Below are 114,536 nucleotides of genomic sequence, written 5' to 3' on the forward strand. Positions count from 1 at the left end.
GGGTTAACCTGACTTAAGGTCCGTCGAAGACGACGACGTGGATAGGCGAGATGTGGAAGCACGGTAACGTGTGTAGCAGACTCGTACTAATCGACCGGGAGGCTTAACCACTTGCTTCTCTTTTAAAGCGCATCAAAGGATGCGGACACGAATCATCTGAAGTGCTCCAGGGCGTCGCGGTCTTGTTCTGTGCAGAACACGCAAAACATAAAGCGTTTACCATTCTAAAGACACTGTCTAAACAGTGTGGTTGGTGGCTAGAGCGGAGAGGGTCCACCCGATTCCATCTCGAACTCGGAAGTTAAGCTCTCCAGCGCCGATGGTACTGCGACCGAGAGGTCGTGGGAGAGTAGGTCGCTGCCAACCATTTCATTACAAAAGCCCGCCCCCTTCTACATACGTAGAAGGGGGCGGGCTTTTTTGTGTTTTCGCTTCGTGAAAAATCGGGGGTATTGAGGCGCTGTAGGTGGCGCACTGCGTCATCGATCCTGGCTGGTCGGGGGGCATTGAGCTGAGTATGCTTCGGCCGAGGGTAGGTCCGAAGCGGCGTGTCTTAATCGCAGGAGCGTAAGATGGGTGATGAGGCTAAGGGGGGCGGTGCACTGGTGAGTTTTGCGGAGGTGGAAGCGGCGCGCGCACGTGTACGCAGCTATATTCCCAGTTCGCCGTGCTCGCATAGTGAGGCCTTCAGTGCGCAGTTTGGTTGTAAGCTCTACCTGAAGCTCGAGAATTTGCTGCGAACCGGCAGTTTTAAGGAGCGGGGTGCCTGCAACAAGTTATTGCAGCTGAGCGAGGTGGAGAAGAAGCGGGGGATCATTGCTGCGTCTGCGGGAAATCATGCTCAGGCAGTGGCGCTTTATGCGACGATGTTTGGCATTGATTCGAAGATCGTAATGCCGGAGGGCACCCCGTTGGTGAAGATCTCCCGTACTCGGGGATTCGGGGGGCGAGTCGTTCTTCATGGTACGAACTTCGACGCAGCGTTTGCGCATGCGATGGAGCTGGCCGAGGCGGAGGGGCGTATTTTCATTCATCCTTTCGATGATCCGGCGATCATTGCGGGCCAGGGGACCGTGGGCCTGGAGTTGTTGGAGCAGAATCCCTACATCGATACGGTGGTAGTACCGATCGGTGGGGGAGGGCTCGCCTCAGGGATCGCGATCGCGATTAAGGAGACCAATCCAAAGGTTCGGGTCATTGGCGTTGAGGCCGAGGTGCTCGCGAGTATGAAGACGTCGATGGCGCACGGGGAAGTTGTGGAGCTTCCGCCGGCGACGACGATCTGTGATGGGATTGCGGTGCGACGTGTGGGGGATCTGGCGTTTGCGACGCTCTCGCATTACCTCGACGACGTGGTGACGGTGAGCGAGGAGGAGGTGGCGAGCGCGATTCTCGTGCTGTTGGAGCAGGAGAAGATGGTGGTGGAGGGGGCAGCTGCGGCGACGATCGCTGCGCTGACCGCTGGCAAGATAGCCAACGTGGAGGGGCGTCGCGTGTGTGCGATTATCAGCGGGGGGAACATCGATGTGAACGTGATCGCGCGTATCATTGAGAGGGGGCTTGCTGCATCGGGGAGAATATATCGGCTCGACTTGCAGTTGGCTGATACGCCGGGGGCGCTTGCGCAGGTTCTCGGCAAGATTGCGCAGCTTCGTGCGAATGTGCTGGAGATTCATCATAATCGAACCTTCGCCGACGGGGCACCTTTAGGTATGACCAATGTAGAGCTAAAGTTGGAGACGCGTGGCGTCGAGCATATCGAGGAGCTGCGTGCCGAGATGAAGGCAACCGGGTACCGGATCCTGGACCATTTGTAAGGGCCACGACGTAGGGTTCGAATGCAGGGCGTCCGATAAGGGGCGCAGGGAGACAGGTTTGAAACGAGATGCAAAACGACATGGCGGCAGGAGTGTGGGGCTGGTGATGGTGGCCGGTCTGATAACCTTTGTTGGGTGTAAGGGTGAGCCCGCCGCGGATCCCGGGGTGCCGGGCGTCGAGGCGCAGGCCAGGGGAGTTGAGCCCGGGCAGGAGGAAGCGGTGGGAGCTGCGACCTCTGGCGACGTTGTGGAGCGCAAGCATTATTACTCTCCTCATTACCTGACGCTGACCGGTGGAGACTTTGTATTTCGTACGGTGACGTTTCAGGACGTGGGGATGAAGCAGCCTGAGCCAGGGCCGATGCCTCCAGAGGTTTTTGAGACGATTGCGCACTCACTAGCCGAGAAGTTCACCGAACACGAGAAGTTGAGTTTCAGCTCGCAGGTCGATGTCGATCGTGCGTTGGAAGATCCGAACAATCACCTTTTCTGTGAGTCGGAACACCTCTATGTCGCGTTGTGGCGCGGGTATTCACCCGACCGCTGGGGCTACTCGTTGTGGTCTGGCTGTGGGGAGGAACATCAGTTCGCCTGGGAGGAGGTCCTTGATCCGGTAGGGGTGGACAAGGATGTTATCGGTTCGGTGGAGTACCTCACCGAGAGCATTGCGGAGAGCGTGAGCAAGGCCTCGGAGTCGAAGTGTTTTCTGGCCGATTGTTAACAGGACGTGTGCGGGGGCGAGCCCGATGAATGTGTTTCAAGCGGGGCTCTTTGAAGGGAAGGTCGTGCTGATCACCGGCGGGGGGACCGGCATCGGTCGAGCGTTGGCGCTGGCGTTTGGTGAGTTAGGGGCCATGGTGGTGATAGCGGCCCGGCGTGAGGGCCCGCTGTCCGGGGTGGTGAAGACGATTGAGGACCGGGGAGGGCGTGCGTGCATGTATACCCTCGATGTTCGAGACGAGGCCCGGGTCGAAGAGGTCGTTCGCGGGATCTGGCAGGACGTCGGGGGTGTGGACGTACTTGTGAATAATGCCGGGGGGAACTTTATGAGCCCTGCTGTGGCGATGAGTGCGCACGGATTTAGAACCGTGTTGGACATCAACCTGGTCGGGACATTTTTGATGAGCCAGGCGGTGGGAAGGCGTTGGCTGGATGAAGGGCGGGAGGGAAGCATCGTCAATATCAGTGCTACCAACGCTGAGTACGGCTCACCGCTGATGGCGCACTCCGGGGCGAGCAAGGCGGGGATCAACAATCTGACGCAGACGCTGGCCGTGGAGTGGGGTGGGACGGGTGTTCGTGTCAACGCGGTGTTGCCCGGTCCTGTGCGTACGGAAGGAAGTGACGAGCGTCTGTGGACGGATGCGGCGCTGGTGGAGCGGGTGGAAGAGGGGATTCCGCTGGGGCGTTTCACGACGCCCCGCGACGTGGTGGGCGTGGTGGTGTTTCTGGCCTCGGAAGCCGGGGCTTTTCTGACCGGATCGTTGATTGCGCTTGATGGTGGTGAGCGTCTACGGAGTTTGATCTTTTGAGCGAGGGCGAGAGGGTGTGGACGCGTTTGTATCCTGCGATGGTGTCGGTGTTGGGTGGGGTGGGGCTGGGGCTAGCAGTGACGTATCTGGTGGGAGCGTGGCTCTCAGCGCAGCCTGGGTGGGAGCTGTGGGCGGAGTTTTTCCGCCCCAAAGCGATGGGCCTAATGCTGGTGCCTTATGTGTTTTTGTTGGCCCATCTGTTGTTGCGTGTGCACGTGGGCCATTTTCTGCTGGGTCGTGGGGAGGTGGAAGCCGCGGAGCGCTATGCGAGTCGTCGCGGGAGGCCCTCGATGTTGCGGAGTCGCAGGGAGGCGGCGAATCAGCGGGCGGTGTGGGCGCGAGCGCTGGTGAGGCAGGGGCGCTACTCGCAGGCGCGTGAGGTGCTCCTGGGTGGGATTCGGTTTGCGCCGAGTTACTATGAGGCGGAGCTGCGCCGGTGGTTGATCGAGGTGGCGTTGCGTCAGGGAGATCACGAAGCAGTGCTGGAGCAGTTCGGTCAGCTTGGCGAGGACCTGGGTAAGGGGCACCGTCAGGCTGCGCTTCGGGCGTGTCGTGCGGAATTGGCGCTGCGTCAGGGGGATATGAAGGGATATGAAGAGGAGATGACGCGCTCGTTATGGGCAGATCCGGGGCATCCTCGGGCCGGACTTACACGAACGCTGGCGATGGTGGAGTTTGCGGGGAAGGCAGCGGAGCGCAGTGATGCGCTGGCGATGCTTGTGCTTGTCGAGGGGCGAGTTGGCGACGAGATTCCAGCGCGTAGGAGCGAGTTGGCGGCGCTGCGAGCGTGGCTTCTGGCGGCGGAGGGGCGTGAGGAGGAGGCTCGCCAGGCGCTTGAGGAGTCGTTGTCGGGTCCGCAGGACAGCTGGTCGAAGCAGGTGATTGAGAGCGTGCGCGCGGAGATTGCGACGCTGGAGCCGGCCTGAGACGAGCGCCGCGGACGGGCATCCGTAGCGGTCGAGGTCGGAGATGCGGGTAGGCAGGGATTGTCGTGTGGGGTTGGCCTACAAGGTATGCGATGGACGCGGCGAGCTGATCGAGGAAGTGACACGGTTTCAGCCGCGCTATTACATTCACGGATACGAGCAGATTTTGCCGGCATTGGAGCGTTCGTTGAGCGGGCTTGTCTGTGGGGAGCGCTTCTGCGTGACGTTGAGCCCGGCGCAGGCATTTGGGCCCTATGATGAGCGTCTCTGTCAGCGGGTGGCGCGCTGGCGATTTCCGGCGGACGTGACGCTTGTGGAGGGGGCTCGCCTGGAGTTGGGCATTGATGATCACGGCCTGGGGATCGCTGCGGGCGCGGTGATGTTTTGCATCAAGAAGGTGGAGGCCGAGGAGGTCGTCGTTGATGGAAATCATCCCCTTGCCGGCAAGGATCTCACGTTTGACGGGGAGGTCGTGGAGGTGCGGCGGGCGACGTTCAGCGAGCTAGAGGCGATGGGTCCGCCACCGGGCCAGCGTTTTCATCTCTGAAGCGATACCTGCCAGCGTAGCGAGGTGGGAGGTGTGAGTTCGGAAGAGGTCGGCTGACGCGTCGCACCGGGGGTGAGGAGTAGGCTTGTAGCGTCACTGAGCGTTCCGTCGGGTTGCCAGAGGGCCAACCGATCTTCGAGACGTTGTGAGACGGCGCGTGTGGCCAGGGAGTTTATGGCCAGGGTAGGGCGGTCTTCGCGGAACTCGAAGGTGACGAGTGCGCGGGCGAGGTCTTCATGAAGAGTCCAGTGTCCCTGGCGCTCGGGGACGAGCAGGGTGTTTTCGAAACTATCGACCAGGGGGTTCCGCGAGGCGATCAGGGGGAGGTAGGTCAGGGTGAGACGGCCGGGGCGTAGGCCTCCGGTGGTTCCCTGCTCGGGGAGGAGGTGGTCAAGGATTGTCTCCCGCGTCGGAGCGATGGCCTTGAGCTGCGGGGTTTGTGGCAACCATGAGCCCAGGTGGTACGTCGGGGCGTCGGTGGTCGGGGCGCTGGTGACGAAGGAGCGCTCTGCGAGCGTGGCGCATTCCAGCGGGGCATCGGTGTGTAGGTTGGGACCCGAAGGAGCGAGTTCGGGGGTTTCGGTCGCCAGGATGAGCTCGTAGGGCGTCTGCTCCAGGTCTTCTCGGAGCGCGGTGATGGCTGGAGAGGTCCACCAGGCCATGGGGATCACGAAGCTGGCGCCGATGTTCTGTTGAAGAAGGCCACCGTTGCCGTAGCGAGGATCGTCGGTGTTGGAGTGGCCGAAGATCAGCGCACGGATGCGCCGGGCCAATTCGTGTGCGTCGCGGGAACGACCTTCTTCCCAGGGGTCGCCGCCCCGGTTGGTGGGCTCGGCAAAGATGGGGATGAGCTGGGAGCTTGCGTCCGCGGGGCCAGCAGCTGCCAGGGGCAGAGGGGCATCGCCGTAGTGCAGTATGAGGCGAATGCGGGAGGGGGCACTGAGAAGGCTCTCGCAGTCACGAGGTAGGGCGTTGAGGCGCAGTCGCACGGGTGAAGTGGATGTGTCGAGACTGGCGACCGCGGGGCCGTCGAATGCGAGGCTCAACGGGCCGGTCGGGCTCTGCAGGGTAAGCGCGACGAGGGGCACGTCGTCCATCTCTTCAGCGGCGTTGATGCTGGCGAGAAGGTCTGCCGGGTAGGCTCGGATGGGCAGGTCGGGGAGCTCAATGGACCAGTCGCCACGGCTGAGATCGGCTTGAAGGTCGAGGATGGCGTAAGGGCTGCTTTCGGTGAACCACCAGGTGGCGTGGTCTCCGTTGTCGGCCCGGGCAGCCAGCGCGGTCCAGCCCTCGACATCCAGGTGGTGGACGTCCCAGTGATGCGGGGTCGGGGCCGGGGTGGGGGCGAGGGTCTGGCCGTCGGGGAGGCGCAGTAGGGCGGTGGTGCCGACCTCCCAGTGTAAGGTCGGCGCGTCGTCGGTCAGCGGCCAGCGTGGGGCTGCTGCAAGGGGAGGTGTGGGAGATTCGATCGCCGTGTCGAGAGGAGGATCGACCTTTTGAGGCCAGAGCAGAAGAGCGGCAAGGGCCAAAAGGAGGATGGCGGCCGCGGGAATCGCGATGCGGGGTTCTGGCGAGAAGTTGGCCATGGGCGGGCCTGCGAGGTCCGTCGATGTGAACGAGCGTGGTGGGTTCGTGCAGGTCCTGAGCAGAGGAGCTGCGCGAGGGCCGCCGGGGTTGAGGCGGGATCTCTCTGGTTGTATGCGCAGCGGGGTAAATGCGCCAGAAATTGGGGAGCGGAGTCTACTCTTGGGCGGGAGAGGTGCGGGTTGAAGGTTAGAAGAGCGTCCAGATCTCGCGCAGGGCGTCGCGTTCGTACACCCCCGATCGTGTGTGAAGTCGCAGGAGGGGGGCATCGGGGATGAGGCGTCGGATTTCAGTGGCGAGCACGCGAAGTCGGTCGTGGGTGGGACCGTCGAGCAGGGCAAGGCGCTCAAGCCAGGGTCGGGCGGGGAAGGAGGAGGAAGGGAGGTTTGTCGAGAGCGCCAGAGTGTCGCGATGGGTGATGCGGGCCTCTCGGAGCTCGATGGTGCGCAGCATGTCGGGGTGGGCCGACGGGGTCCAGAACAGGCGGGCGTCGGTGAGTTGGCTGAGGATACGGGCGCGGCGAATCTGCCAGCTCAAGTGTCGCGCGCAGGATTGCAGGCGGCGGTAGATAGCGTCTTCGTCAAGGAGGGCGATGAGCTCGGTGTCGACCCGTGTTGGGTCTGGGAAAGCGTCGTGACGCTCGCCGTCGTCGGGCTCGGGCTCGGGCTCGGGAGGAGGCCAGAGCGCGAGGCCTGCTTGGAGCCAGGCGCTGAGCGGTCCGAAGGCGTGTGTTGTGAGCCTGTGATCGCGTGCGAATCGCGTGCGGGCGAGAGTTGCCGCTTCGGTGGGCCAGGGCTCCTCCAGCGTCCAGATGGCGCGGGCCTCGTGCAGGGCGCGAAGCGAGAAGAGCGGTCCGAAGCGGAACTCGGAGGTGAGGTGATCGCAGGTTTGCGCGGCCTGGTTGAGGTATTGCGCGGGGTGGTCGCGAGGGAGGAGTGCCTGATTGTAGGGCGGAGCGAAGTGTTTGATGGCGTCGACTTCAGCCAGAGCGGCCTCAAGGGCGGTGGCATAAGCGTGTGTTTCGACGCGGGCGACCTGGGAGACGAGCTCTTTGCGAGCTTCACTGAGGCCTCGACGCGTGCGGAAGTAGGAGTTGACCCGGGAGTGAAGATCGGTGGCTTTGCCGATGTAGAGGAGGTGATCGGCGCGATCGTAGAAGTGGTAGACGCCCGGGCTTGAAGGGAGGCTCAGACGGTGCTCACGGTCGATGGCGTAACGCGATGCTGCCGCGTCGGCTGCCGGAGGTGTGGCCGGAGCCTGGAGCCAGCGATCGAGCTCTTCGAGGGTTGTGATGCCGTGCCGGTCGTGGAGCAACGCTGTGAGGTGGTGCCAGACAACGATGGTGGCCTCCAGGTGACTGGCAGCGCTGTGTTTGGCATTCAGGCGGTGGCCGAAGTAGCCGGCGATGGCCGTGAGGCCGGCGCGAGGGATCTGCGGAAGGAGGCGCCGTGCGATGGCGTGTGTACACAGCCAACGGGCGTCACAATCGGGGAGGGCATGTTCGATAAAGCGGCGCTCAAAGCGCGCGTAATGAGCGATGACCAGGGAGCCGGGCTTCAGCACAGAGGCAAACGTCTGCCAGGCGAGCGCTGATGGCAGCGCGTGCTCGCGAGGTTGATCGAGCCTGTGCATCTTTTGGACGTGGCGTGTCAGTGAGGCTTCTTCCGGTAGCTCGAAGGTCAGGCTTGAGGGTTGGCCCTGCACGCCATGTTGAAACGCGAGCTCCAGCGGGTGGGCCATCAGAGGGGAGCCACCGGTGGTCTGCAGGTCCAGGAAGAGGGCGTGGACGTTCTGAAGGGGAGAGCGTGGGGGTTGTTTTGAGGCCATTCGTCCTGTGTTAACCTTTGCAACGTGATGATGTCTGCGGCTGCCTGAGGAAGGCATGGTCGGGCGATGAGAATCTGCAGCGAGGTATCGATGCGATGGCGAGCCGGGTGGTGGGTGACGGTGTGTTTTGTGGGGATGCTGCTCCTGGGTGGATGTATCGAAGATCCGGACCTATTCCAGCCCCGGGGTGATGAGGACGCCGGGGTCTGCCAGCCGCAGGCGATCGATTGCGTGGCCGTTGGTGGTTGTGGACTCTTTGAAGACGGATGTGGTGGGGAGGTCGACTGCGGATTCTGTCCGGGAGAAGAGCGGCTGATGCTTCGGCCGGAGGCTCTGGTGCTGGAGGTCGGGGAGAGGGCGAGGATGGAGGTCTTCTGGCGCGGTGAGGCCGGCGATCGAATGACGGAGGAGTCGCTTCGTTGGATGAGCTCTTCGGATGCGGTTGAGGTGGATGCCCTGGGGAGGGTTGAGGCGGTGAGCCTGGGTGAGGCCGAGATCTCGGCCGAGTTCGAGGATGGGAGTGCTCGTGCAAAGGCTCGCGTGCAGGTGGCAACCCCGCTGGCGGAGTTGAGACTGGCGCTGGTGCCGGCACGGGTGCACGTGGCCGATGCGCGGGTGGTGGAGGTGTCATTTCTCGATGCCAATGGTGACGAGACTGCGCCGCGGTCGGTCGAGTTTTCGTCGAGCGATCCTGCGGTGATGAGCGTCGATGCGTCGGGGCGTGTCTATGGTGTGGCCAGCGGTGAGGCGATGTTGCGCGCGCGGGTCGGCGATGTTGAGGCGGAGCTCGCTGTTGAAGTGTACTTTGAGTGGAAGGATGTGGTTGCGGGCGGGGCGTTTAGTTGCGGGCTTTCGGCGGTGGGGCAGGCGTATTGCTGGGGGGTAAACACGCGCGGGCAACTCGGCGACGGGACGCTGGAGGGGCGCGCGGAGCCCCGGGCGGTGCAGGGGGATCTTCGTTTCGAGCGACTGAGCGCCGGGCAGTCTTTTGCGTGCGGTCTGAGCGCCGTGGGGAAGACGTATTGCTGGGGGGGCAACGGTGCGGGGCAGGCCGGAGTGCCCCGCACGCAGGATACAACGCAGGTGCTCGTGCCCACCCGGCTGGTACGGCGTATGGCAAACGGGGAGGAGGACGTGATGTTGGAGATGTTTGATTCTGCCGCGGCCTACACCTGCGGCGTTGTGGCGAGTTCGCAGGGCGTGATGTGCTGGGGAGTCAACGATAATGGGCAGATCGCGCGCGCGCCCGGCGGTGAAGGCGACGCCTTTTTTGATACGCCTATGCCGATAGGTGACACTTCCTTTAGGGCGGAGCAGGTGGCCACAGCGCATGCGATGGCGTGTGCGCAGCGCGCGAGCGGTGAGATTGCCTGCTGGGGAAATCAGGATGTGATGAAGCTGGAGTTTCGGGAAGACGTTGCCAACATCGTGACCTCGCCAGCCCTTCTGGCCACGGAGGTGCGTTTTGATGTGATGGAGGGAGGGGCGCAGCATTTCTGCGGGTTGAACGCCGCCGGTGAGCTGTTTTGCTGGGGAATGAACCCCAACGGCGAACTCGCCAGCGGGGATGGAAACGATCGGGGCGCGCCGCAGCTGGCCGACACGACGTCGCGCTATGTTGAGCTTGCCGTGGGCACGCGTCACGGTTGCGCGATCACCGCGGATCGTGCGCGACTGGAGTGCTGGGGAGCCAATGACCAGCGTCAGATCAGTGAGGATGGGGGCAAAGCTGAAGCACCGCGTGAGGTCGGGCTGGGGGTGACGGGCTTTAAGGCGGTGAGTGCGGGCAGGACGCATAGCTGCGTGGTAACGCAGGACGGAGAGCTGCTGTGTTTTGGGCGCGGCGATGAGGGGCAGACCGGTCCGGGAGAGGGATGGTTGCGTACCTTGCGACGTTTCTGATCCCGGTGGGGGCGGGCAGGCTGGTTTGACGTAACAAAAAAGCGCGCCCGAGAGGGACGCGCTTTCTTTCTTTTGAGCATTTATGTGGGGGCAGACGCTTAATCGTCGTATTCGTCTCGCAGCTTCTCCAGGCCGGTGGCCTCGACCTGGCGGATGCGTTCGCGGGTGAGGTTAAGCAACTCGCCGACCTCCTCAAGGGTGATGCCACCGCGGTCGGCCACGTCCAGCGCGCAGGTCTCGGAGAGCTCCCAGACTTCCAGTCCGGGGAAGTTCAGCTTGATCGAGCCCGTGTGCGGGTTGACGTCGAGGTAGAGGTGGTATTTGCAGGAGACGTAAGGGCAGGGGCGCTCCGCCATGCGGCATTGGTCGCGGTGGGCGGGGCGCTTGCTCTCAATGGATTGGAAGACCTCGGCGATCTCCTGGCGTTCGGCCTCCGAGAGCTTCTTGAGGGCGATCGTCTTGCTACGACGAAGCCCTTTGCGGGCGCCGCGTTTGTTTGCGGTGCGCCGTCGCTTCTTGTTCTCAGCCATGCGCGTCGACTGCCTCAGGGGGGAGCGGGTGTGGAAAAACTCCCGCCGAAGGTAAGCCGGGGCTCTCGGATGTGTCAACTGCGCTGGTGTCGGGGTATTTCAGCTCCGGGGGGCGAAGGTGCATGGGACGTGTTCTGGACCGGTGTTGCGGGAGCCGGCAGACGTATGCCATGGCGATTGATGAAATCGGCGCGCGGTGACGTCTCAAAGGTCGGCGTGCCGGGGCGGCCGGATTCTCGGGTGGGCTGCGCTCGGAGCGCGGGCGCAATGGTGTTAGAGTGGCGGCGTTCGGTACGGGCCGCTCTGGAGGGCTACCCGGGATTCGCCGCAAGGAGGGGCCGTCGAAGACGGCCTGGCAGTTGAGCGACGATGGCACTTCTCGATGACATTCAATTTCGGGTCTACCGAAGTTACGTGAAGATCCCGCTGGTCTTCTTTTTGCCGGCGCTCATGCTGATGAGCCTGTGGGCGCTCGTGTACTTCGGGGCGAACCAACCGGCAAGTTGGCGGCTGGTGGAGGGGCAGCTCCACCGGGTGCTCGGGGGCTACATTGAGTTTGAGTATGCCCGGTTGAGCCCGGGCCTCACCCGGTTGAGGGGCTATGAGGCGCGGATGCTCACACCTCAACGAGAGCCGGTGATCGAGGTTCCGGAGCTGCGTGCCGACCTCAGCGCGCTGATGCTGCTGGGGGGGCGCCTGGAGTTTGAGGAGGCCTACGTCCGCGAGCCGCGTGTGGGCCTGTATTTCAATGAGGAGGGCGAACTCAATATTCTGCGGGCGCTGGGGGTAGATAAGCGCGAGGACGATGAGGAGAAGGGCGCTCCGCTGTCTGTGGGCTTTTCGCGGGTGCATCTTCAGGATGCGGATTTTGAGTTCGCAGAGACGCGCTTCGACTTCCGGGTGCCGGACATCGTGATCGACGGGGGCAGCGTGTATGTGGAGCCGGAGACGGTGCTCATCAGCGTCGATGCGCTGGACATCGCCCGGGCGGATTTTCGTTTTAAGCCGGAGCTGTTCCGCTTTGCTCAGGAGCGCGGCGACTGGACCTTTGAGGTTCGCGACTTCTCGTTGCGCGGCTGGCAGTGGGCCAATCAGGGCTTTGCGGTCGAGGAGGTTGTCGCCGATATCGAGGGCTTTGGCCTGCGTTTCGGGGGCACGATGTCCTTTCCGGATGAGGCGATCGCCGGCGGGGGAGGGATGTTTTACGACGCCTGGGGGCAGCTCTCCGCGCCCTACCACAGCCCGCTACTTCATTATTTTCTGCAGGATAATCTGCATTTTGACATCGAGCGCCTGGATCTGGAGGTGACCGGGAGTCTGGAGCAGATTCAGGGGCATGGGGAGGTGAAAGCGGCGGTGCTGGAGGGCAACGGGCTCTTCTTTGAGGATGTGGAGGGACGTCTTCAGTTGAACAACCGCTTTGTGACGACCAGCGATCTTCGGGCGTCGTTTTATGAGGGGGATCTTGAGGTATACGAGGCGTTTTTCAACATCCTGGAGCAGCGTTTCGGGGCGTACGCGCGGATGAACGATGTGGACCCGGCGCTGGTAGCGCTGGATCTCAAGCAGGATCAGCCTTTTTTGCACGGGAAGATGAGCGGGGAGGCGATGCTCACCGGGGAGTTGCCGGTGGGCTCGGAGTTTGATCCGGAGCGGCCCTATGCGCTTTTGCACGCCGCGCACAGCCGCTTTTTGCAGGTGGAGGTGGCAAGCCAGGTGCGTCTGGTGCGCGACAATGATCTGCTCTTCCCCAACCGGGAGCTTGTGATGGAGCGGGGCAGTCAGGTCTGGCTGGACGCCTGGCGGGTGGGGGTGCCCTATGCGCGGGTTCGCTCGGGAGGGGACCGTCTGCAGATGCGCGGATACATTCAGGATATCGCATCGATGCGGCTTGCGGAGTATGCGCGGCCGCCGCGTTTCTGGGGCACCCTGGCCGATATGGCGCCCTATGCGGACTATTACGGGATGGGGGGCCTGAGCGGGCCGGCGTCGATCGACATGACGATGGCGGGCTTTGTGGGCAGCCCACAGCTTGAGCTTGAGCTGCGCATGGAGGAGCCGGGCTGGCGCCTGGATGCGACCAACACGTTGAGGGGAGAGAGGCTGGCGCTCGATCTGAAGATCGCGCAAGGCGATGTGATGATTACCCGCGGGGAGTTTGACTCCAACTTTGGCACCCTGCGCGCCAGCGGACGGGTGGGCTGGATGGCCGGGCCGCCGGAGCCGGGAGCGCCGCAGCCCTGGCCGGTCTGGGAGCAGCGCGCGCGTCAGCCGGTCGATCTCGATGTGGAGGTGCGGGGGTTGGAGCTGGGGCTGCTCAGCGGTGAGATTCATCCGGAGTTGATGGCCTCGGGTAAACTCGACGCGGAGGTGGAGCTGGGCGGGGCGTTGCAGGGGTTTGCCGGGAGCTTTGATGCGCGCTGGGAGGGGGGCTCGTTACGCGGGCAGATGGTGGAGCGCGCGCGCGCGCGGGGGGCGTTCAGTCCGAAGGGCGTCGTGCTGGAGCGGAGCTGGGCGAACTTCGGTCCGGCCGGTCGGCTCAGTCTTGAGGGGCGGTATGACTACGATGGTGTGCTCGATATGGAGCTGGAGGGGCAGTCGATGGAGCTGGGGCAGGTGCGTGAGCTTCAGAGTCTGCCGATGGCGCTCAGCGGCCAGGCGCGCTTTCATCTCAAGGGGCGAGGCACCACCGAGGAGCCGATCTTCTCGGGGGGGGCTGAAGTCGAGGATCTGGCGCTGGACGGTCGGGTTTACGGGGATGTCGCCGCCGCGATTCATACCCTCGACGGAGTGGTGCATCTGGCCGGGGGGCTTCTTCCCTGGGTGTCGGTCTCTATGGAGCTTCCGCTCGACGGGGAGTCGCCTTATTACGCGCAGGTGGGCATGGAGGAACTCAACTTGATGGCCTTTATGCCGGAGCTTCGTGACAACGCGATGCTTGATGAGGCGCAGGCCACCGGGGTGAGCGAGGTCTTTATCGAGCGGGACTTCTCGCGCTATCAGGCGCTCTTCTACCTGACGCAGCTCCAGGTCGAGAGCCGCGAGCGCACCATCACCAACCGGGGGCCGGTGGCGGTGGGGTATAATAACGGGGAGCTGATTCAGTTTCAGCAGGCCACGCTGGGGAGCGGGGGGCGTTACTTCAATCTCACCGGCGGGGTGTTGCTCGACCCGCAACTTCTCGATGTTCGGGTGGAGGGAGAGGTTGACCTGGGCCTTCTGGAGAGCGTGCGGGCGGGGTTTCCGGAGTACTTCCCCGACTTTTTTGTGGAGGCCACCGGCAGCGCTCGGATGGACATGCGGGTGAGTGGTCCGCCGGAGAACGTGCTGGCCGAAGGGGTGATCGACTTCGGCCCGAGCGACTGGGATGTGCGTTTTTTGCCCGAGCCCATCGCCTTGCAGGGCGGGCAGATGATCTTCAGCGATCAGGGCATCGAGATCCCGCGGGATCGGCCGCTGGCCGGGGTCGTCATCGGGGGACAGACGCGGGTGGCGGGCACCATCGGGTACCTCTCCAACCAGCCGCGCACGCTCGATCTGCAGATGTGGAGTCATAATATGAGCTACCGCATCCCGGAGATGATGCAGCTGGCCTTTGATACCAATCTGCGTATGCAGGCCACCGACTGGCAGCGCTGGGAGACGTGGTTTGTCACCGGTGATTTAAACATCCTGGACGGGCTCTACACCCAGCGGGTGCGCATTGTGGAGCAACAGCTGGCCGGGCGCGTGCTGGGGGCGTTCAATCGGCGCGCGCAACGCTATGAGCAGAGCCTCTTTGAGATGATCCCGGCGCTCAATGATGTGCGCTTTGATATGAACGTGCGCGCCCGTGACGGCTTCCGGTTGCAGAGTCTTGTGGAGCGGCTGGAGCTGGATCTGGAGTTTCGATTCGACTTGAGGGTGCGCGACACTCTGGTGGCCCCGCGCATCACCGGCACCGTTGATGTCATCGACGGGGAGGTGGCGTTTCAGGGGGAGTCGTTCGAGGTGCGTTCGGGGACGGTGCGTTTTGATGATGATGTGGGCAACCCCTACCTGGACATTGTGGCCGGTGCCGATGTGCGCAATACCTGCCGGGAGTCGGACTTTCTCGATGAGCTCAGCTCGAATATGACGTTGAGCTCCAATCTCGACGCCACCGGTCAGGAGTATTATCACATCATCATGAACATCCGCGGGTATCTCGATAACCTGGATCTGCTTATGGAGAGCAACCCCTATGCGGATCAGCGCGATATTTTGAGTCTGCTGCTGACCGGGTGCACGGTCGATCAGCTCACCGCGTCGAGCGCCAGCCGCCCGACGCTGGAGATCGCGCTGGGGCCCCTGCTCGGGCGACTGGAGCGGGAGATTCAGGATGTGGTCAAGGTCGAGGAGTTCACGATCATGCCCGGTGTGGAGCGCACCCAGGTGCGCATTGGCGATACGTTGACCCGGCGGCTCTCCTGGCGTTTTCAGCTGGATACGGGCTTTGCCGACGCCACCGGCGGGCAGCTCTACCAGCTGGAGTATCGCTTGAGTGACCACTGGTCGACCGAGCTCAGCGAGCGCAGCCGTACGGAGACCAATCAGTTTTTGATCGACTTGAAGTTGCGCTACCGGCTGCCTTTGGACTGAGGGGGGCGGGCAAAAAGTGTCGGTGTGGCGTGTGGTCGGGGCATGAGCCCCGGCGACAGATGTGGGCCGGAGCGGGTGTGAGTGAGGTTGGTGGACAGGTTTGGCGAGGGGGCTGGCAGGGCGTAGTGCTGAGTGTGTTGCTCTGTGCTCTATGGCTGTCGACGATGCCCTGTGCCTATGCCCAGGAGAGCGAGGGGGGAGGTGGGCAGGCGGATCGGCCTGCGGTGCCCGAGCGGTCTCAACCTCTGGACGCAGCGGAGGCGCAGGCGCCTCCTTCGCAGACCTCTGCATCGGGGACCTTGCGCGGTGCCCCGGGCGGGGTGGGCGTGCCGGTGAGTCCGCTCAACCCCCTCACCGAGATCTATGAAGCGCGCGAGGCCCGGCGTGCGATCGATCAGGAGTTTGAGGGGCTTCCGATCGGGCGAGTGGCCTTTCGTTGCGATCTGGAGCTGTGCCAGCGTCCGCTGGGCGTGGATCGCTTCCGCGAGTTAAGCGGGCTCTATGTGGGGCAAACCTACAGCCCTCAGGCCATTGAGCGGGCGGAGCGCCGTTTGCTCAAAACCGGGTTCTTCTCGGCGGTCACCGTGGAGCGACGTCGGGTAGGCGCTTCGGTGTTCGTGGCGTTGGAGGCGCAGGGGGCAGTGCTGATTCGTCGGGTGGGCTTTGAGGGGCTTAACCCCCCGCCCTTTGAGACGGAACTTCGTAAGGTGCTGATGTACCGCCCGGGCCAGGTCTTTCTGGAGAGTGCAGAGCGGGCTCAGGCGCAGCTTGCGAGCCTTGCGGCGATCTTTGAGCGGGAGGGCTACTACGACACCGAGGTGCGCATGGTGGTCAACCCGGTGGAGGGGGAGCGCCACCTGGTGGATCTGGTGTTTGAGGTGGCACGCGGTCAGGAGCGTTCGATCTGCGAGATCGGCCTGCGCGGGGTGCGGGGGATGACCGCCGCCCGGGCTCAAGATCTGCTGTTGAGCGATGTCTCGGTGCTCTCGCGTCGCGTGCCGCTCCTGCTGCCGACGTACACCACCGAGACGGTGCGTCAGGGGCGCGACGCGCTGATCGCCGAATACCGCCGCCTGGGCTACTTCCGTGCCCGTGTGGTCGATCAGCAAGTCGAGGAGTATGGCGATGAGGGCTGCGTGCGTCTGCTCTTCGAGATGGACGAGGGGCCCTTCTGGGCGCTGAGCTTTGAAGGCAGCCGACTTTTTGATGATGCGACACTCACCGCCCAGCTGCCCTTTTTTGCGTCGGGCTATGTTGACGCCGATGAGATTCGGGCCGCAGAGAGCGCGATCCGTCAGCTCTACGAGACGCGAGGCTATCCCTTCGCGCGGGTGCAGGGCGAAGAGAGCGCCGAAGATCGTCTCAATCGTGCGCTGCGCTTTGAGATCGAGGAGGGGCCTCAAGTGCAGATCAATGAGGTGCGCATTCACGGGGCGCGGGCCTTTTCGGAGGCGGAGCTGCTCTCGGAGTTCGGTACCCAGGCCTTTGGCATCTTTGATACGGCGGGTTTTCTTCAGACCGACCGCCTGCTGGCCGACATGAGCGCACTGGAAGAGCGGATGCGGGCGCAAGGCTACCTGCAGGCGCTCTCGCCGATTTTCTTGCTGGAGGTCAATGACTCCGGTGCCGGGATGCGGGTGCGAGTGGAGGTGCGCCAGGGCCCGCAGACCCTTGTGGATCGGGTGGATCTTGAGGGCGCCCGGGCGCTGCCCGCGGGGACCCTGGAGGCGATGCTTTCGGTGAAGCCGCAGGATCCCTTTGTGCCGGTGAATGTGCGCGCCGACCAGTCGCGGATCTCGCAGTATTACGGCGCGATCGGCTATCCGCTGGCCAGGGTCACAACGACCTGCCGGCTGCTCACCGGGGAGGAGGTTCCCTGTGAGGCGCCGCAACTGCCGCAGACCTGTCGCGCGATGAGTTTTGCGGAGTTGGAGCGTGGCCGCTGTGAGTGGCGTGAGGGCGTGAACGCGGCGCTGGCCTGCGAGCGCGTGGAGCGCAGCCCGGTCTGCGAGTTCTCTGGCGGGGTGATGGCCGAGGCGGTGCGGGTGCAGCACACCATTGAGGAGGGCCCCCGGGTGCGCGTTGGCGAGGTGCTGCTTAAAGGCAACTTCCGCACGCGCTCCTCGGTGATCTACCGCGAATTGCCCCTGAGCACCGGGGACCGCTTCGATGTGCAAAAGCTCATCGAAGGCCAGGGCAATATGCGCCAGCTGGGGCTCTTTGATTCGGTGAGCATTGAAACCATCGGCCTGGAGAACGTCGACGCGGGGGCCGATGAGATCGAAGCGGCGCTGATCATCAGCGTGGAGGAGTCGCGGGCGCGCTTTGTGGAGTTTAGTGTGGGGCTGGAGGGGCGCGACTTGCTTGGCGATAGTCGACGGCTGCTTCTGACCGGTGAGGCGCAGTATACCGACAACAACCTCCTGGGCACCGGTCAGCGTTTTCGGCCCCGGCTGATCTCGGCGGTGGATACGCTGGAACTCGCGCAGCTTGCGCGTGCCGCCGGGGCTGGCGAGACCGGGGAGCGAGGGCTGGATTACCTCTTCGGGGCGGAGCTCATCTACAGTCACCCGCGCTTTTTAAAGAGCCAGACCGGCGTCGATAAGCTCTTTCTGACGATCACGCCCTTCTATCTGCTCGATCTGCTCGGGGTGACCAACGATCAGGTGCTGCGTGAGGAGTGGGGGCTCAGGCTGGAGCTGCGCAAGGAGCTTGAGGAGATCGCCGACCGGCTCTATCTGACCTTCGGAGTGGAGGCCAAGCAGGCGGCGACCTGGACGGCCAACGATCCGCGCATCGCCGGTGAGCGCATCTTCTCACCCAGGCGCGCCACCGCGAAGTTGTTGCCGGAGATCAACTTCGACCGCCGCGACAGCCCGCTCAATCCGCGCTCCGGATATTATGTGGAGGTTAAGCCGGAGCTGGTCAGTGGAGACGCCTTGAGCCAGGACGGCGAAGATCTCATCGGCGACAGCTACCTGCGCCTCTCGGCGGCTCTCAGCGCGTTTTTCAGTCTGGACGGGCGCGGGGATTACGTACTGGGGCAGGGGCTGCGCTACGGGCAGATCGTGCCCTTTGCCGAGCGCCAGAGCCTGGTGCCCCCCGATGAGCGCTTCTACCTGGGCGGGGTGGGCACGGTGCGCGGTTTCCCCACCAATGTGCTCGGGCCGGTGGGCGCGCGTCAGCAGCCGCTGGGCGGCGAGCTGACGATGAGCTATACCGCCGAGCTGCGCTACCCGCTGATCAAGGAATGGAGCGTGTACGGGGCAACGTTCTTCGACGCCGGGCTGCTCGTTGACTGCTTCGATGAGGCCGGTCGGCGCAGCTCCGCGCAGTGTTTTGCCAACGCCTTTCCCGATCAGGCGCCCCTCTCCCGGGTGCGCACGTCAGCCGGGCTGGGCCTGCGCTATGTGATCTTTGACCAGATTCCTCTGCTCTTTGACTACGGTGTGGTGCTCGATCGCCGCCCTGGAGAGGGCTTTGGGAGCCTGCACTTTAACCTCGGGTATTCGTTTTGAGTCGACAGAAGCGATGGGGCCACTCCGGGTGGCAGAGGGCGTTGTTGCCACTGATGGCGATGATGGTGATGGCGGCGGCGCTTCTGGGAAGTGCGCGTGAGGCCCAGGCCTACAACACGCCCTGGGGCAAGGGATTAAGCCGCCCGGAAGACCTGGTGATAAGCCTGGCGACCTTTAGCCCGGGCGATCAAATCCCACAGTGGTTCGGTCACACGGCACTCGTCGTGGAAGATCGCCGCTTTAACACCTCGCGCCTCTACAACTACGGGATGTTCTCGTTTGGCGACGGGATGTTGATGAACTTCGCGATGGGGCGACTGCTCTTCTGGGTGGCACCGGCCCCTGTGGCGCCGACCTACCAGTTTTATATCGCCGAAGATCGTGACGTGCGTGTGATCGAGCTCAACCTGCCACCGGAGACTCGGGCGGAGGTGGCGGCGTTTCTTGCCGATAACGTGCGCCCGGAGAACCGCGAGTACCTCTACCATCATTATGACGATAACTGCGCCACACGGGTGCGCGATATCATCGATCGCTCCGTCGGCGGGCAGTTCAACGATGCGTTCGACCAGGCCGATTCCCTGACCTTGCGAGGCCATACGCGGCGCCACTCCCAGCACCTTAAGCCGATGGACTGGCTCTTGATGTTCCTGATGAACAACGAGATCGACCGGCCCATCGCGGTCTGGGACGCGATGTTCTTGCCCGAAGTGCTTGAAGAGGCAGTGCTCGACTTTGAGTATGTCGATGAGGAGGGCAACACGCAGCCTCTGGCGCTTCGAACCCATCGGGTCTTTGAGTCGAGTCGCGCGCCCACGCCCGAGACGCCGGCGACGCACTGGCCCTTCTGGGCGGGCGTGGGCGTGCTTCTTGGCGCGCTGAGCACGCTGCTGGGCTGGCGAGCCTCACGCCACCCCGGCCGGCGCGGGCCCCGGGTGGTCTTCGGCCTGGTGTTGGGCGCGGTGGCCGGCGTGTTCGGGCTGGTGGGCACCGGCCTCTTTGTGATGGCGGCGATGACCGACCATACGGTGACCTACTGGAACCTCAACCTCCTGCTGGCCAACCCACTGACCCTGCTCGGGGCCTTCTTTGCGCTGCGGGTGGCATTCGGCAGCGAGGGCAGCCGTGGGGGACTTCGCCTGATCTGGCGCGCGCTCGCTGCGCTCGCGATCCTCGGGTTACTCGCTCAGCTGGTGGGACTTATCTGGCCGACGATCTTCCAGAATATGCTCCTGCCCCTCGCGCTGCTGCTCCCCTGGGTGTTGGGGGCTGCGGCCGGTGTGGAGCTTGCCTGCCGCAGACGCCAGGCTGCCTGAGATTGAGCGCGATGCGCCGGGGGAGCGCCCCCGGTCGAGCGTATCGCCGTGCGCCGTCTCAATGCCCGAAGACCTGCACCCAGTAGGTTGAAAAGGGTGCGCCGGACGCGCTGTCATAGAGGCCCACGCCGAGATAGCGCGCCCGGGGATTCATCAACACCCGGCAATGATCGTCGGAGTCCAGCCATCCCCGCACCAGGGACTCGCCGAGGCGAAAGGTCGCGGCGATGTTCTCACCTACGGGCTGCCCCCCAAAACCGGCGCGTTCGGCCCGCTCCACAAAGTCGCTGCCATCGCTTCCGGTGTGGCTGAGCGCGTCCATCGTCGCCAGATCGTGCGCGTGGGCGGTGGCCGCCATCGCCAGGGCTTCATCCGTCTCCACCGCTCCCACCGCCTCCATCCAGCCGTGCTCTCCGCAGTCCTGCGCGCGGGCGCGGGCGCGGTTGGTCGCCTCCACCACCTGCGCGATGCGCACCTCGCGCGGGGGGCGCTCCAGATCGTCGATCTCCCAGTGCTCCCCGGGATCACGGAGCGGATCGACCCCTTCAGCCGGAGGTACGCATCCCGCAAAGAGTGCCGCCCTTAAAATGCTAAAAAAATGTAACAAGGTGCGGGCGCGCCAAGGTTTTCGAACGACGTCTCGAAGTCATCATGGCGAGCTCTAGCTGGCGGGGGAGTGCAGCGGAAGATCGAGGATGAAGGTGGAGCCCTTGCCCAGTTCACTCGTCACGCGAACCTGACCACCGAGGCTCTCGGCGTAGGAGCGCACGATCCACAGCCCGAGCCCCATTCCCTTGGTCTGTCGCGAGGAAATCACCCGCTCAAAACGCTCAAAGATCCGCTCGCGGTCGCCCGGGGCGATGCCTTCTCCGCGGTCGATGACCTCGACGCAGGCACCGGAGGCGTCGCCGGAGACACGCACCTCAATGGGCTGGCCTCCGCCGTATTTGATGGCGTTGGAGACCAGGTTGGTCAGGATGTGGTCGAGGCGATCCAGGTCCCAGATGCCGTGCACGCCGTGCGGCGCGCTCAGGGTGAGCTGGCAGCCGGCGTCTTCGAGTGCCTGCGCAAAACGCGAGATCACATCGTAGGCCACCGCAGAAAGATCGCAGGGACCGAGCTCCGGGGTCATGCCACCATCGATGATGCGTGAGACGTTCATCAGCTGGTCGATGAGGCGGTCGAGGCGGTTGACCTGCCGGTCGACCGCGCCGAGGCGATCGACCACCATCTGCGGGGTGAAGCTCTCGGGGTCGCGGGTGGCAAAGCGCCTCAACATCTGGGCATGCAGCTTCAGCGTGCTCAAAGGGGTGCGCAGCTCGTGGGCGGCGATGGCGATGAAGGTGTCGCGGGCTTTGACGGCTTCGTCGAGCTCGGCGTTGGTCTTTTGAAGCGAGTGGTAAAGACGGGCCGTCTCCACTTTCATTGCGGCGTGGGAGGCGATCCACTCGATCAGCGCCAGATCGGTCTCGTTGTAGGCGGCCGTGGTGGTGTGGCGGCCCATTAAGAGGGCGCCGATGCAGTCACCCTCGGTGGTGACCATCGGCGCGGCGATCAGGCTGTGGATGTCGATCTCGAGATCGACGCTGGCTCCGGCGGGCAGGTGAGGCTCGAGCAGGCGCGGGTTCCAGCGCGGGCGAAAGTAATACTCGCGCCGCGCGATGATGCGTTCGATCAGCCCGTCGCCGGCGCGGCTCTCGCCGGACGAGAACGCGCGGTGCAACGCGGCCAGCGCGTCGGGGTTGGGGTGAAAGGCCGCCGCCGGAAACACGCCGCGCGCCTCATCAACCAGGTAGACGATGCACAGATCGAAGACCACATCGGCCGTAGCTCGCGCCAGCCGGCGCAGCACCGTGCCGTAATCGAGCTCGGTGTTGGCCATCGCCCGGTAGAAACGGATCTGGGCATCGGCCTCGGTGCGCTCGCTGAGCTCTTCGGATCGATCGTCGAGACCCTCAGAGCCTTGCTCCAGGGTCTGCGAGGGGTGGTCGGCCATACAAACTCCACAAAAGGGGGTGGCACGCGACGCCTCCAGTGTAGCAGAGGTTGGCCGGATCGAAAGGGGAGCGCCCCGGGAGCCTGCAGGGAGCAAGATTTGCGTATGCCGGGCTGTTACGACTCTGTTTTGGGGTTGCCGCCCGGCTTCCCACGCTCTAATAATTGGGGCGCCTCCCCCCGGGGGCGATTTTGTCGGCAGCGCTTCTGGCGCGGCCTTTTTTTCGAGAGACGACTCGAAGCTCGGAGGTGCACGTGAGTTCGCAGAGTACGAAGACCGGTTCAGGCCGCCGCGCGCCCACGTCCGTCTCGGATACCGCTTCGGGGTCGGGACCGATCCAGATCGAGATCCGTGGCCAGAAAATGACGATTCGAAGCGATCGCGACGCGACCTTCGTTCGAAACCTGGCGCGATATATCGACCATAAAGCTGAGGAGCTGCAAACGGCCGCTCCCAGTGCGCCCATAGATAAGTTGATGATGTTGGCCAGCATGAACGTGGCCGAGGAGCTCTTTGAGGCCCGAGAAGAACTGCATCGCATGCGTGTGCAGCTTAAGGAGACCACCGAGACGCTCGTTGATTTGATCACTCAGGTCGAGGAGGCCTGAAGGCGCGATCGAAGTTTAGCTATCCCACCCCCATCGCGGTGTCTGAGCCCACGCCGAACTTCTGAGCTCGCATGAGGTCATTTCAATGAGACGACCTCAAGGACGAGTGCAGCGGTGAGCCCAGCAGACGCCCGAAGGTTGCAAAAGACGCGCTTGCGAAATGAGCTTCGCGCGCGACGTCGGGCGTTGGATGTGCCCCTGCGTCAGCACGCGGCAGAGGCTCTGTGCGCGCGCCTGATGGCGGTGCCGCACTTCTTTGCTGCGCGTCATATCGCCGCGTACTGGGCCCACGGAGCGGAGCTCAGCGTGGCCGGCGCGCTCTACGAAAAAGTCAGCCAGGGGGCTCAGGTCTATCTGCCGCGGGTCAACGCCTCCGACCGCCTCGACTTCGTCGATGCCGGCGGGCTCGACGGTCTTCAGCCGGGCGCCTTCGGCATTATGGAGCCGGAGGGGCCAGCCTGCGATCTGAGCCGTATCGAGATCTTTCTGGTGCCGGGGCTCGGCTTCGACCCGCGCGGCCATCGCCTCGGCTCGGGACGCGCGTACTACGACCGCGCTCTGGCCGGCGTCACACACGCCTTACTGATCGGTGTGGGGTACGACTGGCAGCTCATCGATGAGGAGCTGCCCGAAGAGGCCCACGACCGTCCCATGGACATCATCGCGACGCCCAAACGCTGGCACGTGCCGGCGCAGGCGTCGTCTTTACATACATCGAAGGAGTAGGACATGGAGCTGATGCTCTATTTGATCGTCGGCGGGATCATCGGGGTGGTGCTTGGCACGCTCATGGCCCGTACCCGCGCCCAGGCTCAACAGCAGGAGCTCGTCGACCAGCGCGTTGAGGCGCTCAAGGACGAAACGGTCGAGAGCACGCGTCGGCGCGTCGAGAGTGAGGTGCGCGCCGAACTCACCGAGAGCGTGCGCGCCGAGCTCGTGGAGAAGTTCAGCGCCGAGGCCAAGAGCGAGGCCAAAGCCGCCGCCCAGCGCATCAAGCGCGACGCGGACGCGGAAGCCGACAAACGCGTCAAAGATGCCGAGATCACATCGCGTGAGCTTGTACTCGCGGGCCAGAAAGAGGCCGAGGCTGAGCTCAAAAGCCGCCGTGCCGAGCAGCAGAAGATCGAGGAGCGTCTGAGCAACCGCGAGTCCAACCTGGACGCCCGCGCCGAGCGCCTCGATGAGCGTGAAGAGGCTGTGAAGACCCGCGAGCAGCAGGTCGCCGAGAGCGAGGCGCAGTTCTCCTCCCGAGAGCTGGAGCTGGAGCGTCAGCGCGGCGAGGTGGAGCTCGTGTTGGAGAAAGTCGCCGGGTACAGCGCCGAGCAGGCCCGCGCCGAGCTCGTCGCCCGCATGGTCAACCAGGCTGAGCTTGAAGCGAACCGTAAGATCAAAGTCATCGAAGAGCAGGCCGAAGAAGAGGCCGACAAGCGCGCCCAGAAGATCATCAGCGTGGCCGTGCAACGCTACGCCGGCGACTTCGTCGCTGAGAAATGTGTCAGCGTGGTCAGCCTTCCCTCCGACGATATGAAGGGGCGCATCATCGGCCGGGAAGGCCGCAACATCCGCGCGCTGGAGGCGGCCAGCGGCGTCGATATCATCATCGATGACACGCCTGAGGCGGTGATTGTCAGCGGTTTTGATCCGGTTCGCCGCGAGATCGCGCGCCGCTCGCTCGATAAGCTCATCGCCGACGGCCGCATTCACCCCACCCGCATCGAAGAGGTGGTGGCGAAGACCGACCAGGAAGTTGCCCAGAGCATCAAAGAGGCCGGCGAGCAGGCCGCCTTTGAGCTGGGCATCCACGGGCTTCACCCGGAGCTCATCAAGATGGTCGGGCGGCTTAAATACCGCACGAGCTACGGCCAGAATATGTGGTCGCACTCCATCGAAGTTGGCTTTCTGTGCGGGCTGATGGCCTCGGAGCTCGGCGTGAACGTCAAGATGGCTCGGCGCGCGGGGCTTCTGCACGATATCGGTAAGGCGCTCACCCACGAGCAGGAAGGTAGCCACGCCATTATCGGCGCCGACCTCTGCCGCAAGTATGGCGAGCATGAGATCGTGCGCAACGCCGTAGCCGCCCACCACAACGATGAGCCGCAGAACTCGGTGATCGCTCACCTGGTCATCGCATCGGATGCCCTGAGCGGCGCGCGCCCCGGTGCCCGACGCGAGATCCTGGAGACCTACGTCAAACGCCTCGAAGATCTGGAGCGCATCTCCATGGGCTTTAAAGGCGTGGAGAAGACCTACGCCATTCAGGCCGGCCGCGAGATCCGTGTGATGGTCGAACACGGCAGCATCGACGATGCCGGCGCGTTCGCGCTCAGCCGCGACATCGCCCGCAAGATCGAAGACGAGCTCACCTACCCGGGGCAAATCAAGGTCACCGTCATTCGTGAGACCCGCGCCATTGACTACGCACGCTGATTTTTTTGGCGCGTAAGTTCTTGAAAGAAAAGATCATTCGGAGTTGGAAGAGCCATGACGCAAGAACCCACTGAGTTTCAAAGCGACGTCCTCAAAGAACTCGCCTGGCGAGGATTCATCTACCAGCAGACCCACGAGGAGCTCGATGACGAGCTGAGCAAGGGGCCGATGACGCTCTATTGCGGCTTTGACCCGACGGCCTCGTCGCTGCACGTGGGCAACCTCGTGGGAATCATGGGGCTGGCGCATTTCTACCGTCACGGTCACCGCCCCCTGGCGCTGGTAGGCGGGGCGACCGGCCTGATTGGCGACCCTTCCGGGCGCAGCACCGAGCGTAATCTGCTCGATGAGACGACCCTGCAGGCCAACCTTTCGAGCATCGGCGCGCAGCTCAAACGGGTGCTGGGCGCGTCGCGCACTCTGCACCGCGAGGGCGATGCGAAGGCCGGTGAACCGGTGGCGATGGTCAATAACGCTGACTGGTTCAAGCAGTGGAGCTTCATCGACTTTTTGCGCGATGTGGGCAGGCACTTCCGCGTCAACCAGATGCTGGCCAAAGACTCGGTGCGCGCGCGCCTGGAGGAGCGGGAGCAGGGCATCAGCTACACCGAGTTCAGCTACATGCTGATTCAGGCCTACGACTACCTGCACCTCAACCAGAACGAGGGCTGCCGCCTGCAGATTGGCGGAAGCGATCAGTGGGGCAACATCACCGCCGGCGTCGACCTGACGCGCCGACGCACCGGCGAGTCGACCTTCGGGCTGACCTTCCCGCTGATCACGGCGGCCGACGGCACAAAGATCGGCAAGAGCTTAGGGGGCGCGGTCTACCTCGACGGGGAGATGACCAGCGCGTACGCCTTCTACCAGTACTGGATCAACCAGGGGGATGCGGACTGCGGGCGTTTTCTGCGCCTCTTTACCTTCCTGCCGCAGGAGGAGATCGAGGCCCTGGAGGCGAAGATCGAGGCCGGCGAGAACCGCGGTGAGGTGCAGCAGATGCTGGCCCGCGAGGTCACCACGCTGATTCACGGCGAAGAGGAGTGCGAGAAGGTCATTCGCGCAAGCCGCATGCTCTTTGGCGAGAAGATCGAGGGGCTCAACGACCGAGACTTAAGCTCGATTTTCGCCGAGGTTCCCTCCACCGAGGTGGCGCGCGCGTCCCTGGAGGCCGGCGAGCTGGGGCTCCTGGATGTGCTGGTGAATACCGGCCTTCAAACCTCCAAAGGTCAGGCACGCCGACTGCTTGAGCAGGGCGGGGTGTACATCAACAACGAGCGCGTCGACGACGTGGCCAAAGTGCTTGGTGAGGCCGATCTGGCCAGCGAGTCGATGCTGGTCCTGCGCGCCGGCAAGAAGCGCTACCATGTGGTGCGTTTTGTGTGAGTGAGCCCGAGTGAGTGAGACCAGCGCCGGCGAAGAGGGGGCCTGGAAGATCGCGCTGGCGCTAAGCGTGGTGCTCACGCTGTCGGTGGCGCTTTGCGAGCCGGCGCCGCGTGAGGCGGTCGGGCGATTTCTGGGCGTTGTGGGGCTGAGCGCGCTCCTGCTGGGGTGGGGCGTGCGGGGGGGATGGACGTGGCTGAACGGGGGGCCGCGCTGGCGCGCAGTGACGGTGATTGCAGGGGGGGCGCTGGCGCTGCGCCTGGCGGCGTGGATGGCCCCGGTGTCGCTCTCCGATGATGTGTGGCGCTACGTGTGGGACGGGGCGATCGTGGCCGCCGGCGAAAACCCCTACGCCGAGACGCCGCGCGAGCGGGTAAGGCGCGTGCAGGGGGAGTTTGACGGCGTGTCCGATGAGGTCGACCGGGCGGAAAGGGCGGAGCTTGAGCGGCTGAACAGCCCCGACTATCACACGGTGTATCCGCCCGGGGCGCAGGCGGTCTTTGCTTCTGCCACCATCGCTGCGGGCTGGCTGGGAGGTGTATCGGAGCGGTGGTTGCGTCTGGTCTTTGTGCTGGCCGATCTTCTGGCGGTGCTTCTGATCGCGCGCGCGCTCCTTGCGATGCGGCGCGCGGTGGGGTGGGCCGCCCTCTATGCCTGGCATCCGCTTGTGGTGTGGGAGGTGGGAGGCGGGGGGCATACCGAGGCGCTGGCGGTGGGGCTGATGGTGGTCCTGGTGCTGATGCTGGGCCGAAGTCGTCCCTGGATGGTCGGTGCGGTGATCGGTCTGAGCGCGCTGGCCAAACTTACCTTTCTCATCGTCAGTCCGCTGGTGGGGGTCGCGTTATGGCGGCGAGGACGCTTTCGTGATGCGCTCATCGCTGCATGTGTGGCGGTGGGTGTGGTGGTGGCGGGCTATATGCCCTTCTGGTTCGAGGATCTGATTGCGAACCAGCGAGAAAGCGTCGCGCTCTACGCGGGCGTCTTTTCTTTTGATGCGCCGCTTTACTACGCGGCGCGCTACCTTCTGGGCTACCGCGAGGGGGTGAGCGATCCGGTCACCCATATCCTCTCGCCGGCGTTGCAGCTGGCGACGATGGCGACTCTTGTGGCGGCGACACTCTGGCAAGATGGCAGCCGCCGGCGCCTGGCCTCCTCCATGGTCGTGGGCTGGGCGGGCTATCTTGTGTTTAACCCGGTGCTGCATCCCTGGTACGCGCTGGGTCTGCTGGCCGCGGCGGCGCTGGCCGGGAGCTGGTCGGTGAGTCTGGCAGGGTTGGCGCTGATGCTTTCGTACCTTTTTTATGATCCGGCGGTAGGACGCCCCGAGGAGATCGCGGTGATGGTTGTGCAGAGTGTGTGGGCGGCGGCGGTCGTGGGCTGGCAGATGGGGCCCCGGGCCATAACGTGGGCGTTGCGCCGTCGAGCGAAGACGAAGTTCGATGCGGTGAGGCCTTACCTTCGGCCCGGTGATCGGGTGCTCGATCTCGGAGCTGGCGAGGGTTTTGTGGGGGCGCTTGTGGCTGAGGCGGGCCATGAGGTCGTGCTGGCGGAGGTCGACGACCGCAATCGCACCGCGCTTCCCATGGTCACCTACGACGGGGAGTTCCTGCCGCTCGACGACGATCAGTTCGATGTGGCGATCATCGCCTATACGCTTCATCACGCGCGGCACCCCGATCAGGTGCTGGCCGAGGCGGCGCGCGTGGCCCGGCGTCTGGTGATTCTGGAGACGGTCTATGAAAGGAGCTGGGATCGGCGCCTGGTGACCTTTCTTGATCACAGCGCGAACCGCCTGCGGGGAATGGCCCCCGAGCCCCTCTATTTTGACCGAGTGGAGGGCTGGCTGGAGCGTCTTCAGGCCCGCAGTCTCAAGGTGCTCACCTGGAGGTGGCTGGGGCGCGGGGTGCATCGCCACGTGATCATCGTGGCGGATCGCCAGGGCGCACAACGCTGAAGTAGCCGGGCATGCATCCGAAAGGCGGCTGACTGCGGGGAGGGGGACCGCCCGGGCACCTGAGCGCAAAGGTGCGAAAGGGCCTTCGTATGCAAGAAGGGCACAGCGCAGGATGTGCAAAAACAAAAAAAACCGACCAACATATGTTGGTCGGTTTCTTGAGCGTCCCCTACGGGATTCGAACCCGTGTCGCCGGCGTGAAAGGCCGGTGTCCTAGGCCTCTAGACGAAGGGGACATTCAGCCCTTAAAGGGCTGAAGATCCTGCTATGTGGTACTACATGGTACAGACGTGGTCACTGTGAATCTGGTGTGACCAAGCGTCCCCTACGGGATTCGAACCCGTGTCGCCGGCGTGAAAGGCCGGTGTCCTAGGCCTCTAGACGAAGGGGACGTGAGCCGTGGTGGGCTCGAACCACCGACCCGCAGATTAAAAGTCTGCTGCTCTACCAACTGAGCTAACGGCCCAACATGTTTAACAATCAACCGTGGTTGAGAGTCAAACCACCACCGGAGCTTGGTGTCTCCGGCTGTTTCGTTTCTGGGGTTTCCCCCGAAACGGAAGCTATATCTACAGCTGCCCCCCCGGGGTGTCAACGGGTTTCTGCAAAAATTATCCGCTCAGAGCATAATTTTTCCGGGGTTTGGTGGATTCGTAAATGATTTCAGGTGTTTAGGATTAAGGTGTCCGGGCTGCGGGGGCCGGGGAGATGGGGATCATGCGTCTTGGGTCGATGTTTGATAGGATCGCGAGCGCAGGGCCACCGGGCTTTGAGCGCGCAGGCGGGGGGAATGCGGCGATGGCATCGGCGGCTTCAATTCAGGAGGTCTCGTTCTTCGAGCTTGCAGCGCGGTTGGAGATGGCACGCAGAAAACAAGGACGCTGGAGGGACCGCCGCGACACCGTGCCCGCACGTCGCAAGCGCCGTCGTTTGCATCGTCGCGACTTTCCGGCCAGCCAGGTCTACGAGCCTGCGCCCGTCGACCCGCGCCTGGCCACACGCGGGGTGCAGAGCCGCCTCTTAGGCGCAGCGGGGTTGGCCGCGCTGACCGTGGCATGTGTGCTGGCGGTGATTTTTGCCCCCGGATTTTCGTATGACATGGTCTTTCTGCTGACGATGGGCACCGGCTCACTGGGCCTGGCCATCGCGCTGATTATGGGGGCCAGGCGCGAGGAGATCGTGCACGGCATCGCCCATCGGCTCAGCGACGAGTCCGGAGAGCCGCAGCGGGCGCTGCGCCTGGACTTGCGGGATCTTGGCGAGGACGGATCCCTGCTGCTGGAGGGACCCGAACAGGTCGATCCCGATACCTGGAGCTGGGAGCTGGCAAACCCTGCCCGTGGTGAGCAGGTGCTTGCCGAGCGTCCCACAGGCCAGCGGCCCCCTTACTCCCCGCGGTAGATGCAGCTCGACTCGCAGGTCTCGTGGATCTGCAGGCTGTGCAGCTGGGGAAGCACAGGCTTGATACGCTCCCACATCCATCCGGCGAGCACCTCGGAGGTGGGGTTCTCGAGACCTTCGATCTCGTTGAGGTAATAGTGATCGAGTTGTTCGACGATCAGCGGCTTTACGGCCGCCTTGATATCGCCATAGTCCAGAAGCCAGCCCATCTCGGGGTCGACCTCCCCGCGCACCGTCACGGTGACGCGGTACGAGTGGCCATGCAGACGCTGGCACTTATGCCCTTCGGGCACATGGGGGAGGCGGTGGGCAGCCTCAAAACGAAACTCTTTAACCAGCTCGACGATCATAACTAAGGTCTGGGGCAGGGAGGGGAGGTTGGGGGCATGGAGCCCGGGACGCTTCTCGACTATAGTGCCGGGCGCAGATCGCGCAGTCCGTAACGTAAGCCAGTGATGTGAGTCAAATCCAGATGCAATCACCCTTTTTAAAGGCGCTCGCTGCCGGTCCCATCGTCTTTGACGGTGCAATCGGCACACAACTCTACGAACGCGGTATCTACATCAATAAATCCTTTGATGATGCGAACCTCTCGCGGCCGGACCTTGTGGCAGCGGTTCATGCCGAATACGTGAGCGCCGGCGCCGAGGTGATCACGACCAACACCTTCTCTTCGAATCGCATCAAACTCAAACGCCACGGGCTGGAGGAGCGCGCCGCCGAGATCGCCCTGGCCGGAGCGCGGATCGCACGGGAGGTCGCCGGCGATCTGGCGCTTGTGGCCGGGTCGGTGGGGCCGACCGGACGCACCCCGACGATGCTCACCGAGCGCGAACTCGACGAGATGCGCCAGGCCTTTCGCGAGCAGATCGCAGCGTTGGCCGAGGGCGGCGTCGATGTGATCGTGCTGGAGACCTTTCGCCAGCTCGCCGAAATTCGCATGGCGCTGGAGGCGGCGCGCGAGGTCTGCGATCTGCCGGTGATCGCACAGATGAGCTTTGACGGGGAGCGTCGCACTGGCGACGGGGCAGACCCCGAGCGGGTGGCGATGCTGCTGGCCGACTGGGGGGCCGATGTGGTGGGCGCCAACTGCATGGAAGGGCCGCACGTGCTCTACGACGTGGTCGTGGACATGCTCAGCTGCGGTCTTCCGGTGATCGCCCAGCCCAACGCCGGGTATCCTCGAAAGGTGGATGAGCGCCTCGTCTATATGGCGACGCCCGAATATTTCGGTGTGTACGCGCGCCGCTTCTTTAAGGCCGGGGTGCGCCTGGTAGGCGGGTGCTGCGGCACCGGCCCGGATCACATTCGTCAGGTTGCGGCGGCAGCGCGCATGCTCGGCGGAGGGCGCGCCAGCGTGGAGGTCAGCACCGCACGCATGCCCCGGAAGGAGGTCGAGCCGGAATGTGTGCAGAGTCAGAAGGCGCCCACTCGTCTGGCCGAGAAGATCGAGGCAGCGCATCGCTCGCGAGCCGTCGGGGAGCCTGTGAGTCGCGAGAACTTCGTGGTGAGCGTGGAGGTCAACCCGCCCTCCGGGCTGCGCGCCGATCGCGCCATTGAGGCTGCACGCATGCTCGTCGAGGGCGGGGTGGATGTTATCAACATCGCCGATGGTCCGCGCGCCTCGGTGCGTATGGCGAACTGGGCGCTGGGGCGGATGCTTCAGGAGTCACTCGATATCGAGGTGATCTTGCATCTGTGCGGCCGCGACCGAAACCTGCTCGGATTGCAGTCAGATGTGCTGGCCTTTGAGGCGCTGGATCTTCGCAACCTGGTGGTGATCACAGGCGATCCTCCCAAGGTAGGCGACTACCCGCACGCCACGGCGGTCTTCGATCTGGATAGCGTGGGGATCTTGCGCATGATCGACAACTTCAACCATGGGGTCGATCCGGCCGGAAAGCCGGTGGGGGATGCCACCGCGTTTTATTGTGCGTGTGGGGCCGAACCGGCCGCCGCCGACTACGAGCGGGAGCTGCGCCGCCTGGAGTTGAAGAAGGCTGCCGGAGCACGTTTTGTGATGACCCAGCCTGTCTATGATCCGGCGGTGCTCGATCGTTTTCTGGCCGACATTGAGCACCTGGATCTTCCGGTGCTGGTGGGGCTTTTGCCCCTGGCGAGCGCGCGAAACGCGGAGTTTCTGCATAACGAGGTGCCCGGGATGGCCGTGCCCCTGGAGGTGCGCGAGCGTATGCGCGCCGCCGGCACCGGGCAGGCCGCGCGCGCCGAAGGCGTTCGCATCGCCCAGGAGACGCTGGAGGCGGTGGGCTCGCGGGTGGCCGGAGCTTATATCATGCCACCTTTCGGCCGTTATGAGGCCGCCCTTGAGATCTTGAGTTGTCTTCCCGGCTACGCCACAACCTGATGGCCTTTGAGGAGGCGCGTCTATCGGCGCGCAAATACGCTATGACGATTTACGAGAGCATCGTCGACCTGGTGGGGAAGACCCCGTTGATTCGGCTGAACAAAGTCACCGCAGACTGTCCCGCGGAGATCGTGGGCAAGGCGGAGTTTTTCAATCCGCTGGGAAGCGTCAAAGATCGCATTGGTGCGGCGATGGTCGCCGATGCCGAGGCACGCGGTGCGCTAAAGCCGGGCGGACTTATCGTGGAGCCGACCAGCGGCAACACCGGCATCGCGCTGGCCTTTGTCTGCGCCTCGCGTGGCTACAAACTCGTGCTGACGATGCCGGACACCATGAGCCTGGAGCGGCGCACCCTGCTCAAGGCGCTGGGCGCTGAGCTTGTGCTTACCCCCGGCTCGCTCGGGATGCAGGGCGCGGTGGAGGAGGCCCGACGGATGGTCGAGTCGACCCCGGGGGCGATCATGCTTCAGCAGTTTCAGAACCCTGCCAACCCGCAGAGTCACGCCGAAACTACCGCCGACGAGATCTGGACGGGCTGCGAGGGACGCATCGACGCCATCGTCACAGGCGTGGGCACCGGGGGCACCATCACCGGGGTCACGCGCACATTGAAGCAGAGAAACCCCCACTTTAAAGCCATCGCCGTGGAGCCCGCCGGCAGCCCGGTGCTCTCCGGCGGGGTGGCAGGGCCGCATAAGGTACAGGGGATCGGTGCGGGCTTTGTGCCCGATATCTTTGAGAAGGAACTCATCGACGAGATTCTCACCGTCGAAGACGACGAAGCCTTTGAGATGGCCCGGCGCCTGGCCTGTGAAGAAGGTCTGCTGGTGGGCATCAGCGCCGGGGCCAACGTCGCCGCTGCCATTCGTGTGGGCCGCCGCCCGGAGTTTGCGGGCAAGCGCATCGTGACGATGCTCTGCGACACCGGTGAGCGCTACCTCTCCACGCCTCTTTTCCGCGAGCTTTAACGCCCGTCACCCCCGTGGCTCAGGACCCGGCAGGACATCATCATGAAGTTGAGACGACCCAATCCCCAGCTCAGCGCCAGCCCTCCGGGCCAGGAGCGCCGAGGCGTGCTGGGATTTTTTAAAGACGCCATTGAGGATATTCAGGCGGTGCGACGCGGCGATCCGGCCGCGCGCACTCTGACCGAGGTGGTCACCACCTACCCCGGCCTGCACGCGCTGTGGATGCACCGCCTCTCCCATCGTCTCTGGATACGCGGCCACCACCTGGGCGCACGTATGCTCAGCCATTACGGCCGTCACCTCACCGGTGTGGAGATTCACCCGGGGGCCGTCATCGGCCGACGGGTCTTTATCGACCACGGTATGGGTGTGGTGATCGGGGAAACCTCGGTGGTGGGTGATGATTGCCTGATCTACAAGGGCGTGGTGCTCGGCGGTACCAGCCTCAAACGCACCAAACGCCACCCCACCATCGGCAAGGGGGTGACCATTGGCTCCAACGCTTGCATCCTGGGCGCGGTCACCATTGGCGACGGCGCGCGGGTGGGCAGCGGCTCCGTTGTGGTCAAAGACGTGGAGGCCTGCGCCACGGTGGTGGGCATCCCGGGACGCGTCGTCTCGCGCGAGCAACGCAAAAGCGTGGGGCCGCCGGATCTCGATCACGATCGCCTCCCCGACCCGATCCAGCGCATCGTGCGCGATCTTCTCGACCATATCGATAGCCTCTCCAACCGTCTGCATATCCTGGAGCAAGTCGTTGACCTGAGTCCCGAAGAGCTTGCCGAGAAGCTGGAGCGTCACGAACTTCAAGACGCCCTGGAGCAGGAGTTTTTGAACGCCTATCAGGACGATGACGTCGAAGAAGGCACCAAACCCGCCGGCTAACCGGCGATCCCCGTCCAGGCTCTGAGCCAACCTTATTATGGGAGTGATGATGGCTACCTTTGCACCAACCCGACCTCTTGTAGCGCTGGGCGCAGCGCTGCTTGTTTTTGGCCTGGCCCTCACCGCTTCAGCTCAGGATGGCGGCGAGCTGAGCGCTCAGGAGCTCATCGACCAGGCGATGGAGCGCAACGCGCTGGGCTTTGACTCCGGCCGCGCCCAGATCACGCTCATCGTCTACGATCGGGCCGGGGAGCGGAGAGAGCGGCGCCTGGATGTCCGCTCGCGGCGAGCCGATGAGCGTGGCGCGACGCGCGTCGAGCTCACCGATCCGCCGGAGGTCCGCGGCCAGTCCTTTCTCTTTGTAGAGCAGGCCGAAGGTCAGGACGATGTCTGGATGTACGTGCCCGCCTTCAACGTCACACGCAGGGTGGAAGGGCGGCAGAAGCGCGGCGCATTTCTGGGCACGCATTTTACCTTCGCCGATCTCGAAAGCCGCGATCTTCGTGAAGCCACCTACCGCCGCCTCCCCGACGAGACCATCGGTCAGACGCCGGTCTACGTCATTGAGGCTCGCCCCACCGACGCCTCGGCCAGCGATTACAGCCGCGTGGTCACCTACCTGCGCAAAGAGGATCAGATCCCGATGCGCACACGCTTCTTTGGCAAAGACGGGGAGTTGGAGAAGACGCTTTTTAGCGAAAAGCTCAACACCGCCGAGGGCGGTCGTAGTTATATCGAGCAGATGACACTGCGCTCGGAGCAGGGCGGCTATACGACGATTGTGATCAACGCGCTCGATCCCAACGTGGAGCTGCCCGAATCGGTCTTCAGCCGCGAGGACCTGGGTCGGTGATACGTCCTGATGTGCGTCCATGGTGGGCGGGGTTGGTGCTCGGGGGGGCGATCGTGCTGGGGAGCCTCCCGGGGGCAAGGGCTCAAGAGATTCTCTACGACCCGGAGAACCCCGCCTTTGAGGATGAGACTCGCCCGACCGGGGAGGAGGAGAGCGACGAGACACCGGGTGAATCAGGGGAAGGGGAGGTGCTTTATGACCCGGAGAATCAGGGGTTTGAAGACGAAACAGACGGAGCGCCGGCGCTCCGAGAGCCCTCTGCGTCAAACGCCACCACCTCATTTCAAAACACCGAACTCACCCTGATCGCAGGCACCGGCATCTTCGTCGATCTTGCCAGCGACGCACCGGGCGAAGACCTTTTTGAGACGTCGACCGAGCTCGGTCTGTCGATCGCCCACGACGCCTCGGCCAACCTTCGAGCCGTGATGGGCGCGCGTGTCTCTCACCGCGCCGCGCGCCCCGAGGGCGGCCCGTGGCGGGCGTATGACGAGATTGCGCTCGATGAGGCCTACATCCTCTGGCGCAAAGGTCGCTGGCGCCTGGCCCTGGGCAACCTGCGCACGCCCTGGGGAAGCACCGACATCACTCGCCCCGGCGACGTGATCAACCCCACAGACCTGCGCTCGCCAGGCAGCGCCGGCGCGTTCGGTGCGACCCTCCCGCAGCTCACCGCGGAGGTCACCTACGCCTTTGATGCCTGGACCTTAAGCGCGCTCGTCGTGCCGTTTTTTAGACCCAACGATGTCGCGCTTTTTGGTCAGGACAGCGCGCTGGCCACTCGCCAGAACCCTTTTATCGCCGAGCAGCTGCCCTTTGTGCTGCTCGCTCAAGACCTTCTCGACCCTTCGGTCTGGCCCCATGCGCAGCCCTTGCTTCAGGCCACGCGTCGACCGATGGCCACTCCCGCCAACATGAGCGCCGGGCTGCGTGCGACCTCCACGCTGGCCAACACCGATCTGGGGCTGGGCGTCTTCTACGGCTGGGACCGCACCCCGAAGATCATCATCGACGAGGATCTGCGCACCCTGCTCAGCATCATTGCCGAAGACGGGCAGTTCTTCGCTGATTTCGACGCTATCGGTTTTACGGCCCGAAACCCGGAGACCCTTGCAATGTCTCAACGTATCTCGGCAAAAGCTGAGACGGGTCAGACGCTAATGAGCGCGGAGTTCCAGCGCCGACTGACGCTGGTGGCCGACGCGGCGCGCTACATCGGCCCCATTGGAGTGCGCGCCGATGTGGCGTTTTCGCCAGGGCGTATCTTCTACACCACCGAGTTTGAGCCGGTGACCCGCGCCAGCGTGTTTGCGGCGCTGGGCCTCTCGTACGAACGACTTTTGAGTGATGAGCGCGCGCTGGCACTCACGCTCGAGGGCTTCTGGCTGCATCCTTTTGCGGCCGAAAGTGCGGTGCAGCGCCTTTTTCATCCGAGCGGGGAGGGCGGTGCCGAGACGCGCCTTCTCCTCTTCGAGGGCGGCTACTACGGTGTGGCCGGCGCGCTGAACTGGGGGACCGGTTTTTGGAAGATCGATGTGCAGGGCGGAGCGCTGCTCTCGCTGGCACCGGGTGATGTGATTGCCCAGATCGCTCTGGAGCGCCCCATCGTCGGCGGGGCCCGCGCGCGGCTGAGTGCCAACGTCTTTGCCGGCCCCGATCCGGCCGAAACACTTAGCCTCGGCGGGGTGTGGTCAGCCAACGATCAGATCGCGCTGAGCGTCGTCGGTCGCTTTTAAGGGCCTATGGCACATAAAAAAACGCCGGTCCTGCGAGTGAGGACCGGCGCATCGTGATCTTCTGCGGACACGCCGCGGGGGTCACCGTTGTGACCTAGCCCTGCACACCAAAAAGACGCGCGAAGTCGTCGAGCAGGGCGCTCTCTTCTTTGTTGATGGGGTTGGTCAGCCCGAAGAAGCCGCCGGAGGCGGCGGCCACGGCCTTGCTCCAGTTCATGACGTTTTGCCCCATCTCTCCCTCGGGATCTTCGTCGATCAGGTGGGCGATGACGCTGTTGGCGCGGCTGAAAAAGAGGTCGGTGGGCTGCTCTTCGAGGAGCATTTGCAGGAAGTTGCTGGCAGCGCTCTCATCGGCGATACCAAAGCGGCGCGCCAGCTCCAGAACTTTATCGCCCTCGGCGGTGGAGATGCTTCCGTCGGCCCAGGCCATCTGAATCAGGGGCACCAGCGGCAGGACGCGGGCGGTCTCCGCATCGAAGCCCAGCTCCATGGCCTCGGCGGCCACGTCATCCCGGGTGTTGAGCGATGCGGCGATCGCCTCACGCTCCTGCTGACGAATGGCTTCGAGCTGCTTTTCGCGGCGAAGACGCGCCAGCTTCTCGCGTTCTTGTTGCTGGATGTACTTTTCTTCTTCTTCGCGCGGGGTGTTTTTATCAGCCATGGCTCAGCGCTCCATTGATCGGTTTTGAAAGATATCGCAGACGGGGCGCAATATAAGTGCCGCCCGGGGTGCAGGCAACCGATACTACGGCGTGCTCAGAAGTTGATGTCGATGGATGCGAATATGAGAACGACTCGGGGAAGGCGCAAGGCGTAAGACGATTTAGCATCGTCAAAGCATGCCAACGCAGACAGGGGGGGCCTCAACGCAGCAGATACGGCATCTGCGATAGCTTAGAGCGTCATCATGGCAGGCCCGAGGGCGGTGGCCTAGCGCCAGGCGTCTTCGGCTTCTTCGCGAAGTTGGCGCGCGCGCTCGCGCAATTCTTCGACCTGGACCTCCAGGCGCTCACGCTCCCGACGAAGCGCGCGCACGCTTCGCTCGGTCTGGCCTTCGCTCAGCGTGGGTGCGCGCTGATCGATCTCTTGCGGGTCGACGAGGCTTTCAATGAGCACACGCTCGGTGGAGGGCTCAAAGCCGTTGTCGGGCGCGGGTTCCGGCGTGGGGTCGGAGCCCGTACCGTCGAAGTCACCGCCTCCCATGCCGGGGTCTCCCTCGGACGGGTCAAAGTCACCCTCGGGTGCTCCGGGCTGCAACTCCGGGTCGGAGGCGTCGTCTACGGCGGGCATCCCCTCGGTGCCATCGCCGCCGGGCCTCTCATCCGGGGCGACCTCGCGCTCCTGGCGGGCGATGGCGCGGGCGCGGTCGTTTTCTTCAAAGAAACGCTCCCGCGTGGAGAAGTCGCGGGCGCGCCGCATCAGATCGCGGGAGCGTTCCAGCTCGCTGAGGCGAGCCTCAACGGTGGTGAGGCGCTCGCGGAGCTGAGCTTCGGTATCTTCGAGTTCGTCGGCAACGGCGAGCAGATCGCGGGGGTGCCCTCCCTGGACCAGCCGGGCATCGGCCAGCACGCGTTCCACGCGCTCGGGGTCGACGCCGGGGGCCACCTCGCGTACCTGGGATTGCATGCGGCTGAGCGCGTTGAGCTCCTCGATCAGCGCGAGCTGTTCGGCACCGGAGCTACGCGCGACGCTCTGCTCCAACTCGACGCGGCGCGCCGAGAGGGCGTTGAGAAGCTGCTGGCGCGCGCGCTCCAACTCCGCCTGTTGTGTCAGAAGTGCGATCTGGCGCTCGCGCACCCCTTCGACAAGCGCATGGCTTTGGCGCAGCGCTTCTTCGAGTTGACGTCGGCTGGCCTGTCCTTCTGCCTCCTGAGCTTTCAACTTTTCGAGGTGCGCTACAGATTTCTGATACTCCGCCAGCGCGCCCTCTAATCTCTGACGGGCGTCTTCCACCGAGCTCTGACTGCGCTCCCAGCCCTGCTGCGCGTCGGGCAGAGCTTGCGCCATCGCCGCACCAGACCACAACATCAGGGCCGCAACGCTCGCCAGGGCGAGTCGCAGAAGTCTATGTGAAAGTGCGGTGCGCATGGTTTCTCGTCGGGGCAGGTGACGCATCGTCACGTCGTTCCCCTCACAGGTAGAGCAAAGATCGATCCAACATGATGAAGTTGCAGACGAGGATGAGGATGCCCGCCGATGATCTCAAGGCTTGAAGGTCGCTAAAATCCCATGGTATGCAGCACAACCGGTCACGAACCTCTTTCTTTTTACGCGTTTGACGCACTCTGGCGAGGCACGTCCATGGAATATCACGACGGCGCTCAGGCGCCTTATCAAGGCCACCTGGGACGCACGGCACAGACCTCGGTACTTATCAGCAGCGCCGCCGGGCCGGTCTTCCCGGCAAGCGTGTATACCGGGATCAACATTCAGACGCACCCGGAGCTTCGTCAACGCCTGATCGACGGGACGCTCAACGTGGTGGAATGCCCCTTTGATGATGGGCGTATCTACGATCTGGCGATCTCGGTGATTTATCACGATGAGAAACGCCGCCTCTTTGTGCTGGTGATCCCCGAGACGCTGCGTCACGAGGAATTTAAACGGCGCAGCGCGCTGCTTGAGGAACTCGCGCGCGAGCGTGAGGTGTTGCCGAACTACGTGCGTAACTTCCACACGATCTTTGAGCCCTCGCGCCTCATTGCGCTGGAAGAGGCCGCCGACCGTGCTGCAGAAGCCGGCCAGCCGCAAGCGCCGACGCCTCAAGACAGCTCGGAGGTGGGTGAGGCTACCGTGATCACGACGACCGCTCCGTCAGGCCCCTCCGAGGCCGAAGAAGCGCTCCAGGCTGAGCTCGAAACCCTCAAATCCGAACTCGCCGGCCAGCGGGAGAGCCTCAACGAGGCCCGCGCCGAGTTGGAGCGTGCGCAGCGCGCGTTGGAGAACTCTCAGAGCGGCGTCCAGGAAGAGCAGGAGGCGATTGCCCGCGATCGTCAGCAACTCAATGAGGTTGCCTCCCGCGTTGAGCGCGCCAGCGCCCGCGTTCAGGACACGCGCACTCGCCTCGAAGAGGAGCGTACGCGCCTCGAAGAAGAGCGCGCGATGCTCGAAGAAGCCCGCCGTGCCCTGCAAGTTCAGGAACTCAACCTGGAGCAGGAGCGGCTACGCCTTGAGCAGGGAGCCCAGAGCTCCAACGCCGAAGAGGCCACCCAGGTCGTGACCGACGACCAGTTCATTGAGGTGATGAATCCTTCCGTCGCGCCCACGCCTCCCGGTGCAGCCTCGCTGCGCGATACCGGCTCGGAGCCCGCCCGTCGCCCGGAGCCCGCGCGTCATCAACTCGTGCGGGCTACTCCGGCTGAGCTCCCCGGGAACTTCGATGCGGCTGCCGACGGTGAGTTGGTGTTTGTCCGCGAAACCTCCGATCTGGTGCAGGTGGGCTATTCGCTCAGTGACGAGCGCGTTGCTACCTATGAAGACGCCGCCGAAGTTCGCTTCTTCTTTCAACTTCATGACGTCGATGGCGTACCGGTGATGGCGCTGACGCTGGCGGCTTTTGACGCGTCCGGCGAGCTTCTGGATGCGGTTGGTGCGCCTCTTGCTGATGGTGGCGATACCGAGCGCGCCATCCTCGACACCCTGGCGCGCGATCAACACGTCAGCCTCGTGATCTATGGGGAGCAGGGAAGCCCGGCGATCTCCTGGGAGGGCGGGGCGCCCATCGCCGCGAACATCGCCTGGGCCCGAGAGCGTGCCCGCGCCTGGCGCGACGCTTTCAACGGCGACGACTCCGAAGCGCGCGCCGCCATTGCGCTCGGTGAGGTCGAACTCGTCGGGCAGATGCGCCACCCCTTTGTCGACGGGCGCTTCTCGCGTATCGACAGCGCCTCGGAGGCGATGCTCGCTGCGGGGGTTGTTGGCTACTGGTCGCGCTCCGAGCAGGTGGCCTACCTCGTTGGTAACCGCGCCTTTCCTCTCTCGCTCTTCCGCGAGATTCAGAAACGCGTCGCCCGTCAGGCCCTTCACTGGGGCATCGCGCTGGGCGATGAGCTCCAGCAGGTGGCCATCGATGAGTCCATCATCACCGATCGCATCAGTCTGACGCAGCGCCTGCTGGCGAGCTTCGCCGAACTCTGCGTCGGCGTGCGACCCAACGACCTCGACCCCATCCAGCAGTGGGAGAACTGGGATGCGCTCATCCAACTTGCACAGAGCCACGGCGTGACGCCGGAGCCCGACGTGCTGGAGCTGGCCGAACTGAGTCTCAAGCGCGCTCAGGACTACGAGGACATGCTCGACGCTGAAGACGAGAGCCTGGAGGCTGAAGCCATCGACCTCGATGATGATGAGATCCTGGAGATCGTCGAAGAGTCGGAGGTCGACCAGGTGATCATCGAACATACCGTTCCGGCCAGCGGTACGACCTACATTCTGGTCGACACCGCGCGTATTGAAGATCTGCCGGTGATGGAGAAGGCCAGGCGCGGAGATTTGCAGGCGCGCCTTGGCGATCCGGCCGGGCGCCTGGAGGTTGCCCAGGTGCTTGTCGAGCGCTTCTCTCCCCACGCCTTGAGCGACGTGCTCGAAGCGAGCGAGAATATGAGCAGCGTTGAACGAGACGCACTGGCGCGCTTTATGGAGGCGCGCGCCGAGCGTCTCACCGCTCACCTGAGTAACTTGCTGCCTACTGCCGGTGCTGCCGCAACCCTCATTATTGCGCGCACCCTGGTTAAGGCCGGGCACACCGACGCCATCAATGCCCTGCTCAAAGCGCTGGGCGATGAGCACCAATGCGGCAACCCTGCGGAACTGGCCAGCGCGCTGGCTGGTTTTGGTGACGCGCTGGTTGACCCGCTCTCGCGGGCGATTAAGTCGAGTCCGGAGGATGAGCACCTCGCGCTTGCGCTCGCTCACCTCGAAGCAGCTCGCCCCGGCACGCTCGACGCACTCTCCAGCGATCGCAGTAAACATCTGCGTCGTGCTGCAAAACGCGCCCGTCAGTTTGCCGGCTAACCCCCGATCACTCCCTCGTTTACTTCCCGGCGCCCCGGCTCCATAGTGGGGGGACCTCCGCGCCCCCTCACTGAGGCGCCCCGCTCAATCATCAGCCAGACGCGGTCCACGCATGCTCATCGGAATCTTCAGCGACGTTCACGCCAACATCGACGCCCTCAAGCCGGTCGTAGAGGCTTACAAGGCCCACGAGCCGCCCATCGATACGTTCGTCTGTCTGGGCGATGTCGTGGGTTACGGCGCTGAGCCCAATGCCTGCTGTGAGGTCGTGCGCGATCTGGCCGAGGTCACCATCCTGGGCAACCACGACGCGGCGGTTTGCGGGCGCATGAACTACGCCTACTACTACGACGCGGCGCGCAATGCCCTGGACTGGCACGCTAACAAGCTCGAAGAGACGCACCACGAGTGGCTGCGCACGCTGCCCTACCGTGAAGACTGGGATAACCTGTGCTTCTGCCACGGCTCGCCGATCAACAAAGAAGACTTCGAGTACGTCTTCAACCTTCAGCAGGCCAACCAGCTTATCGAGCATTGGGACGAACTCAACGAGATCACCTTCATCGGTCACTCGCACTTGACCAAGTCCTTTAGCCTGCACCCGGAAGACGGTGCGGTGGAGGTCTTTGGTCCCACGATAACCTTTGAAGAAGGGCGCAAGTACATCGTCACCGTCGGCAGCGTGGGCCAGCCCCGCGATAACGACAACCGCGCCTGCTACGGCGTCTACGACACCGAAGCGCGTACCTTCACCTTCCACCGCGTGGAGTACGATATCCGTGAAGCCGCCCGGAAGATCTTCGAGTCGGAACTCTCCAGCGACTTCGCCAAGCGTCTCTTCTTCGGCATCTGACGCCCCGAACGCCGGTGGTGCTGCTGAGGGGGATTAGCCCCCGCCGCCCTCAAGCACCGCCATAAAGTGGTCCACGCTCCAGGCGGCAAGCACGTCCTCTTCGCCCTGTTCGGTGGCCTGTTCACCGAGAATGAGCTGAAAGGGGGCCGAGAGAAGGGCCTGCTCCGGGCTTTCCATGGCTTCAAAGGTGTGAAGACGCCGCCCACTGTGCAGATCGCGCACCATGATGTCTTCGCCCACGCTGATCAGCGAATCCCCGATCGTGAAGAGATCGAGGTTGCCGTAGAGCAACAACGTCTCGCGAGCGGGCGTCGCCTGCCAGCGAATCGCCCCGTCGTCCACCCGGAAGCAGGTCGTCTCGCCACGGTCGGTGCGCACAACTCCGTGCCATTGCCCCCCCAGATCGACGGCGACAGCCGGTGTCGGCTCATAGAGCCCGGCGCTGAGCAGGTCGATGCGCCAGCTGACCTGAGGCTGCACCGCCTCCAGGGCAATGCCACATAGAGAGACCTGCCCGTGGCGCTCCACCGGCACGACCATCCACTGATCGATAAAACTCGGTGCCCCGCAGACCCACCCCGCCAGGCGTATCTGCCAGACCGAGCGTCCGGTAAAGGGGTAGCAGGCGTGCACCGTGGAGCCGCGATGGTGGGTATCATGGGTCACTGCATAGTAGCGTCCCTGGTGGACCATCACTCCCTTCTCGGAGTGCCCGCCAATACGCACCCGCCAGAGCACCTGCCCCTGACTCGGGCTCAGCGCGATCAGATGCCCCTCGGTGGTGCGCGCGCAGATCAGGGGACCGTCAAAGATCAACGCGCTAAAGCGCGCCGGGCCAACGGCAAAGCGCCAGCGCACCGCCCGGGCATCCAGATCCACACAGGCCATCTTGCCCTGGTCGCTGGCCACCACCAGAAGACCCTCGGCAGGGTAATATGCCACCTCTTTGAGTGCGCCAAAGCCGGTGCCCAGCGCCACACTGCCGGCCGGCGCTCCGCTCGCAGCATCGAGCCAGCGCACCCTTCCCTGACCCTCGGCCACGACCACCCAGGGGCCGGCCGCACGCGCCCGCCCGCGCGCCTCGACTGGCGAGCGAGCCTCACCCCAGAGCCAGCGCTCCTGGCCGCTGCGAGCGTCAAGCATAACCGTGCTGATGGGCGTCGAGAGCAACAATCCGCTCCCCACCAGCCGTGTCGTACTCAGATCCATGCCCGCACGTCGATACTCCCAGCGCGCTCTGGGAAAGAGCGTGTGCACCTGGCTCAGCGGCCAGGCAAACCCGGGTGAAGGTGCGGCCCGGAACTCCTCAGGCTGCATATGCCCCTGGGCCCGAAGATACGCCTCAGGCGCATCGTGGTAGACATCGTTGCCGCAGAGATCGCGATGCCACTGGCGGAGCTTTTGAACCTCGTCGTCGAGATCCACGAAACGCTGATTAAGCTCCAGCCGGGGGTTGAGCTCGATCAAGTCCTGGACAAAGAGTTCGGACAGGGTGAGCATCCGATCCAGACACTCCGTCGGGCTCACCGACCAGCGCTCCCCGGAGATGTCCACCTCCCATCGTGGACCGTCGTCGCGCACCTTCAGGTTGAGGTAGGGAAGCGGCTCGATCAGCTCGAGCCGCTCCTCGCTGCGCGCTTCCAGATGGCTTAAGAGCTGGCGCGCGCGTTCAAGCAGGCTCCCCATCGCCAGAAAGGGGTAGTGCGGCGAGAGTAGAACCGTCGCATCACCGAGCTCGGCGCGAAGCGTGCCGGGGAAGAGCAGCGCATGAAGATCGAAGATCTGCTCGCCATGGTAGCCCCGAAGCCCGGCATCTTCGCTGATCAACTCGTAGCCCAGGGTCAGTCCTTCGGTCGAGGAGGTCGCCGAAGCTCTGTCAGCCAGTGGTTCGCGCGCGATGGGCACCGCCGCCCCGTAGCTCAGCTGACGCCCTCGCTTAAGTACCCCGAGCCACTGGCTGAGCTGGCGCACGTAGCGCTCCGAAGAAAAGCGCTCCGAGATGCCGAAAAGCTCCCGCAGGAGTTCCTCCGCCGCCTCGGTCAACGCGCCCACGAAGGCCGCCGCGTCGATCGGAAGATCGCGGGCGACCACCTGCTTGTCGCGCCCCAGGCTATAGGCGCTCACAAAGAGCTGACGATCGCGCGCCACCAGCACCAGCTCCCAGGGCTCGTGCGGAAACTCCAGGATCACCTTGGTGCGAGTGCCCTGGGAGAGCGCCACCAGCCCCTCCAGCAGTCCGCCTACCACTCCGAAGATCGCCTCTTCGGGGATCGACGCGGTCAGGTTGGTGCCGTCGACCACAATGTCGATGATGTCGCGGATTTCCAGCAGGCTCATCGCACTCTCAGCCGGCCGAAGAGGATCGAGCGCGCTCAGATAGCGCACATCCTCCTTCCAGCCGCGCCCCACGATGATCTCAACCTGGCTCATGGACCCTCGCCATGCACCACCGCCCGCCCGCTGGCGGTGAGCTCGCGCCATAAGGTTTTGCCGACTTCAAAATGGCGCTCCAGCCGCTGCAGATCGCCTTCGTCGATGTAGACGTGGTCGATGCGATCTGCGCTCAGAACCTTGCCGAAGATCGTCTTGGCCAGATCCGGTCGCGCCAGTACCGAGACCTTATGGTAGAGCTCGCTGCACACCACCAGATGAAGGTGATTGTCGGCCATCTCGCGAGAGGGAGCGATGCGTTCCTTGACGCCGTCGGCACGGTAGAGGGGCTGGGTCGTGCTGCGTTTCTTCTCAGAAGGGCCAGCCTGATCGGACTCCAGCGTCTGGGCGAATCGCTGCACGACCACCGAGCGGATCGCCTGGTAGGCGTCTTCGACGTACGCCGCCTCTCCGGTGAGCTCCAGGTCCAGGGAGTGCGCTTTAATTTTCAGGCGGTTTTGGGTCATTGCGGCCTCTCATGATCATCTCGCGTCAGCAGAACAGGGCGATCGCCGGCAGCATTTCGGCCCCCTGATGCGAGCTCGTGCTGCCCGCCGATTATAGGCCGCGGTGGCGACGCACCACAAGGTAGCTCGGATGCCCGGGGCCGTGGTCGAAAAAAAAGTTGGGGTCATCACGCAAGATCGACGCCGAGCTTTCGATAACAGAATCAGGGCGCATCGCTCGCCACTTGCATTGCGGTCACGCCTGGTTAGCTCACGCATCGTTACAGGAGGCTTCTATGTCCGGCATTAACGGGATCGGCTCCCCCCAGAGCCCGCCCATCTCTCAAGACCTCGCCCAGACCGCCAACCCCAACGGTGGACGTTTTCGACAGGTTCTCTCCAAAATGGCCGACGGCGCGCTGGCCGGGGTTGCCGCCGTCGCCCCGATCTTCCCCGGAGGTCAGCTCGTGAGCATGGCCGCCAATGGCCTGCGCGAGCTCAAAGCGACCTCGCCCGGCGGGCTGACTCCCGGAGGGCAGGGCGACCAGCTCGACCGCATGTTTGAGATGCAGAAGCAGAGTCAGGTCTTCAACCTGCAGTACCTGCAACTTCAGACCGAGATGCAGGCCGATAATCGCCGCTTCTCCACCCTCTCCAACCTGATGAAAGTGCGCCACGACACCGCCAAAGCCGCCATCAATAATATGCACGCCTGACCCCCCACGGAGCACCTATGCCTTCGTCTCATTCCCCCGAGAGCGCAACACCGGAAGATGCCCGTCATCGGGCGCACCAGGAGCTGCAGCGCGCCTACCTGCTCATCACCTACGGGCATTGCACCGAGGCCCTGGAGGCCTGTGAGCGCGCCGCTGAGCTGCTTCCGGATCATCCGCTGCCGCTCACGTTAAAAGGTGGGATCCTCATTGCCAGCGGCCAACTTCCCCTTGCCATTCGCACCCTGCAGCAGGTGAAACGCACCCACCGCGATGACATCCTGGCGAGCATCTACATGGCCGAGGCTTGCTTTCTGGCCGGACGCCATCGTCGCGCCTGGCGCGTGCTCGACGAGATCGACCCGGAGGCTCTGGCGCAGAGCCCCCACGCCGAGCTCGCGCTCGCGCTCCGAGAGACCTGGTCGCAGATCCCTCCCGATGAGCTGCCGAAACCCCTGCAGGTCAACCTCGACGATGAGTCCCAGCCCATCGCCTGATGCGTGACCCGGTGCGCTCCGAGCCCTCGCCGCGGAGCGCACCGAAACCGCGGCCTCATCGTTCCGCGCCATGGCTTTTTCATACGCTCAAACGACGAGTTTAATGCGTACGTTTTTCTGCCCGCACGCAGCTACAACCGGGCTTCCGGAGTGATGTGTATGAACATCTCAAACCAGCCACCTTCGATTGACCCGGGGGCCTTCGATGAATTCGAGGCCTCGCTTCAAGACCGGATCGCTGCCGCGATCTCCGGCGCTGCCGCCCCGGAGGGCGGCCCGGCCTCGACCGCCGAGACTGCGATTGATGCCACCGCGTCCACCGTGCCGCTCTCGACTCATCCGACCACCGCCTCGCTCGCAACGTTGGTCGCCGCCGCCATGCGCGACCCCTCCCGCGCCGCCGACCTCCCCAGGCAGAGCCTGGAGATCATCGTCGAGCGTAAGCTCAGCGCTCAGGCCATCCCGACCCTCCCCGGTGCTCGGGAGGCCCTCCTCGACGCCATGAGCAACGACCTTCACGTCCTCTCCGAGCTCACCGACATCATCGTTGACCTCGTCGACCGCCTCGCCAGCGCCGCGCGCCGTGGGCTGGACTGGCCCGCTGCTCCTCCGGACACTCCCTGATTTCATATGTGCTGCGCCGCCCTTTGAGGGCACGTGAACCTGCGGACACCTGCCCCGATTGCGTCTTGCTCGCCGGTGCCCCGCGGCGTTATGTTAGCGGCCTCGCATGATCGCCCCGGTGCGCCCTGGCGTAGCGACGCGATTGGCATATGGCTTCGCGGAGTAATCAGCCTATGAGCGCACAACATCTGGAACCGGCCGCCGAAATCCCCGGCTTTCGCATGGGTCATTGCCCGCAATGCCAGCGCTCCGTGCTGGCCGCACGTGATCTTGAGGGCGATGAGCTCGTCGAGGTCTGCATGCATTGCTCCTGCAACCTCTCGGCCAGCGCCGCTCAGACCCTGCGCTGGGTTGAGGCCCAGGACCTGGTTGAACTGGGGTACTTCGTCGACGGCTTCGAGCCCGAGGACTGCGACTCCCATGGCGGGTGTCGTGATGGTGCCTGTGGCGTACGTCAGCCTGCCTGACACGTTTTGAACGATTCTACGATCTCAGCTTTGATTGTCCCTTTGAGGAGGCGTTGATGCAGTATGAGGTGTTCATCCCGGCGGCCGAGGAAGGTGGCTTCGATGTGACCATTGAGGTCGAGGCCAGCAACTGGACGCAGGCCCTGAAAACCGGCCTGGAGCGCCTCGGCGAGGGCATGGTTCGCAACGTGATGTGCGATATTAAGAGCGACAACTCCATCCACGTCACCGACGCCACCAGCCAGCGGGTCTTCATCATCCGTGAGGTTGAGGCTCAGGCCGGCGCCGAGCCCGAGCCTCCTCAGGCGGCTACCGTCAAGATGGAGCCCCTGGCTCGCCCTGAACCCGCAGCTGAAGTTGAGCCAACACAGGAGCCCGAACCCGAGCCCGAAGTTGAGCCAACACAGGAGCCCGAACCCGAGCCCGAAGTTGAGCCAACACAGGAGCCCGAACCCGAGCCCGAAGTTGAGCCAACACCGGAGCCCGAACCCGAGCCCGAAGTTGAGCCAACACAGGAGCCCGAACCCAAAGCCGAGGCGAAGCCCGAACCCGAGTCCGAGCAGTGGCAATCCGACGACGGCAAAATGCGCATCAGCTCCTCGACCTTCGAGTCGCTGCAACGCGACGATGTGGAGGAGAAGCCCCGTGTCATCAGCGAGTCGCGCCACAAGACCGGCGAGCGCAGCGCGGTGACGATCGGCCGCACCGACGAGAAGGTCGCCGCAAATCTCATTGAGGATGTGTTCCTGGAGATCCAGGCCATCCATGAGAACAACATGGCGCTCGAAGACGTCGTCAACTTCGTGATGGACATGGTCATGGAGAAGCTCAACGCCGAGAGCGGCTCCATTCTCTTCGCCGACGTCAATGGCCGCGAGCTCTACTTTGCCGCCGCCCGCGGTCCCAAAGCTGAAGAGATCATGAGCTTCCGCGTGCCGATGGGCCAGGGCATCGTTGGTTTCTGCGCCCGTGAAGGCGTCAGCCTGGCGATCAGTGACGTCCATCAAGACCCCCGTTTTTACAAAAAGATCTCCGAGTCGCTGGGATACGAAACGACCAGCCTGGCCTGTTCCCCGGTTCAGTTTGAGGGCCGGGTTTACGGCGCGATCGAAGTTATCAACAAGAAAGGTGCCAGCTCGTTTGCCGGCCAGGAGATCAGCGCGATGGCCTACATCGGCCGCCAGCTCGCCGAGTTCATTCACGAGCTGATTATGGCCCGCGAGAAGATCGAAGCCTGAGCTTTTCGCTCGACGCAACACCCAAAAAAGCCGCCGCTCCCATGAGGAGCGGCGGCTTTTTTGTGCGTAGCGTCAGGTGGATGACGCAGGAGAGGGAGGGGCGACCGGATTAGACGCCGGCAAAGGCCATGCTAAATCCCAGCCAGGAGAGCACCAACGCGATGCCCCACTGCAGGAAGACCTGCACCACGCCCACACCCATGCTCTTAAAGAAGCTCGTGTTGTAGGCGCTCATCATGACCAGCAGCCAGATAACTGGCTTGAGCACCCAGCCCAGAATCGGCACCAGCCCCACAAAGAAGAGCAGCACGTTCAAGAAGAGCGAGATTCCGATCGCCTTGGAGAGCGCGTTGGAGGTGTTGCCGTGGCCTACCATCGAGATCGCCACTTTGAGCGCAACGGCCTGAACGATGAAACTTACGAAAAAATAGAGAATGGCTGACATCATAATCCTCGCGACATGTTGGGCGCCCCGCGTGGTGCGTACGCATCTTGAGGAGCGCGCAGCTAAGCTGACCCGCTGAGACGGGCTTCCCCTACCAGCGCAAACATACGCGCCGGGGCGATTTCTTCCAACAACCTGCGCCAGCGTCGACAGCTTCGGGGGCTTCGGGCTACAACCTCGGGGAGGGGCCGGTCAGGGCCCGCGACTTTTGACCTCGATGATGAGCCGCGCAATGGCCCACGACTTCTATGATGATGAGCAGGCGCGCACCCGCGCCTGGCCCTCGCTCTTCGGTCTTCTTCAGACCCGCGCACAGCGCTCGCCGGCGCGCGGCATTTATATGCGTGATGAGCGAGGAGCCCAGGAGTTTCGGACCTATTCTCAACTGCTGGCTGGCGCGCGACGTGTGGGCCATGCCCTCAAGGAGCGGGGCGTCGCCCCGGGAGAGCGCGTTTTGGTCGCGCAGCCTACCTGCTTCGACGCGTTGATAAGTTTTTTTGGGGTCTGCGCGCTGGGTGCCGTGCCCGTGCCGCTGCCCTGGCCGCGGGAGATCGACGCTTTCAAGGGGCTCACAAACCTGATGCGCTGGCGGCGTATCGCGCGCCGCTATGATGCCCGGGTGCTGCTCTGCGCCGACCTCGGAGTCCGTGCCGAGTCTGGCTGGCCAGGGGTCTGGCCCCCGTACCCCCTGGAGCACGTGCTCGACCCCCAGCGCCTGCTCGCCGGTCAGCCGGCTCACGTAGACTTTCAGGCCTTTGAGCCTCAACCCGACGATGTGGCTTATATCCAGTCGACCTCCGGCACCACCGGCGCGCCGCGTGGGGTGATGCTCACTCATGCCGGCCTGCGCACCTCGCTGGAGGCTATTGGCAGACGCATTGAGGCGTCTTCGGAAGATGTGCAGGTCTCCTGGCTTCCTCTCGACAATATCATGGGACTTGTAGGCGCGGTCTTCTTTGCGATGCACTGGGATATTCGCCTTGTGTTGATGCCCCCGGAACGTTTTCTGGATCAGCCCGAAGACTGGTTCTGGGCCATCCACGACCATCGCGCCACGTTAAGCCTGGCGCCGAACTTCGCTTACAACTACTGCGTGCGCCGCTGCCAGAACTCGGCATTAGAGGGGCTGGACCTCTCCAGCTGGCGTATCGCCATGAATGGCTCCGAGCCTGTGCGCGCTCAGCATATGCACCGCTTTCGTGAGCGTTTTAAGGCGTTTGGCCTTCAAAATTGGGCGCAGATGCCCGTCTACGGCATGAGTGAGGCCACACTGGGGATTGCTTTTCATCCCGCCGGCCAGCCTCCACGCATCGACGGCATCAACCGGCGCACACTGGAGTGGGACCGTCGGGCCGAGCCTTTGCCCGAGGCCGGCGCGCCCTCACCCTACGAGCGCATGCACGTCGTCTCGGTCGGTCGCCCCCTCGATCCGGTGGAGATCTGCGTGATCGACGAGCAGGGTAACGAGCTCCCCGAACGCTGCCTTGGCGAGGTGGCCATGAAGGGGCCTACAGTGATGGCGGGCTATGTTGACGCGACCAAACGCGAGGCCTCCGATGTGCAACCCACCCGTCTTCGTGATGGATGGCTGCTCACCGGTGATCTGGGCTACGTGGCCGATGGCGATCTTTTCTATGTCAGCCGCCGCTCCGACTGTATCGAGGCCGCAGGGGGGAAACGATTGATCTTCCCCGAAGAAGTCGAGCTCTTCGTCGACTCGGTCGACGGGGTGCGTTCAGGCAGCACAGCGATCTTTTCTGACCCGGACCATGGTGATGAGGATCGCCTGGTTGTGGCGTTTGAGGTTCAGACAGGCGCCGACGCGGGCGAGCTCGACGATCGCATCAACGCGCTGCTGGCGGCTCACCTCGATGTGCATCCGGTAAGGCTGATGCACCTGCCTCCGCGATCGGTGCCCAAGACCGCGTCGGGCAAGGTGCGCCGTCAGCTCTGCGCCAGGCTCTACGCCGACAACCTGCTCGGCCGCCGGCGCTCCGCCTGGCCCGCTCCGGGCGCGCTGCGCGCAAGCCTGAGAGACCTCTCCGAGGCGCTCTCCGCCAGCGGTGAGTCGGCCTCAGTGCGCCTCAAGGCGCTCTTCGGTGGCGCGTCAAAAGACGAGTAAGTTTCTCACCGCCATTGCGCGGGCCACTGAGACCGAAACATCGCCGGCGCTCTCCCTTAGCGCTCGGCACCCACGCGCGTGCAGACCAGCCCCTCCTCCACACGGCGCACTTCGCAACGCTGCCCCACGCGGCAATCCGCGTCTTCCTCGCATGCGCTGCGACACCCGGAAGGTTCACACACAAGCCCCGGATCGCACTCATAATCGCTGCGACACAGGGGCACCTCCTCCTCGGGGCCACATCCGCCCGTCAGAAGCAGCACGATCGCTGCCAGTGGTGCCGCAAGCTGACGTGCGTTCAAGAGTGCCATCGTCTTCTCCAAACGAAACAGGCCGCCATCGATACGATGGCGGCCTGTTCTCTTACCTCAAGCGTCGAGGTGTCACATCAAAACGATGCGACTTACTCGGCCGCGTCGGAGAAGCGGACGTTGGTGCCAAGCACGCCGGTCATCGCCTCGGCGTTGAGCGGAACCTCATCGCAGTTGGCCGGGCTGGAGACGTTGCTGCCGGCGTCGGTGCAGATGTAGACGTCGTAGTAGTCAGCAGAGGTCTGTGCGGTGGCGTTGCAGGCCGGACCGAACTCACCAACATTGATGGTGTGGCTCTCGTCGAGGGCGATCAGGTTGTCGTTCTCGTCGCGAAACTGCACGTAGAGCGAGCCGCCACAGCCCAGGGCCACAACGGTCTGGTCGGTGAAGTTGGTGGTGATTTCGTTGTCGTTATCGAGACGCACAAACGCTTCATCGGCCGGGCACTGGTCGACAAGGTCAGGGGCCGAGCCGTCGATCACGTCGAAGGTGTTGATGAAGTCGGAGCCTGCGGTGATGTCGTCGCCCACAGCCTCTCCGTAGGCGATCACGCCGGAGTCATCTTTAAGCTCCACGTACATGATCTTGGCACCGGCGGTGGCGTAACCGTAGGTGGTGTCACCGCAGCGGTCGTCGCCTTCCACGTCGGTCACGTCGTTGATGCGCACGGTGTAGTACTCAGCCGGGCCTTCGCCGGGCTCAACGCACTGGCCGCTGACGTCATTACAAACCTGCCCATCGGGGCAATCACCGAAATCGGCGTCGCGGCAGTCATCACCAGGCGCTTCGGCCGCGCGGCAGACCTTGCCTTCGGCGCCACCGGGGCGATCGACGCATTCGTCGGTGCCGGAGCAATCCGCGTTGGTTTCGCAGGTGTCCACGCACACCGTCAGGTCACAGACCTGACCGCCGGTGCAATCGTCGTCGAAGGTGCAGGACTCTTCCGAGTCAATCTCACCACACGCTGCCAGCAGACCCAGGCCGCCGACCGCCACAAAAAACAGTCCCGCTACATTACGCTTGATGTCCATAATCACGTCCTTTTCATGGGGTTTGAGTCGAAGACCTCTTCTTCGGGAGGCCCGATGGCCTCGCGATGAGATGCCTTGCAACCTTCTTGCCACTTCACACCAAATACTTCCAAAAAAACACTTGAGCGATTCCGCGCGGCGCAAGAGTCGTCATGCTAACCTACACGCCACCGGCCGCTCTCGCTGCTACTTTCGGGGCGCTTTATATATGATGAGACTCACAGAGTCACCACAAATTCAGTGAAGCCCTGTTGCGCCTCGACCTCCGGCGCGCCGCAATCGCGTTCGACACTCAGCTGCCCGGGCTCGCCCGAGCAAAGTGCGGCACGGTAACTTCCGGCTGGCAGACTTGAGGGTTGCTCAAGCTCATGGCCCAGCGGGCAGAGGGGGCTCTCGGCGAAGATCTCTACGCTCCAATCCGACCGTGGCAAGATGCGATCGCCGTAGCCGTCGACAAACTCCACCAGCATCCAGCCGCCGGGACCGCCCAGGGAGGTAAAGCGCGCCCGGGCTGCTTCCTTGATGCACATCTCGCTCTCATCCAACGCCACCGGGGCTGGCTGAAGGTAGGCCTCAACGGCGGGCATCTGCGGGGTCTCCACGCGCACGATCCGTCCGTAGGCCTCGGCGCTTCCCTCCGGGCTGCGCGCGATCACCGCGCCGATGCGCACCGGCGCAACTTCTACGGCAATCGGGTCCGTTCCGGCATCGAGCCCCGCGTCTGCGTCGATGCCCGTGTCGGCTCCGGTGTCGCCGTCGGCGTTGGGCTCGGGTTGATTCTGCTCAATCAGCAGGAGAATCGCCGGATTCGCATCGGCATCCTCAAGGGTGGACGCATCTTCATCGACGCTGGCGTCTGCACTGATTCCGGCGTCTTCACCGTCGGTGTCGCTCTCCTCAACTCGGTAGGCACAGCGCCCGTCCAGTCCGCAGAAGACCCGTGTGCTGTTGAGCTCTTCGCGGCATTGCTCATCGCTGGAGCACTGCACATCCGACGGTAGCCGATCATCGATAAGGCAGGCGTCTACAGGCTCGACTTCGCCGCTGCGCTGGTAGCTCAAGCATCGGCGGCCTTCGGAGCATTCGTCGTCGTCAGCGCAGGCATTCACGCATTGAAGATCGATGCAGTACTGCGCCGACTGGCAATCAGCGTCGTAGCGGCAGAGGTTCTCGACAAAGTCGCCGCATCCCCCTGCGGTGAGCACCATGGCTGTCAGAAAAAGTTTGAGCAGCATCTTCATACGTATCCTGCCGGGGAACAGATGGAGTAGAGTTGCACCGGCGATGGGTAAAGCCTCTGGCAATGAGCGCCGGTGCGCTGCACGTGTGTGCCATATATGCAGATCGCAGGCCAGAAGATCAAAGGATTCACTCGGTCTGCGCTTGAGTTTACGATCGGTGGGCAAGCCGCTATGGTCCGCCGGCGACCCGGTGCGGCAGTGGTGCGGCTCCGGCGTCGTGTGATCACTTGAATGATTGGAGCACCGCCCATGTTGCGCCGCATCTTGTCTCAACCGCCCCTGATCGCTCGCCTCCTGGCGTTGGGATTGCTCACGACGGCTCCTCTTGGCTGCGCGAGCGCTCCGGAGCAGCAGCAGGAACTCTCGTACAGCGATCAGGCCGAGGCTTACTTTCAGGCCGGGGAGCAGCGTTTTGAGCGCCGCGACTACCTCGAAGCGATGCGCCTCTATAATACCGTGCGCAATCAGTTTCCCTACAGCCGTTGGGCGGCGCTGGCGCACCTGCGCATCGCCGACGCGTATTTTGAGCAGGATCAGAATGCCTCGGCGGTCGAGCAGTATCGGGCGTTTATTCAGCTCTATCCGCGCCATGAGAGCGTGGAGTACGCCCACTGGCGTATCGCGCTCTCCTTCCATGAGCAGATGCCCTCGGACTTCTTTGTGCTGCCGCCCGCCTACGAGCGTGATTTAAGCTCGACGCGCGACGCTGTGCGCGAGATGCGCATCTTTTTGCAGCGTTACGAAAACTCCGAGTATGCCCCTGAAGCCCGCCGGTTGATGCGTGAGGCCCAGCGGCGTCTGGCCGACTATGAGTTTTACGTCGCGACGTATTACCTGGAGCGCGATAACCCCCGGGCGGCCGCCGGGCGGCTGACCCATTTGCTGCGCAACTTTGCCGGGCTGGGGCTCGACCCGGAAGCGCTCTTCTTGCTGGGCAAAGCCTACCTGCAGCTCGATGAGCCCGGCCGAGCGCTCACCGCCTGGACGGACCTCATTGAGGTGCACCCGCAGCACCCGCGGGCAGCCCAGGCCAGGAAGCTCCTCCAGGAGCGCGGACTTCATCAGGGAGATGATGCGCCGCAAGAGCAGGGCGGCTGAACGACCCATGGTTGCTGCACTTCATACGAAGATCATTGAAAAAAACCGACGCCCCCGGGCGTCGGTTTTTTTGTGTGTGCTCCGGCTCCCCGACGCCAGAGTTGGAGCGGTGGCTCTGCCCACAGATGCCGAGTTCGACGATGCGCCTTAAACGCAACAAGCCCGCCATCTCTGGCGGGCTTGCTGGTTGAAGCAGGGTGAAACATTTGAATCTTAGCGCTTGGAGAACTGGAAGCGCGCACGAGCGCCCTTCTGGCCGTACTTCTTACGCTCTTTGACGCGGGCGTCGCGGGTGAGGAAACCACCGCGCTTGAGGGGCTCGCGCATACCGCCGTCGACCAGCAGCAGGGCGCGGGCAACGCCGAGTTTGATCGCTTCGGCCTGACCGCTCTTGCCGCCGCCCTGGACGGTGCAGAAGAGGTCAAACTTACCCAGAGTCTCGGTGAGCTCCAGGGGCTGACGAAGGATCATCATCAGGGTGTCGCGAGCAAAATACTCGTCGGCGTCCTGACCATTGACGGTGACTTTGCCGGCGCCGGGGCGCAAAAAGACGCGCGCGCTGGCTTTCTTGCGACGACCGATCGCGTGATACTGTTCCGCTTGTGCCATGAGATTCTCTCTCTTTTATGCGTCCACATCCGGGACGCTCACTTTGCAATTAAAGTTCGAGCGCCTGGGGCTGCTGAGCCTGGTGCGGGTGCTCGGCGCCGGCGTAGACTTTCAACTTCTTGATCATCTCGCGGCCAAGCTTCGTCTTGGGAAGCATGCCCTGGACCGCGTAGGTGATGACGTTTTGCGGCTTCTTGTCCAGAAGGTCGCCGGCGGTGATCGACTTAAGACCACCCGGGTAACCCGAGTGACGGTTGTAGACCTTGTCGGTGAGCTTCTTGCCGGTGAAGGCGATCTTGTCGGCATTGACGCAGACGACGAAATCACCGCAATCGACATGCGGGGTGTAGGTGGGCTTGTGCTTGCCGCGCAAGATCGTGGCGATCTTGGCAGCCGCCCGGCCTACCGTCTCCCCTTCCAGGTCGACGACAAACCACTGACGGTTAACTTCCGATTCTTTGGCGCTGAAGGTTTTCATCTCGCTTCCATCCACTTGTCCGGCGTGATGCCAGGAGCCTGTTTATCTCTTCTCGTTTTACGAAAAAACGACGGAAATTCAGTAACGCAACGGGGATCGCGCCGGGCGCGACGGTAGGGAGCGCCGCGTTGGCGGGGCTCCTGAAAGGGGGCTTGATATAGCGCCGGCCCCACAGGGTGTCAAATCGAATGTTGGAAGGGGGCCTGTGCCGCTTCTATTTAGGGGCTTACTCTGGCAACCAGACGCGATTGTCTTTAAAATAGTTGCGACCAGGTGAGGATCTCCACAGCATTTTGTGGCATACTTCCCCAAGGCTACTTCAGCGACAACTTGACCGCCTTATGACGTGAGCTCGATGTGCTCACGGGCTGACCGATACCAGGGTGATGATCATGGCGCGACTCGCGTTTTCTAATCGATGGATTCTGACCGCCTCACTGGCGCTGGCGATCCCGCTGGCGGCATGCGGTGATGATGAGCCGCCCAAAACAATCGATCGCCAGGATACCGGCCCTGACGCCGACGCGGGGCCAGACGCCGATGCGGGGCCTGATGCGGATGGTGGGGATGGTCCCGACGTCGAAGACACAGGCGACGCGGATACGAACGTTGGCGATCTCTGCGAAGACGTCTCGTGCGATGCGGGTGAGATCTGCCTGGAGGGTGAGTGTGTGCCGGAGCCGGAAGAGGGCTTTAGCTGTCTGGCTCCCCACGAGATCGGTGCGCTGGAACGTAATGCCACCACCACGCTGAGTGCCAACCCTGATGGGCAGCCCAATACGCTGAAAACGCGTTGCTCTCGCGCCGATCACGATACCAGTCCCGAGGCGGTTTATAGTTTCGAGGTCACCGAGCCAGCGCGTGTTGTGGCCGAACTCACCGACTTTGGACCGGGGCTTATCATGGAGCTGCGCGAGGATAACTGCTCCGATGCCGAGGCGCCGGGGTGGTGCAGTGAGCCCAACCGCAAAGAGTTTTTTGCCTACCCGGGCACCGAGTATTTCCTGATTGTGGAGGCGCGCCGCGACTTCAGTGTTGGCGAGTTCACCCTGGAGTTGACCACCGAAGAACTCATCTGTGACTCGCCGGGGAGCTACTCCTGCGACGGCGATAATCGGGTGCTCTGTTTTAATGGCGAAGAAGAGCGCCCCTTTGCCTGCGGCACTGGCTGCGACGCTGGAAGCTGCCTGGGCGATACCTGTGGCAACCCCATGGAAGTCACCGCGTCGGCCACGTTCACCGGAGAGTTTCTGGCCTTTGGCGGCGAGTACAATCTGGAAGACTCTCCGAGCTGCTCGACCTCGGGTAGTGTCGGCCCGAGCACCTCGGGCCAGGAACTTATCTTCGCGTTTCCCGGCCTGAGCGCGGGCCAGGTGGTTACGGTCGACGCTTCGGCCGATGAGGCACCTTCCGTCATTGGCTTTATGAGCGCCTGCGAGGCGACGCCGACGTGTGTGGCTGCCACCGATACCGCTGAAAGCCTTGCGTTTACGGTCCCCGCAGATGGCGATTATTTCGCCATCGTGGACAGCCTCACCCCGCGTCAGGGTGACTACAGCGTGGCGATCGACATCAGTGAGGTCGGGCAGTGATGCGTTCTTCTTTTCATAGCGCAGCATCGCTTCGGCGCACGCTTACGCTCCTGGCTGCGCTCGCCATCAGCGTGGCCTGCTCCTCGGAGCCCGACGGCCCGGATCGCACCATCGACATCGTGGATGATGTCGGTGCTGGCGAAGACGCAGGTGACCTCGACAGCGGTCAGCCTGACGCCGACGTCTCCGAGCCTGGCGATGTTGATGATGATGTTGAGGGGCCGGACGCCGACGCCTCGATGCCGGATGCGGACGCCGACGACCCCGAGGTTGACGAGCCCGATGCCGAAGACCCGGACGCGTCGGATGCCGAGGAGCCCGATACGGACGAGCCTGACGTTGAGCTTCCTCCGACCGAGTGCGACGCAGCGACCATTGACCTCGGTGTGTTGGAGGCTGGCGCGAATGTCGTCGAACTTGGCCCCGGTCTTGATGCGGTCGCCGGTATCAACGCGTGCGATAGCGTTGCCCAGAGTAGCTCGGTGATTGTTCGCTTTGAGCTGCCCGCGGATGGCGTGCTGAGCTTCGACGGAGAGGCCATAGCCGTCAGTCTTCTTCAGCAGCCCTGTTCTGGAGTTGGTGGGTTTTGCGCCAGTGAGATTGGGGCGCTGAATGTCATCGCCGGGGTTCCGTTCTACGCGGCCGTGGCTCGTCCGGATGTAGAGACACAGCTCGACGTGGTCTACAGCCCGCATCAGGCCTGTGAGCCCGTTGGGCAAATGACCTGTGTGGATGCCAGCCAGCTCGAAGCCTGCACCACCGGCTTTGCCTCCATTCAGGTGCCCATCTGGGTGACGTCAGAGTGTCCGGCGGGATGTGAGAATGACGCCTGTGTGGGCAACTCCTGCGACAACCCGATCGTCGTCGAAGAGAGTATTTCGCTTCAGATTCGAGGAGAGGCGCTTTCCAATACCTTCGATAATTTCGGCGCACCGAATTGCGTCTGGGATACGCCCTCGGAGGGACGCGAACTGGTATTTCAGGTCGAGAATGTCCAGGTCGGAGAGACCATCGCGGTGGAGATCGACGATCCGCTGAATTTCTACCGCGTCTCCATTCTGTCTTCCTGTGCGCAAAGTGCCGAGTGCCTGGCCAGTGATGTGCCCGGGGCGGTGATGGAGTTCGAGGCGTCGGAGGCTGGCACGTATTTCGTAGTTATCGACTCCGATTTGGATATTCCTGCAGCCCCCGAGATCCGCGTTGAGGTGCTCGCCTCATCCGACATTTAAGCTACCGTGCATCTATCTAGGCGCGGCGATAAGGAGCATACGATGAGTTTCGGTCTCAAAAGAGCGCAAACGTGGTTGGCCACCGGCGGCAGCATGGCAGTAGGACTGGCTGTCTTGTTTGCGTCTCCTCAGGTTCATGCATGGAATTTCGATGAAACCTGCAGCCCTACAGAGGTCACCGAGGTCACGGTCACCCGGCCCGGGGCTCTTTTTATGCTCGATCGCTCCGGGTCGATGAAGTGGGGGACGACCTACTGTTATCATAATGGTAGCTATGGTCCTCACTGTGCCCCCTCGCGCTGGAATGTGGCCAAAGGGGCAATCACTCAGGTGCTGGATGCGATGACCTCGTCGACGGCGCCAGATGAGGTGCAGTTCGGCATCGGGTACTTCCCCCGAACCTACATCCATCACCAGGTAGGCGAAGATCGTCGCAACGCGATCGTGTATTCGATGAACAATACCGCGCCTGACGGCGGTACGCCGACCGATGCCGCCATCGACGCCCTCCGGCAGAGCTGGAGTTTGAATCAGACTGACTTTCCGGCGGCCGGGGTGCTGATCACCGATGGTGCTCCTAACGATCGGGACGACGCGTTGGAGTCCGCATGTGACCTGCGCGCTGCGGGCAAGTCCATGTTCGTGGTCGGCCTGGGGGGGGGGACCGACCAGCCCTTCAATAACAAGCTCGCGGCCGCCGCCGGCAAAGGCTGCTGTGGCTCGAGCGCGAACGCGGCCTGCTCGAATGGCATCGGGACTGATCCCTGTGTGAATAGCGGAGTCGATAAGAACACCTGTTTCGGCGCATACCAGGCCAACGACCAGACCGAGTTTCGAAACGCGCTCTTAAGCATCGCTGCGGAGATCGCCTGCACCTTCCCCATCGACTTCTCCCAGTACAGCAGCAACTCGGCGCCGGAGAATCCGGCGGCGGTTCTGGTGCGTATGAACACTGCTTCCGGACAGATCAACATTCCGCATCGCGATGCCAATGGCGGTCAGGGCTGGTTCTACAACTCGGAGAACCGCGAAGAAGTTACCCTGACACAGACCTACTGCGATCAGGTCCGCACCCCGGGTGAGGTCGACAGTGTGGAGACGCAGCTGGCCTGTGATTGTCAGCAGCCGCAGGGCGCGGAGTGTGAGGTCGCCAACGCGCCCTTCGGTGTCTGTCCGCTGGGCACCTGGATCTGCGACGAGGGTTACGATGTGTGTGAGCCCTATGCTGCGGATAACTGTCCGGTGCCCTGCTTCGGTTTCCCGGAAGGGCTGGAGTGTCACACCGATAACGAATTCCCCTTCACCGAAGGGCCCAACACGCTCGATGGGGAGCGCAACCGCTGCAAGATCGGTGTGACGGTCTGCAACGACGACGTGCCCACCTGTGAGCCGATTTATCAGGCGATGCCTGAGTTGTGCGACGGGCTGGACAACGATTGCGACGGGGAGATCGACAACCTCTCAACGAGCTGGAGCAAGCCTGAATTCTCCAGCCTCTCGTTAGGAGGCGCGAACTCTGGAGCGGCGTGCATGGAGCGCGATGTGTGTGTCTGCCCCGGCGGAACCGGGGAGCACACCGGGGCTGGTGCGAATCAGAGCACCGAGTTCCAGAGCTTTGTGAGCGGCTGGGATCCGGTCTGCACCTGCTCGGAGGGGATTGGCTTCTAAGGCCGAGCTGACCGTCCCGGGACGACTCCGTCAGGCGTCGCCCTGGATGCGGTCGGGGGCTTTGGTTCACGACGTTTACCGCTCCCCCTTCGCTCCGGATGGCGTGGGGGAGATGACGTCAGCCTAAATTGCACATGATATCCCAATAAAAACGCCGGCCCTGCGAAGGGCCGGCGTTTTTATTGGATGATGCTCGGGAGGCGTTACGTCAGCGTGTGTTGACTCGGTTCGTTAGCCACCGCCCGTCATCGAGAGCAGCAGCATAAAGGGGACCAGTACCGCCAGCATGGAACGCCAGAAGCCCATCCCGAAGATCTGGCGAGCGGCGGTGACCTCCAGGTTAAAGAGCCAGACCACCATAAGAAAATGCCCGAGCTCGAAGGTGCCCAGCGGCGGGACGAGCAAGAGCAGGTAGGTGGCCATGGCGTAGCCGGTCAGCTTGGCGACCAGCGCCCAGCGGGCCTGCTTCACGCCGAAGATGCGCAGCGTGAGGTAGAGCATCGCCGTATGCAGCATATAAAGGGTGAGCGCCCCCATCGGAAGCGAGGCGTACATGGCCCATTCTGCAAGGCGCGGAGCGATTTCCAGCTCGGTGGCGTAGAGCTCGACCATCTCCGGGTAGTGCGGGGAGAAGGCTTTGCGCCAGAGAGTCTGGGCCAGCGTGCCGATCATCACCGCGATAAGCCCGAAGCCTGCTGCCGGGGCCCAGCGCGGGTTGGTGATGAGCGCCGGGAAGAAGGTCCGCGGAGAGGTCATGGCCTGTACGGCCGTGAGCACGAAGCCCGAGGGGGTAAAGCGCCTCTCGCCGGCTTCCCACTCCGGGAGCGCGGGCATGCGCTCCTGGCGGCAGGGGCGGCACACGGCAAAGCCCCGAAGGTCCGTGCCGTGGCAGCCCCCGCAGATCTCGGCGTCGCATGCTGTGCAGCGCGCGATCGCCGGAGCCGAAGGATGATGCGCGCATAGGCGCGAAGGTGCGGTCAAAAGGTACTCTCTGCCCCCTTAAGAGGGGGACGGCTTACTTCTTGTTCTTCTTGCGAGCTTGCTTGACGGTGCGGCGCTTACGCTTGCGCTTGTTGGCCGAGAGCGACTTGCTCTTGGTGCCTTTGCTGCTGCCGAGCAGACGCCCGCCCGGGGGCGAATAGCCCGGCGGGAGGTTCGGGCCGTCGAAGCCGGGAAGACCACTGAGGCCGCCACCGGGGCCACCACCTCCGCCGGCACCGCCCATCAGGTCGCCCAGGATCGAGCTCATGTCCATGTCTTTCATGCCGCGGAGCTGGTTGAGCTGCTTGAGTCCGGGGATCTTGCCCAGAAGACCGCCGCCGCCCATCGAGCTGAACTGCTGCATCATGCCGCGCATCATGTTGAACTGCTGGATCACCTGCTCGACCTTCTCCTTGTCGCTACCGGAGCCTTTGGCGATGCGGCGCACACGGCCGGGCTGACGGGTCAAGAGATCCGGGTCCTTCTTTTCGCGGGTGGTCATCGATTGGATGATGGCGCGGATTTTGGAGAGTTCGCTGTCATCGATGTTGGCGTCGGCGGGCATGCCGCCGCCGAAGAAGGGCATCATCTCCATGAGCTCGTTCATCGAGCCCAACTTCGAGATCTGTTCGAGCTGGTTGTAGAAGTCGTTGAAGTCGAACTCGCCAGAGAGCATGCGCATGGCATCCTTCTCGGCACGCTGGGCATCTTCTTCGCTGAGCGAGCGCTCGAACTTGTTCATCAGGCCCATCACATCGCCGAACCCCAGGATGCGGTTGGCCAGGCCCTCGGGGCGGAACTCCTCGAGGTCGTCGAGCTTCTCACCCACACCGATGAACTTAATCGGCTTGCCGGTGACCTCTTTGATGGAGAGCGCCGCGCCGCCGCGGGCATCGCCATCGAGTTTGGTCATGATGAAGCCGTCGATCTCCAGGCGGCTGTTGAATTCTTTGGCGGTGTTGACCGCGTCCTGGCCGATCATGGCATCGGCAACCAGGAAGATATTTTCGGGCGTGGTCGTCGAGACGATCTGCTCGAGCTCATTCATGAGCACGTCGTCGACGGCCAGGCGGCCGGCGGTATCGAAGAGGATCACGTCGCGATCCTTTTCTTTGGCCAGGGCGACCGCATCGTTGCACACCTTGACCGGATCGCCGCCCTCGACGGCGTGTACCGGCACTCCGAGCTGCTCGCCAAGGACGCGCAGCTGCTCGATCGCCGCCGGGCGGTAGACGTCGGCGCCGACCAGAAGGGGCTTCTTGCCGTGCTGGTCCATCAGAAGTTTGGCGAGCTTGCCGGTGGTCGTGGTCTTACCGGAACCCTGCAGGCCGACCATCATGATCTTGGTCGGTCCGACGCGCGGGTTGGCAAACACGATGGAGCTGTCGACCGGACCCATCAGAGCTTCGAGCTCGTCGTGGCAGATCTTGACGAAGTGGTCGCCGGGGGAGACCTCCATCTTGCCCTGGCTGCCTTTGGCCTTGACCTTCACGACCTCGCCGAGGGCCTTGTCTTTGACGCGACCAATGAAGTCTTTGGCGATGCGGAAGTTGACATCGGCCTCCAGCATGGAGCGGCGGATGTCTTTGAGCGCCTCGTCGATGTTCTCTTCGGTGAGTTCGCGCTTGCCTTCAAAGCGCATACGGACGTCACGAAAGCCTTTCGCGACAACGTCAAACATAGCCATAGGTGTGTCCTCGTATCGGAAGCCGTTTTACTTCGCCGCAAGCCTGCCATGATGACGGGTACGCGCCATCAACGTTGGCTCACAGCGGAACGCGAATAAAAGCGGTAGCCCGGGCGTGCGCGCGCTGTCCTCTCAAAGCCCTCGACTGAGGGCAGGGCAGAGCGCACAGGCCTCAAAGGCCAGTCGATGGAGGAAGCATGTGCGGCTCGCGCCCCTGACAGGGGTGCCGGTCGCGCGGGAAGTCGCGCCGGCGGGGCGATTGAGCCGTTCTCAGGTCGGCGGCCAAACTAGACACCGACCGGGGGTGTGTCAATCACCCAGCCTGGTCGGGGCAAAACTTGCCCCGCTCTGCTGGCGCGTCTATAAGCGGGCGCGAGGTGCCTGCCATCGAAGTCACATTGCGGTGAGATGACTCGCGGCCCGTGCCGATAGTAATCATGTGAAACGAGTGACCTGGAGTCTCCATGCGAGCTGGACGCTGGCGTCAGAAAGTGGCGGTGGGCCTGATGATGATCGGGCTTGGGGCCGGCTGCGAAGAAGAGCCGCGCGACCATCTGATCGAGGGGCAGCGGGCGTTGGCCTCGAAAGACGCGGAGCTTGCCGAGCAGCATCTGGAGGCAGCCCTGGCCGCCGAGCCCAACCTCTTTGAGGCGCGCCGGCTGATGGTCGATGTGGAGATCATGCGGGGGGATTACGCCCGCGCTGAGGCCGAGCTCAACGCACTGTGGCAGGCCCGTGGTTTTGATCGTCAGCAGGGGTTGAGCACTGCGGAACGGGGGGCGCGTCGGCTGATGGCCGATCAGTACAACAAGCTCTATCGGGCCTGGGCCAGCGACATCGATCGGGAGAGTCACCCGGAGGTTTTTGAAGAGGTGGCGCTCAAGGCCCTCTCATCAAAGAGCCGTGACACGAGCGTCAACGAGATGTTGCGGGCGTTTTACCGGGAGCGAGCCGACCGCTTTATCGACCAGGGGGATAAAGTTTCTGCGGCCCGTGAGCTGGAAAAGATCCAACGGCTGCGCACCTTTCCCGATACACGTCAGGAGTACCTCGACCAGGCGCGTCGGCTGCGGCGAGAGGCTTTCTTTGAGGATGCGCGGTCAAGGTTCGCCGCCGAGATTCAGCCCGAACTCGAGGCGAGTGGTGCGTATGATGCGGAGAATGAGCGGATCCTGTTGGCCATTGAACAACCCGTGGATCGGCGCCTGAGCCCAACGAGCGAAGAGTCGACGATCCAGGCCCGGGCGATGGCCCGTCAGACCCTGATTCCGACTCTGGCCCAGCTGGCGGTCTCCATTGGCGGCCTGGACGCGGAGACCGTGGATATCGGCGCGATGAACGTGCCTCCTGGCGAGGTTGAGCAGGAGCAGTTCCGGGTGGGACGCTACGATATGGTGGCGGCCTTTACCCTGGAGAGCTTGATGGAGATGGCGTTTGAGTATGCCGAAGAGCAGCGTAAGGAGCATGGCGAGCCCGACGCCGGGACGCGGGGCGAGCCCGCTGACGCTCCGGGTGAGGATGCGCGTGAATCGGCCCCCTGAGGCCCACGCTGAATCGCGGACACCAGGGGCGGGCCTTTTTCCTTGACTTGCAAAGCCGGGCTAGTCCATATCAGGCGCGCCACCGCCCCACCATTTCACCCTCAAGGACGCGGAGATACTGCGATGAGCCACGAGAGCGAAGAAGAAGTTGAAGAGTCGATGGATTTTGATGACGGCTTCGATCCGGAGATTGAAGAGGACATTGAGCTTGATGACGACTTCGATGCTGATGAAGAAGAAGAGGACTTCGTGCCCTCCAAGTCCTCGTCGAGCAACGACAGTGACCTGGTGGACGCCAATTACGCCGATGTCGTCAAGGCCAACCCCAAGCGTCTGAAGGCCGCGCAGCGCAAGAAGGCCGCCTCGGTGATCGAAGGCATCATCAGCGACGCTGAGCTCAGCGATCCGGAAGGCCAGGCCCGTGCCTGGAAAAAACTTTCCGATAAGTTCGGTGTGGCCGATGCTCGCCCCTTTGATATCAGCGCCGAGCTTACCGAGAACGACGTGATCGACCACCCGCGCTTCGGAGTGGGATTTGTCGTGCAGCTGCTCACCCCGACCAAGGTTGAGGTGATCTTTGAGGACGGGCTCAAGAAACTCGCCCATAACCTCAAACGCTGAACGTCCTGGCGAGCCGGAACGCGACTGGTTTTCGGTGTCACCGGCCGGTGAGATGCGAGGCGGCAGGCGATCGGCCTGTGCGCCTCGTGTCGTTTGGAGCCTCACCGATCACGCCGGCCGCTCCCATGCTCCGGGGGAATAGTCCGGAGCGCGCCAGCGTTGAGTCGGGCACGACAATGAACGCGAGCTTGATGATTGGGTTCTGGCGCAGTGACGCGCCCCCCCTTTTTAGAGGGGCAGGAAGACTATGAGCGACGCTATCAAAAACATCACCCGTAACCGCAAGGCTTACCACGACTACTTTGTCGACGATGAGCTCGAGGCCGGTATGGTGCTGCTGGGCTCGGAGGTGAAGAGCCTGCGCCAGGGGAAGGTCAACCTGACCGACGCTTACGCGCGTTTTGATAAGGGTGAGCTCTATCTGGTCAACGCGCATATCAGCCCCTATGAGAACGCCACCCATATCAATCACGAGCCCGAGCGGGTGCGTAAGCTCCTGATGCATAAGCGTGAGCTGCGCAAACTTTCCAACAAAGCCAACATCGCCGGGTTTACGTTGATCCCGCTGGCGCTCTACTTCAAAGGCAGCACCGTTAAGTGCAAGATCGGGGTCTGCCGCGGGAAGAAGCTCTTTGATAAGCGTGAAGATCTGCGCAAGCGCGATGCGGCGCGCGAGATGGCGCGCAGTCATGCCAGAAACCATCGCCGCTAAGTACGCCGTGAACTGACTTTGATGCCGCGTCGGCTGCGGTGGGAGCACCTCGGACGGCGTTGCGAAGCCTCGACGATGCGAAAGCATCGCCTGCGTCTGGTGCCTTGTCCGTGATGCTTTCAACGTCGCAGCCGTCGACACCAACTTCCGTTCACGGTATGAACTTGCTTGATTGACATTGGTGCACATTTTTGTAGTAGTAAGCTCCTGCGGCGTGCATAGGTATTGATGCGCGGGTCATCCCGCAGGTTTGCAACACCCCTTGTACGGGGGCGCACTGGCTTCGACGTGGATACGGCGAGGTACGTGGCGTGTCGGAGGTCTCAGTAACTCCGTTATTAACTGCTGAGAACGTTATAACTGCCAACGATGACGCGCAGTTCGCGATGGCCGCGTAAGCAGCTTTTCGCGACAGATGCTCCCTAACCGGAGCCCGTTAATCAGAGCTTTGCCTGTGGGCTTTGCTTAACGACATACAGCAGGCTTGGCGAGTCGGGCTTCATCCTTCGACGCCTCGCGACATTCCGAAGGGTCCTCGAAGAACATGGCCTGTCCGTGGACAGTGGTCGGAGAGGTAAAAAGTGAATCGCGGACTACACACGTAGAAGCGTACATTCAATGGTTCGCGGACGCGGGTTCGATTCCCGCCGCCTCCATTCAACAAAGGCCCGACACTTGAGAGAGTGTCGGGCCTTTGTTTTTTCCCGGGCAACTGCGGCATCTCGCGTCTACCCTCATCATGGTGAGAAGAGCGTATCAAGGCCCTCGATCGCCCTCCATACCGCGTCGATTCGGGGCAGGTTGCGAATGCTCAGGGGCGCCACCAGATAGAGGTCCATCACCGGCCCCGGGGGCAGATCCAGCTCCAGAGGCACGAGCTCGGGATAGATGGTGCTCAGGGATTGTGTCATCAGCGCCACGCCCTGACCCTGGCGGACCAGCTCCGCCTGCATCAGGTAGCTGTTGGTCGTCCAGCGGGCCGGGGTTCCGACGTGGGTCTTTCGCCAGGCTTCTTCCGAGGGGGAGAATCCGGGCATGCTGACGTCAATCCAGGGGAGGGCATCGGGGGCGACGTGGCGCCAACGCTCCAGACCCAGCACCGCCGTAGGGAGCTGCGCGACGCGTTGCACCGCGTATTCACCGCGGTGCGGACGCTCGAATCGCAGCGCCAGGTCAGCCTCGCGGCGCATCAGATCCACCGAGGGATATCCGGTCAGGATCTCAAAGCGCAGGTGAGGGTGGTGTTCGGAGAGCCCGGGCAAGACGCGCGAGAGCACGAAGACGGCCAGGGCCTCGGTCGTGGCGATGCGAACCAGCCCGCCGACCTGGGCGCGAAGGTCCTGCGCCTGATCTTGAATTCGCCGGGAGCGTCGGGCCATCTCTTCGGCGTCTCCGGAGATGCGCGCGGCGGCTTCGGTGGGGACGAGCCCCTGGGAGGTTCGCTCAAAGAGCGCGACGTCGAGGACCCGTTCCATCTCCGCGATGCGTCGGCTGACCGTCGATTGTTCTACCGAAAGAAGCCGTGCGGCTTTGGTGAAACTTCGCGTCTCGTAGGCCGCCAGAAAGTAGCGCACGCTCTCCCAATCAAACATCTCAAGCTCCCTGCGCTTCGTGCGCGTAGAGTGGTACGTCGCAAGCGATCGTTGACGCCGCGTCTGCTTCATGGAGCGTCGCGCGTGATGGGCTTTGCCCGCGCCGCGTTCATGGTCGCATCCCACGGTGGCAGCATCTGCCCGGAATATGGAGATGCATCGATGCATAGCGGCTATCGATAAGCTGCGGTTCTCATGTGCGACCGCATGGCCATAATGAGGCGTAGGAACCCCGCTTACAAGGAGCGTAACCATGCCTGACATTCTCGTGATCGATGCCCACCCCGACCCCTCACCGCAGCGCTTCGGACATGCGCTGGCCGAAGCCTACGCCGACGAGATCCGTGGTGGCGGGGCCCCGGTACGCGTACTTCGGTTGAGCGATCTGAGCTTTGATCCTGTGCTGCGCGATAGCCGCGACATCCCCCAGCCCTGGGAGCCGGACCTGCATGACGCCATGGAGGCCATCGCCCAATCGAGGTGGGTGACCCTGGTGTTTCCCACCTGGTGGGCCGGGCCGCCCGCGTTGCTCAAGGGGTTCATCGACCGGGTGATGTTGCCGGGCGTCGCGTATCGCCATGAGGGGAAGGCGTTGCCCACGGGGCTGCTGGCAGGTCGAGGCGCCAGGATCGTGACCACCATGGATGCGCCGAGCTGGTGGTACACGCTGGCCCATCGCCGATCGGTGCATGGCAGCATGATTCAGGGGACGCTGCGCTACGTCGGGTTCGGGCCGGTTCGGGATACGACCGTGTACACGTTGCGAGAACTCTCGGAGGAGCAACGCGAGCAGAAGTTGCGTCAGGTGCGCATCGCCGCGCGCAAGGACCTGGCTCGCGCGCGTACCTGTCAGCCGGTCTACGATGAGGTGCTCGCTGACGCGCTGGCGATGCGGGCCCCCCGGGCTGAGGGAGCGCTGGCGAGCGCGCAACACTCCTTTTGATGGGGCTCGCAGCCCTTCGCCGCGTGTCGGATGCCGCCCCCATGTGCGTGAACGCCCGATCATGACACGGCTACCTGGCGAGTCAGGAGGCGACCACCACCTCGGCGTGGCGAAGCACGGTGCCGTCGCTGAGGCGAAAGCCCGGGCGGACCACCTCCACGATCTGGCCCCGGGACAACGCCTCGCTCTCCCGTACATCCACCGCCTGGTGCAGCCAGGGGTTTAAAGGCTCGCCGACCTTGCCCAGGAGTTCGACGCCCTCGTCGCGTAGAAAGCGCACAAATTGGGCCTCGATGCCCAGAAGGCCCTCGCGCATGGGGCCTTCGCTGTGCTGAATGGCGCGCCCCAGCGAGTCCATCAACTCGCCAAGGCCGCGGAGCAGGCGCACGCGCTCCTGCTGGCTGGCCTGCTCGGAGGCTTCGCCGATGCGCTCCTGGAGCGCTTTGGACTCGGCGATCAAGAGGGCAATTTGCTTCTCGAGGGCGGCGCGCTCGTGGTCGACCGGGGGCGGCGGGGAGGGCTCCGCGGCATCGCGGGGGCGCTGGCTGTGGAGTTCTTCGCGCAGCCGCTCGCTCTCACGGTGCTCCTGGCGAAGGCGTTGCTCCAGGGCGCGCTTTTCGAGGCGCTCCTGGCGCAGCGCATCCTGAAGCTCGGTCTGCGTCTGTTCGTAGCGTTTGACGCGGGCTCGAAGCTCTTCGACCTCCTGAACCAGGGCGTCGAGGACGTTCTGGGTGAAGGCGCTGCCGCGGCGCATCAGGTCTCGGAGATGAAGTCGCATGGGGAACTCGCGGAGTAGAGTGTCGTGAGCGGTGGTAAGCGAGCGCGCCTCAGCCGGGCTCAGCGCTGCTCCTGACCCTCGGTGGGCGGTGGCACGGGGAGCGATGCCCCACGCGCGGAGCCTTGCAGCAGACGGTGTTCCCGAACGTAGCTGGCGTGAAGGTCCTCAAAGGTGGTGATGAGGCTCTGACGTTCGCGTTCCACGGCGTCGAGAAGGTTGCGACGGGTGCGAAAGAAGGTGCGAAAGAGAATGCGATCGCGGTAGACGCGGACCCTTCGCCACCAGCGCAAAAAGGCCAGCCCGGCCGTCGGTAGGCTGAGCACGTAGAGGGCGATCCACCAGGGGGAGAGATCGGTGTGCACCCAGAGCGCCCGGGCCTGCAAGGCATAGAAGAGAGGAAATGCGATCAGGCCGGCGACAAAGCCGGCGATGGCGACGATGGGCTCATCGGGGGCGCGTCTGGCCACCGCGCGGACCAGCAGCGCGGGAAGCACGTTGTTGAGAAACCCAAAGATGGCCAGCGGCCCAAAGAGCACGACCAGCAGGGTCAGCTTGAGCGCCTCGCGGTGACGGGGGCGATGCAGGGGGTTCTCGGCCAGCAGTCCGTCACGCAATTTCAGCTGCGCGAGATGATCGCGGTAGCGGCGAACATCCATACGAACCCGGGCCACCCGCGCGGGGGCCTGGTGCTGATAGTGCGCCACGGTGTTGGCAATGCGCTGCTCAAGCTCAAAGCGGGCCTCCAGATCGGTGCTCTCCCGGGGGGCCTTCTCCGAGGGGAGAGTGGGGCGGTCGAGGCGATCGTAGAGCTCCGGGGCAATGTCTTCGCCCCGGGCCAGCTGGGCCTGGAGCTCGGTGCCGTACATCGCGGCGATGTCGGCCACCAGCGCATGATCGCGCTCGTCCTGAATGTGCGTGGAGAGCCGGCGCATCTCTTCTTGTAGCCGCGCGGTCAGCTCGCGCACCGCCTCCCGGGGGGCCTGGTGGTACTGCTCGGCATACCCTTTGACCTCAATCGGCTCGCCGAAGCGAAGCAGCACCCGGGAGTGCACACGATCGCGATCCTCGAAGTTCAGTCCGACCGGCTGAATGCGGGTGCCCAGCGTAAAGCCGTTGCGCGCCTCGACGGCCAGCGCGATACGCGCCGTGCCCGTTTTCAGCTCCCGGATCTTGCGCTCCAGCGAATTTCGCCCCTCGGGAAAGATGCCGATGCAGCCGCCTTCTTCAAGCGCGCGGTAGGCCTCTTCAAAGCTGTCGGCGTTCTGGGACGTGCCCCCACCGTCTTCGGCGCGGTAGATCGGGATCACTCCGAACTCGTGAAAGAGCGTGCGGGCGGCCAGATTTTTAAAAAGTCCGCTGCGCGCCATGTAGCGGATCTGGCGGCGAGTCTGGGTGCCGAGCAGTACCGTGTCCATGATGGAGTTGGGGTGGTTGGCCGCAAAGATCAGCGGTCCGCTGTGTGGAATGAGCTCCTGACCGGAGGCCTGAATCTCCGAGAAATAGTACCTGACAGCTCGACGTAAGAGGCGTCGGGTTACGCGGTAGAGTCGAGACATTCGTGAGCCTGGCGTTCGTGCGGAAGAGCGTGTGTGGGGGAGCGTCGGCGGGCATCTTAGCGGTGGGGGAGGTCGGGGGGAAGACACTCCAGCGCCCGGAACGCCCCCCACTCAACCCGAGCGCTCCACAACAACGCCCCCGCGAATCTTGCCGGGCTTTACGCTACACATAGCGGGCTCGTTGCCCCCCTGACGCATAGCCTTCAGAACCCCGCGTGCAGCGCGAGCCAGCCGGTGTGCCCCACCTCGCCAGCGGCGAAGGTCAGGTCGTAGTTGGGGATGAACTTGAGCGCGTGGCCGTCCAGAAAGAGCGTCGCCCCCAGGGTGACGCGCTGGGTCATCACGCCCCGGTTGTTGAGGATGCCGTAGCGCGCGCCCGGCCCGAGCTCCATGTCGTTGAACACCGGGAGGCGGTATTGGCCGTGCACGTACGCGCCCCAGTTCAGCTCCTCGGAGGCGTCCTGGTCATTGGGAGAGAGCAGCACCTCGCCCTGCACGTTCCAGGTGTCCGTCCAGTAGTGAAGGCCGAAATCAAGGGTATGGGGGTGGGGCGCGGGCTGCACGAGCGTGGTGCCGGTGGGGTCGTCTGGCGAGGCGATGCGCGCGTTATCAGCGAGCACGAGGCCGAAGTAGGCCAGGTTGATGCCAAAGCCCTTCTCAAAGCCCAGGTTGGCGCGGGCGCTGATGTAGTTGCCATCGCCCCCGGGCAAAAGCGCGCGCTCGGTGGCCTCGGGCATGAACCACCCCAGCCTCAGGTTGAGCGCGGCCGTGCCCAGCGGCAGCGTGCTGATGACCTCCGCGCCGGGGAGACGCGCCCGGGTGAGGGCGCGCAGCATCGAGCGCTGCGCAAAGGGGATCTTCGAGGCCGAGACGGCAAACTCCAGCGCGGTGGGCCGGCGGTAGATGCCCGCGCGCAGGTGCAGTCGCTGGCTCGGCCGAAGCTCCACGTAGGCGTCCAGAAGCCGGAAGTTGCCCGAGGCCCCCTCGCCACTGACATAGCCCTTGCCCCAGGCGTTCTCCATGGAGCCGTAGAGGCGCGCAAACTGCACAAACGCCTCCTGGTTGCGCCCCTCGCTATCGCTCTCCAGGACCCAGCCCACGCGGGCCATGCCGCCCATGCTCAGTTTGAAATCGTCATCCTCGACGAGGGTGAAGGCGCTGGCCGGGAGGCTGGTCAGGCTGAGCGCTACGGCGAAAAAGAATGCGATCCACTTTGAGTTCATCCGGTTGTTCCTTGCCCGAGAGGTTTTTGGGGCGCACGGCCGGGGGCGCGCCGCTGCGCTTCCATAGGTGGGCACCGCCCGGCGTGAGGTCAACGGTGCCGAGTGCCCCAGAGCGACGCTGAGGGCGTCGACCGGGAGGGTCGTAGCGCGGGGCTGGGTCTGGCGCCAGGGGTGTGCTGGTGCTCGTGCTCGTACTCGTACTCGTGCTCGTGCTGGTGCTCGTGCTGGTGCTCGTACTCGTGCTCGTGCTCGTTGCAGGAGGGGGAGTCGGACAGGGGGCACCGGCAGCCAGTCTGGAGCGCTGGCGGCGCTCCGGGGAAGCTCGGGGAGGGTGTTTGGAGCGCTGGCGGCGCAAAAAACAGGCTCGGGCAGCCCTTCGGTGGGGAGGGTACCCCCCGAGTTGGGGCTCGGGGCGGGCAGGTAGGCTGGCGGGGTTGGGGCAGGGGGAGCCGGCTTGCAGGCCCGGCGAAGCTCGGACGGGGCGAAGCGTGTGGGTGGGGAAGGTTGGCGAGGCTAAAACTCGGACTTGGACTTGATCTCGGACTCGACCTCGGACTCAGTATTGCCGCCCACACCAATCGACCACCGCCACAAACCCCCACCCGTACACGCGAGGATCAACGCTCGCCGCCGATCAGCCCCGGGTCCAGGGGCCAGCCAGCGTCGGCGCTCAGGCGTGCAAGCCAGTCGAGGAGCGGCTTGGAGCGGCGCAGGGTGCGGCGAGTGGGGGAGTCGTTGGGGGTTGCGGCGGTGTGGATGAGGTGGGCCCAGATGGAGCAGTCGGCGGTGGAGGGGCGTTCGCCGCCGAGGTAGGGGTGGCTGGCGAGGAGGGCTTCGGTGCGGTCGATAGCGTCGCAGGCCATGCGGTAGCCGCGGGAGGGGTGGCGCATGGGGCCGCGGGCCGCGCGGCGGACCTGCTGGAGGCGGACCACCTCGGCGGCGGCCGGCGCAAAGGGGGCGGGCACGAAATGGGCGACGAGCTTGCGGGTGATGGGGCGCTGGTGGCGCCAGCCCTCCGGGGAGGTGAAGCGGTCGTGGAGGCAGGCGTCATAGGCGACCTCTTCGATGACCCTGGCGAGCTCGCGGGCCAGGCTGAGGCGCGCGGGGTCGAGGCCCGGGTCAAGCGCGCGCTGCGAGGGGCTGAGCAGGCCGGAGTTGGCCTCCAGCTGCGCGATGATGTCGGAGGACTCGGCCTGCAGGCGGCCGTCGGGCCAGCGCATAAAGGGCACCATTTTATTTGGCGAGGTGCGGGTGTCGCCGATGCGCGCCTCATAGGGCGTGTGGGTCAGGCGCAGGTAAATCTCGACCTTGGCGCAGGGGGGACTCTCGCTGAAAGGCAGGCCCAGCGCGGGGGGGAGTTGGTAGAGGAAGAGGGGTTGAGTCAGGGGCATGGTGGGGGCCTTGGGGGGTTCGCGGTGTTGGTCGATATGAGGGGAGCGCCGGAGGTACGCGGGTTGTGGTTGTGGGGGGAGTGTAGCGGAGTTGGGAGGTGAGTGCAGCCGGGTGGGGGGAACCGTGGTTGGCGAGGTGGGTGGGGCGCGTTATGGTTCGGGCTCCTACGAAGAGGTGAGTCTGAGGTTGGTCTGCGACGGGTGTGTTCACGCATGCGGGGTGATGTGATGTTTGGGAGTTTGAAGACGTCGGGTTGGATAGGATTTTTGGCCGGGTTTCTGGTGGCGTCGTTGGTCGCGGGGGGGCTGTATGGGGCTCTGGGCGATCGAGGCAAACAGGAGGATGTGGAGCAGGCGTTTGACCGCGTGGGCGTTGCGTATGAGCCCGATGAGGAGCCTGTGGAGGTGGCCGGGGAGGCGTCGGACGAAGGGACGCTTGAGGAGTGCCGGGCCACCCTGGCGACGGTGCGGGCGTCGCATGAAGAGGCGCTTCAGACCTTTAAAGAGCATGAAGAACTGACCGAATATCTCGGCGGGTTGATTGAGGAGATGTCACCCGATCGGCCGATCGCTTTTCCAGAAGAGCTTGATGTGGCGTATCAGCCCGAGACGTTTAAGGCGTCGGTGGAGGCGCTCAAGCGGGAGTGTCCCGATGTGTTTGGGGAGCGCGCGAACGCCGATTGTTCGGAGTATCCGTGCATGGTGGAGCTTCCTTTCAAGAAGGAGGGAGAGGAGAACGAGCCACAGCGCCTCGATCTGAAGGCCCTTTGTCCGGCGCTGGCGACCTACTTCCCGAGCAGCATGACCCAGCAGTTCAGCACGCAGGTGGGGGATGAAGCCTGGGTTCAATACATGCCCCAAGGCACGGGCATTGGCCTTGAAGAGCGGCTGGCAGGCCAGGAGATGCGGCTGATGCAGCGGGCCCGCAAGCGCTGGAATGAAAAGCGACGGCGTCTGTCGCATGAAGTGTATGAGGATGCTTGCGTGCGGGAGCAGGACGCGGAGGCTTGCAAACACCTGGCCGGGGCGTATGGCATCGAGGACGCCGAGCGCGACGTTTATCTTCAGATGGGCTGTGACAACGGGGATTCCGGTGCATGCTACGCCTACTCCAACGACCGCTGTCAGGGGCGCGGGCGCTGTGACGCGGAAGCCGAGTATTTTGCCAGGCGCGCGCTCGAATTGACGCCGGAGTCGGAGTACAGACACGAGAATCTGGGGATCGTGCTCTGCGGGCGAGGCGCTGAAGATGAGGCCCGGCGCAGCTTTGAGCAGGCCTGTGCGTTGGGGTTGGAGCGGGCGTGTGGGAGGCGGTGCTGAGCGCCCCGGGTTGTGGTTTGGTGGTTGTGGGGTTGGGTGGTTGTGGGGTTGGGTGGGGGCGCTTAGCCCCCACCCAAAAGGGCCTGAAACGCCGTCATCGCCGCGACTGAGACGGTGAGGGTGGCGGCGATGGGCATGCGATCGCCATCTTTGAGGGCGTTGGGGATGAGCTCGGCGGCGACCATCCAGATCATGGCGCCGGCGGCAATGCCCAGGCCGACGGGAAGTGCGGGCTTAAAGGCTTCGACGAAAAGATAGGCCGGGAGCGCCAGAAGGGGCTGGGGGAGGCTGGAAAAAATGCTCCAGAGGGAGGCCTTCCACCAGGGCATGCCCCGGGGGACCATGCTCACGCCAATGGCCAGCCCTTCGGGGATGTTGTGGACCGCGATGGCCAGCGCGATGAAGATTCCAAAAGCCTGGCCCCCGCCAAAGGCCACCCCGACGCTGATGCCTTCGGCGAAGGAATGAAGGGTCATCACGCCCAGAAAGATCAGCGCCTGAGTTGCGCCGGCACCCTTGAGGTCGGCGAATTCGATGTCCCGGCCTTCGAGCCAGCGGTCGCTGAAGTAAATGAAGGTCAGGCCGAGAAGCAGCCCCCCCACCGTCCGCCATACCCCCGTGGCGAGGCCCTCCCCAATCAAATTAAAACTCGCCGAAAGCATCAGGCCGGCGGCAATGGCCGTGCCGTGAGCGAGCAGCGTTTTGTTCTCCGCTTTGACCCAGATAAGGGGCAGGGGCCCAAGCCCCGTGGCGAGGGCGGTGATCGTGGCGAGTGCCAGGACGAGGAGCCAATCGGGCATGGGGAGTCCGTTGGGGCTTTCGGGTTTGCGGAGTTGGGCGATTCGTGTGGGGCTTTGGGGCGCGTGGTGTGGTCAGGTGGTTGTGGGGCGCCGGAGGTTCGCGATGTGGGGCGATTCGTGCGGGCGGTGGCGGGTTCGCTCTGGGGTTAGGTGGTTGTGTGGTTGTGTGGTTGTGGGGCGCCGGAGGTTCGCGATGTGGGGCGATTCGTGCGGGCGGTGGCGGGTTCGCTCTGTGGTTAGGTGGTTAGGTGGTTGGGTGGTTGTGGGGCGCCGGAGGTTCGCGATGTGGGTCGATTCGAGCGGTCGTTTGGGGGCGCGTGGTGTGGTCAGGTGGTTGTGGGACCTGGGCGGTGTGCGATGTGGGTCGATTCGAGCGGTCGTTTGGGGCGCGTGATGTGGTCAGGTGGTTGGGTTGTTGTGTGGTTGTGGGCTGGGCGGTGTGCGAAGTGGGGCGATTCGAGCGGTCGTTTGGGGGCGTCTGGGTAAAGGTAGGTGGATTTTGGAAGATGTTTATGGGGGGCTTACATGTCTTCGGGTCGCGTTTGTTTTTCTTACCATTCTCAGTCACTTCCATACTCCAGGGTTGAATCGATGAGGGCATCGAACCCGTGAGTTGCACAAAACATGTTCCAGTCCCGGCTGCCCGAAGAACCGACACTCGCCGGAATGGCCCACATCCCGCACGCCCAGATTTCATGCGCTTCGGATCGGTGTCCGCAAAATGAAAATCGCGTTCCGGAGCCTTCCGATCCCCTCTCGCACATCACCCTCCCTCCTCAGAAGACTCCCTGCCTGGCCGCACCCTGCTGACCTGCCTTCGGGAGCGTCCGGAGAGCTCCTTTCCGGAAAAATCCTCGTCTGAAGCCTCCGCAGACCTCCCCGCCTACAACCCCCCCTCTCCGAAGGGTCCGCACCACGCACCATACCTCCCGACAAACCCTCCAGAGCCTTCAGCGCGCTCCCTGCGCTGCAAGTCGACCTTCGGAGCCCTTCCTCAAGCCCTGTTGCCCGGCCATCAAGCAACACAAACCTCCCCACACCGCGAATCTCCGGCGCCCCTCAACCCCAGATCGAACCGGCCACCGCCCGCACGAATCGCCCCACATCGCGAACCACCGGCGCCCCACAACCACCCAACCACCTAACCACCTAACCACACCAGACGCCCCCAAACGACCGCACGAATCGCCCTACACCGCGAACCCCCGGCGCCCCACAACCACCCAACCACCTAATACTACTTGATCAGTTCACCCAGAAACCGCTTGAAACGTAGACGATCGACCAGCCATTCAAGGGCAAGTTGTGATCGAGGTTGCCTCGGTACCGGATCCGGGGGGGCTGGTGGCGTGGGCTCGTCGCTGTAAGGCCGCTTACAGTGCTGGCAGTGGCCCCGTTTACGGTCCAGGTTCTCGATGATTCGCTTGCGCACCGACGCGATCGATTCGAGGGGTTTCAGGGGGAAAAAGCTTCCGCTGGATTGCCAGGAAAGCGAATGCGGCCATGCAGATGGTCAGGTGATGGTTCCAGCCCACCCATGTGCGTCCTTCGTAGTGTTCCATGCCGACATCCTGCTTCATGTCCTGATAGTCGCGCTCGACACGCCATCTCAAACATCCCAGCTCGATCACCCGTTTTGGGTGCACTCGCCGACCCATATTTGACAGGAAGAAGTCGGTCGGCTCGGGCTTGCCGGGCGGCCAGATGACGATGAGCCATTCCTCGGGACCCGGTTCGCAGCCGTGATAAGCCTTGGGAGCGGTGTGCAGCCGAATGGCGGCCGCACGCACCTCGCGCATCCGGTGACGCCCGCGCCGGAGCCGATACATCTTAAAATGGTGTGCATCGAGCTCATCGGCCAACGCCCGGACCGAGACCGGCTCGAAAGTGCCCGGGTAGCGTCGCGTCTGGCGCCGACCCGAGCTCGGATTCGTCTCGGGCAGAGGATCGGGCCCCTGACCGGGCCGCCAGACCGAGGTGGAGGGCTGGATGGCGACCACGTACTCGAGCCTGCGCTCCCGGAGACCCTCTCGAAACGGGCCGCTGTTGCCGTAGCCGGCGTCGGCCAGAATGATCTGCGGGGGCAGGCCCGCGGCCAGTATCCAGTCTACCTGCTCAAGGGCTATTTGAGGCTTGGTGCGAAACTCAATCTCGTCAGGGATGCCCGCTTCGCGCCGTCGCTCCAGGTCATTGATCCAGACCTCCGGAAGGTAGAGCTCAGCCTGGAGCGGCTGCGAGCAGTTCCAACCCGAAAGGTGTGTGCTGACGACGAGCTGACAATTCTCTCGCTTGCCGGCCTTGCCACAGTACTGACGCTGAACACCGGGAGATTTGTTGCCCTTTTTGATGAAACCGGTGTCATCAATGATCAGGGCGACCGGTCGGCCGACGTGCTGTCGGGCGACCTCCAGGAGCCTGTGGCGCGCCTGATCATCGGACCACCGCGTACTGAGCGTGGTGCGATTGAGCTTCTGGCGAAGTCCACAGGCCATATCGGGCGTCGCAGCCAGTTGAATCCCCGCCGGCTGATGGGTCTTTCGTTTGGCCGTCGATAGCCGCGCCTCGACGCACGCCCAAAGATTGGTCCTGAGCGGTTTGCCCGAGCAGTCGCTGAAGACGAAGTTGCAGAACGATTCGAGATCTGCGCACGAGGATGTGAGGTTTGAAATATCCATAAGCGCGTTAGATCAGACCCCGATCTGGGCTGCAACGAAAAACCGACGAATCAATCAAGTAGTACTAACCACCTAACCACACCAGACGCCCCCAAACGACCGCACGAATCGCCCCACATCGCGAACCACCGGCGCCCCACAACCACCCAACCACCCAACCACCTAACCACACCGGAAACCCGCCAACGCCCGCACAAACCTCCCAACCTCGCGAACCTCCCAGTCCCGCACCGCCCTCTAACCCTGCGCCATCTCAAAATCCGCAAAATCGAAGCCGGGCACGACCACACAGGCCATGAACGAATAGCCGGCCGGGCCGGGTTTGGGGTGGGCGCTCTGCCAGTGGCCGGCGGGGACGAGGGCTTGCAGGCGGAGCTCGGCGGTGGGGCCCAGCGTCAGCGTGCTCAGGCGGCCTTCGTCGGGAGTTTTGATGCGCAGGGTGAGCGGGTCGCCCATCAGGTGGAACCAGAGCTCGTCGGAGCTGACGCGGTGGGGTTTGGAGTGCTGGTGGGATTTGAGCAGGTAGTAGATGGCGGTGCCGGCCTGTCGGGGGCCGCTTTTGCCGGGAAGCACATCGGGGGGCAGCGTGATGGAGGAGCGCCAGGTCTCGGCGTAGAAGCCCCCCTCGGGGTGGGGGTGAAGGGCGTGGCGGGCGATGAGCTCGTCGGCGGTGGGTTTTTCGAACGTTTCGGTGCGGTTGATGGGTTCGGCGCGGTCGGGCATGGGGACGTCCTTATGTCGGGTAAGCCATCGGGCGGAGCGCGTCTGGCGCATCGCGCGTAATCATCGAGCTGATTTGAGAATATGCTCTGCGGTGCGCAGGCCGCCAAGGGCCACCGCCAGGGTGCTTTGCCCGGGGAAGGCTGTGTCGCCGACGAGGTAGAGGTTCGGGGCGACCTGCTGCGGGCCGAGGTCGCGGTAGTGGTGCAGGCCCTTGACGCGGGGAATGCCACCCACGTAGCCGCCGGGGCGTCCGGTGAAACGCTCGAAGGTGCGGGGGCTGCCGGTCATCTCAAAGCGGGTGGCGCGGGCAAGCTCCGGGGCGCGATGGTGGAGGGTCTGGCGCATGCGATCCTGCACGGATTGGGTGTAGGCGGCGCGCTCCTCGTTGGTGCCGCCCGGGTAGCGCTGCATGTCGATGTGGGTGGAGACGGTGACGACGCGCTGGTCGTCGGGGGCGCGGCCCTCCTCGTCGGCGCCGCTCACGGAGCAGAAGATGTGGTTGCCCTCCTGAAAAGGACTCTGAGGGTCGTCGACGAGCTCCAGGTGAAAGGCCTCCCGGCGGGCGATCTGATGGCGGTCGACGCCCAGGTAGAGCATCGCCGCGCCCCAGCCCCCTTCGACGGCGCGTTGCATGCGGTGGAGGCAGGGGCGCGCGAGCTCCGGGGCGTCGAGGAGGTTGAGGAGGGCTTCGGGCAACAGGTTTGCGACCACCTGGCGGGCACGCAGGGTATGGCGGCGACTCTCGACGAGCCAGTGGTCGCCCCGGAACGAGAGGCCCGTGACGGCGTCGGCCATTGAGACGGTGGCCCCCAGCGATGCGATGGCCTCGGAGAGGGCTATGGCGAGCTGACCGATGCCCCCGTGGATGTGGCCGGTGCCGCGAAAGAAGTAGTCCATGGCGGCAAGCGCGAAGGGGGCTTCGGCCTCGTCGGCGCTGGCCTGCACGGTGATCTGGCAGACGGCGTTGAGGTAGGTGCGCAGGGGCAGAAAGTCGCTGAGCTTAAAGCGTTTGAGCAGATCACCCACCGAGCGTCCGACCGCGCCGAGGAGCACCAGGTAGCCTGGCGAGCGGCCCAGGTGGCGCATCAGGTTGGAGGGGTTAAAGGGGGGGAGAAGGGTGGGATCGTCGAAGAGCGCCCAGAGAGCATCGGCGACGCGCTTCTGGTAGTCGAAGAAGCGATGGATGGCAGCGGTGGGGGCCCCGGGGAGCGCGCAGAACGACGCGCTAAGCGCCCGGCGGTCGCTGGAGATGGGCAGCTCAAAGTCGGGAGCGCGCAGGGTGACGAGCGGGTCCATGCTTTCAAAACGCACCGGCAGGTTGTGGCGCTCGATCCAGCGGGCAAAGAGCTGACCTTCGCCAAAGCCGCTGAAGAGGGTGGCGCCGGACTCAAAGCGGTAGCCGCGGCGGCGAAAGGTGCTGGCGCAGCCGCCCGGGTAGGTGAGGCGTTCAAAGAGGGCGACTGAGGCGCCGCGTTCGGCCAGGGTAAGCGCGGCGCTCAGGCCGCCGAAGCCAGCGCCGATGACGGCGACATCGACCAGATTGGATGTGTTCATGGGGGGACTGCCGACTGCAAGGGAAAGGGAAGGGGAGCGGGTCGGCAGAAGAGGTAGGCACCGAGACGCGATGGCAAGGGGGCCTCAGGGGCTCGCCAGGGTTCCGTGGGAATCGTCGGTGTGACCCTGTGACGGGTGGATGAGTTGGAGGAGCCTGGCGAGGTCGTAGTCGGTGTGGGGGCCGTGCATACGGGCGACGAGGCTGCGGGCGAAGATGAGGTCGGGGAGCTCGTCGATGGCCAGGTGAAGCCCGGCGGCTTCGGGGTGGTGGGTGTTGTAGACGTAGAGGCGTCGGCCCAGGTGGGGGCGCTGGTAGAGGGCGAGTGTGACGTGTTCGAGGTGGTCGTGGCGGGTGAGGTGGTTGAGGTGGCGGATGTAAAAGGCGGTGCGGAGGATCTCGATGCTCATGCCGACGGGGAAGGTTCGGCCGTCGACGTTGCTCAAAAAGTCGAGGTGATTGTTCCGGGCGATGGCGATCATCTGGCGCAGGGTGGGGATGTCGACAAAGGCGTTGTCGCCGTTGATGCGCGCGGCAAAGTCGAAGCCGGCGGTACGCGCAGCACCGGCGAAGCGTCCGGCCACATCGTGCAGATCGCCGCGGTAGCAGCTCACGCCCTCCGCGCGGCAGAAGCGGGCGATCGGGTCATCGGAGGATTCCACCGAGGTGGCCACGACGATGTCGTCTAAGGGGAGCGCATGGGTCAGGCGTTCGAGCACAAAGCCGAGCAGAGGGCGGCCTCCCAGGGGCATCAGGGCCTTTCCGGGGAGGCGGCTGGAGGAGTAGCGGCTCACTACGACGGCGCCAACGCGGGGATGAGGGATCATTTGCGCTCTCCCAGGGCTTTTGCGGGTACGCCACCGACGATGGCGTAGGAGGGAACGTCGCGGCGCACAATGGCCCCGGCGGCCACGATGGCGCCTTTTCCGATGCGTACACCTTTGAGGATTTTGGCGCCGGCCCCGATCCAGACGTCGTCTTCGATGACGATCGCTTCGGCCTCGTTGGGCTGGGTGTGGATGGGGGCGCTGCGGCGGGCCTGGTGGTCGCTGTCGACGATGTAGACAAAGGGCGCGATCAGGCAATCGCGGCCGATGGTGATGCCGGCCGAGGCGAAGAGGTAGGTGTGGTAGCCGATCGAGCAGTTCTGACCGATGCGGATATGCGCCCGGGGGTTGCAGGCGCAGAGCCGGGCACCCTCTTTGAGGACGGTGTGGGCGCCGATGTGGATGTTGGCCGGGTAGCGCATCAGGGCGACGTTGCGGTCCACGAAGACACCGTAGCCCAGGTAGCCGAGGGTGGGTTTGTGGCGGAGCCAGCGCAGGCGATGAATGAGGCGAAAGCGCAGGTGCTGGCGCATCTGATTGCTCATGGCGACCTCCCTTTTGAGGGGGCAGCAGGTCTGCCGGAGGTCTTCGAGAGCGCCCCCCGACGACGATGTCGCATAGCCTAAAACTACCCACGCCGGCCGGAGCGCAAAGCTCGGGCCGGCGTGGGGGTGGGCCGGGGAGGTACGATGGGGTGCGGGCTCAGCCTTCGGGAGTGAGCTCTTCGGCGGCGTCGCCTTCCGGGGGGAGCTCGTCCGTGGCGTCGCCTTCGGGGGTGACCTCGTCGCCGGGTTCGGCGGGCTCAGCAGGCTCAGCAGGCTCAGCAGGCTCAGTGCTGGCCGGCGGCGCCACGATATCGAAGGCACCGGAGGTGACCTGCTTGAAATCCAGGCCCACGGGCATCTCGATGGCGGTGGAGAAGCGGTAGCGGCCCGGCTCAAGGCCTGTCGGGTTAAAGGAGGCCTCGCGCATAGCGCCGGGGTTGACGAGCACCGCCTCGCTGGAGTCATCGCAGCTGAGCCAGTCGGGCCGGGCGGTGGAGGGCTGCCATTCTCCATCGACCTCGATGTGCAGTGTGGCCCGGCAGAGGTCGACCTTCAGCGGGCGCTGAGCCTTGTTTTCCAGGCTGAGCACCAGGTTGCCCTCGGTGGTGGGGGCGGTGCTCAGGTTGACGGCCTGGAGCTCGGAGCGGGCGGTGCCGGTGTCCTGTTGTGGGGTGGCGCAGGCCATAAGGCCGCCCGTGAGCAGGGCGGTGGAGGCAAGAAGGGCGGTCAAAAGGGGGCGAGTTCGCATACACACTCCTTTAGAGAAGGGATGAGGGGGCAGGGAAAACACCTACATCAAGGCTAAAAAAAACGCCCGCCGCAGGTGCGGAGGGCGCTTAAAGAAGGCCCGTCGGGGAGCCTTGTCGACGACGATCAGCCTTCGAGAAAGGCGTTCATCTTGCCGAGCAGTCGCTCGATGTCGACCGGCTTGGTTTCAAAGTCGTCGCAGCCGATGTCGAGCGCTTTGGTGCGATCGCTCTCCAGGGCGTGGGCGGTCAGTGCGATGAGAGGGATCTTGGCGGTGGGAGCGTGGGCCTTGATCTGGCGGGTGGCTTCCCAGCCGTCCATCACCGGGAGGCTCAGATCCATCAGGATGAGATCGGGAGCTTCGCTGCGGCTCATGTTGACGGCTTCCTGACCATCGGTGGCCACGGCCACAGTAAAGCCGCGGCGCTGAAGGCGACGAGCCAACATGTCACGGTTCATTTCATTGTCTTCTACGAGGAGGATCTTCGCCATTGCGTTACTCTCGTTAAACGTGGTCGATGTCACTTTTCCTAAACTCATGAGGAGCACGCGAGCATATCAGGCACGAGTGTCGTCTGGCTCCCCGACATCGGGTGTCATCCGTGGGTGCTTTGCAGGTTCGCCGCCGGCGCGGGCGCTTCAACTTTCCAGCGCTCCACACCGTGGCGATCACCGACGTCGAACCGCTCTACCATTTCTCGCAGGGATTCCGAAAGGGTCGCAAGCTCGGATGCGGTTACGGTGACCTGTCGGATGCCTGCCACCGAGTTGGTGACCAGACGCGAGAGGTCTTCCATGGCGCGGTTAACCTCGCCGGTGTTCTCGCGCTGGTCCTGAGTAACCACCTTGATTTTTGTGGCAACCTCGGTGGTCTCTTCGGAACGATCGAGGCCTTCCTGGCAGGCCACCGCGGTGGTGCGGGCGCTGTCCTGGATATCGCCGACCAGGCCCTTGATGGCGCCGACCGACTCCATGGTGTTCTCGGCAAGGCGGCGCATCTCGTTGGCGACCAGCGCGAAGCCCTTGCCGGCCTCACCGGCGCGGGCCCCTTCCAGGCTGGCGTTAAGCGCCAGCAGGTCGGAGCGGTCGGCGATGCTTTTGATGAGCTTGAGGATCTCGGAGATGCGCTCGCTATGCTGATTGAGTTCCTGGATATGCGCGCCGATCTGGCGGTTTTTCTGGCAGGTGTCCTCGGCGGCGCGGGAGACCTGTCGGGCGCTGTCGGCGATGGCGTCCGACGAGTTGAAGAGGCCTTCGACGGTGAGCTGGGTCTGGCGGATCTTGGCGGCCTGGTGCTGGGCGGAGTTCTCGTGCTGGTGGAGCACCTGGAGCATCTCTTCGGTGGAGGTGGCCACGTGCAGGGCGCTGCGCATGATCTCCTCGACGACTTCACGCAGTCCGGTGACCATTTCGTTAAACACGTTGGTGAGGTCGCCGTCGCCTTCGACCTGACTTGTGAGGTCGCCGCCGGCGATCTGTCGGGCGCGCCCGGCCAGGTGCCGCAGGTTGCGCACCATCATTCCGAAGGAGTCACCAAGTTCGCCGGGGAGCTCCTCGTCGAGGGCCGGGTTGAAGAGCTGGTCGTTGGCGATGATGTAGGCTTTGACGGTGAGCCGGCGCAGCTGGTTGGTGAGCTGGGCGAAGCTGCGGTTGAGATCGCCCTGGCTGGCGCTGGCGGGTAGATCAACCGCCGAGAGCTGACCGGTTTCAAGGACCTTGCTCTGGAGCTGACGCACGCCGATGTAGCCGTTGGCAAGCTCGGTGGCCTCTTCGCTGAGCATGCGCAGCTGGGTGAGGAGCTGGTTGACGGCGGTGGCCATGCGGCCGACTTCGCCATCGAGGTTGAGCGTGAGGCGGGGCTGGGTGAGATCCCCCTGGGCCAGGCGTTCGACCGCGTCGATGACTTCCCCGTAGGGGCTGAGCACCGAGCGGGTGTAGGCGATCGAGGCCAGGCCGCCCAGCATGACCAGCGCGGCGGCGAGAAAGGCGCCCTGCGCCAGCGCGGCGCCCGCGCCGATGACGGCGACCCCGCCGATGACTCCAGCAATCTTTTTCCAACTGCTCATCTGGTGGTCCCTAAACGCAAGACTGCGATACAAAAACGCCCGACCCTCAAGCATTCTCGGTGGGCCGGGCAGTGCGGCCCGGAGCTCATCGCTGAGTTCCAGGCCGGCATTATGCAGCAGGTAAAGCTTTCAGTCGAGGCCACTGATGAAGCTGTCGATATGTGCCGCGGTTGAGGCGGGATCTTCGACCTGGAGGTAGTGACCGCTGCCGGGGAAGTACTCCACCACGCTGTCCTCGATCAGGTCGCCGACGGCGGCCTGAAGCAGGGCCGGGTTCATGAAGGGATCGTCGGAGACCAGGATGAGCGTCTCGGCATCGATTTTATGGAGCTTGTCGGCGAAGTCAGCGCCGGTCCAGGAGTCGAGCGCCTGGCGGATGGCCTGTGGTGAGACGCCCGCGGCATCTGCGGCCATCGCAGCAAAATCGTCGGGCTGAATATCCACGCTGGAGATCTGAATGATCAGCTCCTGGAGGGAGGCGTCGTAGGCCGCCGCCGCGAAGAGATCATAGCTCTCCTGAGGCAGGGGGAAGCCGGACGCGGGCACCGGCGACATCAAGATCAACCCTTCGATATCGTCGTCGTAGCTGGAGGCGTAGAGCTGGGCCAGGGCCCCGCCCATCGAGTGCCCGACGAGCACGAAGTCATCGGCATCGGCGTCATCAATCACCGCCTGCATGTCTTTGATGTAGTTGCGAAGCGAGTAGCCACCGTTGGGCATGCTGGAGAGCCCGCTGCCGCGAAGATCGGGTACGATCAGGCGGTAGTCCGGGCCGGCCAGCTCTTCAATGAGGTTGTCGTAGACCGCGCCGGAGACCATCCAGCCGTGCACGAGCACGACATCCTGATCGCCATCGCCGATGACGCGGTAAGCGATGTCTTTCTGATCCCTGGTACGCGCGTAGCGAAGCTCGGCTTCGTCCCCCAACGACTGCGCGATCTGCGTGTTGGTGTCGTCCGGGGCGGGCTGTTCCCCACAGCCCACGATGCCTGCCATCCCCACCACCATCGAGAGCGCTGCGATCTTCATCGTGTTCTTCATTGTCGTACTCCTTTGTAACCACATGAATCGACACTTAAATCAGGGGCACCAACGACGGGAAAACGTGTCGTCGGCGTTTCGCGTTGTACCGGATCAGACCATAGGACCTCGCGGCTCAAAGGGGATGAAGAGGGCCCCCCGCAGAGGGGGGGCCGGCGGGGTGCATCAGTAAAAATCGTTGAGGAGTGCGGCCAGCTCGCTGCTGCGCTCGACCTGGGGGTAGTGGCCAGCGCCGGAGACCACGGCGAAGGAGGCGTCGTTGATGGGCTCGACCACCGCCGCTTTGAGGAAGTCGTGGGGCAGGAAGGGATCGTCTGTGCCGACGACAAGGGTGGTGGCCTGAATCTTCGCAAGGCTTGCTTCGATGCCGCCGCCGGTCCAGCTCTCGTAGGACTGACGGACGCAGTCCGCGGGGATCGTCATGGCATCGTCGAGCAACTCTTCGAGCGCACCATCGGGAAGATCGAGGGTAGCCATGCCGAGAATCGCGTTGAGCATCTCGCGTTTTTCGCCGGCGTTTATGAAGAGCTCGTGGGCCTCGGGCGGAAGTTGCATGCCGGTGGCCGGGACGGTGTTGATCAGCGCGAGTTTTTTGACCTTCTCCGGGTAGGTCGCCGCGTAGAGCTGGGCAATCTGCCCGCCCATCGAGTGGCCCAGGAGGTTAAAGGAGGAGACGCCGGCGTGTTGCGAGATGGCGTCGAGGTCGGCGACGTAATCCTCAAGGCCATAGGTGGCGCAGGAGGCCGACTCGCCGGCACCGCGATGATCGGGGATGATCACGCGGAAGCGTGTGTCGAGGAGAGGGAGGAGTCGATTGAAGACCGCGCCGGAGACCATCCAGCCATGCACGAGCACGAGATCTTCGGAGCCCTCGCCATGGATGTGGTAGGCGAGGGTGCGGCCGTCTAGCTGAAGTATCTTCTTCATGGCGACTCCTGGTGTGTGGGGTGGTGGGGCTAGATGCGTACCTTGGTCGATGTGGTGCTCAGGCCGATGACGTCCATGACTTCGGTCATGACCTCTTCGATGGAGCGGACGTTTTTACTTAAGATGCGGGAGACCGAGCGGCGCAGTCGTGCCGTCTCGGCGGCGTCGAGGTCCATGGCGGTCACGACGACGATGGGGATGTCTCTCCAGCGAGGCTCCTGACGCATGAGCTCGGCGACCTCAAAGCCGTCCATCTCGGGCATCATCAGATCGAGGATGACCACATCGGGGCGCTCCTCATCGAGAAGCTCCAGGGCTTTGCGGCCGTTTTCGGCAGCCTCCACACGCCAGCCGGCGTTGCGGAGGTGTCGCGAGATCATCTCGCGGATGGCCGGCTCATCTTCGACGACCAGCGCGCTGGCCCCCTCCTCGGGGTGGAAGCGGGAGAGGGTCTTGAGCAGGCGATCGCGCTGGATGGGTTTGACGAGATAATCAGTGGCACCGAGCGCGAAGCCGATGTTGCGATCATCGATCATCGAGACCATGACCACCGGGATATGCTCCAGGCCAGACTGGGATTTGAGCGTGGAGAGAACGCTCCAGCCGTCGCGTCCGGGCATCATGACATCAAGGGTGATGACATCGGGAAGTTGCTCGCGGGCCAGCTCCAGGCCCTGGTCGCCGGAGTAGGCCGAGATGAGCTGGAAGCCGCGCGGGGCGAGGATGCGATGGATGAGCTCGTGGACGTTGGGGTCATCGTCGATGATGAGCACCCGGGGGCCGCGCGGGGCGTCGGGGGCGAGTGCGCCACGCTCGAAGTCGGGGCGCCAGACCACGTTGGAAGACTCGTTGAGGCCCGCCGGATCGGCCGAGGGGATCTTCACCCGGAAGGTGGTGCCCTCGCCGGGCTCACTCTCCACCTCAATGGTGCCGCCCATCATCTCGCAGAAACGTTTGCAGATGGTCAGGCCCAGTCCGGTGCCACCGTGGCGGCGAGTGGTGGACTCGTCGGCCTGGGTGAAGGGCTGGAAGAGGCGTTCGATCTTGTCGGAGGAGATCCCCATGCCGCTGTCGGTGACCTCCAGGCATACCCCGGCGCTGCCGTGAATGGTGGTCGGGGAGGTGACCAGGCGAATGGAGCCCTTGTCGGTGAATTTGACGGCGTTGCTCATGAGATTGAGCAGCACCTGCTTGAGCTTGGTGCGGTCGGCAACCAGATCGCCGTGGTAGTGATTGGCGAGCTCAATGTGGTTCTCGCTCTTTCGGGCCAGGGGATCGATGGTATCGACGACTTCCTGGACAAGGTGGCCCAGATCGAAGCTCTCGTTGAAGAGTTCCATCTTGCCCGCCTCGACTTTGGAGAGGTCGAGGATGTCGTTGATAAGCGAGAGGAGGTGGTTGGCGGATGCGTGCACCTTGCTGAGATCGCGAGCGACGCTTGCAAGGTCGAGGGCGTCGATGCCGTGGCTGAGATCTTCCTGGATGAGTTCGGTGTAACCGATGACGGCGTTGAGCGGCGTGCGCAGCTCGTGGCTCATGTTGGCCAGAAAGGCGCTCTTGGCGCGGCTGGCTTCCAGGGCACGTTGTTCGGCCTCGGTGCGCTCTTCGACTTCGCGCTGAAGACGAGCGTTGATCTCGACGAGTTGTTCGGTGCGCTCGGCCACGCGGCGCTCAAGTTCATCGCGGGCCTGGCGCAGCTCTTCTTCCATCTCTTTGCGAGTGGAGATGTCCTGGATGGCCACCAGCGAGCCCCACTGCGAGCCGTCGGCCTCGCGCATGGGCTTGGCGGAGACGAGGCTCCAGAGGCCGCCTCCGTTGCGGTGGGCAAACTGGTGATCGAACATCTCAGCGACGCCCTCGCTGCGTCGCGCGAGGTTATCGCGGGCCCGCTGCGCCCACTCCTCGGTCATGAAGTCGAAGAGGGTCTTGCCGACCATCTCGTTCTGTTCATAACCGAGCATGCTCGCCATGCTGATGTTGGCGTAGACGATCTCGCCATCCATCCTGCAGACGAGAATGCCATCGTTGATGGTCTCAACAATGGTGGCAAAAGGCAGGTCCCCACCCTGCGGCCCCGGAATCGAGATGCGTGTCGCGTCGTCGCGATCTGACATACGCTCGTCCCACTGCGCGCAGCGCGTCCGCAACGTGCGGAAGTGCTGTTGGAAAGAGCGCGGGATGTCGCCCTGGCGAGCCCGCGCGCAGATTGTGAAAAGTACTCAGTCACCTATCACTATCCGGGATTGCGCGCGCGGCTGGCAAGGGGAATTGCCACGCATGAGGTAGGAATTGGGTGATGCGAGGCGGTCGGGGCGGGGGATCTGGGAAGAGGGGTTTGTGTGGAAGGTTTTGATATTGTTGTGGATTTCTGGCTTTCGGTGTGGCGGTAAGACGTGCTTCGGACCGCCATGCGGACGCGCAAAAATCGCGTTTGCGGATGGATGTAACGGGGTGTGTCGGCGTTTCTCCCCTGGACGTGACGACGAGCCGGGGCCAGAGTGCGCGATCGAAGCGCTCTTTTTTGTAGACGACGAGGGATGATGTCACATCGCCATAGTCAGCCTGAATCTCCAGAAGCAGGGGTCCCCGCCGGGGAGCGTTATCTGGGGGTGTTTCGCTACAGCGGGGAGGCGCTGCGTCTGGTGTGGACGACCAGCGCGAGGCTCACCGTGATGCTGGGGCTTTTGACGCTGGTGGCCGGGGTGATGCCGGCGGCGATTGCGTATGTGGGAAAGCTCATCGTCGACCAGGTGGTAGAGGCGGCGGCCTCGGGGCTTGCGACCGATCGCAATCTGGCGCTGGTCTATGTGGCGGTGGAGGCGGGGCTGGTGGTGCTGATGGCCGGAGCGCAGAGGGGGTTGGGCGTGGCCCAGAGCCTGCTGCGCGCGCAGCTGGGCCACCGGGTCAACACGATGATCCTGGAGAAGTCGCTGGAGCTGAGTCTGACGCAGTTCGAAGACAGCGAGTTCTACGACAAACTCACCCGAGCCCGGCGCGAGGCGTCGTCGCGGCCGTTGAGTCTGGTGAATCGCACGTTTTCGCTGGTGCAAAATGCCATCACACTTGTGGGGGCCGCGGTGCTTCTGTGGCAGCTCTCGCCATGGGCGGTGGTGATTTTGTTTGCAGCGGGTCTTCCGGCCTTTCTGGTCGAGACGCGCTTTAGCGGGGAGGCCTTTCGGCTCTTTCGCTGGCGCTCGCCAGAGGCACGCCAGCAGATGTACCTGGAGACGGTGCTGGCCCGCGAAGACTACGCCAAGGAGGTCAAGCTCTTCGGGCTGGGGCCGATGTTGCTGGATCGATATCGGAGGATCTTCGATGTGGTCTATGGCGAGGATCGCAGCCTGACGCTGCGGCGCGGTTTCTGGGGGTATGCGCTGGGGCTGTTGAGCACCGGTGCGTTCTACGGGGCGTATGTCTGGGTGGTGCTTGAGACGGTGTACGGGCGCATCACGCTGGGGGATATGACCATGTATCTCCTGCTCTTTAAGCAGGGGCAGTCGGCGGTCTCGGCCAGCCTGAACTCGGTGGGGGGCATGTATGAGGATAATCTCTACCTCTCCACGCTCTACGAGCTGCTCGATGAGCCGGTGGAGTCGACCGATGAGGGGGTAAGCCAGGGGGAGCGGCCGGGCGACGGACTGCGTTTTGAGGATGTATGGTTTCGCTACCCCGGTCAGGACGATGCGGCACTGCGCGGGTTAAGCCTGCATCTTCCGCCGGGGCAGAAACTTGCGCTGGTGGGGGAGAACGGCTCGGGGAAGACCACGCTGATCAAGCTCTTGACGCGTCTTTATAAGCCCTCGCGCGGGCGGATCTTGCTCGATGGCACCGATCTTCGGGACTGGCAGCTCGGAGAATTGCATCGACGCGTGGGGGTGATCTTTCAGGATTTTGTGCGCTACCAGTTTAAGGTTGGCGAGAACATCGGGGTGGGCGACGTGGCGTTCCTGGAGGATGAGGCGCGCTGGGAGCGGGCGGCGGCCCGGGGGATGGCTGACGACTTTGTGGCGTCGATGCCGGCGGGCTTTCATACGCAGCTGGGGCGGTGGTTTAAAGACGGTCGGGAGCTCTCGGGAGGGCAGTGGCAGAAGATCGCGTTGGCGCGGGCGTTTATGCGCGAGCGCTCCGACATTCTGGTCTTTGATGAGCCCACCTCGGCGATGGACGCACAGGCTGAGTCGGAGGTCTTTGAGCGCATCAAAGAGCTGACGGATCGGCAGATGGCGATCCTGATCTCGCACCGCTTCTCGACGGTGCGAATGGCCGATCGCATCGCGGTGCTTGAAGACGGGCAGATCAGCGAGCTTGGCAGCCATGAGGAGTTGATGCGTGAGGGGGGAACGTACGCGCGCCTCTTTAATCTGCAGGCCGAAGGCTACCGCTGAGTGCCGAGGTGATCGGCCGGTCGCATTGAGAATATGGAGGCGTTGGGGGTATGAGTGCGGCTGCAACTTCTGCTGCCGGAGGCTTTTTTGGAACTGCCCGTTGATGCGATTCGCCCGCAATTTATGGAGGCGCTGCGCGCGCATCCCCGCCACATTTTGACCGCACCGACCGGCTCCGGGAAGTCGACGCGCCTGCCGTTGTGGCTGGCTGAGTTCACCGGGAAGCCAGTGCTGGTGGTCGAGCCCCGGCGAGTGGCGTGCCGCTCGCTGGCGGGGTTTCTGGCGGGGCAGCATGGCGAGGAGGTCGGGGCGTCGGTGGGCTACCGGGTGCGCTTTGAGGATTGCAGCAGCGCCGAGACACGGGTGCTTTTTGCGACGACCGGCATCGCGCTCAGGATGTTGAGCGAGGAGGGCGGTGAGCGGGCGCGTTTTGGAGCGGTGCTCATCGATGAGTTTCACGAGCGCGGCTGGGAGGTCGATGTGCTCAGCGCGGCGCTCCTGCGGGCGCAGGCCACCGGTGGGTATAAGGGGCATGTGGTGCTGACGTCCGCCACGGTTGATGCCGAGGCGATCGCCGGGCGCATCGACGCGATGGTGCATCACGCCAGCGGTCGCACCTATCCGGTGGAGGTTCGCTACGCCGATGACGTTCCGGCACCCACCGGCGATGGGTTGGCCGCAAGGGTGCGTGATGCGCTGGCCGGAGCGCTCGGAAGCGGGGAGGACGACGGGGGCGATGCACTCGTGTTTTTGCCGGGCAAGCGTGAGATTCAGGCCGTTGAAGATGCCCTGGTAGGGCTTTCGCGCGCGCTCAATCTGGAGATCGTGCAGGTGCACGGGAGCCTTCCGGTCGATGAGATTCAGCGAGCATTCAGGCCCGAGGCTCCTCGCCGGCGCGTGTTTCTGGCGACCAATGTGGCGGAGACGTCGGTGACGCTTCCGGGGGTGACGCTGGTGCTCGACAGCGGGCTGGCCCGGATGCGTGTGCACCGGGGAGGGCGCTCGGCGCTGGCGCTGGTGGCGGTGGCCGAGGCGTCGATGGATCAGCGCGCCGGGCGGGCGGGCCGTGTGCGCCAGGGTCGGTGTGTGAGGCTGTGGAGCGAGCGCTACTCGCCAGAGCCTCATGCCGCTCCGGAGATCGAGCGGATTGAGCTCGACGATGTGTTGCTGGCGGCGGCCTCCGTGGGCTTGGAGGGGCGGGCGTTTCTCGATGCCCCCTGGATTTCCATGCCGCCCGGGTTTGCGGTGGAGCAGGCCCGAGCGCGCCTGCGGCGCGCTCGGGCCCTGGACGATCGGGGCCACCTGACGACGCTCGGCCGGGCGCTCGCCACGATGCCGGTGAGTGGTGCCGAGGGGCGTCTGCTCATCGACCCGCCCGCCGAGCTTGCCGCCACGCTCTGCGACCTTGTGGCCATCTTGCAGCGCGGCCAGGACCTGCTCCTTCCCGACCATCTTCTGCGCGGGCGCAACGAGGAGGTTCGCGAGGCCCGGCGCGATCTTTTCGAGGGGCTGCACGACGAGGTCAGCCTGCAGCTCGCCGCGCTTCGTCACGGTGAGGTGCGCCGCCACGGGCTTCGCCCGGCGGCGCTGCGTGAGGTCCGCCAGATCGCCCGCTCGTTGCGCGAGGTGGTGGGCGTAAGCGCCGAGCAGGCCAATGCGCCCCTGGCCTCCTCCGCCGAGCTTGTGCGCCACGCCTTAAAGCGTATCCCGGAGTCGGCCTTTGTGGTGCGAAGCCGCGCGCTCAAAAAACGCGTCGACGGGCGAGCGGTGCGCGGCAAGCCCGAGCCCTGGGGAAATGGCGAGATCGAACTTCTGGTGTGGCCCTTTGCCAGCCCGGCGCTCAAAGATGGGGAGAAAGCGCCGGTCGATCCGGTGGCCGGGGTGATTCTGGATACCTTCTGGATCGGCGATGATGGCACCGGGGTGCGCGGCTCCGGCAAGATGGTGTTGCCCTGCACCTACGCCGACCTCGTGAGCGCTGATGTTGGAGAGCGCAAGATCGGTGAGGTGCGTGCCGGCAACCACCGTGGCGCGCCCTATGTTCGGGCCCGCGTGGAGCGGGCCCTGGCCGGCGTGGCCCTCTCGGCGGCCGAAGAGGCCCTGCGCGGTCCGGAGCTCGTAGAGGCGGCGGCACAAGCCATCCTGGAGGGGCGGATTCTTAAGCCCGCCGGCGAGGATGTGCTCGATGATCTTCATATCTGGGAGGTGCTGGCCGGTTGGCCCACCCTCGATCGCAGCTGGACGGGGGAAGATCCGCCGCCTGCGCCGCACACGTTTCTTATGGAGCGCCTGCGCCTTTTAGGTGTGGAGAGTGAGCAGGACCTGATGCTGGTCGAGCCCGAGGATCTTCGCCCGGATCTGGAAGCGGAGCTAACGATTCACCGCTTTGATCTCGACCCGCTGCGCGAGGAGTTTCCGCGGGTGTGGGAGCATCTGGGCTTTCGCTACCACTGCCAGGTCTCGCCAATGGCCAAACGGGTGACCATGACGCCGATGGACAAGAAGACGGCGCGGGCGGCCGACCCGAAGGCCAACCTCCTGCCGAGATTTCGGGGCTTTAAGGTGCGGTATAAAAACGCCAGCCGCGTCATCGATCTTCGCGGCTGACCTGTTTAGTCGAGCCCCGGCACTCGCCGCGTCGCCCAGGGCACGCCCAGGGTCAGCCCGCGCACGATCATCAGCGAGGTGATGGCTGACCACACCCCGATGAGTCCCCAGCCAAGCGGATTTGTGGCCAGCAGCAGAGCACCGGCGACACCCGCGCTCAAAAGCATCGCCCGAGCCAGAAACCCGAAGGCCTGGGTGCCCATGTAGAGCCCGTCCCAGACAAAGACGAGCGCGTTGAGCGGTTGTAAGACGGCGACGAAGGGGATGAGCATGAGGATGCCGGCGATGACCTCGGCATCGGTGCTAAACGCCTCCGCCAGAAGACCGCCCGAGAGCCAGATGCTCGCGCCCAGCACAAGCCCGGTGGCCAGGCCCCATTGCAAGAGGCGCGCGCCCATCGCGCGGGCCTCCTTCACGTCGTCGCGGCCGATGAAGTTCGCCAGAAGCGCCTGGCCTGCGATGGCGAGCGCGTCGATGAGCAGCGCGAAGAAGCCCCAGAGTTGGTTGGCGACCTGGTGGGCGGCCACGGATTCGGCGCCCTGGCGTGCGGCCACGGCGGTGGCCAGCGTCATGGTGCCCACCAGCGCGCCGGTGCGCAGCAAAAGCGCGCTTCCCACCCGCACCAGCGGCAGCATGCCGCTTAAGGAGGGGGCGAGCAGCGGCACGCGCATCGCCTCGCGGCGACGCACCAGGAGCAGCCACAGAAAGAGCAACGCCCCGGACCACTGGGCCACCACCGTGGCGATCGCAGCCCCGGCGATGCCCCAGCCCAGTCCGAAGATCAAAAGCGGATCGAGCACCAGGTTGATCAGGTTAAGCATCACCGTGACCCACATCGGGGTACGCGTATCTTGAAAGCCGCGAAAGGCCCCGTGGGCTGCCGTGCTGATCAGCAATGCCGGGCCAGCCCAGGCGCGGATCTTCAGGTAGGTGAGGGCAGGCCCGGCGACGTCGCCCGCGGCACCCATCAGCGCAAGAAGCGGCGCGGCGAAGACCAGCAGCGTCGCCGTCATCAACCCGCCGCATATCAAGGCAAGCCACAACGCGTGGCTGACGACTCGGCCGGCCTCCTCAACCTCATCGCGGCCCAGGTGCGCGGCGATCTTCGGGGTGGTCGCATAGGCCAGAAAGTTGAAGACGATAAAGGCCATCGCAAAGAGCGCGCTGTTGATACCCAGCGCGGCCAGCTCTGCGGTGCCGATGCGCCCGACGAAGAATGTGTCGACCAGTGAGACGAGCGGGTCGATGGCCAGGCTGCCAATGGCCGGGATGGCCATCGCCAGGATGGCGCGGTCGTGGCGATGTCGCAGGGGGAGGAGCTCGCGCATCGGGGGCTCGTTGGGGCCGGGGGAAGGAGGGGCAGATCGCCGGGGGGGGGGGCGGCGGTGCAGCAGGTATGTGGAAAAACATGCGGGCCAACCCCTCTGGGAGTGGTCGCGCGCGCAAAGGATCATGCGGACGCACCCGGGGTCAAGGGTGGACGCCGGCGATGAGCCATGTAGTGTGATGATGACCTCGCCACCTGGGGGGGGCATAAGGTCGCACAAGTGCATCATGTTGAGGATCAGCGCCACGCGTTCGGGCGTCGTCTGTCTTGAAATATGCGCGGAAATCCAAGAGGATAGCCGCGCTGGTAACGGAACGTAACAAGGACGGTCATGAAGTTGAACAACGTGTTGGTAGCCTGCCTCGCCGTGACGACGATCGGGTGTTTTTCGGGGCCCTCGATGGGAGAAAGCGCGGAGGCGACCGAGGTTGAGCCTTCCTCGGAGACCGCGCAGGACTCCCGGGAGCTGGCGATGGAGATCCGTGCGGAGGTGCCCCTGGTTGAGGAAGGTAGCCCGAGCGCGGACTCGGCGGGGGACGAAGGCAACACCAACCCGGAGCTTGAAGCAGAGGCCGCGTTTCGCCAGGTGACCTGGGCGAAGATGCAGGAGCGAGTCGAGGCCTTTAAAGCCTGTGCTGGCGAAGACTACGACACGACCAACGCGTACTTCGAGGCAGTGGCCACGCGCGCTGCGGACAGCTTTAACCTGGGCAGCCTCAATGGCGAGGAGAGCGAGAGTGAGCTGGGACGCTGTGTGCACGCGCGCATGCGTGATGTGCTCGGTGAAGTTCAGTCCGAGGCGCCGGCGCATGTCCATCGTTTAGGGTTCAGCGTCTGGGTGTTGGGGCCGGATGTGAAGCTGGCCAGCTGCTCCGGCGATCGGGTTCTCTGTGAGGGCATGGAGGGCGTGGCGATGAATGCCACGTTGAGCAATCTCACCATCGCCGATGATGCCTCTTGCCCGCATAGTGACGCGATCATCGCCGGGGGCGAAGAGGTCTTCCAGGACGCCATTGCCTGCCACACCATGGGGCAGGAGCTTGCCAACGAAGGCGGGGACGCCATGCCGCTGGGAGCTCAGGCCTGGGTGGCCGTGCGTTACTCACCAGAGCTCGACCAGCACTACCTCTATGCGCGCTACACCGACGCGGCCTACGAGCCGGTGGCGCGTTGCCTGATCGATGCGCATAAGGCGCTGGTGCTTCAGGGGCAGGGGGAGAGCACCTGCCAGCAGAACCTCTGCTCGCGCCTCTACTCCTTTGCGACGCATCCGGTGCTCTCGCTGATGGTCCACTGATCTGCAAGGAGCCCTCGTGGCGATCACGTACACCCTGAATCACCATGTCAACGCGCCGCCGGAGGCGGTCTTTGCGGCGATGCTCGACATCGAGGGCTTTGGTGCCTGGATGGAGAATTTCGTGCGTGTGGAGCGCCTCGATGAGGGGGAGGTCGGCCCCGGGTCGAGCTGGCGCGAGGTCCGCAACATCATGGGTCGTGAGGGCGCGGAGGTCTTTGAAATCCGGGCGCTGGAGCCTGGCCGACGCCTCGAACTTTACGTCGATGGTAAAAAGGGCACGACCGGCCGCGGGGAATACCACTACGTGTACGAGCTTGAGGAGCGCGAGGGGGGAACCGACGTGCGGCTACTCGGTGGGATGGAGATGGGCGCCGTGTTTAACCTCTTCGCTCGGCTGATGCTGCCTATGTTTAAGAAGATGGTCCGAAAAGACCTCGAATCGTTGGCGCGTCATGTGGAGCGCAAGGAGCAGACGTGAGCGTTTTTCGAAGGATGGTGGTGGGGGTGGGGATGGTAAGTGGGCTCTTCGCCTGCGGGGATGCCGCCGAGGGCGACGGAAGGCCCTTTGAGTACGAGGGTACATGGGTGGTGGAGGGGGGGCGCTGCCAGGGCCAGGAGCAGCTTCGCATCGTCACGGTCGAAGCCGTGGAGGAAGGCGGCGAGCTTGTAGCGAGCACGCTACGAGGGGATGCCTGCCTGACGCCTGACGGGACGCTCTGGGAGGGCGATCCGGCCGGTGATGGCGCGGTGCGCTTTGGAAATGAAAACGTCAGCGTGCAGACCTCGGGGCGCGATGTGATGCGCGTTGCTGCCCCCGAGGGTGAGCTCACCATGCGGCGTGTGTTTCCGGATACCGGCCCCGCACCTCTTCCCGAGATTGAGGATCTCTCCCTGTCGGGACAATGGTTGATGGAGGGATACCCCTGTGCGGAGGAGCTTGTGCCGCAGGTGGTGCAGGTTTCCCATGTCGCGGGTTCTTTTTCGGTGACCAAAACTCTGGGCGACGCCTGCATGGAGGCGGGCGTTCGTTTTGTCGAGGGCGAGCTCGACGAGCTGACGATTCGCGGCGAGGGCTACCTGGAAGCGCCTGATCCCTGGGGGGACGTCGAGAGCTTCGAGTTGAGCGGACGGGTGCGTGTGCCGGAGTACTTCCGAATCGATGCGCTGGGCGTCGCGGTGGGCTTTCGTCGTGTGCTCGGCGACGACTAAAACGTTCTGCCGACGACCTAAAAGGGACCGATCAGGTCGGGGGTGATCCACCCCCCGCGCTCCGGATGGGGCTCGGGTGTCGCGCGCATATGATCGACCAGACACCGGTCGACTTTGTGGGGGTAGAACGCGATGTAGTCGCGCAGCGCCTGATAATGTTTGGGCGGCTGAAGGTACGACCAGGCCACGGCCTCAATGAAGGTCGGCCCTATCTGAAGATCGTAATAGGTGGCCACGCCCTTCCATTCGCAGAAGCTGCAGTGCATGGAGGGCTGCAGAAGATCGAGGCGCACGTCTTCGGGGGGGATATAAAAATGGGGGGCGTGGCCGGTATGCACCAGGCGAAGCGCGCGGGTGGAGTCGGCGATCGGTGTGCTCTCGACCAGGACGCGGATGCGGCGCGAACTTTGCTGCACGGCCGGCGGGCTGGGAAAGTCCCAGATCGACTCCTGAGAGGAGGAGGTTTGCAGGCTCATGGGGCTCCCGTAGCGAGGGTGATAGGACACCCTTTCAAGCTAAGTACCGTGGCCGGGCGCGGCCAGTACTTCGGGAGCCCCGGGGGGCGGCGCTTTAGTTGACGATTTCGATGAGCTCGACGTCGAAGACGAGCATGCCGGCCGGCATGCCTGGCGCGCCCTTGTAGGCCAGATCCTGGGGGATCCAGAAGCGGCGCTTCTCACCCTCCACCATCAGCTGTACGCCTTCGGTCCAGCCGGCGATCACCCGGTTTAGTGGCATCGTCAGCGGCTGGCCGCGTTTCACCGAGCTATCGAACATCTTACCGTCGGTGGTCCAGCCGGTGTAGTGCGCGCGCACCGTCGAGTTGGCGGTAGGATGCGCGGTACCGGTGCCTTCTTTGAGGACCTTGCTTGCCAGGCCCGACGCGGTCGTTTCGGCGTCGGCTGGCGGAGCGGCCACGTCGGCCGGAGCTGCCAGAGGATCGCTTTCCTCCTCGGCGGCGCCTTCTTCGGCAGCGCCTTCTTCGGCGGCACCTTCCTCGGTGGCGCCTTCTTCGGCGGCACCTTCCTCGGTGGCACCTTGCTCAGCGGTGGAGGGGGGCTCTTCTACGGCGTCCTCTTTGGATTCGCAGGCGATCAGCGAGAAGGTCAGAAGACAGGTCAAAAGGGCAATGCGTCGACGCATACAGTCTCCATACGTTGGGATGCTGACCGGTGCGAAGGCCAGCATGCGGGTTGCACAGGCATTAAAAGGGGGGCACATCCCCCGAACAATCGTTGAAAAGCACGTCCACCGTCGCGGTATCAGACCTCTCCGGGACGTTCGAGAGAAGCGACGTCGGCGAGGGGGGGCGAAGATTTGCACGCGCTCGGCCGAAGGGCAAGGCGCACCACAGGTTGGCCTATGGAGCGTCAGGCGCCGCGTAGCAGGGTGGAGCCAGGAGGAGGGTGCCGCCAGCATCTGCGCGCGTACCAGGACGACCAGGACGACCAGGGCGAGCGAGGAGACTGCCGAGGCACGGGGGGCGACGACGAACCCGCCAGGTACATCACACATCGTGGCGATACGCCTTTTTAGCTGGCAGCGAGCTGCGGTGAGCCTCCGGGGCTTCTGCACGATGGCGAGGGCATTCACTCCGGCGCTTCAACGTCTGTCAGCTGACGCGGATACGACCGGGAAAACGCATGTCACGCGGCGAGCCTCATCCGGATCAGGCTCGACAAAATGACGCATGTGCGGCACTCTGATACCCTTTCGAAACTTCCGGCAGAGGTGCGCGTTGCCTTTGCACTACATCGATGAGAGCAGCGACGCTACGGCCCGGGGGAGCCCTCTCCCGAGGCGGCCGGCTCGTGGCGAGGTGAGAGTGATGACGCACGGCCCCCCGGATGACGATTACCGCGACCAGGAGCTCTCCGAGTTAAAGAGGCGCCACGAGACGCTGATGCGCGGGCTGGAGATGCTCAGCCTGAGCGGCGCACAGACCGGATTGAAGGCCGTGGTCGGGCTTCTCGATGATGTGGTCGGAGGCGATGGCGGGGCGGTCCTGCAGGTGCGCGATGATGGTGAAATCAGCGTTCTGTGTGCCAGTGACCCTCGTCTCGAAGAGTTACAATGGTGGGTGGGAGCGTTGACCGAGACGGTGCTTGAAGGGCACCCCCTTGTGCTCGAAGACGTGCGTGAGCAGGCGGGCTGGCAGACGATGCTGGCGTCGGTGTCGATGCCGGTGGCTTCGGTGATGATGGTCAGCGTAGGTACGGCGATCAATCCGGCGCTCTGGCTCTGTGTGCATGGCGAGCCGGGGCGCTTTGGCCGAGCTGAGCTGGAGCGCGCGCATGCGCTGCGCGGCCTGCTCACTCAGGCGATGGTCGGATGGATGGCCGGGCGGCGCTGGGCGATGATGAGCCACGAGCTGCGCACGCCGGTCAACGCGATGATCGGGTTTGCGGAGCTGCTCCGCGAAGAGCAGCGTCAGCGACTTCCGGAGAATGCTCTCGACAAGTTGGCCAGCATTGAGCGTTCCGGTGCCGAGGTCCTTGGTATCGTCAGCAACCTCGTCTCGCTGGCGCAGCTCGAAGCCGGCGACGTGGAGCCGGAGGTTTACAGCGTCGATGTGCATCGGGCGCTCGATGCTGTGCTGGGGCAGCTTGAGGGCATCGCGCAACAGCGCGGCATCGCAATCATGATCGAGCGGGCTGCATCCAATGCGGAAGTTCAATGCGACGGCGAGAAGCTCGAGCAACTCTTTGACGGCGTGATAGGCGAAGCAGTGCGCTTTAGCGCTGGCACCCAGGTGGAGGTGGCCCTGGAGGCCGATGAAACGCATGTGAAGCTGCGCGTGGGCGATCTTTCCCCGGGGCGACGCGGGCGCGCCCGCAGGTTGGAGCAGTCCGTGTTACGCCAACTCGCCGACCTGCTCGGCGTCAGCTACCGCGTGGAGCGCAGTGTGCGTCGCGGCACGGTGGTGGTGCTCGGCATTCCCAGATCCTTTGTCGGAAAGGGCGCGGAGCAGGTGAGCTTCTCGGAGGAGATCGAAATCAATGAGAACGCCAAGCTGGTCCTGATCATTGACGACGATCGCGACACCCGCGGGGTGCTCAAACGCACGCTGGAGCGGGTGGGGCATACCGTGGTGTGCGCACGCGACGGACGCGAGGGGTTGAGACTGGCCTCGGAGGTGCGCCCGGACGTGATCACTCTTGATGTGATGATGCCCCGGATGGACGGCTGGACAGTGTTGGAGCGACTTAAGGAGGATCCCGATCTTCGAAAGATCCCGGTGATCATGCTCACCTTTGTCGATGACAAACAGCGGGGGCTGGCCTTTGGTGCCGACCACTTTATGTCGAAGCCGGTCGATCGGCACGAGCTCCTGGAGGTGATGGAGGCGTACGAGAGCGCGATCGATGACGGGGATGTACTGGTCGTCGAAGACGACGAGGCCTCCCGTCAGATGTTGGTACGCCACCTGGAGCGGGAGGGGTTTCGGGTGACCGCGGCCTCCAATGGCGAAGAGGGGCTGGCACGTCTGGAGGCGATCGAGCCCAGTCTGGTCTTTCTGGACTTGATGATGCCGCATGTCGACGGGTTCGAGTTTCTAACGCGCTTTCGAGAGCGCCCGAAGTTCAAAGACGTGCCCGTGGTAGTGATGACCGCCAAGTACCTCACCGCGGAGGACTACGCGCGCCTCTCGGGTAGCGCTACCCGGATCGTGCAGAAGGGGGGCGGGGAGTATATGGGGCTTCTGGAAGAGCTGCGCGAACTGGTGGTAAGGCTCACACGCGGCAAGGCTCGCCGGGGCTGATGGCAAAAGCGCCCGGGGGGCTCAGCCGGGGAGGTCGGCCAGGGCCTGAATGCGCGTGTTCAGCTGCTCAAAGAAGATCGCGGCGTCACGACCATCGGCCAGGGCGTGGTGGACGGTGAGTTGAAAGGTCGCCTCATGGCGTCCCGGCTCAACCTCGACCACTTTGCCCCAGGCGATGCGGGGAGCGGAGTCCAGCGGCTGGCCGGAGAAGGCGTGGCTGATGCTCTGGAAGTCCAGCCAGGGCATGGAGGTGATGTAGACAAGATCGAGGCGATGATCATCGCCCAGAAAAAGTTCGGGCAGGTTGCGGGAGCGGTCGGCATGTTCGCCAAGCTCGCGACTAAAGCGCGCCAGATCGTCGGTGAAGGGGGCGGTGGCGTAATTGAAGGTTCCCCGGTCGCTCATCACCGTAAAGGAAGGGGTGACCTGAGCGACGCGAACCACGCCCTCGTCGTCAAGGCGCAGGCGAAGAGCGTCGGTGGCGTTGGCGGCCACGCACACGCTGTGCAGCAGCGAGGGAAAGAGGCGCAGTGTGCTGCGGCGAGTCAGCTCCACCAGGGGAGTGAGGTCGATGCGGGTGGCCACGTCGAAGAAGGGGCGCTCAAAGCCGCGGAAGAACTCATAGTGGGGGCGGCGCGCCCAGGTGCTCAGATCGATGCGTTCCATAGGAATCTGCGGGCAAAAGGACGTTGAGGCCTAGAGGGTGGCCTGCTGGCGGATGGCGTCGATGGCGTCTTTGTAACTCGGAGCTCCGAAGATGGCGCTTCCGGCCACCAGCACGTTGGCGCCTGCCTGGCGAAGTTGGGCAGCATTGGAGGGGGAGACGCCGCCGTCGACTTCGATGTCGAGATCGACTCCCAGCGCGTCGAGGCGGGCTTTGAGCTGCGCGATCTTCTCGATGGTGTGTGGGATGAATGCCTGGCCGCCAAAGCCGGGGTTCACGCTCATGATCAGGACCATGTCGAGGTCATGGGCCAGATGATCGATCCAGCTCAGCGGGGTGCCCGGGTTGATCGCCAGGCCTGCCTTTTTGCCCAGCCCCTTGATGGTGTGCACCGCGCGGTGGGGGTGGCGGCTGGTCTCGGGATGAAAGCACACCAGATCGGCGCCGGCGCGGGCGAAGGGACCGACGAAGTCGTCGGGGTTGTCGATCATCAGGTGCACATCGAGAAAGGCGTCCGGCAGCGCCTCACGCAGGGCCTCGACCACGGGCAGTCCGATGGTGATGTTGGGTACGTAGTGGCCGTCCATCACGTCGACATGCAGCCAGTCGGCGCCGGCGTCGATCACCTCCTGGCATTGCTCACCGAGGCGGGCGAAGTCGGCCGAGAGGATCGAGGGGGCGATGCGAAGTTCGCGCGTCGTCATAAGGATGCTCGGCGATCAGAGGTCAGGTTGGAGTGCGACGAAGACGTGCGGCGAAAAACGCGTCGCAGTCGTGGTCGCGCGGGTTTAAGTCGAGTTCCCCCAGCGTATTGACGAAGGGGGCCCAGTCGAAGCCGCTCTCCGGCAGCGGGGCGCGCTCCAGGTGTGGGTGACGCTCAAGGAGGCGCTCGATCTGCTCGGGGCCTTCCTCGCGGGTGAAGGTGCAGACGCTGTAGACCAGCGTGGCGCCCGGGTTAAGTCGGTTTACCGCGTGATCGAGAAGTTCGGATTGAACCCGCACCAGGGCGTCGACGTCGGCCGGGGAGCGTCGCCAACGGGTCTCGGGGTGTCGGCGGATCACGCCCAGGCCGGAGCAGGGGGCGTCGACCAGGATCAGATCGAAGTCGCCGTCGGATTCGGGAAGCTCCTGGAGCGTGGCCTCTCGGAGCACGACGGTGGGGTCGACTCGGAGGTCGGCCAGGGTGTTGGCCAACATCTCCAGTTTGGTGGGGAGCGGGTCGCAGGCCACCAGGGTGTCTCCGGGGCCGAGCTGCTGGGCGAGGAGCAGCGATTTACCCCCCAGGCCGCAGCAGGCGTCCAGCGCTCGCATGCCCGGGCTTGCGCCACAGTAGTGCGCGATGAGCTGACTTCCCAGATCCTGGATCGTGAGTGCGTGCGCCTCCAGGAGCGCTCGCAACTCTGGAGAGGAGCTCTCCGCCTTGAGCGCTCCGGGCGGAGCTTGAAGCGGGCTGACCCCTTCGGGCAGGGTGTCGAGCGGCTGCAGACGCCTCAGGTAAAGAGGCGGCCGGCCGGCAAAGGCCTCGGCCAGGGCTTCGGCGCGCTCCAGGCCGTGGCGATCGAGCAGTCGTCGGGCGATCCAGTCGGGAAGCGAGTATTTCAACCCCAGGTAGCGCGCCGGGTGGGCGCTGCGGTCGCGCTCTTCAAAAGGCTGCCACTTCTCTTTGCTGCGCAGCATGTTGCGCAGCACCGCGTTGGCAAAGCCGGCGGTGCGCTGGCCGCAGGCCCGCTTGACGAGTTTGACGGCGTCGTTAACCAGCGCGTGCGCCGGGATGCGGTCCAGGTAGAGCAGCTGGTAGGTGGCCATGCGCAGGTTAAGGCGCACCGGGCGATCCAGGCTCTCGAGTTTGCGGGAGACAAAGCGCGAGAGCACCGTGTCGATGGAGCGCTGCCTGGCGAGCGTGCCGTAGACGAGCTCGGTGGCCAGCGCACGGTCGCGGGCGTCGAGCTCGCTGGTGGCCAGCTGGTTGGAGAGCGCGATATGGCTGTAGGCGTCGTCCTGCTCAATGCGGCTGAGCACATCGAGGGCGAGAGTTCGGGCGGTGGTCACGGTGGGGGCTCGGTTCAGTCGGAGCGCTCGTCGGGGAGCAGAAAGTGGTGATCGGTGTGCAGCGTATAGCCGTTGAGGAAGTCGCTCACGGGCAGCGCGCGCTTGCCGGGGGCCTGCAGCTGGAGGCACTCGATGTAGCCCTGGCCGCAGGCGATGTGCAGCCCCTGATCATCGGCGCGAATGACCTCACCCGGGTTGGCGCCGGTATCCGCGCCGTTGGTTGCCGCGCTGTGCGCCCGCGCCAGATGTATTTTGATGCGTTGCGGACCTTCGGCGGTGTGCAAAAAAGCATACGCCCCGGGCCAGGGGTTCATCCCGCGAATCAGGTCGGCGACCTCGCGGGCGCTCTTTCGAAAGTCGATCTCCCCGTCACTCTTCTTGAGCATCGGCGCGTAGGACGACTGTGCGTCGTCCTGGACGATCGGGTTGAGGCTGTCGAGATGAATCAGGCGCATCACATCCACGATCAGCTCGGCACCCATCTCGGAGAGGCGATCATGAAGATCCTGAGTGGTATCAAGCTCTTCGATGGGCGTCTTGCGCTTAAGGAGCATCGGGCCTGTGTCCAGGCCGCGCTCCATCTGCATGATCGTCACGCCGGACTCGGCCTCCCCGCGCACAATCGCCCAGTTGATGGGCGCCGCGCCGCGGTAGGCGGGCAGCAGGGAGGCGTGGATGTTGATGCAGCCGTAACGCGGCAGCAGCAGCACATCGTTGCGCAGAATCTGTCCGTAGGCCGCGACCACGATCACATCCGGATTCCAGGCGCGAAGATGTTCCAGGACCTCCGGACCGCGTAACTTCTCGGGCTGGTAGACCTCGATACCGGCGGCCTGAGCTGCGACTTTGACCGGCGGCGGGGTGAGCTTTTTGCCCCGACCGCTGGGGCGATCGGGGTTGGTCACCACGCCGACGACCTCGTCGGGGCTCTCAATGAGTTTGGTGAGCGCGGGCACCGCAAAGTCAGGCGTGCCCATGTACACGATGCGAAGCGGCGTGCGAGAGGCGGTCATCTGCAACCTTTAGAAAGTTCAGGAAGAGGGGGTGTCGTTGGCCTTCTCGGCCTCTTTGCGGCGCTCTTCTTCGAGCGCTTCCAGGTGTTTTTTATACCGCTTGAGCGCCATCTTGCGCTTGAGGTGGCTGAAGTGGTCGAGCATGAGCACCCCGTCGAGGTGATCGATCTCATGCTGCAGGCAGACCGCCAGGAGTTCATCGGCCTCAAGCTCAAAGGGGGAGCCGTCGCGGTCGAGCGCCTGCACCACAACTTTCTGGGCGCGGGTCACCTTGTCGTAGACCCCGGGGATGGAGAGGCAGCCTTCTTCCCAGACAATCTTACCCTCGCGGTGCACGATCTCGGGGTTGACCAGTGTAATGAGCTCGCTGTCGGCACCTTCCTCGCGTGAGGAGACGTCGATGACGGTGATGCGACGGGTGTCATTGACCTGGGGAGCGGCCAGCCCGATGCCGGGGGCGGCGTACATGGTCTCGACCATGCTGTCGATGAGCTCGCGCACCTCGTCATCGACGGTGTCAACCGGGGTGCAGCGGGTCTTAAGGACGTCATCGGGGTAGAGGACGATGTCGAGCAGGGAGGCCATGGTTCAACTCATCAAAAGTCTGGGAACGTGAACGCTGCTGCGTGTCTAGCCGAGGGGGTAACGGCTGGCAAGGGGGGAACCTTCCGCGTGGTGCACAGGCGTGCGCTTAAGAACGCAGCGTATGGCGAAGGTAGGGCTCGCGCAGGGTCGGATCGCCGAGTACGGCCCAGGCGTCTTCGAGTGCGTCGCGGATTTCCATCAGCGCGTCTTCAAAGGCGTGCGCGATCTGAAAGTCGATATGCCGCGGATCGAAGCGGGCGTAGAGGCGGTGAAAAGCCTCGCGGATGGGCTGAGTATCGGCGCCGCGACGAACTTCCAGAATGGCATAGTAGTCTTCGTGGCGCACCGCCCGGAGCTTGCGGCGGATCACCTCGGCGTCGACGCTGGCCTCGGGGTGGGCGTAGTCCCGCTGGGGGAAGATCTGGTCGCGGTCGACCCGGCGAGTCGCGCCGGTGTCGAGGGCCTCCAGGGTCAGTCCCCCGGCACGGAACACCCGGGAGGGCTCGGATGGGGGAGCCCCGGTGGGCGCTGGCGTGGCGGGTTGCTCGGGCGGCTCCAGATGCGTCTGAGCCTCAGAGGGAGCGGGGGAGGTCGGGGGGGGCTCCGAGCGCAGTGAGACATCGAGCGCGGAGCCGATGCGGGTGATCAGGGTCTCCGCACCGGTCTCCGGCGGGAGCCAGGCCACCAGGTCAAGGGTGTCGCAGGTGGCCTGCACGCGCTCCGGATCCGGGAGCGGGCAAACGAGGATCAGCGGTACAAGCTGCCCCAGCGGGCGGCTGCGAATGGCGCCCGCCAGAATCTCCACGCGCTCGCCGCCCTGGTCATCGGCGATGATGATCAGATCGGCCGGCGAGGCCTCAAAGCGGCGGATGCCGGCCGAGGGGAGGCGCTCGTGGTCGATCTCCAGATCCTGGAGCTCAAGCCGGTGGAGGCGGTCGGCCCACTGGGAGCCGGGGCGTCCGATGATCAGCAGGCGAATCATGAGGTGGCCAGTCTCCAGGCGACGAGCGTCTCGTGCAGAAGATCATAGTCGTGAGGCCGCTCCGGGAGCGCCCCCGGGAGATCGAGGAGTGCGTCGAGGCGACGGGCTTCGTCTTTGAGCGCGCGCGCCTGAGCGGGGCGAAGCGGGCCGTCGCTCCAGCCTTCCACGATAGGGGCGATGGGGGAGGGGGCGCAACTCAGGAGCTGGGCTCCCAGATCGGTGCCCATCACCGCGTCACGATGAAGGAGGCTCGCTGTGTAAAGGCGGCGAAGTCCGCTGAGCGCGGCCATGCGCTCGCCAGCGTCGATGGCGTCCAGGGTTGAAGGCAGGACACCGCGGTAGGCGCGAATCACCCCGGAGGTGATGGCGGCCTGGGCCAACTCCACAGGGGCGAGCTCGTTAAAAGGGGCGTGAAGCTGGAGCGGGGCGGGACTGGCCAGAAGTTCCAGCGCCAGCACGCTCTGGTGGAGGGCCATGCGCAGGAGCTTCTCCAGATCAAAGATCACACGCATGCAGTCGCTGCCGTCGGGAGCCTCTCCGGGGAGTTGATCTTCGTAGGCGTCCTCAAAGGCGCGCAGCCCCAGGAGCGTGGAGGCCGGCAGGATCGTGATACCGGCCAGACGCCAGGGCGTCTCGATGCCCTCGGCCCCCGGGCCCTCCACCCAGGCCAGAAGCGCCGGCTTCGGGATCGGGTCGGCGGACCGCCGCAGCGCGTCGGAGGGCTGCGGCGGCGGGCTCAGTGGCGAGAGGGTGGAGAGCTTCATCAGCGTTTGGCGACGACGTGGCCCTCGCCATCAAGCGAGAAGCCTTTGGGGAGCGCGGCGCTCACCGCGTCGCGCTGCTCCGGCGCAATCGTCCACTCGGGACGCTCGGCAAAGGCCTCAGCGAGCTTCTGCAGGATGCGCAGCGAGTCCTCTGCGCCAAAGCGGGCTGCCAGCGCGGGGCGAGCGATGTCATCTTCGTTTTGTGCGAGCAGCGCGTCGATGGCCAGGAAGCGGATCGTCTCGTAGTCATCTTCGACAAAACGGGCGGTCTGCTCGGCCAGGCGGCGATCGCTGAACTCGGCGGCGCGCAGCATCAACTCCTGCTTCTTCTCGGGGTTGCGCACGTAGTCGATGTGCATGTCTTCGAGAAGTTCGACGACCACGTTGATCATATCGTCCAGGCTCAGGAGGTCGGTGAGGACCTTGAGCGGCCAGTTGATCTTCTCTTCGACGCGCTTGAGGTAGGTGGTGATCGTGCCGGCCACATCAACCTCACCGCGACGCCCCAGGTCGACGAGGACCTCGTAGACGAACTCTTTTTCGTCGGCATCGGTGGTGTGGTTGGGCGCGGTCTGCTCAAAGCGCGAAAGGAGCGCTAAGACGGCGTCTTCGTTGCCGATCTCGCGGAGCTGCTCCACGGCGTAGCTGCGCTCGCCGGGCTGCACATACATGTGCGAGACGGTCTTTTTGAGCTTGGTGATTTTGCGCTCTTGCGCTTTTTCTTTGTCGAAGAGGAAGTCGAGAAATCCCATGAAGCCTCCGAGGGGATGGAGCCAACCTAACCATAAGGAGGGAGCAGCTACCACAGCGCGCCACAACGGGACAAGGGGCGCGCTTGCCCGCGCGTTCTTGCGAGGGTAGGGTGGGCGCGAGCAGGGAGCCGGAGAAGACGACGAGCGAGCGCGCCGAGTATGGGGCCAGAAGAGCAGCTGTTTGCGGCCGGAGATGTGATCGCGGGCCGCTACCGCATTGAAGAAGAACTGGGCCGGGGGGCGTATGGCGTGGTGTTTCGCGCGATTCAGCTGGGCATCGGTCGCGCGGTCGCGCTTAAAACCCTTTTGCCCGGCGTGGGCGAGGAGGCCGAGGAGCGTCAGCGCTTTGAGCGCGAGGCGCTGCTGATCAGCCGGCTCAATCACCCCAATATCATCACCCTCTTTGATTACGGGGAGCATGAGGGGGTGAGATTTATGGTGATGGAGTATGTGGAGGGGAAGAGCCTGGGCGATCTTATCGCTGAGCGCGGACATCTGAGCGCGGTGGCGGCGCGCCGCATTGTCGATCAGATGCTCGGTGCGCTGCATCTCGCGCACGCCCAGGGGGTGGTTCACCGCGATTTAAAGCCGGAGAACATTCGCATCCTGGCCGGAGAGACGATGGAGGGCGAGGGGGTGGAGGTGGTAAAGATCCTCGACTTTGGTATCGCCAAAATCGTGCAGCCGCAGGCCGAAGTCCCCTCAATGCTCGACCGGCTCACGGAGTCAGGTAAGGCGATGGGCACGCCGCAGTACATGAGCCCGGAGAATATCACCGGCGATCCGGTCACGCATAAGGCGGACCTCTACGCGGTGGGGCTCATTCTCTATGAGATGCTCGTCGGGGAGGCGGCCTTTAAGGGAAAGACCCCGCGGGAGGTGATGGTCTCGCATGTGCGTGATGATGCGCCGGTGCTGCCCGACGTGGAGGAGCTTCGGCCTTTTGCGCGGGCACTTTCTGCCTCGCTGATCAAGCAGCCCGACGATCGGGTGGCCTCGGCCCGGGCGATGCGGGTGATGTTAGAGCAGGACGGAGCCGGGCGGACCGCCGGCGCTCCGCTGGCTGCCGCAGCGGGGGCGGAGGCAGCCAACGGCTCGACGATTCGGGCGCTGGCGGCGGTGGTCCTGGGCGTGGCGGTGGTGGTGGTGTTGATGGCGCTCGTGGTGCTGGGGCGTGCGCCGGGGGACGATGGTGCGGAGGCTCCTGACGTGGCGTTGCCTCCTGCGCACGAGGTCGTCCGGGCGGAGGTGCCTGCCAACGTCGGGCGCCAGGGGTTTGAGGCCGCCGTTGTGGAGCCGACATCGAAGGCCTCCGTGCGCGATCATAATAAGGTCGAACTCGCCTCGGAGTCCGACGCCGAAGAAGCTGAGGACGAGGGCGCAGGCCAGCGCGCTGAGAGGGGGGACGAGCCGCTGGAGGAGGATCATGCTCCCGACGAGCGTCGGAGCGAGGCTCCAGCGGAGACGGCCAGCGCTGCGGACGCGTATCACGCCTCGACTCGCCCGCGGCGAGTGCGCTCGCAGCCTATTCGCCAGGAGGCCACGCGCCGCGTGCGCCTCGCGTCGAGGCCTCCCGGGGCGCGCGTCTCGGCCAACGGGCAGCCGCTGGGGACGACGCCCCTGAGTTGGGAGGCGCCGCTCAAGAGCGCGGTGCGCTTGAACTTCTCGCTGATCGGGTATCACGATCAGGCGTTCGAGCTGAGCCCCGAGAGTGATGAGAATGAGGTGGAAGTCACGCTGCGCCGAGCGCGCCTGGAGTTGATGCCATGAACAGGTGCTTCCCGATACGCGCGCACCGCCTGGCGGCCGCCGCGGTGGCCGCCGGCCTGCTGATGGGGGCGCTGCCGGCGGCGGCGCAGCAGGGCGGAGGCGATCCGCACGATGCAGCGCAGAACGCCGAGGTGCATTACCAGATCGCGATGCGCCTCTTTAATGAGGGGCGCTATCGTGAGTCGGTCGAGGAGTTTGATCAGGCGCTGGCGCTGCTCGACGATCCGATCTTCTGGTGCAACCGCGCCGTGCCGCTCGTCAAACTCGCCGAGATGGCTCAGGCCGGTGAGAGCCTGGCGCGTTGCCGCGACGGTTTTGACCCGCAGAGCGACGATTATGCCCAGGTCGACGCGCAGCTTCGCGGCCTGACTCTGGTGGCGCGTGGGGTGGAGCCGCGTGCACGCAGCGTCGCGCAGATGGCCGGGCCGCGTCCGCTGGAGATGGCACCGGTGGCGTTGCCGGAGGCGCAGGAAGGCTCCGGGCGTCGGGTCGCGGGCTGGGCGCTGGCCGGTGCCGGGGTGGGACTGCTGGCGTCGGCCTGGGTGCTCGATCTTCGGAGCGCGACCGTGGTCCATGCGTTGGCGGAGGCCAGCGCGCAGGGGGCCAGCCGCGAGCGCTACGATGCGTTGCGCAGCGAGGTTGCGTTGCGCCAGCGCGTCTTCTGGTCACTGGCCGGAGCCGGCGCCGCAGCCACCCTTGTGGGCGGTGGGCTGCTGACCTGGGATCTTCTCGAAGAGGCCCCGCAGCCGGCAACGCTGAGTCTGAACCCGCAGCTGCAGCCGGGGCTGGTGGGGGTGGGGATTCGCTTGTCGCGCTGAGCGCGGTGAGCAACTTCCAGGACATACCAGACGATAAGGGGGGAGGCTCTTGCTACCGGCGACCGTTCACGGTGCTTCAGGCGGTCGTGCATGGGATGCGCCGCTTCATGCGTCGGGCCGGTCTCGTGTCTGATGGCCGCTTTCGACGTTGAAATGAACCGTCGGTCATCATGTTGACCCTCAAGGTTGAGAACTGTAAACTCGCGCGCCGGAAATGGAATTTCGGACCAGTGATGAATGCCCGGCCTTGATGTCAGGATGACGCGCCATGGAAGTCGCCGCCGCGATGCGAGGGATTACCGCCGTGCTTTTTGGGTCAACCGACTGGCGGAGGTCGCGATTGTGGCAAGGGTGAGTGCGCGCATCCGGTCGCAGGCCCGGGGCAATGCCATGGGATGATTCTATGATCTCGAACGTGACCGGGACGACACTCAAGTCGTGGGTGGAAGGCAGGGCGCTGTTGGCGATGATGATGGGGGTCGGAGTGATGCTGCTGGCGGCTCCGGCGATGGCGCAGAGTCAGGCGTCTGTATCGGCCATGCTTCGCGGTGCCATGCTGGGCATCGGGCCCTCGCCGGTGGCCAGAATGATCAACCCGCAACACGAGGAATGGTTGCAGGATGAGGAGATTCAGGCCTGGCTCTGGCCCACCCCGGTGGAACGCGCCTGGCCGACGGATGAAGAAGGCCGGCCGGTGGTGGAAACGCGCCGTCGCGACGTCTTTTTTCATGAGGTGGGGCCGCGTGACACCCTCTCGCGCCTTCGCTCGATGTACCGGGTGACCACGGCGATGCTGGAGGAGATGAACCCCGAACTCGACCTGCGTGACCTGCAGGAGGGGCAGCAGGTCAAAGTCTGGGAATTGGACGACGCAAGTTGGGCGCGGAGCGTGGGGCGCGCCAACAGCGGGCGATTGATTCGCGGGGAGCCGATGCCGCCGGCCGAAAGCTACATCTTGCTTTATCCGCACCGGGCCTTTGGGACCTATTACGCCGTCAGTGAGACGGTGCGCGTGCTCGACGCCTACTACCAGACCTTCAACGATGCGCCGCCTTTGATTGTGGGCGATATGAGCTTTCGTACCGGACGGGCGATAAGCCCCCACCGCTCCCATCGTAGCGGCCGCGACGTGGACGTGACCCTGCCCCGGCTGGTGGAACCTCCGAACTACAACCGCTTTCATTACATTCGCCGCGATCATCTCGATACTCAGCGCACGCTCTGGATGGTGCTCAAGCTGCTTGAGGGCGGAATGGTCGAGCACATCTTTTTAGACTGGTATCACCAGCGCACGCTCTATCGGCTGGCCCGTGACCAGGGCGCGCCGGAGGCGTGGTTGCGAGAGGTCTTTCAGTATCCGCGCCGCGGGGGCTCGGGCATTGTGCGCCACGAGCCCGGGCACCGAAAGCACCTGCACGTGCGCTACCGCTGTCAGGAAACGGATCGCTGGTGCGGTTGATGTAGCCGTGAGCAAGTGTGGGGCAATTAGCCCGCGTAGGCGTTGGTGATCAGGGCTGTCGCAAGCTCCTGATCCTGGCTCAACGCTTCGGCGAGTGCGCGGAGAAATGCGCGGGTCTCCTCGGCATCGATCGTGCGGGGCTCTTCGAGGTGGGGCACCAGCGTGTGTCGGGCCTGACGGGTCGTCTCGGCGAAGTTGGCGTAGTGTGTGGTCGGGACGCCACAGAGGTGGGCCAGGTCTTCGAGAGCGTCGCCGGCTCCCCGCGTGATGTGGTGGCGCAACGCGTGTCCATTGGAGCGAAGGTAGAGCTCCGCGCTGAGCTCGTTAACCGCAAAGATCGTCAGCAGCACGGAGCCCACCGTCGATGCGGTGGCCGTTCCGACAAGGGCTGTGCCGACAATGGCACCGGCCACATGATTGGTTTCATCATCAGGGGGCGGGTTCTGCTGCTCGGATGAAGCGGAGCTGTCGCTGTTGGAACTTCCCTCAGAGGCCTCTGTGGAGTCGGTGGATCCGCCGGAGGTGCCTTCGCTGGCGGCCGAGGAGTTGCCGCTGGCCGCCGAGGATTGACCGCTTCCGGCAGATGACCCCTCGGAGCCTGCTGAGCTGTTGCCGGATTCACTGGCGGCACCATTGGCGCTGCTGGCTGAGAGGGGGTGGGCACCGTTGCCCACGCCGCTTGATGTGGAGTGCGCCAGAGCTGGCGCTGCAGAGCACAGGAGCAGTGCCACGCTGAGAAAGCCCACCCGGGTGCGCGTCTTCGCCATGATCGCCTCACTGCATAAGAACGGGTTCAGCCTGTGAGAGTGCCAGAGCCCTGGCATCGGTGCAACGCTTGCGTCAGGCGTTAACCTGATGCAGGGGCAGGAATGGCGCGGCGATCCCGGGCTGGCTCCAGGCGCAATGAGGCTGCAACGCCGGCGTGGCGCCCGGTGCTCAGCACGCGACATCGGGTTCGGGAGCGTCGGCATGGCGGCATTCGACGGTGGCGTGGCCAATATCGAAATGCTCGTGCAGGGCCGCCCGCAGAGTGTCGCTTAGCGCCGTGGCCTCGGCCAGCGTGTCGACCCGGGTCTTGATCACGACGCTGATCACGGCCTGACCGTCATCGAGCTCCCAGGCGTGGACATCGTCGATCGCGAGGACCTCGGAGAAGGCCAGCAGCGTCTCTTTGAGCGTGGCGATGTCGAGCCCGGCCGGTGCGCGTTGCAGGAGGATGCGCACCGTGTCCCGGAGTAGCGGCCAGCTCCCGATCAGGATCAGGAGCGCGATGACCAGGCTTGCGATCGGGTCGGCCAGAGGCAGTCCGAAGAAGCCCACGGCGATGGCAGAGACGATCGCAGCCACCGAGCCGAGCGCATCGGAGAGCAGGTGCAACATGGCACCGCGGGTGTTCACGGACTGATCACGGCTTTTTGCCAGATACCAGGCACTTCCCAGGTTGACGCCCAGGCCCGCCACGCCAGTCCAGAAGACCGCCATCGCTTCCATCGCCGGGGGATCTTGGAGTCGATCCACGGCTTCCAGGCAGATGAAGATGACGATGGCGATGAGTCCGATGGCGTTGAGAAACCCGCCCAGTACCGGCGCGCGCTTCAGACCGAAGGTGTAGGCCCCGGCCGGCGGCTGGCTGGCGAGTTTGATGGCGAGCAGCGCGATGAGAAGTGCGCCCACGTCGGAGACCATGTGTCCGGCATCGGAGAGCAGCGCCAGGGAGTTGGTCCAGAACCCGACGACGGTCTCCAGAAGAAGGAAGGAGGCGTTTAGGACGATGGCCACCTTCAGCGCGCGCGCCGGAGTGGGGCGGTCGTGGTCGTGGTCCGACCCATGATGATGGTGGGTGAGGCTCATGGCGATCCTTGAGGTCGGCGCATGACGCCAGAGTTCAGAATGCGTCGCGCACAAGTTCGAGTCGAAGTCCGAACTCCAGGTCGGTGCGTTCGGAACCGGCGGCGAAGGCCCCGGAGACGTAATCCAGCTCGCTGTAGGGCTGGACAAGCAGCGCATGGTTGGCGAGGGCCAGCGTAAGTGTGACGCTCATTCG

The 114,536-nt window shown here is 64.1% G+C and carries 95 protein-coding genes, 3 tRNA genes, 2 rRNA genes and 1 other RNA gene (1 of these 101 running past the window's edge); 49 read left to right on the top strand and 52 right to left on the bottom strand.

Going from position 1 to position 114,536, the window contains the following annotated elements:
• The 7 genes from EA187_RS15110 to EA187_RS15140 form a co-directional block, all read left to right on the top strand.
• A 23S ribosomal RNA gene (locus tag EA187_RS15110) occupies positions 1–111 on the top strand; the annotation flags it as partial.
• Between the two features lie 138 nt (positions 112–249).
• A 5S ribosomal RNA gene (gene rrf, locus EA187_RS15115) occupies positions 250–366 on the top strand.
• Positions 367–602: 236 nt separating this feature from the next.
• On the top strand, positions 603–1,817 hold the full coding sequence (gene ilvA / locus EA187_RS15120; RefSeq protein ID WP_127780902.1) for a threonine ammonia-lyase: 1,215 nt from the start codon (positions 603–605) through the stop codon (positions 1,815–1,817).
• Positions 1,818–1,875: 58 nt separating this feature from the next.
• Positions 1,876–2,538, top strand: a complete 663-nt coding sequence (locus tag EA187_RS15125; protein WP_127780797.1) for a hypothetical protein — start codon at positions 1,876–1,878, stop codon at positions 2,536–2,538.
• Positions 2,539–2,563: 25 nt separating this feature from the next.
• Positions 2,564–3,349 carry an SDR family oxidoreductase gene (locus EA187_RS15130; RefSeq protein WP_127780798.1) on the top strand — a complete coding sequence of 262 codons (786 nt, stop codon included), beginning with the start codon at positions 2,564–2,566 and terminating at the stop codon, positions 3,347–3,349.
• Positions 3,346–4,275, top strand: coding sequence for a tetratricopeptide repeat protein (locus EA187_RS15135; protein ID WP_127780799.1), 930 nt, complete (start codon positions 3,346–3,348; stop codon positions 4,273–4,275). The genes EA187_RS15130 and EA187_RS15135 overlap by 4 nt, the downstream gene beginning before the upstream one ends.
• Positions 4,276–4,342: 67 nt before the next feature.
• Positions 4,343–4,822, top strand: a complete 480-nt coding sequence (locus tag EA187_RS15140) for an FKBP-type peptidyl-prolyl cis-trans isomerase (protein WP_127780800.1) — start codon at positions 4,343–4,345, stop codon at positions 4,820–4,822.
• Here the strand turns inward: EA187_RS15140 and EA187_RS15145 are convergent.
• The gene (locus EA187_RS15145) at positions 4,813–6,408 is read right to left on the bottom strand and encodes a hypothetical protein (RefSeq protein WP_127780801.1); all 1,596 of its coding nucleotides are present in this window, start codon (positions 6,406–6,408) and stop codon (positions 4,813–4,815) included. The two genes, EA187_RS15140 and EA187_RS15145, sit on opposite strands and share 10 nt — an antisense overlap.
• 187 nt (positions 6,409–6,595) lie before the next feature.
• Positions 6,596–8,233 (bottom strand): GIY-YIG nuclease family protein, encoded by a 1,638-nt coding sequence (locus tag EA187_RS15150; protein ID WP_164856306.1) that lies wholly within the window; start codon positions 8,231–8,233, stop codon positions 6,596–6,598.
• 90 nt (positions 8,234–8,323) lie between these two features.
• Here EA187_RS15150 and EA187_RS15155 point away from each other — a divergent pair, with 90 nt between their 5' ends.
• Complete coding sequence (locus tag EA187_RS15155) at positions 8,324–10,135, top strand: hypothetical protein (RefSeq protein WP_127780802.1); 1,812 nt, start codon at positions 8,324–8,326, stop codon at positions 10,133–10,135.
• Positions 10,136–10,233: 98 nt separating this feature from the next.
• On the opposite strand, the gene EA187_RS15160 is transcribed toward EA187_RS15155, so the two are convergent.
• Positions 10,234–10,665: a sigma factor-like helix-turn-helix DNA-binding protein gene (locus EA187_RS15160; protein ID WP_115603607.1), complete on the bottom strand. Its 432-nt coding sequence runs from the start codon at positions 10,663–10,665 to the stop codon at positions 10,234–10,236.
• Between the two features lie 369 nt (positions 10,666–11,034).
• Between EA187_RS15160 and EA187_RS15165 the strand changes: the two genes are divergently transcribed.
• The 3 genes from EA187_RS15165 to EA187_RS15175 all read left to right on the top strand — a co-directional run bounded on the left by EA187_RS15165 (position 11,035) and on the right by EA187_RS15175 (position 20,119).
• Positions 11,035–15,285 carry a translocation/assembly module TamB domain-containing protein gene (locus tag EA187_RS15165; RefSeq protein ID WP_127780803.1) on the top strand — a complete coding sequence of 1,417 codons (4,251 nt, stop codon included), beginning with the start codon at positions 11,035–11,037 and terminating at the stop codon, positions 15,283–15,285.
• 77 nt (positions 15,286–15,362) lie between these two features.
• Complete coding sequence (locus tag EA187_RS15170) at positions 15,363–18,803, top strand: POTRA domain-containing protein (protein ID WP_164856307.1); 3,441 nt, start codon at positions 15,363–15,365, stop codon at positions 18,801–18,803.
• Complete coding sequence (locus EA187_RS15175; RefSeq protein ID WP_127780805.1) at positions 18,800–20,119, top strand: Lnb N-terminal periplasmic domain-containing protein; 1,320 nt, start codon at positions 18,800–18,802, stop codon at positions 20,117–20,119. The genes EA187_RS15170 and EA187_RS15175 overlap by 4 nt, the downstream gene beginning before the upstream one ends.
• 58 nt (positions 20,120–20,177) lie before the next feature.
• Here the strand turns inward: EA187_RS15175 and EA187_RS15180 are convergent, their stop codons facing one another.
• Positions 20,178–20,726, bottom strand: coding sequence for a CAP domain-containing protein (locus EA187_RS15180; protein WP_127780806.1), 549 nt, complete (start codon positions 20,724–20,726; stop codon positions 20,178–20,180).
• Between the two features lie 54 nt (positions 20,727–20,780).
• Complete coding sequence (locus EA187_RS15185) at positions 20,781–22,115, bottom strand: GAF domain-containing sensor histidine kinase (RefSeq protein ID WP_127780807.1); 1,335 nt, start codon at positions 22,113–22,115, stop codon at positions 20,781–20,783.
• A gap of 254 nt (positions 22,116–22,369) precedes the next feature.
• Here EA187_RS15185 and EA187_RS15190 point away from each other — a divergent pair, with 254 nt between their 5' ends.
• The 5 genes from EA187_RS15190 (at position 22,370) to EA187_RS15210 (ending at position 28,487) form a co-directional block, all read left to right on the top strand.
• Positions 22,370–22,723: a cell division protein ZapA gene (locus EA187_RS15190; protein ID WP_127780808.1), complete on the top strand. Its 354-nt coding sequence runs from the start codon at positions 22,370–22,372 to the stop codon at positions 22,721–22,723.
• 114 nt (positions 22,724–22,837) lie between these two features.
• Entirely contained in the window at positions 22,838–23,449 is a 612-nt protein-coding gene (locus EA187_RS15195; RefSeq protein WP_127780809.1) for a 5-formyltetrahydrofolate cyclo-ligase, read from the top strand.
• 3 nt (positions 23,450–23,452) lie between these two features.
• Complete coding sequence (gene rny / locus EA187_RS15200) at positions 23,453–25,150, top strand: ribonuclease Y (protein WP_206524396.1); 1,698 nt, start codon at positions 23,453–23,455, stop codon at positions 25,148–25,150.
• A gap of 54 nt (positions 25,151–25,204) precedes the next feature.
• Positions 25,205–26,536 (top strand): tyrosine--tRNA ligase, encoded by a 1,332-nt coding sequence (tyrS, locus tag EA187_RS15205; RefSeq protein ID WP_115603615.1) that lies wholly within the window; start codon positions 25,205–25,207, stop codon positions 26,534–26,536.
• 10 nt (positions 26,537–26,546) lie between these two features.
• Complete coding sequence (locus EA187_RS15210) at positions 26,547–28,487, top strand: methyltransferase domain-containing protein (protein ID WP_127780810.1); 1,941 nt, start codon at positions 26,547–26,549, stop codon at positions 28,485–28,487.
• A gap of 163 nt (positions 28,488–28,650) precedes the next feature.
• On the opposite strand, the gene EA187_RS15215 is transcribed toward EA187_RS15210, so the two are convergent.
• From EA187_RS15215 to EA187_RS15225, 3 genes are all read right to left on the bottom strand, one after another.
• Positions 28,651–28,723, bottom strand: a tRNA-Glu gene (locus EA187_RS15215).
• 83 nt (positions 28,724–28,806) lie between these two features.
• Positions 28,807–28,879 (bottom strand) — tRNA-Glu (locus EA187_RS15220).
• A 1-nt stretch (position 28,880) separates the two neighbouring features.
• Positions 28,881–28,953: transfer RNA gene (locus EA187_RS15225), tRNA-Lys, on the bottom strand.
• A 332-nt stretch (positions 28,954–29,285) separates the two neighbouring features.
• Here EA187_RS15225 and EA187_RS15230 point away from each other — a divergent pair.
• The gene (locus EA187_RS15230; protein WP_115603617.1) at positions 29,286–29,888 is read left to right on the top strand and encodes a hypothetical protein; all 603 of its coding nucleotides are present in this window, start codon (positions 29,286–29,288) and stop codon (positions 29,886–29,888) included.
• Here EA187_RS15230 and queD read toward each other — a convergent pair.
• Positions 29,873–30,238: a 6-carboxytetrahydropterin synthase QueD gene (queD, locus tag EA187_RS15235; RefSeq protein WP_115603618.1), complete on the bottom strand. Its 366-nt coding sequence runs from the start codon at positions 30,236–30,238 to the stop codon at positions 29,873–29,875. The genes EA187_RS15230 and queD overlap by 16 nt on opposite strands.
• 122 nt (positions 30,239–30,360) lie before the next feature.
• Between queD and EA187_RS15240 the strand changes: the two genes are divergently transcribed.
• Genes EA187_RS15240 through EA187_RS15260 form a run of 5 tightly spaced genes read left to right on the top strand, consistent with a single transcriptional unit; the run spans position 30,361 to position 36,695 of the window.
• Entirely contained in the window at positions 30,361–32,253 is a 1,893-nt protein-coding gene (locus EA187_RS15240) for a bifunctional homocysteine S-methyltransferase/methylenetetrahydrofolate reductase (protein ID WP_206524397.1), read from the top strand.
• A 41-nt stretch (positions 32,254–32,294) separates the two neighbouring features.
• Positions 32,295–33,221: a cysteine synthase A gene (gene cysK, locus EA187_RS15245; protein WP_115604480.1), complete on the top strand. Its 927-nt coding sequence runs from the start codon at positions 32,295–32,297 to the stop codon at positions 33,219–33,221.
• 42 nt (positions 33,222–33,263) lie between these two features.
• Positions 33,264–34,106 (top strand): serine O-acetyltransferase, encoded by an 843-nt coding sequence (cysE, locus tag EA187_RS15250; protein ID WP_115603620.1) that lies wholly within the window; start codon positions 33,264–33,266, stop codon positions 34,104–34,106.
• 49 nt (positions 34,107–34,155) lie between these two features.
• Positions 34,156–34,959, top strand: coding sequence for an outer membrane lipoprotein-sorting protein (locus tag EA187_RS15255; RefSeq protein ID WP_164856308.1), 804 nt, complete (start codon positions 34,156–34,158; stop codon positions 34,957–34,959).
• Complete coding sequence (locus EA187_RS15260; protein ID WP_127780813.1) at positions 34,956–36,695, top strand: hypothetical protein; 1,740 nt, start codon at positions 34,956–34,958, stop codon at positions 36,693–36,695. Before EA187_RS15255 ends, EA187_RS15260 begins: the two co-directional genes overlap by 4 nt.
• Positions 36,696–36,789: 94 nt before the next feature.
• Here the strand turns inward: EA187_RS15260 and EA187_RS15265 are convergent, their stop codons facing one another.
• Both EA187_RS15265 and EA187_RS15270 read right to left on the bottom strand, forming a co-directional pair.
• Positions 36,790–37,356 carry a hypothetical protein gene (locus EA187_RS15265; RefSeq protein WP_115603623.1) on the bottom strand — a complete coding sequence of 189 codons (567 nt, stop codon included), beginning with the start codon at positions 37,354–37,356 and terminating at the stop codon, positions 36,790–36,792.
• Positions 37,357–37,625: 269 nt separating this feature from the next.
• The gene (locus tag EA187_RS15270; protein ID WP_206524398.1) at positions 37,626–38,783 is read right to left on the bottom strand and encodes a coiled-coil domain-containing protein; all 1,158 of its coding nucleotides are present in this window, start codon (positions 38,781–38,783) and stop codon (positions 37,626–37,628) included.
• Positions 38,784–38,996: 213 nt separating this feature from the next.
• Here EA187_RS15270 and EA187_RS15275 point away from each other — a divergent pair, with 213 nt between their 5' ends.
• Together EA187_RS15275 and EA187_RS15280 are read left to right on the top strand one after the other, a co-directional pair.
• Positions 38,997–41,708: a CpXC domain-containing protein gene (locus tag EA187_RS15275; protein ID WP_164856309.1), complete on the top strand. Its 2,712-nt coding sequence runs from the start codon at positions 38,997–38,999 to the stop codon at positions 41,706–41,708.
• A 112-nt stretch (positions 41,709–41,820) separates the two neighbouring features.
• Positions 41,821–42,561 carry a metallophosphoesterase family protein gene (locus EA187_RS15280; protein WP_115603626.1) on the top strand — a complete coding sequence of 247 codons (741 nt, stop codon included), beginning with the start codon at positions 41,821–41,823 and terminating at the stop codon, positions 42,559–42,561.
• A 33-nt stretch (positions 42,562–42,594) separates the two neighbouring features.
• Here EA187_RS15280 and EA187_RS15285 read toward each other — a convergent pair whose 3' ends face one another.
• The gene (locus EA187_RS15285) at positions 42,595–44,991 is read right to left on the bottom strand and encodes an outer membrane protein assembly factor BamB family protein (RefSeq protein ID WP_164856310.1); all 2,397 of its coding nucleotides are present in this window, start codon (positions 44,989–44,991) and stop codon (positions 42,595–42,597) included.
• Complete coding sequence (locus EA187_RS15290) at positions 44,988–45,458, bottom strand: hypothetical protein (protein ID WP_115603628.1); 471 nt, start codon at positions 45,456–45,458, stop codon at positions 44,988–44,990. The genes EA187_RS15285 and EA187_RS15290 overlap by 4 nt, the downstream gene beginning before the upstream one ends.
• 275 nt (positions 45,459–45,733) lie before the next feature.
• Here EA187_RS15290 and EA187_RS15295 point away from each other — a divergent pair, with 275 nt between their 5' ends.
• The 5 genes from EA187_RS15295 to EA187_RS15315 all read left to right on the top strand — a co-directional run bounded on the left by EA187_RS15295 (position 45,734) and on the right by EA187_RS15315 (position 48,976).
• Positions 45,734–46,153 carry a hypothetical protein gene (locus EA187_RS15295; protein ID WP_115603629.1) on the top strand — a complete coding sequence of 140 codons (420 nt, stop codon included), beginning with the start codon at positions 45,734–45,736 and terminating at the stop codon, positions 46,151–46,153.
• A gap of 17 nt (positions 46,154–46,170) precedes the next feature.
• Positions 46,171–46,647: a tetratricopeptide repeat protein gene (locus EA187_RS15300; RefSeq protein ID WP_115603630.1), complete on the top strand. Its 477-nt coding sequence runs from the start codon at positions 46,171–46,173 to the stop codon at positions 46,645–46,647.
• 159 nt (positions 46,648–46,806) lie between these two features.
• Complete coding sequence (locus tag EA187_RS15305; protein WP_127780817.1) at positions 46,807–47,271, top strand: hypothetical protein; 465 nt, start codon at positions 46,807–46,809, stop codon at positions 47,269–47,271.
• A gap of 173 nt (positions 47,272–47,444) precedes the next feature.
• On the top strand, positions 47,445–47,738 hold the full coding sequence (locus EA187_RS15310) for a hypothetical protein (RefSeq protein WP_115603632.1): 294 nt from the start codon (positions 47,445–47,447) through the stop codon (positions 47,736–47,738).
• A gap of 56 nt (positions 47,739–47,794) precedes the next feature.
• A complete protein-coding gene (locus EA187_RS15315; protein ID WP_127780818.1) occupies positions 47,795–48,976 on the top strand; it encodes a GAF domain-containing protein in 1,182 nt (393 codons plus the stop codon).
• A gap of 109 nt (positions 48,977–49,085) precedes the next feature.
• Here the strand turns inward: EA187_RS15315 and EA187_RS15320 are convergent, their stop codons facing one another.
• Positions 49,086–49,421 carry a hypothetical protein gene (locus EA187_RS15320; RefSeq protein ID WP_115603634.1) on the bottom strand — a complete coding sequence of 112 codons (336 nt, stop codon included), beginning with the start codon at positions 49,419–49,421 and terminating at the stop codon, positions 49,086–49,088.
• A 220-nt stretch (positions 49,422–49,641) separates the two neighbouring features.
• Here EA187_RS15320 and EA187_RS15325 point away from each other — a divergent pair, with 220 nt between their 5' ends.
• On the top strand, positions 49,642–51,543 hold the full coding sequence (locus EA187_RS15325; RefSeq protein WP_164856311.1) for an AMP-binding protein: 1,902 nt from the start codon (positions 49,642–49,644) through the stop codon (positions 51,541–51,543).
• A gap of 56 nt (positions 51,544–51,599) precedes the next feature.
• On the opposite strand, the gene EA187_RS15330 is transcribed toward EA187_RS15325, so the two are convergent.
• From EA187_RS15330 to EA187_RS15340, 3 genes are all read right to left on the bottom strand, one after another.
• The gene (locus EA187_RS15330; protein WP_127780820.1) at positions 51,600–51,854 is read right to left on the bottom strand and encodes a hypothetical protein; all 255 of its coding nucleotides are present in this window, start codon (positions 51,852–51,854) and stop codon (positions 51,600–51,602) included.
• A 92-nt stretch (positions 51,855–51,946) separates the two neighbouring features.
• A complete protein-coding gene (locus EA187_RS15335; protein ID WP_127780821.1) occupies positions 51,947–52,885 on the bottom strand; it encodes a hypothetical protein in 939 nt (312 codons plus the stop codon).
• Positions 52,886–53,103: 218 nt separating this feature from the next.
• Positions 53,104–54,126, bottom strand: a complete 1,023-nt coding sequence (locus tag EA187_RS15340) for a hypothetical protein (protein WP_127780822.1) — start codon at positions 54,124–54,126, stop codon at positions 53,104–53,106.
• Positions 54,127–54,375: 249 nt separating this feature from the next.
• On the opposite strand from EA187_RS15340, the gene EA187_RS15345 reads away from it, so the two are divergent.
• Positions 54,376–55,224, top strand: a complete 849-nt coding sequence (locus EA187_RS15345) for an outer membrane protein assembly factor BamD (RefSeq protein ID WP_164856312.1) — start codon at positions 54,376–54,378, stop codon at positions 55,222–55,224.
• Between the two features lie 213 nt (positions 55,225–55,437).
• Here EA187_RS15345 and rpsI read toward each other — a convergent pair whose 3' ends face one another.
• On the bottom strand, positions 55,438–55,833 hold the full coding sequence (gene rpsI / locus EA187_RS15350) for a 30S ribosomal protein S9 (RefSeq protein ID WP_115603640.1): 396 nt from the start codon (positions 55,831–55,833) through the stop codon (positions 55,438–55,440).
• A 49-nt stretch (positions 55,834–55,882) separates the two neighbouring features.
• A complete protein-coding gene (gene rplM / locus EA187_RS15355) occupies positions 55,883–56,311 on the bottom strand; it encodes a 50S ribosomal protein L13 (protein ID WP_115603641.1) in 429 nt (142 codons plus the stop codon).
• 392 nt (positions 56,312–56,703) lie between these two features.
• Here rplM and EA187_RS15360 point away from each other — a divergent pair, with 392 nt between their 5' ends.
• Genes EA187_RS15360 through EA187_RS15370 form a run of 3 tightly spaced genes read left to right on the top strand, consistent with a single transcriptional unit; the run spans position 56,704 to position 60,800 of the window.
• Positions 56,704–57,903: a hypothetical protein gene (locus tag EA187_RS15360; RefSeq protein ID WP_127780824.1), complete on the top strand. Its 1,200-nt coding sequence runs from the start codon at positions 56,704–56,706 to the stop codon at positions 57,901–57,903.
• Positions 57,900–59,132 (top strand): hypothetical protein, encoded by a 1,233-nt coding sequence (locus EA187_RS15365; protein ID WP_127780825.1) that lies wholly within the window; start codon positions 57,900–57,902, stop codon positions 59,130–59,132. The genes EA187_RS15360 and EA187_RS15365 overlap by 4 nt, the downstream gene beginning before the upstream one ends.
• 42 nt (positions 59,133–59,174) lie before the next feature.
• Positions 59,175–60,800, top strand: coding sequence for a VWA domain-containing protein (locus EA187_RS15370; protein ID WP_127780826.1), 1,626 nt, complete (start codon positions 59,175–59,177; stop codon positions 60,798–60,800).
• 231 nt (positions 60,801–61,031) lie between these two features.
• Here EA187_RS15370 and EA187_RS15375 read toward each other — a convergent pair whose 3' ends face one another.
• Both EA187_RS15375 and ffh read right to left on the bottom strand, forming a co-directional pair.
• Positions 61,032–61,781: a B-box zinc finger protein gene (locus EA187_RS15375; RefSeq protein WP_127780827.1), complete on the bottom strand. Its 750-nt coding sequence runs from the start codon at positions 61,779–61,781 to the stop codon at positions 61,032–61,034.
• A gap of 34 nt (positions 61,782–61,815) precedes the next feature.
• Positions 61,816–63,462: a signal recognition particle protein gene (gene ffh / locus EA187_RS15380; protein WP_127780904.1), complete on the bottom strand. Its 1,647-nt coding sequence runs from the start codon at positions 63,460–63,462 to the stop codon at positions 61,816–61,818.
• Between the two features lie 470 nt (positions 63,463–63,932).
• Between ffh and EA187_RS15385 the strand changes: the two genes are divergently transcribed.
• The 4 genes from EA187_RS15385 to ssrA all read left to right on the top strand — a co-directional run bounded on the left by EA187_RS15385 (position 63,933) and on the right by ssrA (position 67,001).
• Positions 63,933–65,009, top strand: a complete 1,077-nt coding sequence (locus tag EA187_RS15385) for a tetratricopeptide repeat protein (RefSeq protein ID WP_127780828.1) — start codon at positions 63,933–63,935, stop codon at positions 65,007–65,009.
• Between the two features lie 123 nt (positions 65,010–65,132).
• Positions 65,133–65,630, top strand: a complete 498-nt coding sequence (locus EA187_RS15390) for a hypothetical protein (RefSeq protein ID WP_115603648.1) — start codon at positions 65,133–65,135, stop codon at positions 65,628–65,630.
• Positions 65,631–65,877: 247 nt separating this feature from the next.
• The gene (smpB, locus tag EA187_RS15395) at positions 65,878–66,342 is read left to right on the top strand and encodes an SsrA-binding protein SmpB (protein WP_127780829.1); all 465 of its coding nucleotides are present in this window, start codon (positions 65,878–65,880) and stop codon (positions 66,340–66,342) included.
• A 268-nt stretch (positions 66,343–66,610) separates the two neighbouring features.
• Positions 66,611–67,001, top strand: a transfer-messenger RNA (tmRNA) gene (gene ssrA, locus EA187_RS15400).
• A gap of 78 nt (positions 67,002–67,079) precedes the next feature.
• Here ssrA and EA187_RS15405 read toward each other — a convergent pair.
• Entirely contained in the window at positions 67,080–67,934 is an 855-nt protein-coding gene (locus EA187_RS15405; RefSeq protein WP_164856313.1) for a LysR family transcriptional regulator, read from the bottom strand.
• A 253-nt stretch (positions 67,935–68,187) separates the two neighbouring features.
• On the opposite strand from EA187_RS15405, the gene EA187_RS15410 reads away from it, so the two are divergent.
• Positions 68,188–68,877 carry an NAD(P)H-dependent oxidoreductase gene (locus EA187_RS15410; protein WP_127780831.1) on the top strand — a complete coding sequence of 230 codons (690 nt, stop codon included), beginning with the start codon at positions 68,188–68,190 and terminating at the stop codon, positions 68,875–68,877.
• An 82-nt stretch (positions 68,878–68,959) separates the two neighbouring features.
• Here EA187_RS15410 and grpE read toward each other — a convergent pair whose 3' ends face one another.
• The 4 genes from grpE to EA187_RS15435 all read right to left on the bottom strand — a co-directional run bounded on the left by grpE (position 68,960) and on the right by EA187_RS15435 (position 73,825).
• On the bottom strand, positions 68,960–69,655 hold the full coding sequence (grpE, locus tag EA187_RS15415) for a nucleotide exchange factor GrpE (protein WP_127780832.1): 696 nt from the start codon (positions 69,653–69,655) through the stop codon (positions 68,960–68,962).
• A 59-nt stretch (positions 69,656–69,714) separates the two neighbouring features.
• Positions 69,715–71,211 (bottom strand): lysophospholipid acyltransferase family protein, encoded by a 1,497-nt coding sequence (locus tag EA187_RS15420; RefSeq protein WP_127780833.1) that lies wholly within the window; start codon positions 71,209–71,211, stop codon positions 69,715–69,717.
• 203 nt (positions 71,212–71,414) lie between these two features.
• A complete protein-coding gene (locus tag EA187_RS15425) occupies positions 71,415–72,434 on the bottom strand; it encodes a hypothetical protein (RefSeq protein WP_115603654.1) in 1,020 nt (339 codons plus the stop codon).
• A 617-nt stretch (positions 72,435–73,051) separates the two neighbouring features.
• Entirely contained in the window at positions 73,052–73,825 is a 774-nt protein-coding gene (locus EA187_RS15435) for a glutathione S-transferase C-terminal domain-containing protein (protein WP_127780834.1), read from the bottom strand.
• Between the two features lie 228 nt (positions 73,826–74,053).
• On the opposite strand from EA187_RS15435, the gene EA187_RS15440 reads away from it, so the two are divergent.
• The gene (locus tag EA187_RS15440) at positions 74,054–75,145 is read left to right on the top strand and encodes a tetratricopeptide repeat protein (protein WP_127780835.1); all 1,092 of its coding nucleotides are present in this window, start codon (positions 74,054–74,056) and stop codon (positions 75,143–75,145) included.
• A gap of 62 nt (positions 75,146–75,207) precedes the next feature.
• Here the strand turns inward: EA187_RS15440 and EA187_RS15445 are convergent, their stop codons facing one another.
• The 12 genes from EA187_RS15445 to EA187_RS15495 form a co-directional block, all read right to left on the bottom strand.
• On the bottom strand, positions 75,208–75,945 hold the full coding sequence (locus EA187_RS15445; RefSeq protein WP_127780836.1) for a ZIP family metal transporter: 738 nt from the start codon (positions 75,943–75,945) through the stop codon (positions 75,208–75,210).
• Positions 75,946–77,342: 1,397 nt separating this feature from the next.
• On the bottom strand, positions 77,343–78,620 hold the full coding sequence (locus EA187_RS15450; protein WP_127780837.1) for an IS701 family transposase: 1,278 nt from the start codon (positions 78,618–78,620) through the stop codon (positions 77,343–77,345).
• Between the two features lie 237 nt (positions 78,621–78,857).
• Positions 78,858–79,394: a cupin domain-containing protein gene (locus tag EA187_RS15455; protein WP_206524400.1), complete on the bottom strand. Its 537-nt coding sequence runs from the start codon at positions 79,392–79,394 to the stop codon at positions 78,858–78,860.
• Positions 79,395–79,403: 9 nt separating this feature from the next.
• Entirely contained in the window at positions 79,404–80,897 is a 1,494-nt protein-coding gene (locus tag EA187_RS15460; RefSeq protein ID WP_127780839.1) for a phytoene desaturase family protein, read from the bottom strand.
• 84 nt (positions 80,898–80,981) lie between these two features.
• Positions 80,982–81,722, bottom strand: coding sequence for a cytidylyltransferase domain-containing protein (locus EA187_RS15465; protein WP_127780840.1), 741 nt, complete (start codon positions 81,720–81,722; stop codon positions 80,982–80,984).
• Complete coding sequence (locus tag EA187_RS20455; RefSeq protein ID WP_164856314.1) at positions 81,719–82,267, bottom strand: acyltransferase; 549 nt, start codon at positions 82,265–82,267, stop codon at positions 81,719–81,721. The genes EA187_RS15465 and EA187_RS20455 overlap by 4 nt, the downstream gene beginning before the upstream one ends.
• A 157-nt stretch (positions 82,268–82,424) precedes the next feature.
• Entirely contained in the window at positions 82,425–83,015 is a 591-nt protein-coding gene (locus EA187_RS20460) for a hypothetical protein (RefSeq protein WP_164856315.1), read from the bottom strand.
• A 125-nt stretch (positions 83,016–83,140) separates the two neighbouring features.
• Entirely contained in the window at positions 83,141–83,506 is a 366-nt protein-coding gene (locus EA187_RS15475) for a response regulator (protein ID WP_115603663.1), read from the bottom strand.
• A gap of 104 nt (positions 83,507–83,610) precedes the next feature.
• Complete coding sequence (locus tag EA187_RS15480) at positions 83,611–85,080, bottom strand: methyl-accepting chemotaxis protein (protein WP_164856316.1); 1,470 nt, start codon at positions 85,078–85,080, stop codon at positions 83,611–83,613.
• Positions 85,081–85,209: 129 nt separating this feature from the next.
• Positions 85,210–86,121: an alpha/beta fold hydrolase gene (locus tag EA187_RS15485; RefSeq protein ID WP_164856317.1), complete on the bottom strand. Its 912-nt coding sequence runs from the start codon at positions 86,119–86,121 to the stop codon at positions 85,210–85,212.
• Positions 86,122–86,286: 165 nt separating this feature from the next.
• Positions 86,287–87,048: an alpha/beta fold hydrolase gene (locus tag EA187_RS15490; RefSeq protein WP_127780841.1), complete on the bottom strand. Its 762-nt coding sequence runs from the start codon at positions 87,046–87,048 to the stop codon at positions 86,287–86,289.
• 29 nt (positions 87,049–87,077) lie between these two features.
• Positions 87,078–89,162, bottom strand: coding sequence for a PAS domain-containing hybrid sensor histidine kinase/response regulator (locus EA187_RS15495; RefSeq protein WP_127780842.1), 2,085 nt, complete (start codon positions 89,160–89,162; stop codon positions 87,078–87,080).
• A 426-nt stretch (positions 89,163–89,588) separates the two neighbouring features.
• On the opposite strand from EA187_RS15495, the gene EA187_RS15500 reads away from it, so the two are divergent.
• Together EA187_RS15500 and EA187_RS15505 are read left to right on the top strand one after the other, a co-directional pair.
• On the top strand, positions 89,589–91,433 hold the full coding sequence (locus tag EA187_RS15500; RefSeq protein ID WP_206524401.1) for an ABC transporter ATP-binding protein: 1,845 nt from the start codon (positions 89,589–89,591) through the stop codon (positions 91,431–91,433).
• A gap of 87 nt (positions 91,434–91,520) precedes the next feature.
• Positions 91,521–94,040 (top strand): helicase-related protein, encoded by a 2,520-nt coding sequence (locus EA187_RS15505; RefSeq protein ID WP_127780843.1) that lies wholly within the window; start codon positions 91,521–91,523, stop codon positions 94,038–94,040.
• A 5-nt stretch (positions 94,041–94,045) separates the two neighbouring features.
• Here EA187_RS15505 and EA187_RS15510 read toward each other — a convergent pair whose 3' ends face one another.
• Positions 94,046–95,368 carry an MATE family efflux transporter gene (locus EA187_RS15510; protein WP_127780844.1) on the bottom strand — a complete coding sequence of 441 codons (1,323 nt, stop codon included), beginning with the start codon at positions 95,366–95,368 and terminating at the stop codon, positions 94,046–94,048.
• Positions 95,369–95,698: 330 nt separating this feature from the next.
• Here EA187_RS15510 and EA187_RS15515 point away from each other — a divergent pair, with 330 nt between their 5' ends.
• From EA187_RS15515 to EA187_RS15525, 3 genes are read left to right on the top strand one after another with little or no spacing between them, the layout of a single operon-like run.
• Entirely contained in the window at positions 95,699–96,664 is a 966-nt protein-coding gene (locus tag EA187_RS15515; RefSeq protein ID WP_127780845.1) for a hypothetical protein, read from the top strand.
• Positions 96,665–96,680: 16 nt separating this feature from the next.
• Positions 96,681–97,142, top strand: coding sequence for an SRPBCC family protein (locus EA187_RS15520; RefSeq protein WP_164856318.1), 462 nt, complete (start codon positions 96,681–96,683; stop codon positions 97,140–97,142).
• Positions 97,139–97,873 (top strand): hypothetical protein, encoded by a 735-nt coding sequence (locus tag EA187_RS15525; RefSeq protein ID WP_127780847.1) that lies wholly within the window; start codon positions 97,139–97,141, stop codon positions 97,871–97,873. The genes EA187_RS15520 and EA187_RS15525 overlap by 4 nt, the downstream gene beginning before the upstream one ends.
• 17 nt (positions 97,874–97,890) lie before the next feature.
• Here EA187_RS15525 and EA187_RS15530 read toward each other — a convergent pair whose 3' ends face one another.
• Entirely contained in the window at positions 97,891–98,349 is a 459-nt protein-coding gene (locus tag EA187_RS15530; protein ID WP_115603674.1) for a DUF427 domain-containing protein, read from the bottom strand.
• Positions 98,350–98,443: 94 nt separating this feature from the next.
• The gene (locus EA187_RS15535) at positions 98,444–99,016 is read right to left on the bottom strand and encodes an FKBP-type peptidyl-prolyl cis-trans isomerase (protein WP_127780848.1); all 573 of its coding nucleotides are present in this window, start codon (positions 99,014–99,016) and stop codon (positions 98,444–98,446) included.
• Between the two features lie 685 nt (positions 99,017–99,701).
• Between EA187_RS15535 and EA187_RS15540 the strand changes: the two genes are divergently transcribed.
• Complete coding sequence (locus EA187_RS15540) at positions 99,702–101,636, top strand: response regulator (protein WP_164856319.1); 1,935 nt, start codon at positions 99,702–99,704, stop codon at positions 101,634–101,636.
• A gap of 21 nt (positions 101,637–101,657) precedes the next feature.
• On the opposite strand, the gene EA187_RS15545 is transcribed toward EA187_RS15540, so the two are convergent.
• The 8 genes from EA187_RS15545 to EA187_RS15580 form a co-directional block, all read right to left on the bottom strand.
• Positions 101,658–102,302: a CatA-like O-acetyltransferase gene (locus EA187_RS15545; protein WP_127780850.1), complete on the bottom strand. Its 645-nt coding sequence runs from the start codon at positions 102,300–102,302 to the stop codon at positions 101,658–101,660.
• Between the two features lie 30 nt (positions 102,303–102,332).
• Positions 102,333–103,004: a ribulose-phosphate 3-epimerase gene (rpe, locus tag EA187_RS15550; RefSeq protein ID WP_115603678.1), complete on the bottom strand. Its 672-nt coding sequence runs from the start codon at positions 103,002–103,004 to the stop codon at positions 102,333–102,335.
• A 22-nt stretch (positions 103,005–103,026) separates the two neighbouring features.
• Positions 103,027–104,349, bottom strand: coding sequence for a 16S rRNA (cytosine(967)-C(5))-methyltransferase RsmB (gene rsmB, locus EA187_RS15555; protein WP_164856320.1), 1,323 nt, complete (start codon positions 104,347–104,349; stop codon positions 103,027–103,029).
• A gap of 14 nt (positions 104,350–104,363) precedes the next feature.
• Positions 104,364–105,362, bottom strand: a complete 999-nt coding sequence (gene fmt, locus EA187_RS15560) for a methionyl-tRNA formyltransferase (RefSeq protein WP_127780852.1) — start codon at positions 105,360–105,362, stop codon at positions 104,364–104,366.
• An 18-nt stretch (positions 105,363–105,380) separates the two neighbouring features.
• A complete protein-coding gene (gene def / locus EA187_RS15565) occupies positions 105,381–105,947 on the bottom strand; it encodes a peptide deformylase (protein ID WP_115603681.1) in 567 nt (188 codons plus the stop codon).
• 106 nt (positions 105,948–106,053) lie between these two features.
• Entirely contained in the window at positions 106,054–106,929 is an 876-nt protein-coding gene (locus tag EA187_RS15570) for a J domain-containing protein (RefSeq protein ID WP_127780853.1), read from the bottom strand.
• The gene (locus tag EA187_RS15575; protein ID WP_127780854.1) at positions 106,926–107,693 is read right to left on the bottom strand and encodes a nucleotidyltransferase domain-containing protein; all 768 of its coding nucleotides are present in this window, start codon (positions 107,691–107,693) and stop codon (positions 106,926–106,928) included. Before EA187_RS15575 ends, EA187_RS15570 begins: the two co-directional genes overlap by 4 nt.
• Positions 107,693–108,445: a hypothetical protein gene (locus tag EA187_RS15580; protein WP_115603684.1), complete on the bottom strand. Its 753-nt coding sequence runs from the start codon at positions 108,443–108,445 to the stop codon at positions 107,693–107,695. Before EA187_RS15580 ends, EA187_RS15575 begins: the two co-directional genes overlap by 1 nt.
• 159 nt (positions 108,446–108,604) lie before the next feature.
• Between EA187_RS15580 and EA187_RS15585 the strand changes: the two genes are divergently transcribed.
• The 3 genes from EA187_RS15585 to EA187_RS15595 all read left to right on the top strand — a co-directional run bounded on the left by EA187_RS15585 (position 108,605) and on the right by EA187_RS15595 (position 112,492).
• Positions 108,605–110,215: a serine/threonine protein kinase gene (locus EA187_RS15585; protein ID WP_127780855.1), complete on the top strand. Its 1,611-nt coding sequence runs from the start codon at positions 108,605–108,607 to the stop codon at positions 110,213–110,215.
• A complete protein-coding gene (locus EA187_RS15590; RefSeq protein WP_127780856.1) occupies positions 110,212–111,033 on the top strand; it encodes a tetratricopeptide repeat protein in 822 nt (273 codons plus the stop codon). The genes EA187_RS15585 and EA187_RS15590 overlap by 4 nt, the downstream gene beginning before the upstream one ends.
• 403 nt (positions 111,034–111,436) lie before the next feature.
• Positions 111,437–112,492, top strand: coding sequence for a penicillin-insensitive murein endopeptidase (locus EA187_RS15595; RefSeq protein WP_164856321.1), 1,056 nt, complete (start codon positions 111,437–111,439; stop codon positions 112,490–112,492).
• A gap of 26 nt (positions 112,493–112,518) precedes the next feature.
• Here the strand turns inward: EA187_RS15595 and EA187_RS15600 are convergent, their stop codons facing one another.
• From EA187_RS15600 to EA187_RS15610, 3 genes are all read right to left on the bottom strand, one after another.
• The gene (locus EA187_RS15600; RefSeq protein ID WP_127780858.1) at positions 112,519–113,259 is read right to left on the bottom strand and encodes a DUF3015 family protein; all 741 of its coding nucleotides are present in this window, start codon (positions 113,257–113,259) and stop codon (positions 112,519–112,521) included.
• A 169-nt stretch (positions 113,260–113,428) separates the two neighbouring features.
• Positions 113,429–114,343: a cation diffusion facilitator family transporter gene (locus tag EA187_RS15605; protein ID WP_164856322.1), complete on the bottom strand. Its 915-nt coding sequence runs from the start codon at positions 114,341–114,343 to the stop codon at positions 113,429–113,431.
• 34 nt (positions 114,344–114,377) lie between these two features.
• Positions 114,378–114,536: the 3' portion of a lipoprotein N-acyltransferase Lnb domain-containing protein gene (locus EA187_RS15610; RefSeq protein ID WP_127780860.1), read on the bottom strand. 2,634 nt of this gene lie beyond the right edge of the window; 159 of the gene's 2,793 nt are visible here — the last part of the coding sequence; the start codon falls outside the window, past its right edge — the gene reads right to left on this strand; it ends in the stop codon at positions 114,378–114,380.

Origin of the sequence: Lujinxingia sediminis (assembly GCF_004005565.1) — a bacterium.
Lineage (GTDB): Bacteria > Myxococcota_A > Bradymonadia > Bradymonadales > Bradymonadaceae > Lujinxingia > Lujinxingia sediminis.

Bases quoted from the DNA above. Each gene is read 5' to 3' on its own strand.
- EA187_RS15385 (WP_127780828.1), top strand. From the start codon at position 63,933: ATGCGAGCTGGACGCTGGCGTCAGAAAGTGGCGGTGGGCCTGATGATG.
- EA187_RS15290 (WP_115603628.1), bottom strand. From the start codon at position 45,458: ATGACCCAAAACCGCCTGAAAATTAAAGCGCACTCCCTGGACCTGGAG.
- EA187_RS15535 (WP_127780848.1), bottom strand. From the start codon at position 99,016: ATGCGTCGACGCATTGCCCTTTTGACCTGTCTTCTGACCTTCTCGCTG.
- EA187_RS15480 (WP_164856316.1), bottom strand. From the start codon at position 85,080: ATGAGCAGTTGGAAAAAGATTGCTGGAGTCATCGGCGGGGTCGCCGTC.
- EA187_RS15460 (WP_127780839.1), bottom strand. From the start codon at position 80,897: ATGAACACATCCAATCTGGTCGATGTCGCCGTCATCGGCGCTGGCTTC.
- cysE (WP_115603620.1), top strand. From the start codon at position 33,264: ATGAAGTTGAGACGACCCAATCCCCAGCTCAGCGCCAGCCCTCCGGGC.
- EA187_RS15450 (WP_127780837.1), bottom strand. From the start codon at position 78,620: ATGGATATTTCAAACCTCACATCCTCGTGCGCAGATCTCGAATCGTTC.
- EA187_RS15445 (WP_127780836.1), bottom strand. From the start codon at position 75,945: ATGCCCGATTGGCTCCTCGTCCTGGCACTCGCCACGATCACCGCCCTC.
- EA187_RS15160 (WP_115603607.1), bottom strand. From the start codon at position 10,665: ATGGCTGAGAACAAGAAGCGACGGCGCACCGCAAACAAACGCGGCGCC.
- EA187_RS15515 (WP_127780845.1), top strand. From the start codon at position 95,699: ATGAAGTTGAACAACGTGTTGGTAGCCTGCCTCGCCGTGACGACGATC.
- EA187_RS15360 (WP_127780824.1), top strand. From the start codon at position 56,704: ATGGCGCGACTCGCGTTTTCTAATCGATGGATTCTGACCGCCTCACTG.
- EA187_RS15585 (WP_127780855.1), top strand. From the start codon at position 108,605: ATGGGGCCAGAAGAGCAGCTGTTTGCGGCCGGAGATGTGATCGCGGGC.
- EA187_RS20455 (WP_164856314.1), bottom strand. From the start codon at position 82,267: ATGAGCAATCAGATGCGCCAGCACCTGCGCTTTCGCCTCATTCATCGC.
- fmt (WP_127780852.1), bottom strand. From the start codon at position 105,362: ATGACCGCCTCTCGCACGCCGCTTCGCATCGTGTACATGGGCACGCCT.
- EA187_RS15130 (WP_127780798.1), top strand. From the start codon at position 2,564: ATGAATGTGTTTCAAGCGGGGCTCTTTGAAGGGAAGGTCGTGCTGATC.
- cysK (WP_115604480.1), top strand. From the start codon at position 32,295: ATGACGATTTACGAGAGCATCGTCGACCTGGTGGGGAAGACCCCGTTG.
- EA187_RS15330 (WP_127780820.1), bottom strand. From the start codon at position 51,854: ATGGCACTCTTGAACGCACGTCAGCTTGCGGCACCACTGGCAGCGATC.
- EA187_RS15405 (WP_164856313.1), bottom strand. From the start codon at position 67,934: ATGTTTGATTGGGAGAGCGTGCGCTACTTTCTGGCGGCCTACGAGACG.
- EA187_RS15425 (WP_115603654.1), bottom strand. From the start codon at position 72,434: ATGAACTCAAAGTGGATCGCATTCTTTTTCGCCGTAGCGCTCAGCCTG.
- EA187_RS15370 (WP_127780826.1), top strand. From the start codon at position 59,175: ATGAGTTTCGGTCTCAAAAGAGCGCAAACGTGGTTGGCCACCGGCGGC.
- ffh (WP_127780904.1), bottom strand. From the start codon at position 63,462: ATGTTTGACGTTGTCGCGAAAGGCTTTCGTGACGTCCGTATGCGCTTT.
- EA187_RS15295 (WP_115603629.1), top strand. From the start codon at position 45,734: ATGTCCGGCATTAACGGGATCGGCTCCCCCCAGAGCCCGCCCATCTCT.
- EA187_RS15145 (WP_127780801.1), bottom strand. From the start codon at position 6,408: ATGGCCAACTTCTCGCCAGAACCCCGCATCGCGATTCCCGCGGCCGCC.
- EA187_RS15475 (WP_115603663.1), bottom strand. From the start codon at position 83,506: ATGGCGAAGATCCTCCTCGTAGAAGACAATGAAATGAACCGTGACATG.
- EA187_RS15340 (WP_127780822.1), bottom strand. From the start codon at position 54,126: ATGAAGATGCTGCTCAAACTTTTTCTGACAGCCATGGTGCTCACCGCA.
- EA187_RS15280 (WP_115603626.1), top strand. From the start codon at position 41,821: ATGCTCATCGGAATCTTCAGCGACGTTCACGCCAACATCGACGCCCTC.
- EA187_RS15420 (WP_127780833.1), bottom strand. From the start codon at position 71,211: ATGTCTCGACTCTACCGCGTAACCCGACGCCTCTTACGTCGAGCTGTC.
- EA187_RS15545 (WP_127780850.1), bottom strand. From the start codon at position 102,302: ATGGAACGCATCGATCTGAGCACCTGGGCGCGCCGCCCCCACTATGAG.
- EA187_RS15605 (WP_164856322.1), bottom strand. From the start codon at position 114,343: ATGAGCCTCACCCACCATCATCATGGGTCGGACCACGACCACGACCGC.
- EA187_RS15485 (WP_164856317.1), bottom strand. From the start codon at position 86,121: ATGAAGAACACGATGAAGATCGCAGCGCTCTCGATGGTGGTGGGGATG.
- EA187_RS15500 (WP_206524401.1), top strand. From the start codon at position 89,589: ATGTCACATCGCCATAGTCAGCCTGAATCTCCAGAAGCAGGGGTCCCC.
- EA187_RS15285 (WP_164856310.1), bottom strand. From the start codon at position 44,991: ATGAGCCAGGTTGAGATCATCGTGGGGCGCGGCTGGAAGGAGGATGTG.
- EA187_RS15345 (WP_164856312.1), top strand. From the start codon at position 54,376: ATGTTGCGCCGCATCTTGTCTCAACCGCCCCTGATCGCTCGCCTCCTG.
- rpsI (WP_115603640.1), bottom strand. From the start codon at position 55,833: ATGGCACAAGCGGAACAGTATCACGCGATCGGTCGTCGCAAGAAAGCC.
- EA187_RS15255 (WP_164856308.1), top strand. From the start codon at position 34,156: ATGGCTACCTTTGCACCAACCCGACCTCTTGTAGCGCTGGGCGCAGCG.
- EA187_RS15335 (WP_127780821.1), bottom strand. From the start codon at position 52,885: ATGGACATCAAGCGTAATGTAGCGGGACTGTTTTTTGTGGCGGTCGGC.
- EA187_RS15310 (WP_115603632.1), top strand. From the start codon at position 47,445: ATGAGCGCACAACATCTGGAACCGGCCGCCGAAATCCCCGGCTTTCGC.
- EA187_RS15230 (WP_115603617.1), top strand. From the start codon at position 29,286: ATGGCATCGGCGGCTTCAATTCAGGAGGTCTCGTTCTTCGAGCTTGCA.
- EA187_RS15490 (WP_127780841.1), bottom strand. From the start codon at position 87,048: ATGAAGAAGATACTTCAGCTAGACGGCCGCACCCTCGCCTACCACATC.
- EA187_RS15600 (WP_127780858.1), bottom strand. From the start codon at position 113,259: ATGGCGAAGACGCGCACCCGGGTGGGCTTTCTCAGCGTGGCACTGCTC.
- grpE (WP_127780832.1), bottom strand. From the start codon at position 69,655: ATGCGACTTCATCTCCGAGACCTGATGCGCCGCGGCAGCGCCTTCACC.
- EA187_RS15455 (WP_206524400.1), bottom strand. From the start codon at position 79,394: ATGCGCCAGACGCGCTCCGCCCGATGGCTTACCCGACATAAGGACGTC.
- EA187_RS15530 (WP_115603674.1), bottom strand. From the start codon at position 98,349: ATGAGCCTGCAAACCTCCTCCTCTCAGGAGTCGATCTGGGACTTTCCC.
- EA187_RS15240 (WP_206524397.1), top strand. From the start codon at position 30,361: ATGCAATCACCCTTTTTAAAGGCGCTCGCTGCCGGTCCCATCGTCTTT.
- rny (WP_206524396.1), top strand. From the start codon at position 23,453: ATGGAGCTGATGCTCTATTTGATCGTCGGCGGGATCATCGGGGTGGTG.
- EA187_RS15390 (WP_115603648.1), top strand. From the start codon at position 65,133: ATGAGCCACGAGAGCGAAGAAGAAGTTGAAGAGTCGATGGATTTTGAT.
- EA187_RS15320 (WP_115603634.1), bottom strand. From the start codon at position 49,421: ATGTCAGCCATTCTCTATTTTTTCGTAAGTTTCATCGTTCAGGCCGTT.
- EA187_RS15495 (WP_127780842.1), bottom strand. From the start codon at position 89,162: ATGTCAGATCGCGACGACGCGACACGCATCTCGATTCCGGGGCCGCAG.
- EA187_RS15440 (WP_127780835.1), top strand. From the start codon at position 74,054: ATGTTTGGGAGTTTGAAGACGTCGGGTTGGATAGGATTTTTGGCCGGG.
- EA187_RS15575 (WP_127780854.1), bottom strand. From the start codon at position 107,693: ATGAAGCTCTCCACCCTCTCGCCACTGAGCCCGCCGCCGCAGCCCTCC.
- EA187_RS15305 (WP_127780817.1), top strand. From the start codon at position 46,807: ATGAACATCTCAAACCAGCCACCTTCGATTGACCCGGGGGCCTTCGAT.
- EA187_RS15270 (WP_206524398.1), bottom strand. From the start codon at position 38,783: ATGCGCACCGCACTTTCACATAGACTTCTGCGACTCGCCCTGGCGAGC.
- EA187_RS15315 (WP_127780818.1), top strand. From the start codon at position 47,795: ATGCAGTATGAGGTGTTCATCCCGGCGGCCGAGGAAGGTGGCTTCGAT.
- EA187_RS15265 (WP_115603623.1), bottom strand. From the start codon at position 37,356: ATGGCTGATAAAAACACCCCGCGCGAAGAAGAAGAAAAGTACATCCAG.
- EA187_RS15325 (WP_164856311.1), top strand. From the start codon at position 49,642: ATGAGCCGCGCAATGGCCCACGACTTCTATGATGATGAGCAGGCGCGC.
- EA187_RS15570 (WP_127780853.1), bottom strand. From the start codon at position 106,929: ATGATTCGCCTGCTGATCATCGGACGCCCCGGCTCCCAGTGGGCCGAC.
- EA187_RS15580 (WP_115603684.1), bottom strand. From the start codon at position 108,445: ATGGGATTTCTCGACTTCCTCTTCGACAAAGAAAAAGCGCAAGAGCGC.
- EA187_RS15410 (WP_127780831.1), top strand. From the start codon at position 68,188: ATGCCTGACATTCTCGTGATCGATGCCCACCCCGACCCCTCACCGCAG.
- smpB (WP_127780829.1), top strand. From the start codon at position 65,878: ATGAGCGACGCTATCAAAAACATCACCCGTAACCGCAAGGCTTACCAC.
- EA187_RS15185 (WP_127780807.1), bottom strand. From the start codon at position 22,115: ATGGCCGACCACCCCTCGCAGACCCTGGAGCAAGGCTCTGAGGGTCTC.
- EA187_RS15590 (WP_127780856.1), top strand. From the start codon at position 110,212: ATGAACAGGTGCTTCCCGATACGCGCGCACCGCCTGGCGGCCGCCGCG.
- EA187_RS15275 (WP_164856309.1), top strand. From the start codon at position 38,997: ATGGAATATCACGACGGCGCTCAGGCGCCTTATCAAGGCCACCTGGGA.
- EA187_RS15150 (WP_164856306.1), bottom strand. From the start codon at position 8,233: ATGGCCTCAAAACAACCCCCACGCTCTCCCCTTCAGAACGTCCACGCC.
- EA187_RS15595 (WP_164856321.1), top strand. From the start codon at position 111,437: ATGATCTCGAACGTGACCGGGACGACACTCAAGTCGTGGGTGGAAGGC.
- EA187_RS15540 (WP_164856319.1), top strand. From the start codon at position 99,702: ATGACGCACGGCCCCCCGGATGACGATTACCGCGACCAGGAGCTCTCC.
- queD (WP_115603618.1), bottom strand. From the start codon at position 30,238: ATGATCGTCGAGCTGGTTAAAGAGTTTCGTTTTGAGGCTGCCCACCGC.
- EA187_RS15300 (WP_115603630.1), top strand. From the start codon at position 46,171: ATGCCTTCGTCTCATTCCCCCGAGAGCGCAACACCGGAAGATGCCCGT.
- rpe (WP_115603678.1), bottom strand. From the start codon at position 103,004: ATGACGACGCGCGAACTTCGCATCGCCCCCTCGATCCTCTCGGCCGAC.
- def (WP_115603681.1), bottom strand. From the start codon at position 105,947: ATGGCCTCCCTGCTCGACATCGTCCTCTACCCCGATGACGTCCTTAAG.
- EA187_RS15155 (WP_127780802.1), top strand. From the start codon at position 8,324: ATGCGATGGCGAGCCGGGTGGTGGGTGACGGTGTGTTTTGTGGGGATG.
- EA187_RS15465 (WP_127780840.1), bottom strand. From the start codon at position 81,722: ATGATCCCTCATCCCCGCGTTGGCGCCGTCGTAGTGAGCCGCTACTCC.
- EA187_RS15435 (WP_127780834.1), bottom strand. From the start codon at position 73,825: ATGCCCCTGACTCAACCCCTCTTCCTCTACCAACTCCCCCCCGCGCTG.
- EA187_RS20460 (WP_164856315.1), bottom strand. From the start codon at position 83,015: ATGCGAACTCGCCCCCTTTTGACCGCCCTTCTTGCCTCCACCGCCCTG.
- EA187_RS15510 (WP_127780844.1), bottom strand. From the start codon at position 95,368: ATGCGCGAGCTCCTCCCCCTGCGACATCGCCACGACCGCGCCATCCTG.
- EA187_RS15165 (WP_127780803.1), top strand. From the start codon at position 11,035: ATGGCACTTCTCGATGACATTCAATTTCGGGTCTACCGAAGTTACGTG.
- tyrS (WP_115603615.1), top strand. From the start codon at position 25,205: ATGACGCAAGAACCCACTGAGTTTCAAAGCGACGTCCTCAAAGAACTC.
- rplM (WP_115603641.1), bottom strand. From the start codon at position 56,311: ATGAAAACCTTCAGCGCCAAAGAATCGGAAGTTAACCGTCAGTGGTTT.